This is a genomic window from Klebsiella sp. CSG-1, assembly GCF_056521145.1.
In genome coordinates, this window is record NZ_JBWNLD010000015.1 from 1 (window position 1) to 90636 (window position 90636).

Sequence of the window (90636 nt, forward strand, 5' to 3'; positions counted from 1 at the left end):
AGGAGCGTATGGGCACACCACGATTTACACCTGAATTTAAGGAAGAAGCCGTCCGTCAGATAACGGAACGCGGTTATTCCGTTGCCGAAGTATCTGACCGTCTGGGTGTTTCTGCACACAGCCTCTACAAGTGGCTACGGGCTATCAAACCTGATAACAGCGAACAGCATGCCCGGGATTTACTGGAAGCCAAAAGCGAGATCCTGAAACTTCGGGCGCAGCTAAAACGTACCGAAGAAGAACGGGATATCCTGAAAAAGGCCGCGCGGTACTTTGCAAGGGAGCCCGACTGAAGTACCGCTTTATCAATGAGCACCGCACTGTATGGGGTGTGATGACGATGTGTCGGGTACTGCATGTCGCCCGGGCCGGGTTCTACGCGTGGCTGCACAACCCGGTCTCGGCGCGTGATAAAGATAACCAGCGTCTGCTGACGCTTATCCGTGATTCATATTCACTGAGCGGAGGCGTATACGGTTACCGGCGGGTTCATGGCGATCTGAACGAAATCGGGGAAACCTGCGGCAAAAACCGGGTGGGCCGTATTATGCAACTGAACCGGATTAAAGCCGTGCGTGGCTATAAAGCACCACGGCGTATCGCCGGCCGACCTTCAGTGGTTGCCCCTAATCGCGTACAGCGGCAGTTTACCGTTGTCCGGGCCAATCAGGTCTGGGTCACCGACATCACTTATATCCGGACCTGGCAGGGATGGTTGTATCTGGCGGTGGTTATCGACCTCTTTGCCCGTAACGTGGTGGGTTGGTCGATGAAGCCGACCCTCTCACGCGAACTGGCACTGGATGCGCTGATGATGGCGGTCTGGCGACGTAAACCGGACAGCGAGGTCATCGTGCACTCAGACCAGGGCAGCCAGTACGGCAGCGACGACTGGCAACGGTTCTGTCGGGCCAATAACCTGGCACCCAGTATGAGCCGGCGTGGCAACTGCTGGGATAATGCGGTGGCCGAATCGTTCTTCAGTTCACTGAAAAAAGAACGGATCAGAAAACGCATCTATAAAACCCGGGATCTGGCCCGGGCCGATATCTTCGATTACATTGAAGTGTTCTACAACCGGGCCCGGCGTCACAGTCACCTTGGCGGCGTCAGTCCGGAGGCCTTTGAACAGGCCTCGTCGTGAGGACAGAATTTGTCTACGGTCGTGGGGTCAGTCCATACAGACTAAAATTGAAAGGCTTACCAAAAGCTAGGCTGCTCCTGAAAAAGAGAGGATTTGTTATGTCGAAAATTCTAGATCCACACACAGCTCAAAATATCCCCGATATACCTGAAGTTCAGGATGCGTTAAAAATACTATCAAAGTATGGCATGGGTATGGTTTTTGCCCACTCTCACAATGCACAAGGTGAGTTCACAGAATTACCTAAAGGCGTAGCGGCATATGAAGAAGATTTAAAGGTCACTTTCCATGATGTTTCAACATTAGGTTTGAAAGAAGGATTTATCCCAGTAGGTTGGCGTTGGAACGATGAGACAAATAGAGTTGAAATAATGATGAAATGTCGAGTTGCTCAATGGTGTGAACAACCAACTTGATATTTGTATTAAAAGAGGCCGATTTATGGCCTCTAATTCCCCGCGCCACCTGGACAGGGAGGTGACTACACTGACAGAGGTCACCTGCCATTTCCCTTCAGCAGCGCCACCGCCTCATCACCTGGCATCTGGAACTGCACCCGGTGCCGTGCCGCGACATCAAGCGCAAACACCTTCGTATAGACTTCCGTCGAGCTAATCGATTTGTGGCCCATCAGGCTCTGCAAAACTTTCAGGGGGATGCCGGCATACAACATGTGCATCGCGTAGGAGTGACGGAACGTATGGGGTGTCACCGGTACTGAGAACGTAACCCCGTCGGCCGCTGCGGCCTCCACCGCTTCGTTAAGCCAGGTGCGGACGGTACGGTCTGTGATCTCCCAGATACGCGCCTTCTCCATTCTGCCGGTGCGCTTGTTTCGTCTTTCCAGCGGAATTTTCAGGGTGGCCACCATCATCTGCAGCTGGCTGACATAGTGGTGATCGGAAAGGGGAACCAGACGATGGATCTGACTGCCTGCGGGGGCACGACCTGCCGTCCTGGTCGCTTTCTCGGTACGCTGCTTGAGCGTGGCCAGCTGCACGAACGGATACGGCGGCGCCAGCGAAAAATCCCCCCGGGTCAGCGCGAGCGCTTCATTAATGCGCGCGCCGGTGTTCCACAGCGTCGCCAGCAGCATCTTGCGGTGAAGATCCGGCACGTAATGGAGCAGGGCGCTGACTTCCGGCGCCAGCAGGTATTTCGGCAGTTCATCCTGCACGAGCGCCATCTGGCGCAGGGCGAGGGCGGCAGGGTAATCGATGGCCACCGGGAGCAATGTTCCGGGAGATGACGGAGATCCAACTGGAGCCAGGTTATTCATAATTTCTGTTAACTTTTTTCTTTGCCGAGAATTTTCTTCGTAATATTACCGGAGTCAGGATGACTAACCAGCCAGCGACGGCCAGCCAGAAAACAGACGAAGTCACAAACAAAACTACCCCGTCAGTGATTACAGACACAATATTTACGGACACAGGTTTCACTCCTCTTCAGTGGGTTGCTATGGAACGGGAACATTCATGACCCCAACATCCAGTAGATAAAGCCCAGGAAAGCCACCACGCCCCCCCAGAATAAGGCCTGGTTGGCGACTTTCACCCCCAGGATAGAAAGGAGATTTGTCTGCAGGTAAACGAGGTATTCACTTTGCGAGGCGAGATCCCTTTCGAGCTCAACGATTTTTTCCTGCGACTGACTACACAGGGTTGCCAGCCGGATAACCCCGGTTGCCCGTTGCGCCACCTCCAGGTCAGAATCCCCGCTCTGCGGCAGAGACAGTTTTTCTGCCCGCAGTGGCAGGGCGTCACATTTATCGTCCGGGAGCTGGCCCCCTTTCCTGTGCAACAGATGATAAAATGGACGATTACTAAGTGAAGTAATTAACTGTTTTTGCGACCGTTTTTTGCCTTCGAGCTGCACGATTTTTTCCTGCATCCCGCGATAACAGTCTTCCAGCCGGCGTACCGCGGATACCAGGGGTTCCACCCGGAGCGTTGAACACCTGCCCCGTGGCAACTGCAGTTCGTCTGCCCGCAGCGGCATTGAGCTGGTTTCCCCCGGCGGGAACCGGAAACCCAGCCCGCGCCACAGTCTGCTCTGGCGGATCAGATTGTGAATGTTTTTCGCATCCACGGACGAAATGTGGATTTGTCTGACCAGCGTTTCCGGCGGCAGGGAGCGGGTCCAGAGCACCATCTGCTGCATTATCCAGCTGCCCACTCCCCGACCACGGGGTAAACATTCATTCAGCATAAATTCAACACTGAACAGTTCCACACGGCCGTGCTCGAACTTCGCGACAATGGTCTGCGGCGTACTTTGTCCGTCACCGTACAGCGTCAGGCTACATGTGATCCACAGATATGCCCCTGGCGAGTCCTCAGACCCGTAACGACATTCCTCCACCCGTCTGACGACTACAACCACCGTTTCGTTGCCCGCGCTCCCCGCCGGGACGGTCAGTAGCCACATGCCGTTATCATCAACAGACGTTTTTATGAAGGTTTTCGTTTTCGCTTCCATACCGGCCTTTTTGTCCCGTTGCGTAAATGCTACTGGCTTAAGGGTTTTTGTGTGAACCGTTCGTTTAAGCTGACCCTGCGAAAGCCTGCAGGGCATCCGCTCCGGAGGGCAGTTCATGCTGAGGGTTAAGCTCTGTGGCAATGCTTCGTTTTGACATCCTCGATGTCTTTCAGGGCGGGGAGGCTGTCAAATTCCCCAGAACATCAGGTTTATTGCATTTTTGATGTCATTTTCCCGGTGGCTGAGATCGGCCACTTCCTCCCCGGTGACGGAGGCCGTGACGCTGGCCATGTCCGTGGTCATCAGGCGGTAGCTGTCGTCCCCGATGTGCACCACGGGATAGAGTTCACGGGAAACCTTATCCGACAGCAGCCGGGCGCTGGCGAGCGGGATCACCATCCGTCGCCCGGGGGTATCGATGATGTCACTCTGCACATCCACGAACAGACGATAGCGGCTCTCTCTTTTATAGGCATAAACCTTAAACTGCATCTCACCAGTCCCTGTTTTCGTCAGCGAATGAACCGTTCATCTCAATAAAGCGGGCAACCTCGGCCATCCCTTCCTGATTTTCGGCCTGCCAGCGTTCGGCACGCAGACGACGGGCCTCATTCTGCATGGCCCTGTTCACCAGGCCGGAGATATTGACGTCCGCGGATTTCAGTAACTGATAACTGTCGCTGTCTATGGTGACGGTGATGCGCTGCTTCATAATGCACTCCGGAATACATACTGATGATATGTATATCAGTATAGCGTAAGGATGCAGCTGACACACGCCCGCCTGAAACATACTGTTATGTCGCCATTCATTTCACACCGTGAAATTCACATGCAAAATAATCACCCGCGAGATAACAAGCAGCCATACAGCCACGCCGTTAAATTACCGGATGCCGGTTTCTGGTGGATCCGACTTTTACGCTATCTGAGACTTTCCGGAAGTGTATCACGCCCACAAAATAATCATACCGCAGTTTTCGGCCGCGGGGGGGCGGGTCACGGGGCTGGGGAGGAACACAACATCTGGTAGCTCCTGCAGCTTAGAGAGCCACTGCATATTGTGATGGAGGGTAGGGCGGGGCCGGATGACGACCGGCAGATCCGGAACTACCTTTTTTCGGATCTCAGAAGTGGAGAAGAGGAATTATTGCAGCATGGACACAAAAAACGAGTAATTGTTGCGATGAGTGGACTATTGCACCATGAGCAAATATAAATGACTTTATGCGTCCTGCGGTTAAATATATTGTTCATGCCGTCCGGCTGAACCCCGGGTCAGGGGATCAGCCGGGAAGGAGAACGTCACGGTTCTGTTTTCCGCGACAGGGTCTTTCTTTTTTTCTTCAGGTACATCACTTCGTCACATTTACCGATCATCTCCGCCAGTGTCGTATAATGGTCTGCGTTATTGATCAGTTCGCCAAAGGAATAATTGATGTTGTAGGGCTTGCCCGAGGTGTCATTGTAATGATCGAGACTGGCACTCAGCGCGTGCAGATAAGACTGAGTGTTACCGTTTCGCCGGATCAGGGCGGCAAACTCATCCCCGCCGAGGCGGCCTGCTATTTCACCCGGTTCAAGGTGCTGATGTAAAAAGCCGGCAAAGATCTTCAGCACCTCGTCACCTTCCGCGTGTCCCCAGAGATCGTTAACCGGTTTGAACCTGTCCAGATCGAAATAGATGAGGCTGAACGACGCATCCTGCCGGTTCATTGCGCGGAAGAGTTTTTCGCCGGCGCGGTAAAACCCGCGCCGGTTGGGAATGCCCGTCAGGCTGTCCGTCATGGCCATGCTGATGGCCTCGAATTCGTCCTCCACGATACAGGCCAGGTCCCGGAGGGACGCAATGTCCTCATCCGTGAAGGCGCGGGGAACGGTGTGGATCAGGCACAGCGTGCCGGCCACCGTGCCGTCCGGCAGGCTCACCGGCTGGCCGGCGTAGAACCGGATGTGTGGCTCACCGGTAACCAGGGGATTATCGTGAAATCGCGCATCGGCAGCCGCATCGTGAATGATAAAAGGCCCTTCCTGCAGAATGGCGTGCCCGCAGAACGAAATATCACGTGGAGTTTCGCGCACGCCGACGCCCTGGCAGGCGAGGAGCCACTGGCGCTCGCGATCCAGCAGGCTTATCAGGGCCACCGGGACCTGAAAGGCTTTGCGGGCCAGCCGCGTCAGGCGTTCAAAACGCTCATCGTCACGGGTATCAAGAAGGCCGGTAATATACAGGGACTTCAGCCTCTGTTCTTCATTCTCCGGTATACCGGGTGCCTGCATGTAATCTCCTGGTATGTACAAAGTATATATGCAGATGAAAAGGTGTTTGGATCTGACTGAGTGTAATTATAGTTCACGACTTATCTGCCAGCGGCTGAACTTCAGGTACAGGAATTCACGTTTATCACTCGTACTAGACTCTCCGGAGGACCAGGGGAATGACCGGGTCTGTTACGGTGAGGGAATCTGTAAACCTCAGGATTTTTGCCGGGAAAGTACGTATAACTGCTATCTTGATTAGTAAATGTTAAAATTTGTAGGTATCCACCCGTTAAACAAAATGATTAATATTTAAAAATACTCGTTGAACACCCGTGCCGTAATAATGAAGTACATTAAAAACGTTATCCGGTCATGTGAAGCTGAGACCGTCTCTTCGTCATGTAAAATGCCGTACTTTCTTTGTCGTGAAGAATGACCGGGTTAAGTCCATAAGGTTGAGAGGAAGTCTGCTGATGTGATACGCTCAAGGCGAGATTTATCTCAGTGAGAACTCACGGCAACAAAAAGTTTTTGGACAACAAAACACAAAGTTGTTTTGGACTGTAGGAGTCCAAGAGACAATGACATTACATACAACGCCGTGTAACGGATTTTACATTATTACAAAGCCTGTGTTACAAGAGAGTTATGGACATGATTGAAAAAATATGTGAAGTAATTGATGGTGAATACGTCTGTGATATAGATATTAGCGTTGAAGAATGGAAGGTTTTATTAAGGGATAAAAAAGTTTTTGATGACAAAAGTATTGCAGCGTTAAAAAAATGGTTCATTGAGCCAGACCATTCCTGTACATGTTTCGATATCGGCAAGAAGTACGACCTGCACAGTATGAGTGCTAATGGTGTAATCAATGGGTTGGGTGGAAGAGTTCAGAAGCAGCTTGGCCGATTCGAGGTTAAAGGAGTCGGAAAGATTGCTTCCGGGACAAAATTCATTACAGTCATGAAAAGTAGAGAAATTAAAGGAAACCCAAAGCGAAATTTATGGACTATCCGTGAAGAACTTGTTCAGGCAATAAAAGAACTAGATTTTTTTAGTACGAACGAAAGCTCAAGCATTGATTTTTACTCAGATAATGATTTGATCACTGCTCTAGAAGAAAGTAATCACTTTGACGTTACTCAGACATTTGAGTATAGCGAAAAAGCGAAACCTAAGAAAGCTGCAATAGAAGTCAAAAATGGACTCTCATACCCAAGAAGTAAATCTGTTTCAAAAAATGCGCTTAACAAAGCTGATTATAAATGTGAAATTAATTGCGACCATCCAACGTTCAGAAGGCGAAACTCTCCTCTAAATTACACAGAACCTCATCACATTGTCCCGATGTCAAAGCAAGACTATTTTGAGAATTCACTGGATGTGGAAGAGAATATCATATCACTATGTTGCAACTGCCATAAACAAATTCATCTTGGCAAGGGGTTTGAAGATATGTTGAGGAAAATATATGCCGAGCGGAAAGATGTATTAAAAAAAGCGGGAATCGAGATATTATTAGAGGATTTGATTCTTTTTTACAAGATGGAAGGTAATTAATCTTCGAGAAGATGCATGCTTATTTTTATTTTTTTAGCAATGAATGTGAAATACTGCCTGACTATCAATCCTGTCATGTGGTCCAGATTTATGGGGGAGGATTTTAATATTTTACCAGCATGGCATGTCGATCAATCGGTTAAGTATAGCGCCAGGTAACCAGACGGATTTTCCCTCTCAGGCGGGAGTCGTTATCCATCGTCCAGTACCTGATTAAAAGTAGGAGTAATTACAAGAAAATTAAATTGTATGACTATTATTTCCGTTCAGAAAAGAAAGTTACATTAAAAACCCGAAATTATTCGGGTTTTTAATTAGTTAAGTGCTATATATTTTCGTGTCCGGGGGTACCCTAAGAGGGTGCGCAAGACAACACTCCAGTGTTCATTATTTATGACTGTCAAGCCATTTATTCATCTGCTCAATTTCACCTTTTTGAGCTTTAATGATGTCCTGCGCAAGCTTTCTCATTTCGGGATCTTTTCCGTATTTGAGCTCGGTCTCAGCCATTGCGATTGCCCCTTCATGGTGTGCGATCATACCTTTTGCAAAGGCCTTATCGGGATTGGATTCATTAACGGCGGCCATCATTTTTTCATGCATATTTTTCATGCCAGCCATATATTCCTGTGATGATGCCGATGAGTGCATATCTGACATTTTCATTTCCGAATGTTCAGCAGAAATGGCTGGCAGGGATAACATTAATATTACAAAAAGGGTGTTTTTGATTTTCATATAATAATTCCTTTCAGACAGGTACCGGTTAAGTGTAGCTGAGTCAGACAAAAAAGCCCCCTGACGGGGGGCAAAAATGTAGCAACGTTGTTTCAGGAAAATCTATCAGGGAAAAGGTAACAGCACGGATACTACCGTCGCATTCAGCCTGCATTGATCATGCGGCGGTGCGCTTCGGCCATGGCCTGATGTGGGCCGGATTGCCCGTTATTCATGAATTCATGGGCAACCGCTGCTCTTTCATGCTCATTCATCGCCGCGTAAGACGTTGACGGGACGGTCGTGGATACCGTGTTATTTCCCATCATCTTCTGATGACTTTCCACCATTTTCTGGTGCGCATCCGCCGAGCCGTTCGTCATGGTCTCATGAGCAATAATGGCCTGTTCATGCTGGTCCATACCGGTCATACGAGGAGCAGTCCCCTGGATCCCGACAGGAGCCGCAGCAGACTGCATCTGGTGAGCAGGAGCCTGTGCATTGTTGACGCGATCATGGATATTCACGGTTTCAGTGGCCCAGGCCGATGAAATTAAACCAAAGCCCAGCAAAGATGCTAATACGATATTTTTCATGATAACTCTCCATTTCTGAATTAGTGATGTCCGGGGAAGTACAACCGGTGTTTTCAGTTCCATAACTGAAACAAGTTCGGCAGCGTTTATTTCTCCGGAAGAGGGCTGGATATTCATTTCCTGGCGTACTCTGACGCCGGGTATTGATGAAGCAATCCAGCCTTCCTGATAAGTTGCACTAATTATATCGAATGGCTTCTGTTTGCTGCATGACAGGCTAATGACATCTTTGTCATTTACATCTTTATTTTCAGCATTGGGTTTCCGGGATCATTTTCTCCAGTCTGGGCACGGATAAGATAAAACGCGTGGAGCGTACGTCTGATTCCACCTGCACTCTTCCGTGATGTGCTTCCACGATTGACTTCACAATCGCAAGGCCGATGCCGCTGCCTTCTCCTTTTCGTTGTCTGGATGGATCCACCCGATAAAAACGGTCAAACAGCCTTGATAAATGTTCTTCAGGGATCGGTTTCCCCGGATTTTCAATCACAAGGTCAAAAAAGCTCTCCTGCTCTCTTATTGAGACGGTGATTGCCTGTCCCTCCGGGGTATAACGCAGGGCATTGGATAACAGATTATTGATCGCCCTTCTGAACATTTGTGGATCTCCCTCAACCAGGCAGGGCATCCCGTTAAATTTGAGCGTGATATTGCGTTCTTCGGCCCAGGCTTCGAAAAACTCGAAGACTTTCATGACTTCCGCTCTGAGGTCAAACATGACCCTGTCAGGTATCAGCTGATTATTATCTGCCTGTGCCAGGAACAGCATATCGCTGACCATTTTGGTCATCCGGTTATACTCTTCAAGACTGGAATAGAGGACATCCTCAAGTTCCCTCTGTGTTCGATCCTGACTCAGTGCGATTTCAGTCTGCGTCACCAGATTGGTGATGGGCGTTCTGATCTCATGCGCGATATCGGCAGAGAAATTGGCCTGGCGGGTAAAGACATCCTCAATCTTTCCAATCATATGATTGAACGAGATAACCAGTTGCTCCAGCTCAATGGGAACGCGTGTCGGTTCCAGTCGCGCATCAAGATTCTCGGAGGTGATGTTTTTAATGGCATTGCTGACATTACGAAGGGGCAGGTGCCCCTGACGGACAGCGATTCGAATGATCAGAACAATCAACAGGCTTATCACGACGGCAATCGCAATCAGGTTCTTTTTCAGCGCATCGAGGTAATGGAGATGGAAATTAATGGATAGGCCAGTCAGCATGACATAGTTCTGCTGTTTGCCCTGAAATATCGCCTGACCAGAGGAGGCGATAATCCTGTATGTTTCCATCTTCATTTCGGACCCGGTATCCATCGGTCCCGCAGGATCCTCCACCGACCAGAGAAAGACATCCCGTGCGCGGCTGTGCTCGCTAAAATCTGCTGAATTCACTGCCGGGCGTAGTGCCGCCCCCTGAGTTGAGCTAAAGAGCACTTCACCCCTGGGATTGAGGAGCAAAAGGGCAACGTTGCGGTAGCTGGCAATTGATTCCTTTATTTTGCTTATTTTTTTATCATCCGGATCCACCGGGGACTGCAGTATACGGTTCAGTGTGGTGCTGATTTGTTGAAGATCGCTGACATCCTGCTCGGCAAAATGATTTTCAACAGAATGCAGCATAAACCAGGTGAAGGCGATAAAAGCCAGTATCGTGGACAGGCTGATAAAAAAGGTCAGCCGCAGAGCGAGTGAGAAAGGGCGTCTGGAAGGTTTGCTATGCATCCGGGACCTCCAGCATGTAGCCCACGCCCCGGACTGTCTGGATCAGCTTTGTCTCGTAATCGTTGTCTATTTTAGCGCGGAGTCGCTTTACTGCGACATCGATCGCATTAGTGTCGCTGTCAAAATTCATGTCCCAGACCTGAGAGGCAATCAGGGAGCGGGGAAGAACCTCTCCCTGATGGCGAATGAAGAATTCCAGCAGGCTGAACTCTTTACTGGTGAGCACAATGCGGTTTCCGGCGCGACTGACTTTTCTGGATACGAGATCAATCGAGAGGTCAGCCACCTTAAACTGGCTTTCCGTGATCATCGTGTTTCCCCGCCTCAGAAGGGTTCTCACCCGGGCGAGCAGTTCGGCAAACGCAAAGGGTTTAACCAGATAATCGTCCGCACCCAGTTCCAGTCCTTTGACCCTATGTTCGATCGTGCCGAGGGCTGTCAGCAGTAAGACCGGCATACCCTTTCCGGCAGTGCGCAGCATGCGGATGATATCCCAGCCGTTCACATCAGGTAGCATGATATCCAGAATGACTAAATCATACTCGGCTGTCATGGCGAGATGATATCCGGTAAGACCATTATCAGCGTGATCCACTATGAACCCTGCCTCTGTAAGCCCTTTGCTGAGATATTCACCTGTTTTAATTTCGTCTTCGACGATCAATATTTTCATCTTGCTCCCCGGCTGGCTGCTAATGTCATTCTATTGCGCCCACGATCGTTATCAACGGATTACAGCAAAAATGACAACATTGTCATTATCCTGTCACTCGGCAAACAGAGAGCGTTAGGTAAAGTACCCCTATCAATACTCTGGACTTCATTTGAACCATTTACCAGGTCTGCCTGGACGAGAAGCGTTATGTTCAAATTAAAATTACTCAGCATTAGCACGATATTCATCCTGGCAGGCTGCGTGTCGCTTGCGCCTGAATATCAGCGGCCCGCAGCACCGGTACCCCAGCAGTTTTCACTGTCCCATAACAGCCTGACGCCAGCGGTAAATGGCTATCAGGATACGGGCTGGCGTAACTTTTTTGTCGATCCCCAGGTTACCCGGTTGATCGGTGAAGCTCTGACTAATAACCGTGATTTGAGAATGGCTGCCCTGAAGGTTGAAGAGGCCCGAGCCCAGTTCAACGTCACGGATGCAGATCGTTATCCCCAGCTGAATGCCTCATCCGGGATAACATACAGCGGTGGTCTGAAAGGTGACAAGCCGACCACACAGGAGTACGACGCGAGACTGGAGCTCAGCTATGAGCTCGATTTTTTCGGCAAACTTAAGAACATGAGTGATGCTGACCGCCAGAACTACTTTGCCAGCGAAGAAGCCCGTCGGGCCGTACACATCCTGCTGGTCTCCAACGTTTCACAGAGCTATTTCAGCCAGCAACTGGCGTACGAACAACTCCGTATTGCGCGGGAAACGCTGAAAAATTATGAACAGTCCTATGCTTTCGTTGAGCAACAGCTCGTGACCGGGAGTACGAACGTTCTGGCACTTGAACAGGCGAGAGGACAAATCGAAAGTACCCGCGCCGAAATAGCCAAACGAGAAGGCGATCTGGCTCAGGCAAACAATGCCCTGCAACTGGTGCTGGGAACGTACCGCGCACTTCCGTCAGAAAAAGGGATGAAAGGCGGGGAGATCGCACCAGTAAAATTGCCACCAAATCTATCTTCACAAATTTTGCTGCAGCGACCGGATATTATGGAAGCGGAATATCAGCTGAAAGCGGCTGATGCCAATATTGGCGCAGCGCGAGCGGCCTTTTTCCCCTCCATTACCCTGACCAGTGGTCTTTCCGCAAGCAGTACGGAGCTGTCAAGCCTGTTTACGTCAGGAAGTGGAATGTGGAATTTTATCCCTAAAATTGAAATTCCTATTTTTAATGCTGGCAGGAATAAAGCCAATCTGAAGCTGGCTGAAATTCGCCAGCAACAATCGGTGGTTAATTACGAACAAAAAATTCAGTCAGCCTTTAAGGATGTTTCCGACACGCTTGCGCTGCGCGACAGCCTTAGCCAGCAACTTGAGTCACAGCAGCGTTATCTTGATTCACTTCAGATAACTCTCCAGCGTGCCAGAGGATTATATGCAAGTGGTGCTGTCAGTTACATCGAAGTGCTGGATGCAGAACGTTCCCTCTTCGCTACGCAGCAAACCATTCTCGATCTTACCTATTCCCGACAGGTTAACGAAATTAATCTGTTTACCGCGCTGGGTGGCGGTTGGGTAGAGTAAATTTATTTAATTAATCAGGAAATTAAAAATGCGTAATTCACTTAAAGCCGTTTTATTTGGTGCCTTCTCTGTCATGTTTTCTGCCGGTCTTCATGCTGAAACACATCAGCATGGCGATATGAATGCTGCCAGTGATGCTTCGGTACAGCAGGTTATCAAGGGCACCGGTGTCGTTAAAGACATTGATATGAATAGTAAAAAGATTACCATTTCGCACGAAGCAATCCCTGCTGTGGGCTGGCCTGCAATGACCATGCGCTTCACTTTTGTTAATGCAGACGACGCTATCAATGCCCTGAAAACCGGCAACCATGTCGATTTCTCGTTTATTCAGCAGGGCAATATCTCCTTACTCAAAAGCATTAACGTTACGCAATCCTGATTATCAGTCCGGAGCGAATACATCCAGTGCGCCTGAACATTCATTAAGGGATTACTGTGAATGAATGATCGGGCGCATATGCCAGGTGTTTTGATTTTTCAGCGAGAAATTGTATGGCTTCTTTAAAGATAAAATATGCTGCAATAATTATCAGCAGCCTCATAGCAGGAGGGCTGATATCGGTTACTGCCTGGCAGTATGTAAACTCATCACAAAAAACAGTACAAACCGAACAAAAGGCACCGGAGCGAAAGGTACTTTTCTGGTATGACCCGATGAAACCGGATACCAAATTTGATAAACCCGGAAAATCTCCCTTTATGGATATGGACCTGGTGCCAAAATATGCTGATGAAAGCGGCGATAAAAGCAGTGGCGGGATCCGTATCGATCCAACGCAGGTTCAGAATCTGGGATTAAAAACGCAAAAAGTCACGCGAGGAATGCTGAATTATTCTCAGACAATCCCGGCTAATGTCAGTTACAACGAGTATCAGTTTGTCATTGTGCAGGCGCGCTCTGACGGTTTCGTCGAAAAAGTGTATCCCCTGACGATTGGCGATCATGTGAAGAAAGGCACTCCGCTTATCGATATCACCATTCCTGAATGGGTTGAGGCACAAAGTGAGTTCCTGCTGTTATCCGGTACAGGCGGTACGTCAACCCAGATAAAAGGGGTTCTGGAGCGACTTCGTCTGGCTGGTATGCCGGAAGAGGATATTCAAAGGCTGCGTTCAACCCGCACAATCCAGACCCGTTTTACCATTAAAGCACCTATTGATGGTGTCATTACTGCGTTTGACCTGCGCACCGGAATGAATATTTCGAAAGATAAAGTAGTGGCTCAGATTCAGGGGATGGACCCGGTCTGGATCAGCGCTGCAGTGCCAGAATCTATCGCATATCTGCTGAAAGATACGTCGCAGTTTGAAATTTCGGTACCGGCTTATCCGGATAAAACATTCCATGTCGAAAAATGGAACATTCTTCCCAGCGTGGATCAGACAACCCGTACGCTTCAGGTCCGTCTCCAGGTTTCTAATAAGGATGAGTTTCTCAAGCCGGGCATGAATGCCTATCTGAAACTGAATACCAAGAGCCAGGAGATGCTGCTGATACCAAGCCAGGCCGTTATCGATACCGGCAAAGAACAGCGCGTGATTACTGTTGATGATGAAGGCAAGTTTGTGCCGAAACAGATCCACGTTCTGCATGAATCACAGCAACAGTCCGGCATTGGCTCCGGCCTGAATGAAGGCGATACCGTGGTGGTCAGTGGCCTGTTCCTCATTGACTCCGAAGCCAATATTACGGGCGCGCTGGAACGTATGCGCCACCCTGAAAAAACAGAAAACAGTATGCCAGCAATGTCTGAGCAGCCTGTAAATATGCATTCAGGGCACTGAGGAGACGACGATGATTGAATGGATTATCCGGCGCTCTGTCGCCAACCGTTTCCTGGTCATGATGGGCGCACTGTTTCTCAGCATCTGGGGCACATGGACGATAATTAACACGCCGGTCGATGCGCTGCCTGACCTGTCAGATGTGCAGGTCATTATTAAAACCAGCTATCCCGGACAGGCCCCGCAGATTGTAGAAAACCAGGTCACCTATCCGCTTACCACCACCATGCTGTCCGTACCTGGCGCAAAAACCGTGCGTGGCTTTTCACAGTTCGGTGATTCGTATGTGTATGTCATTTTTGAAGACGGCACCGATCTGTACTGGGCCCGTTCGCGCGTGCTGGAATACCTGAATCAGGTTCAGGGCAAACTGCCTGCGGGTGTGAGCTCTGAAATCGGCCCGGACGCCACGGGAGTGGGCTGGATATTTGAATATGCCCTTGTCGATCGCAACGGAAAACACGACCTTTCAGAACTGCGCTCTCTGCAGGACTGGTTCCTGAAATTTGAGCTGAAAACCATCCCGAACGTGGCTGAGGTCGCTTCGGTTGGCGGCGTGGTGAAACAGTACCAGATTCAGGTCAATCCGGTAAAACTGTCCCAGTACGGTATCAGCCTGCCCGAAGTGAAACAGGCACTTGAATCGTCTAACCAGGAGGCCGGTGGCTCATCCGTTGAAATGGCCGAAGCGGAGTATATGGTCCGTGCCAGCGGTTATCTTCAGAGCATTGATGATTTTAATAACATCGTCCTGAAAACAGGTGAGAACGGCGTGCCGGTTTATCTGCGGGATGTTGCCCGCGTGCAGACCGGGCCCGAAATGAGGCGTGGTATTGCCGAGCTGAACGGCCAGGGAGAAGTCGCTGGCGGCGTGGTGATCCTGCGGTCGGGTAAAAATGCGCGCGACGTTATCACGGCAGTGAGGGATAAACTGGAGACGCTGAAGGCCAGCCTGCCGGAAGGCGTTGAAATCGTGACCACCTACGATCGCAGCCAGTTAATCGACCGGGCGATTGATAACCTCAGTTCCAAACTTCTGGAAGAGTTTATCGTGGTGGCCATCGTCTGTGCTCTGTTCCTGTGGCACGTACGTTCTGCCCTGGTGGCGATTATCTCTCTGCCGCTTGGCCTGTGTATCGCCTTTATCGTCATGCACTTCCAGGGACTGAACGCCAATATCATGTCGCTGGGAGGGATAGCGATTGCCGTCGGTGCGATGGTGGATGCCGCCATTGTGATGATTGAAAATGCGCACAAACGGCTTGAGGAGTGGGATCATCAGCATCCGGGTGAGCAGATTGACAACGCCACCCGCTGGAAGGTGATTACCGACGCCTCCGTGGAAGTGGGACCCGCGTTGTTCATTAGCCTGCTGATCATCACCCTGTCCTTTATTCCTATCTTTACCCTGGAAGGGCAGGAAGGTCGTCTGTTTGGCCCGCTGGCATTCACGAAAACGTACTCCATGGCGGGAGCGGCCGCACTGGCCATCATCGTCATTCCTATTCTGATGGGATTCTGGATCCGGGGGAAAATTCCTGCCGAGACAAGTAACCCCCTGAACCGGGTGCTGATCAAAGCGTATCATCCTTTGCTGCTGCGGGTCCTCCACTGGCCAAAAACAACCCTGCTGGTTGCGGCCTTGTCCATTTTCACGGTTATCTGGCCACTGAGTCAGGTGGGCGGTGAATTTCTGCCGAAGATTAACGAGGGCGATCTGCTGTATATGCCGTCGACCTTGCCTGGCGTCTCTCCGGCAGAAGCTGCAGCGCTCCTGCAGACAACAGACAAGTTAATCAAAAGCGTTCCTGAAGTGGCTTCTGTATTTGGCAAGACCGGTAAAGCAGAGACCGCAACGGATTCCGCGCCGCTCGAAATGGTGGAAACCACGATCCAGCTCAAACCTGAGGATCAGTGGCGTCCCGGCATGACAATTGACAAGATTATTGATGAACTCGACAGGACAGTCCGTTTACCGGGTCTGGCAAACCTCTGGGTGCCGCCTATCCGTAACCGTATTGATATGCTCTCAACCGGGATCAAAAGCCCGATAGGTATCAAAGTGTCCGGGACTGTTCTGTCCGATATCGACGCGACGGCGCAGAGTATCGAGGCGGTAGCCAAAACCGTGCCTGGCGTGGTGTCTGTCCTGGCTGAGCGACTTGAGGGCGGGCGCTACATCGATATCGATATCAACCGGGAGAAAGCCTCCCGCTACGGGATGACGGTAGGTGATGTCCAGCTGTTCGTCTCTTCAGCAATCGGAGGTGCTATGGTGGGTGAGACGGTTGAAGGGGTGGCCCGGTACCCTATTAACATTCGCTACCCGCAGGATTACCGGAACAGTCCGCAGGCGCTGAAACAGATGCCGATCCTGACCCCGATGAAGCAGCAGATCACGCTGGGCGATGTCGCGGATATTAACGTCGTTTCTGGACCAACCATGCTGAAAACCGAAAATGCCCGGCCAGCCAGCTGGATTTATGTTGATGCCCGCGGCAGGGACATGGTGTCGGTGGTTAACGACATTAAGACGGCCATCAGCGAGAAAGTGAAACTGAGACCGGGAACCAGTGTGGCATTCTCCGGACAGTTTGAACTGCTTGAGCATGCCAACAAGAAACTGAAGCTGATGGTGCCGATGACGGTGATGATCATTTTCATCCTGTTGTATCTGGCATTCCGCCGGGTTGACGAAGCCCTGCTGATCCTGATGAGCCTGCCGTTCGCCCTGGTTGGCGGAATATGGTTCCTGTACTGGCAGGGCTTCCATATGTCAGTGGCGACCGGAACCGGGTTTATCGCCCTGGCCGGGGTGGCAGCAGAGTTTGGCGTGGTCATGCTGATGTATCTGCGTCATGCCATTGAAGCGCACCCGGAATTGTCCCGTAAAGAGACGTTCACACCGGAAGGTCTTGATGAAGCCCTCTATCATGGTGCCGTACTGCGTGTCCGGCCGAAAGCCATGACCGTGGCGGTGATCATTGCGGGTCTGCTGCCAATACTCTGGGGAACCGGCGCAGGTTCAGAAGTCATGAGCCGTATTGCTGCGCCAATGATTGGTGGGATGATCACGGCTCCGCTGCTGTCCCTGTTCATTATTCCTGCCGCCTACAAATTAATCTGGCTGCGCAGACATAAAAAAAGCGTGTCATAACCCTGAAAGGGCGCCCCCAGTGGGCGTCCTTCTGCACTGATTCACCCTGACGTCAGGGTTTATATCGATAATATACAGAGGTGAGTATGAAAAAAGTGGTTCTAATGGCCCTGGCTCTCGGCCTGTCACTGCCTGCAATGGCGAGTGAAAAAGTCATTGATATGTACAAATCTGAAAACTGTGGCTGTTGTTCCCTGTGGGGCAAAGCGATGGAAAAAGACGGGTTCGAAGTGCGAACTCACGTCATGAATGATCAGGCGCTGTCAGCCCTGAAAGAAAAGCATGCTGTTCCTGCTGGACTACGAAGTTGTCATACCGCGGTTGTAGGTAATTTGATCATTGAAGGCCATGTGCCTGCGGCAACGATACATAAGGCCATGCAGTCTGGTTCGGGTATATACGGTCTCGCCACCCCCGGTATGCCAGCAGGAAGTCCGGGAATGGAGATGGGGGCCCGAAAAGAGGCTTACGATGTTATCGCATTCTCACCGGAGGGCAGTAAAAAAGTCTTCCAGCGAATCGAATAGTCAGCGGAACGGCTGATAACGGGACGCCGGCAGCAGGCACTCTTATGCCGGCGGCATTCGTGGTAATCGCATCCATGACATATCCTGAAGACAGAAAATGCTTCAGATATGCATAAGGAGAGTTACTGTGAAAAATGACAATGCAGTGGAACATAACAACCAGACTGCTTCTGAGCAGACATCATCCCCGGACGAGAGTCACGCATTGCATAAGGTGAGAGATCCCGTGTGCGGGATGGTCATCCTGCCTGACAAGGCGCACAGCAGCATTCGATACCAGGACCATCAGCTTTATTTCTGCTCCGCCAGCTGTGAGAGCAAATTTAAAGCCCATCCCGATCATTATTTTACCGAAGATGCCAGTGAACATCACCATCACCACGACCACCATGAAGTCAGCCCTGATAAGATAAAACAGTCTCACCGCCAGGCGGAGAAAGAGATTTCTGAAGGTGTGTGGACATGTCCGATGCATCCGGAGATACGCCGTAGTGGTCCCGGAAGCTGTCCTGTCTGTGGAATGGCACTGGAGCCGCTCGTAGCTACGGCATCCACGGGGACGAGTGATGAACTTCGCGACATGACAAGACGCTTCTGGCTGGGGTTGTTGCTGGCGTTTCCGGTTCTGATACTCGAAATGGGTTCTCATCTGTTTCCCGCTTTGAGGAATACAGTACCGCCACAGTACAACACATGGCTGCAGTTACTTCTGGCCTCTCCTGTCGTTTTGTGGTGTGGCTGGCCATTCTTCGCCCGGGCCGGAATGTCGTTACGTAACCGCTCCCTGAATATGTTTACCCTTGTTGCAATGGGGACCGGCGTAGCCTGGGTTTACAGCGTCATTGCAACCGTCTTCCCCTCCTGGTTTCCTGCATCGTTCAGAAACATGGATGGCCTGGTGGCCATTTATTTTGAAGCCGCAGCTGTTATTACGGTGCTTGTTCTGCTGGGACAGGTCCTTGAATTGCGGGCAAGGGAACAAACCTCAGGTGCCATTACTGCACTTCTGAACCTTGCCCCCAAAACCGCCAGGCGGCTGGATCATGACGGTCATGAAACGGATATTAATGCGGAAGATGTCCTGCCTGGCGATAAGCTCCGCATCAGACCTGGAGAGAGTATTCCGGTCGACGGTATCGTGGTCGAAGGCAAAACAACCGTGGATGAATCGATGGTGACCGGGGAGTCTATGCCGGTTACCAAAACGGAGGGTGAACCCGTCATTGGGGGGACGATTAATCAGACAGGTAGTCTTATCATCCGTGCAGAGAAAGTCGGTGATGAAACGATGCTCTCACGAATTGTTCAGATGGTCGCTGATGCACAGCGTTCGCGGGCCCCCATCCAGAGAATGGCTGACAGCGTTTCAGGCTGGTTTGTTCCTCTGGTGATACTTATCGCGGTTGTTGCTTTCATGATCTGGTCTGTCTGGGGGCCCGAGCCCAGGATGGCGCACGGTCTCATTGCGGCTGTGTCGGTCCTGATTATTGCCTGTCCCTGCGCGCTGGGGCTGGCCACGCCGATGTCGATAATGGTGGGGGTGGGCAAAGGAGCCCAGGCCGGGGTGTTAATTAAGAATGCCGAAGCCCTTGAGCGTCTTGAAAAAGTGGACACGCTGGTTGTCGACAAAACAGGCACGCTCACGGAAGGTTCGCCGACGGTGACAGGGATTATCAGTCTCAATCCGGGTGGGGAAACATCTCTTTTGCGTGTAACGGCCGCAGTGGAAAAAGGCTCGCAGCATCCGCTGGGTATGGCAGTAGTTAAAGCAGCACAGGAAAAGGGGATCGCAATACCCGCAGTCACTCATTTCAATGCGCCGTCGGGTAAAGGTGTCTCAGGCGATGTCGAAGGTCAACGGGTTGTTATTGGTAATGAACTGGCTATGCAGGAAAACAGTATCGTTATTGATAATCAAAAGGCCGTTGCGGATACGTTGCGGATGGAAGGTGCTACCGTTATCTATGTGGCCACAGGCGGGCACCTTGCAGGCCTGATAGCTATCTCGGATCCCGTGAAAGCAACCACGCCGGATGCGCTTAAAGCTTTGCGTCAGGCGGGGATCCGCATCGTTATGCTCACCGGGGATAACCAGCTTACCGCTGAAGCAGTCGCACGGAAACTGGGAATAGATGAGGTTGAAGCCGGGATTCTGCCGGATGGCAAAAAAGCAGTGATAACCCGACTGAAAGCGTCTGGCCATGTGGTTGCGATGGCCGGAGACGGTGTGAATGATGCCCCGGCGCTGGCAGCGGCTGACGTGGGAATAGCCATGGGAACGGGTACAGATGTGGCAATTGAAAGTGCCGGAGTCACCCTTCTCAAAGGCGACTTGATGATACTGAACAGGGCCCGTCATCTGTCAGAAATCACCATGAAAAATATCCGACAGAATCTGTTTTTTGCATTTATCTACAACGCACTTGGCGTGCCTGTGGCTGCAGGCCTGCTTTATCCTGTGTATGGAATACTGCTGTCGCCAGTTATTGCGGCGGCGGCCATGGCTCTTTCCTCCGTCAGCGTCATTGTGAATGCGTTGCGTCTGAAAAGTGTCAGGCTCGGGAAATAACACTGAGTGAAGGGGCTGTTACGAACAGAAGGAGTCCAGTATGAAAAGTACCACCTATGCGCTTATTGCTGTCGCCGCGATCGCGGCATTTGCCCTCCTGCGCGAACACTGGTCACATGTGGCAGGTTACTGGCCATATCTGTTATTGCTGGTCTGCCCGCTAATGCATCTTTTCCACGGCCACGGAGGGCATGGAGATCATCAACATCAAGGAAGTGAAAACGATAAAAAAAATTAATCCGGCAGACGGGGCCGCGTCGCGGCCCCGTTATCAGTCCAGGTATCGTTCGTAGTCTCTGGCATGCGCAAAGGCATGCTGTTCAAGTTTGTTATCAGCGGGTGCCGCTGCCCGGAACGCCAGTGAGTTAACAGGATTGTTATTGATGACCAGCTCGTAATGCAGATGAGGACCGGATGAACGTCCGCTGTTACCGGATAACGCAATAGCGCCTCCCCGGGTAACCCTGGCCCCTTTAGTAACGAGTATTTTATTGAGGTGGAGATAGCGAGTTTTAACACCGGCTTTTCCTGTTACTTCAACAAAATATCCCATGGTGCTGTTGTATTCGGCCCGGGTGATTTTTCCGTCGATGACGCTGACTATTTTCGTGTTCATGGGCATGGAATAATCAATGCCATTATGGGGACTCACTTTTCCCGATACCGGGTTAAGTCTTGCAGGATTGAAAGGCGAACTGAGTCTTGCTGTGGCCGGTAACGGATAATCGAGACTGCCTTTCCCGGAAGTATCGGAAAGGTTATAGAACTTTTTATCTGATATACGATACGCCGTGTAATTAAATGAACCGGACGTAAATTTATAGGCCACGACACGTGATTTTCCCGCTTTCTTTTGCAGTACGAGTTTTAATGATTCATTTTTTTTCAAATGCCGCAGATTAAACCGGGAAGGCAAGGAGCGCTGAAGAGTAGCGATCTCGTTCGATTCCAGCCCCGAGCGGGTGGCTGAAAGGTAGGCATTTTCTTTTACGACATCGGTAGAATACATTTACTGGAATTCGCCGTTAGCATGAACACTGCGGCGTATGCTAGGGGTTTTCAGGAGGCGTGTCATCTGTCAGTTAATCGGGAGCACCGTTGATGGTCGTCATTTTTGTAACATATCTTGTTTCCCGTTTGCTCCTGAAGCTCTGGGAACTGTATGACCAGCCCGACGGTGATGATTAACGGGACTGAAACAGGTTACGGCAGAGCAATATGGGGCTCATGTCCTGCTACGTAACCCGTCAGTAAAGCCCTGCTGCGCACCTGACGCTAAGCACTAACCCGCCTGCAGTTACCTGGTCGAATACAGCCCGCGAAGCTTTCTTGCCTGCGTCTGATGTGCTTCCGCACCGGCATTATTGACCTGCTCATGCACGAGAGCGGCTTTTTCTCCGGCATTCAGTTCGTTAAAAGAAGAAGACGAGGTCTTTGAATTTGCATCACTGCCGGACAGCATTTTTTTATGTTCCTCAATCATTTTCTGATGCGCATAGGACGCGCTGTTGTTCATAAATGAATGAGCAACAATGGCCCTTTCATGTTCATTCATTTCAGAGAATGAGGGCGTGTTGTTTTTATTAACCCTGTCCGGTAAGTTTTCATGCGTCGAGTAATTCACATGACTGACGGCTGAGGCATTATTAACAAATCGATGTGTTTCATGGGCAATATCACTGGACTGAGCAAAAGCTGCCCCACAAAATAAAGCTGTAAACGCAGTGGTCGTGATTAATATATTCATGTGTAATTACCTTCTGAGGTACATAAAAGATGTCCTTATGATCATATATAAAAATAATCAACCTGTGGGGAAGATGACGTAAATGTAATACAGCTATGTACATTACACGATTGTAATGAATTTGTTTCTTAAGGTGTGCTAGATTCATTTCATTGTAAGTGGATGAACCAGTAATTTAATTTAAATCGGTTCTCGAATTCTGTCAGTAACCATACTTTAAATAAGGGAATGCGCATGCTGTTGAAAACGTCTCGACGAACTTTCCTGAAGGGGTTAACCCTCTCTGGCGTAGCCGGAAGTCTTGGCGTATGGAGTTTCAATGCGCGTTCCAGTCTGAGCCTGCCAGTTGCCGCATCCCTGCAGGGTACTCAGTTTGACCTGACCATTGGTGAAACGGCCGTCAATATCACGGGCAGTGAGCGTCAGGCCAAAACAATCAATGGAGGCCTGCCGGGGCCCGTTCTTCGCTGGAAAGAAGGTGACACCATTACCCTGAAGGTCAAAAACCGTCTTAATGAACAGACGTCCATTCACTGGCACGGCATTATTCTTCCGGCCAATATGGATGGTGTTCCGGGGCTGAGTTTTATGGGCATAGAGCCTGATGATACCTACGTTTACACCTTTAAGGTTAAGCAGAACGGGACTTACTGGTACCACAGCCATTCCGGTCTGCAGGAACAGGAGGGGGTATACGGTGCCATTATCATCGATGCCAGGGAGCCAGAACCGTTTGCTTACGATCGTGAGCATGTGGTCATGTTGTCTGACTGGACCGATGAAAATCCTCACAGCCTGCTGAAAAAATTAAAAAAACAGTCGGATTACTACAATTTCAATAAACCAACCGTTGGCTCTTTTTTCCGCGACGTGAATACCAGGGGGCTGTCAGCCACCATTGCCGATCGGAAAATGTGGGCTGAAATGAAAATGAATCCGACTGACCTCGCGGATGTCAGTGGCTACACCTACACCTATCTCATGAACGGGCAGGCCCCGCTGAAAAACTGGACCGGACTGTTCCGTCCCGGTGAAAAGATACGCTTACGGTTTATCAACGGCTCGGCAATGACCTATTTCGATATCCGTATCCCCGGGCTGAAAATGACGGTCGTGGCTGCAGATGGCCAGTATGTAAACCCGGTTACCGTTGACGAATTCAGGATTGCCGTTGCCGAAACCTATGATGTCATTGTGGAGCCTCAGGGTGAGGCCTATACCATCTTCGCACAATCCATGGACAGGACCGGTTACGCTCGAGGGACACTGGCCACGAGAGAGGGGTTAAGTGCTGCCGTTCCCCCCCTCGATCCCCGTCCTCTGTTGACCATGGAAGATATGGGTATGGGGGGAATGGGACATGATATGGCAGGAATGGACCACAGCCAGATGGGAGGCATGGATAACAGCGGAGAGATGATGTCTATGGACGGTGCTGACCTTCCGGATAGCGGGACATCCTCCGCGCCCATGGATCACAGCAGCATGGCCGGTATGGATCATTCCCGGATGGCCGGAATGCCGGGTATGCAAAGTCATCCTGCGTCAGAAACGGATAACCCACTGGTTGATATGCAGGCGATGAGCGTCTCTCCGAAATTAAATGATCCGGGTATTGGTCTTCGAAATAACGGAAGAAAGGTTCTCACGTACGCGGATTTGAAAAGCCGCTTTGAGGATCCTGACGGACGTGAACCTGGCCGTACCATAGAACTGCATTTAACCGGCCACATGGAAAAGTTTGCCTGGTCATTTAACGGAATCAAGTTTTCAGATGCCGCACCGGTGCTGCTGAAATACGGTGAGCGGCTCAGGATCACGCTGATCAACGATACCATGATGACTCACCCCATTCACCTGCATGGTATGTGGAGCGATCTGGAAGATGAAAACGGTAATTTCATGGTTCGTAAACACACAATAGATGTTCCCCCTGGTACAAAACGCAGTTACAGAGTGACAGCAGATGCGCTTGGCCGCTGGGCGTATCACTGCCATTTGCTCTATCACATGGAAATGGGAATGTTTCGTGAAGTCCGGGTGGAGGAATGATGCGAATGAAGAGAAATTTGAAGGCCATACCTGTTCTGGTCGCCGGTTTGTTTACCTCACAGCTTTCTATTGCGGCGGGCTCCGTCTCTGCAGATCCCCACGCCGGGCACGACATGTCTGCCATGCAGATGCCAGCAGATGAGAATTTCACTGAGATGACGTCAATGGAGCCCATTGTAACTGAGAGCAGAACGCCAATTCCGCCTGTTACCGATGCCGACCGGAAGGCTGCATTCGGCAATTTACAGGGGCATGCGATTCACGACAGTGCGATTAATTATCTGGTTCTGCTGGATCAACTGGAATGGCAACGGTCGGATAACACCAACAATTTCAGCTGGAGTGTTAACAGCTGGATTGGAGGCGACACAGATCGGATTTGGCTAAAGAGTGAAGGTGAACGAAGCAATGGGGAAACGGAGGCGGCTGAAGCGCAGTTACTCTGGGGACATGCGGTTGGCCCATGGTGGGATTTGGTTGCGGGTGTCAGGCAGGATTTCAGACCTGCTTCTGCCCGGACCTGGGCTGCTGTCGGTTTTCAGGGGCTGGCACTCTATAATTTTGAGTCTGAAATTACGGGTTTTGTCAGTAATGGCGGAAAAGCAGCCCTTCGTCTGGGAGGAGAATACGACGTTTTACTGACTAACCGGCTCATACTCCAGCCATCCTATGAGGTGAATTTCTACAGTCAGGATGATGAATCGCGGGGTCGCGGCAGGGGACTGACTGACACAGAGCTGGGGCTCCGGCTGCGCTATGAAATACGCCGTGAGTTTGCACCCTATATAGGCGTTTCCTGGAATCAACTTTACGGGAAAACATCCGATATGGCGAAAAGAGAAGGTGAGAAAGACCATCAGGTAGTATTCCTGGCGGGAGCCAGAATCTGGTTTTAACGCACTGATATAAAACACTCAACTAAACAGGTAAATAAAATGTCGATTTTAAATAAAGCCATTCTTACAGGTGGCCTCGTTATGGGCGTTGCTTTCTCTGCTATGGCCCATCCGGAATTAAAAAGCTCTGTGCCACAGGCTGATTCAGCCGTAGCGGCCCCGGAAAAGATTCAGCTTAATTTCTCGGAAAATCTGACCGTGAAATTCTCAGGTGCAAAATTAACGATGACGGGTATGAAAGGCATGTCATCACATTCTCCGATGCCGGTCGCGGCAAAAGTGGCGCCAGGCGCTGACCCTAAATCGATGGTCATTATTCCGCGAGAGCCTTTACCCGCTGGCACTTATCGTGTTGACTGGCGCGCGGTTTCTTCAGATACGCACCCTATTACCGGTAATTACACCTTTACAGTGAAGTAATATTATGAACGACCTGATTATGATTGTTATTCGTTTTCTTCTTTATCTGGATTTGATGGTAATATTTGGATTGCCATTTTTTCAGATATATGGAATAAGCGGTGTCAGACATGAAACCTATAACCTGACTAATTTCAGGTCGTTTATAACCTTTGCTGTTGTTACAGGCATCATTCTTACTGGCATTAATATGCTCCTGGTATCTAATGCCATGAGTGGAGTAACTGACCTCAGAGAATTATCCATCCATGTTATCGAGATGGTGATAGAAGAAACTGATGTGGGTATTAGCTGGATTGTCAGGCTCTGTGCCCTGTTTACCACACTCGGTGCTTTGTTCCTTTACACTAATAAGAGAGTATTGTCCTGCCTGCTGATGACGATGAGTGGGGGCGTGGCGCTGGCTACACTTGCCTGGGGAGGACACGCCGTTATGCATGACGGTCTGCATTACTATCTCCATTTACTGAGCGATCTGACCCATCTCGGCGCTGCAGGTGCCTGGACAGGTGCTCTGGTTGCATTTGCTATCCTGCTGATGCGCAGAAACGAGCATAATGCACAGAGCGTCATTGTGATATCTGACTCCCTGGCAAAATTTGCCACGGCAGGAACGGTGATTGTTGTAGCCCTGATCCTGAGTGCGCTGGTCAACTATCTGTATATTGCTGAGGGTAACTTAACTCCCTTATTCAACAGTTCCTGGGGGAGGATATTGCTTGCCAAGACGGCTCTGTTTGTTCTGATGCTTCTTCTGGCTGCAGCAAACCGGTTTCACCTGGGTCCCCGGCTTGAAGTTATGGTCAGGGAAGGGAATTATGATCGCAGCGTTGCCCTGATGCGAAACAGCATCCTGACAGAATTCGTTGTTGCGATTATCATTCTGGGCGCCGTAGCGTGGCTTGGAATGCTTGCTCCGTCTCAGATCAGCTAGGGGACAGCCAAAGCTCATGCGTGAGATTTTTACTTTCATATCAGCGAGTTGACCATGCAGCGTATTTTAATCGTTGAAGACGAACAAAAAACAGGTCGTTACCTGCAGCAGGGACTGGTTGAGGAAGGCTATCAGGCCGATCTCTTTAATAATGGCCGCGATGGTCTCGGGGCCGCGTCGAAGGGACAGTATGATTTGATAATACTGGACGTGATGCTGCCTTTCCTCGACGGGTGGCAAATCATCAGCGCACTGAGGGAGTCCGGGCACGAAGAACCGGTCCTGTTTTTAACCGCAAAGGACAACGTGCGGGACAAAGTGAAAGGACTGGAGCTTGGCGCAGATGACTACCTGATTAAGCCCTTTGATTTTACGGAGCTGGTTGCACGTGTAAGAACCCTACTGCGCCGGGCACGCTCGCAGGCCGCAACAGTCTGCACCATCGCCGATATGACCGTTGATATGGTGCGCCGGACCGTGATCCGTTCGGGGAAGAAGATCCATCTCACCGGTAAAGAATACGTTCTGCTTGAGTTGCTGCTGCAACGCACCGGAGAAGTGTTACCCAGGAGTCTTATCTCGTCCCTGGTCTGGAACATGAATTTTGACAGTGATACGAATGTGATTGATGTCGCCGTGAGACGTCTGAGAAGTAAAATTGATGATGACTTTGAGCCAAAACTGATCCATACCGTTCGCGGTGCCGGATATGTCCTGGAGATCAGAGAAGAGTGAGGTTCAAAATTTCCCTGACCACACGCCTGAGCCTGATTTTTTCTGCGGTGATGCTTACGGTATGGTGGTTATCAAGTTTTATCCTGATTAGCACCCTGAATGGCTATTTCGATAATCAGGACCGCGATTTTCTGACAGGTAAACTTCAGCTCACCGAAGAGTTTCTTAAAACAGAGACGTTCAGGAACAAAACGGATATTAAGTCATTATCAGAAAAAATAAACGATGCGATGGTGGGGCACAATGGCTTATTCATTTCTATAAAAAACATGGAAAATGAAAAAATTGTTGAACTCTATGCCAAAAATTCTGTTGTTCCAGCGGTCCTGCTTAATAAGTCGGGTGATATTCTCGACTATATGATCCAGACGGAAGAAAATAACACCGTGTACCGCAGTATCTCGCGGCGGGTTGCCGTGACGCCGGAACAGGGTAAAAGCAAACATGTCATCATTACGGTTGCCACGGATACTGGGTATCACACCCTGTTTATGGACAAACTCAGTACCTGGCTGTTCTGGTTCAATATCGGTCTGGTCTTTATTTCTGTTTTTCTGGGCTGGCTGACCACACGTATTGGTCTGAAACCGCTACGGGAAATGACCAGTCTGGCTTCCTCCATGACCGTACACAGCCTGGATCAGCGTCTAAATCCCGATCTGGCTCCGCCGGAAATCTCTGAGACCATGCAGGAGTTCAATAATATGTTTGATCGCCTGGAGGGGGCATTCCGGAAACTGTCAGATTTCTCGTCTGACATCGCGCATGAGCTGCGCACACCAGTCAGTAATCTGATGATGCAGACGCAGTTTGCACTGGCTAAGGAAAGGGATGTTTCGCATTACCGCGAAATTTTATTCGCTAACCTGGAAGAACTGAAAAGGTTGTCACGAATGACCAGTGACATGCTTTTTCTGGCACGTTCAGAGCATGGTCTGCTGCGGCTGGATAAACATGATGTGGATCTGGCAGCCGAACTGAATGAATTACGTGAGTTGTTCGAGCCCCTGGCAGACGAAACAGGAAAGACAATCACGGTTGAAGGAGAGGGCGTTGTTGCCGGAGACAGCGATATGCTCCGACGTGCTTTCAGTAACCTGCTTTCCAATGCAATCAAGTATTCTCCCGATAACACCTGTACAGCGATACACCTTGAGCGTGACAGTGACTGTGTGAACGTGATGATTACGAATACGATGTCCGGCCAGGTTCCCGCTAATCTGGAACGTTTGTTTGACCGGTTCTATCGCGCAGACTCATCAAGGTTCTACAACACGGAAGGCGCGGGGCTGGGATTATCAATTACAAGGTCGATCATTCATGCTCACGGCGGCGAGCTGTCAGCAGAACAGCAGGGGCGGGAAATTGTGTTCAGTGTGCGTCTGTTAATGGATTAATACCGTTATTCAGGAGAAACCCGGAAGGTGACAAAAATGTCATCGTTCAGTCACGCGATAAACAGAGGCGGTTTTTTATAATCAGCCATAAATCAGGACAGCGTGATAATTCAATCGCCCGGTTCCTGGCGTGATGATCAACCAGCCCTGAGATCAAATGCTTTCTCTGTTATAAGCATTGATTGTTCGGGTATGAAAACACCGGAGACCCAACCATGAAAAAGATCCTTGTATCCTTTATTGCCATGATGGCTGTCGCTTCATCTGCCTGGGCTGCAGAGACAATGAACATGCATGACCAGGTAAATAATGCCCAGGCGCCTGCCCATCAGATGCAATCATCCGCTGAAAAAAGTGCAGTTCAGGGGGAGAGCATGAAAATGATGGATATGAGCGGTCACGATCAGGCCGCAATGTCCCATGAAATGATGCAAAACGGCAATTCTGCCGCCCATCAGGACATGGCTGAAATGCATAAAAAAATGATGAAAGCCAAACCTGAGAACACCCAAGAAACTGCTAAGCCATTTTCCGAAATGAGCGAGCATGAGAAAGCCGCTGTTGTGCATGAGAAGGCGAATAATGGCCAGTCTTCCGTTATTCATCAGCAACAGGCGGAAAAGCATCGCAGCCAGATCACCCAGAATTAACCCGCAGCTCCACTTGTCAGACCCTCATTTGACGCCGAAGTCACTGGCTTACGCTCCCGTCCGGGAGCGTTTTTTTTATAAGCGAAATGAATAATAATGAAAGAGTCCATACACAATGTTTTTTTGGTCATGTCGACCTCACAATTAACTTATATTGTTTGAGAATCCTGTTCCCCGGTCATCTCCAGGGTGCATGTCGCGCCGTATCCTGAGACTGGCTGAGAATACGAATGACCGTAACCATAGAATGTGATGATACAAAATAGATCGTATGCCGGTTCTACCGGCAGTGTGCAGATATCGTCTCCCAGCTCTGCACAATGCGTGCCGATATCATGCATGGCCAGCACATCAAATACTGCAGCTATACGACCGATCTATGCATCCGCCTGAACAACCCCGATCTGTCTGAAGCTGAAGTCCCAGATGGCCTCCAGATCCTCTTCTGCTTTGGGTGTCAGCTCAATCTCTTTCATTTGCCACCCTGGCCCTGACATTCCTCAGGAATGCATTCTTGTTCCATGGTTTCGCCTCGCCGCTGCTGATCCCTTCGGCCAGCAGATCGCGCAGTTCCTGAAGTCTGGATTCAGCCTGCTTTTCATGCAGCTCATCACCCACGTCCACCGTCATCGTACGAGCCATAACCCCTCCATATCTTAATGTAAGATTTATTCTTACATCATTAAATCAGCTTACTACGCTGCTTCCATCTCCGGCATTTTTTCAAAACAGCCCTGCTGCAGTCTGGAGATCCGACTTTGCCTTTTTTCGGATCTGTGCAAAATGAAGAGAGTGACGCTGGAATCATAACTTATCCTATGCATCAAATTCATCCTGAAAAATGCAGATATAAAATATTGCATCACATTTACGCGTGTGAGATGCTGATATCAGAATGCAGTCAGTAGTCGTTAACAGGGTGCCCGTAATGAAAGATGCCAAATCAAAAGACCTCTCTGAGTTGTTTAACACCATTACGGTGCGTAATGTGCCAGCTGATGTGGATGAAGCTATCACGCGGCAGGCTAAAGCCGCCGGCAAATCAAAGAGTGATTTTGTGCAGGAGTTTCTGACGGCAACATTTGGCGATCTGATCGGCAATTTCATCCGCACCAGTGAACTGGTTGCCCTGATGGACCAGGAAATGGCGAGGATGGCCGGAACAGTACTGAGCGAGCATGTTTATGATCTGGAGATGACTCAGGCCGGCCACCGGGAGTTCTGCCGTATTCTCGGGATAAAAAACAACGATGATTTGCAGCGCATTATGCTCGCGGGGATGCCATACCTTCAGATCCGCGCCGGACAGCTGAGAGGGATTGACAGCCTGGCAAGGGGGAACTCCCTGTATGCCGCACTGCTGGTCAACGGGGCGTCCCGGGATGAAGAGACGGTACAGGCGCTTCACCGGTCACTTTTTAATATGTTCCCGGAAACTGTTTTTCAGGAAATGATTAATGAACTGCGAAAGGCAATGCGCATGGACGCTTTTGAATGGTCGCTTATCTGAGACAGATATAAACGAGAAAAGCCACCCCGAGGGATGGCTTTTCCGGTACTAACTTTAACGCACGGGTCCGAAGAAATCCGCGCCTTGATGGGATAAATCTACCAGTTACTGGTACGCCCGTCAACCTGACCCTCAGTTTAGCCCGGGAGGGCTGTATGCAGCTGGAAGACTATATCTCGGCCGGGCGGCTGAACATTTACACTGACGTGCTGAAGCTGAAACCTGGTGAAGAACTGGGCGGGTATAACTGGAACAAAGCCGTTTCCGCCGCCATGCAGCCGCTGATGCACTGCCTTGAGGTGACGCTGCGTAACGCCATCGATTACAGTATTCGCCATGCCCGGCTGCCCGGCGCTGCCGGACACTGGCGAACCGATACCAACTGGATCTTTGATTTACCCCGCTATATCGGTGACAAGACCTGGATACGCCAGAACAAGCGCTACAAAACCGATGCCCGTGGCCAGAAGCTCATGCATCACGGGAAACCGGTGTATGACCGGACAGCCTGGGAAGAAGACTGTATCCGTAAGGTGTCAAAACGTATCCGTGCTGCGGGCAAGGCGCCGACGGCAGAGCGGGTGATCTCCGGTCTGGACTTTGGTTTCTGGACCAATTTTCTCACGAAAAACTACGATGAACCGCGGAACCGCTCGCTCCTGTGGCCCCAGTTGCTTCCGTCGGTGTTCCCCGGCGCCCCGGCCGGCACCCCCGTCACGTGCTGGAAAAGAAATTTACCCGTATCCGTGACTTGCGTAACCGCCTGGCGCACCATGAAGCAGTCTGGAAATTCCAGGAGGAAGATCCGGTTACCGGTGCGCCGGATTACAACCGCCCGGTATATGGTCTTCAGGCGTCCCTGCAGCTGTTGCGTCGGGCATGGAAAGATATGCTGGAGGCTCTCAGCTGGCTCAGTCCTGCAAGGCATGCTGCGTTTCTGGCAGAAGGTCATCATCTGCGTTTCGAGGCACTGGCCACGCACGATGGTTTGCTGAGTTTCACCGGACGGGCACAGCTGATGCACGACCTGAACGTGCGGCGCAGTAAAGAGATCAGAAAATTATTGCGGGGGCTCGGACAGCAAAAAATCATCCGCCTGACCAGCCGTACCCGGATCATTGCCATTATTGGTCCCGATTTTATCCGTACCCTCTGACCTTTCCCCTCCCTTGTGGCAGGGGATTCTTCACAAAACACTGAAAGCTGAACGGCTTCCGTTGCCATTTTCAGCAGGACATGAGGCACGTCCCACTTGCTTTCCGCATAGCCAGACATGCCATGCTGACGCAAAGCGTTAGTCGCTCATCCACTGAAACGTAAGTTGCTTATTAATGGCAGATACATCATCCGGCATAGCCAGAAAATAAAAATGAGGTGTTCCAGACCGCTTCAGTACCTCATAACGATGGGTCCCGTCCCCGAAATGAAATCCACCATCTTCGTGCACAGATAACAGGACCGGTGAAACAGGCCATCCTTTTGCGATATGCAGTATGGCCTTTCCGAGTTTCGGGTTGGTAATTTCCACCCAGAGGCTGGAATCTGTCAGTCGAAAGAAGGAATTAATAAGCGGGTCAAAATCAGCAAAAGAGGCTTTCCCCAGCACCAGAGAACTGAGATCAATTTGTTCACAGTCAGCAGGCTGCAATACCCGTGGACCAGGAAGGTAAATCGAATGTCTGCGCCCCGGAACAGACAGATCCCAGTTAATGTCTGTCTGTCCTGCCGTTGGCCATCTGTCCGGAGACAACCCCTCCAGGGCATCAATCTCATCATCTGAAATCCGGAACAATTCTTCCTGGTGATCGCCTTTAAACATTAAACTCAACGCTTCGGCCCACATATCGCGAGCTTCATTGTTCTGGTCTGTCATTGCCATGTTCTCCTGTACTAAGAAGGCCACATTGTGCGCCTTTTCACGCTCTGGAGCCTAATACAGGCATGTGATAATCCTTGCTTCCTACTTAGCCAGAAACCGGATCTGCGCGGCGGGAAACGCGCAAAGGATATGATAATCAAACCAAACACATAAAATCATACTGAATGTGATATTTAGCATTAAACACACAATAATATCTGATATGATATTTGAATTATTAGTAAGAAATCATACATGATATGATTTTTAACCTAACCGGACATGTTCAGATGGAGCGAGCAGGATGGATGAGAAAGAAGTGAATTTTTCACTCAGCTATGAGCAGCTGACCCGGATAGCGGAAGAGCGTATCCGTGAATGCAATCTGGACAGCCAGGGCGCGATTTACATCAGCGAGTCAGCCAAGGCCGGTGCCGTGCTGAGCTATTGGTATGAACTGGCCATAAATGGCTATGCCTCAGTGAATGCCATAAAGAGACAAGAGCTCATAGACGCCGATCACCTGCGCCTCAGACAACTCATCTGGCCGGAGGCGGACAAGCAATGACTCAGGCGCGCCGACCATCGCCGCTGCAGCGGCGGGTGCTGATTGTGCTGGCCGCCCTCGATGCGAAACGTCCGGGGCCGGTGGCGACGCGGGATATCGAGCGGGTGCTGGAGCAGGGCGGGGATGCCCCGGTGTACGGGCCGAACCTGCGCGCCTCCTGCCGGCGCATGGAAGCCGCGGGCTGGCTGCGCACCCTGCGCGCCCCGAACCTGCAGCTGGCCGTCGAGCTGACGGAGGCCGGTCGCGGCATTGCAGAACCGCTCTTCCAGGCAGAACGCGAGGCTGAAACGGCACGACAACGACTGACAGACGTCCGGCGTCTGCCGTTACGCCAGACGGCTGCCGGTGACGCGGTGGAGCTGCAGCTGGGTGACGGTCATTACTCCCTGCGGGAAGCGGCCTACGTGATCCGTCTGGACGGTACCACCTGCCTGCAGCTGACGGATGCCGGCGGCATACGCCGGATAAAAGAGGGCGATCCCCTGCAGGTGGCCAGCTGGTATCAGACCTGTTTTGATGCAGGCCTGCCGGTCACCGTCCAGGTGAATGAGAGCCGGGACTGATAGCCACCACACAAGGAATATGAGCATAAAATGAAAGTCACTGAACCCGGGCTGAATAAGCTGATCGATAACCTGAACACCCTGATTTGCGAGGACAGCCTGCTCACGCGCCAGGAGCGTGAAACGCTGGTACTGGCCGTCGCCGCTAGCGGCGCCATGAAAGCGCGCGTCGGCTTGAAAAAAGGCGATGCGCCGACCGTTGCCAGACGGGAAAAAAGGGAGAAAAAAGACCGCCAGCCTGATCCGCGTTTTCCGCGAGCCGGTCATCCCTGGCAGGAAGACGAAAAAACCTTACTGAGTGATGCGCTCGATTCGGTACCGGACGAAGAGATTGGCAGGCATCTGTTCTGGCTTTCCGAGAAACTGGGCAGAACGCCTTTCAGTGTTGCTTTCCAGATCGCGGCAATCAGGGAGCTGCAGGACGGCTGGGAGGAGCAGTTCAGGGAGATTTCGGATAACATTCGCTTGTCCGGCCTGAGCATCAGTGATTATCTTAAGCAGAACGGCACGGACCTGAACGCCTGAATGCCATTTTCGTTACAGACAAATTATATAACTGAGGGCAGTGATGAAAACAGCGGTATGGGTGGTGGTGTATTTCGCGATGTGTTTTCTGCTTTTCACAGGATGGATGTTCGCCTTTGCGCAGTATGCGCCCTATAACGGGCAGGAACACGCGTTTTCTCTGACGTATCTGCTTAATTTATTTTTTCTTCATGTTGTGATGGTACCTTACTACGAGTTTATTCAGACTGAAACATACAGCAATGCATTAATGAGTATGGCAGATGAATCCGGTCAGATGATACGTTTTCATCACGTAGTGCCTGTTCTCTGGATATATAGTCTGTCCGCACTCTTAACTTTTGTGGTCTACATTACATATGCAAAATGGTTCACTCATAACCGACTGAAAGAAAAGCATCTTCCAGAATGATATTACCGGGACACCTCAGGATATATAAAATTAATGACGAAACAGGAATGGATTTTACGACTACGCCGCTGTACATCACAGGAAACTCTGGAAAGGATAATAGAAAAAAATAAATATTCCCTGACGGATGACGAACTTGAGCACTTTAATGCCGCAGTGGATCACCGGCTGGCGGAAATGGCAATGGGGAAGTTTTATGATAAAATACCAGCAGGCGTCTGGAAATATGTTAAATAATACAGCCAGCATCAGTCTGTTCGCAGTTATCTCACCTGGAGCGCAATCATGAATATGATATTTGAACTGATTGGATTGTTACTGGTAGTCGGATGCGCATTCTTCACCACTTTTTTCTTAGCCGCAGTAGCAGGCACTATGGTAGTTATTCTTGGATGGGGAATTTCTATTGTCACCCCGAAGGTGGTTACCTGTACTAATGATTGCATCACTACTTTTTTTGATGCCAAACCCTTTGGCTGGCTTCTGATTGTGTTTTCATTAACCATGATGTTCTTTATTATCAGAGGTATGATTAAACGTTAGATTGCCTTTAGTGTGTAGTTAAATCATCATCACAACAGCGTTAATCTGAAACTGATATTGCCGGAGGGGATCATCATGACGGGAAGAGGCATTAACACAGTACGTATCGGTGATGAAGTGAAGCACATCACCGAGCTCGATGCACTAACACTCATGCATGAATGGTCAAAGCTTAAAAAAGAAAATGCAGACCTGTATGACTATAACCGTCAGGTTAACCGGGGGTGGCGCGGCTTTATTCTTCGCCTGATGGGTATCCATTTGCCTGAAAAAAACCGTGTTTGTCTTTATGGCATTAATGCCAGAAAAGAATCCATCTATCCCGACTGAAGTCGTGCTGGCAGTGATAGTGAGCAGGCCATTGCAGAAGAACAGCTATAATTTGACGCTAAGTGATTGATATTTAACATAAAACGCATTAAGCGCACTTAGTATGTAGGGGCTCAATGATAATGTCTATTTGTGGCTCATTAGGAATGTCCAGGCTATAGTTCTCAGACCTGTATGCCTAGTCAACAACTCGCTTTTCCTGATGAGGAGTTTTCTGTGGCTATACATGACACCGGGATGTTCACCGTGAAAGAAATCAACCGCCTCAAAATCCTTCAGGATGTCATCGACCGCAACCTGCGTCCTGGTCAGGCAGCCGAAATGCTCGGTATCACGCCGCGCCATTGCAGCCGTCTGCTGAAACGTTATCGTCAGTCCGGGCCACCGGTAATGGCCACCACGATTGACCTGCCCCCAGGATTAGATACAACCGTCAGTTAGTAAGGTCGGTTTGTTTACCTTCACATTTTCCATTTCGCCACCGTGCTGCAAACTCTGATGGCGTCTGATAATTCAGTGCTGAATGTGGACGACACTCGTTATAATCCTGCCGCCAGTCATTAATGATTTTCCTTGCGTGAACGATATCGCTGAACCAGTGCTCATTCAGGCATTCATCGCGAAATCGTCCGTTAAAGCTCTCAATAAATCCGTTCTGCGTTGGCTTGCCCGGCTGGAGTAAGCGCAACTCAACACCATGCTCAAAGGCCCATTGATCCAGTGCACGGCAAGTGAACTCCGGCCCCTGGTCAGTTCTTATCGTCGCCGGATAGCCTCGAAACAGTGCAATGCTGTCCAGAATACGCGAGACCTGAACGCCTGAAATCCCAAAGGCAACAGTGACCGTCAGGCATTCCTTTGTGAAATCATCGACGCAGGTAAGACACTTGATCCTGCGACCGGTGGAAAGTGCGTCCATGACGAAATCCATCGACCAGGTCAGATTGGGCGCCGCCGGACGGAGCAGCGGCAGACGTTCTGTTGCCAGCCCTTTACGACGTCTTCTGCGTTTTACGCCCAGGCCACTGAGGTGATAAAGCCGGTACACGCGCTTATGATTAACATGAAGCCCTTCACGGCGCAGCAATTGCCAAATACGACGGTAGCCAAAACGCCTGCGCTCCAGTGCCAGCTCAGTGATGCGCCCTGATAAATGCGCATCAGCAGCCGGACGGTGAGCCTCATAGCGGCAGGTCGACAGGGATAAACCTGTAAGCCTGCAGGCACGACGTTGCGACAGACCGGTCGCATCACACATCAGCATCACGGCTTCCCGCTTCTGGTCTGTCGTCAGTACTTTCGCCCAAGAGCCACCTGAAGCGCCTCTTTATCCAGCATGGCTTCGGCAAGCAGCTTCTTGAGTCTGGCGTTCTCTTCCTCAAGCGACTTCAGGCGCTTAACTTCAGGCACCTCCATACCGCCATACTTCTTACGCCAGGTGTAAAACGTGGCATCGGAAATGGCATGCTTGCGGCAGAGTTCACGGGCGGGTACCCCAGCTTCGGCTTCGCGGAGAATACTGATGATCTGTTAGTCGGAAAAACGCTTCTTCATGGGGATGTCCTCATGTGGCTTATGAAGACATTACTAACATCGGGGTGTACTAATCAACGGGGAGCAGGTCAGGATATCTGCGGCGACGAACCAGTCATGGGTTAAGTGATAAAAAGTGTATGGAAATATAGGGGCCAATCTACTAAAGTCTTTTTCGTTAAGTAAAATTCGGTGGTTGGATATCCGGAAAGAGCATTTTGCTGTAGATACACCCACACTGTCATTAATTGATGAGCATCGCGATCCTTGGGTGAGTGAAGGGACGTTTGAGGTGCGGGTGCGTATTAAACACAGTATTGCTGGCTACTTCTCAAGACGAGACTTACTGCCTCAGCAAGAATTGGTTCGCGAAGAGAATGATGGCGTGACTTTGCTTTACAATGCAGCACATCAGAGTCAAATTATTCCACTAATTCTATTCTGGTTACCGAATATAGAAATTCTGGAACCAGAATGGTTGAAAAAAACGGTCATCAACTTACTGTATAACTACATCACTGTCGATCGCGACTCCGTTCCTGTTCAGGAATGTGATGCGTAGCGGGTAACAACGACTTATTGCACAGGAGATTATTATCTATGGCATTACCATTCATTATTCTGGGCGTCGCGGCAGCGGCAACGGCGTTTGGCGGTAAAAAAGCTTATGATGGCTACCAGAAAAAATCGGAAGCTGATGATGTATTAGATCGCGCGCAGCGTAGCTTTGATAAGCATAAAGAGAGCTTTGATCTGGCAAATGAAACAACGTCGAAAAAACTGGCCGAACTGGGTGAAAAAGAGCTGGAAATCGGTAAAGATTTCAATGAGTTTAAAACGATTGCCGACGATCTGCTGGCGCGTATGGCGAAAGATGGGCATAAAGATCTTCGGCTGAAGGTACCACAGCATAACATCAATAAAATTCAGAACTTGGCGATTTCCGCCACGGAATACCTGACGACGGTCGTCGGTGCCGGGGTTTCTGGTGCTGCCGCTGGTTTTGCCGTGTACAGCGGCGTGATGGCGTTTGCCGCAGCTTCTACCGGTACGCCGATCGCCGCCCTGTCTGGTGCGGCGGCGTATAACGCCACAATGGCGGCGATTGGTGGTGGTTCCCTGGCCGCAGGTGGTTGGGGGATGGCGGGCGGCGCGATGGTGCTTGGCGGTGCAGTGGTGGCTCCGCTGATTGCTATTGCGGGCTGGGCTTACGATAGCCATGCCGAAAAGGCGCTTAACAATGCTTATCAAAGCTCCCGTGAAGTGACCGCGGCGGTGGAAAAAATGAATGCGGCTGAAGCGCAGCTGACGAAGGTGCAGCAGTATGTAAATAGCATTTATGAATCAATCACCCGTATGCATAGCGTCTTTATTCAGCACTACTTTGAGCCGCTGAAAGCTATGCATGCCGTCATTGTTGAACGTCATGAGAAGAATATCACTACCGAGATTAATGAGTCGGAAGAGATCATGGCGATTATCGACCATGGTTATGAATTAGCCGCCATAATGACCGACGTGATCACCACGCCGTTGTTCAAGCCGGTGACGCAGGAAAACGGTGAAGCCGTTATCGAAGATGGCGTGATCCAACTGCAGACCGACAGCAACGGTATGAACCTGCTGAACAAAGAGATTCTGGACGAAAAACTGGCGGCTTCTGATTCTGAGTTTGACGCATTTTCTTCTCGTATTTAATCGACTCGCCGGGCGAATCTGCCCGGTATTGCTATGGGCGAGCACAATGAACACAGCCAGGTTTGACTGGGGTGAAGAGTTACATCAGACGGTAGTCAAGAGTCTGACTACCTCTTTTGGGTTGGATTTTCTCTTGCTGGAGGATAAACACGGCGGCGATGTGAACACCATTCATAACGCTCGCGAGGGAGTGTATGCCTCCGATGCCGAGCGTCAACGGTACGAGCAACGCGAAGGGTATGATTCTCATCATTACCATAGCCACGAAAACTACATTGCCACCAACCGGGCGGGAAAAAAGGCGCACGAGGTCGGTACGTTGACCGATACCTACACTGGTGAGAAATTTGCGGCTAATGATAAAAAGAATCTCGACCATATTATTGCCGCCCATGAAATTCACAACGATCCAGGGCGTATCCTTGCCGAATGCGATGGTGCCGACCTGGCTAATGATTCATCAAATCTGACCTTCACGAATGAGTCGCTGAATAAGGCGAAGAAGGCGAAAACGATGGATGCCTTCGTGCAAACGCTACAAGAACAGCATGCTGTGACCACGCAGGAAATTGCCCGTTTGCGCAGCCAACCAACGCTTTCCGAGCAAGAGCAAAAACAACTGAATAAGCTGGAAAATAAAGCAGCCGCCGATTTTGAACGGATGAAAGAGGCTGACAAAAAGGCGCGGGGAAAATACAACAGTACGATCAATCAGGAATATTATACCAGCAGCAAGTTTGCGAAGAATGTCGCCACTGCCACAATGAACAATGCATTTCGCATGGGAACGCGGCAGATGTTGGGGCTGGTTCTGGCAGAGACCTGGTTTGAGTTCCGCGAGCGCATTCCCGTGATGTTCGAGAAGCATCGTCGTTCATTCGATGCCGGAGACTTCCTGCAAGATGCGGCGGAGGCATTACGCGCAGTCTGGCAGCGAGTGCAGGGTAAATTCAGCACTTTCCTGGCGTCCTTTAAAGACGGTGCCATCGGTGGCGTGCTCTCCAGCATTACGACGACGCTCTTCAATATCTTCTTTACGACTAAGAAGATGATGGTGCGCCTGATTCGTGAGATGTGGAACAATTTGGTACAGGCCTTTAAAGTTATGGTCTTTAACCCTGAGGGGTTAACGCCGGGGCAGCTGGCTAAAGCAGTGAGCAAGCTGGTGGCTGCGGGTGTGGCCGTGGCTGCGGGTGTGGTGGTTAATGAAGCTTTAGCCAAGATGCTCGTCTTTCCTTTTGGTCCGGAACTGGCGGCTTTCTGCGGCGCGCTGGCGACTGGTCTTCTGACGCTGGTGATGAACTACTTCCTTGAACACAGCGCATTGATGAAAAAGGTCTGGACGTTTCTGGATACGTTTAAAGATAAGCATCAGAAAGCACTAGAGTATTATCAGCAGGTGAATGCTGAACTCGATCGTTATCTACTGGAGCTTTCGGCGTTAGAGTTTGCTATTGATACGTCTGCGTTATCGCGTTTCTCGCTGCATCTTAACGCGGTGAATAGTGAAATTGAGCGCGGTTTGTTGCTGCGTGCAGAGGTTGAGCGCCGTAATATTGCGCTACCGTTTGAAGCAGGGAATACCCGCTCTGTGCGTAGCTGGTTAAGTAAGCTATGACGCTAACGCCCGCGTTTCCCTGTAACCAGTGCGGCGCTTGTTGTCGCCACGTCAATCGCGCCAGTGAAACGCAATTTCTCGATCGTGGTGATGGCATTTGTCGTCACTATCAGATGGAGACAAAGCTGTGCGCGATTTATAAAACACGTCCGCTTATTTGCCAGGTAGAAAAACAGTATCAGCTTAACTACCAGCAGCAATATAGCTGGCAGGAATTCATTACTCTTAATCGTGAAGCTTGTTTAATTCTAGAAAAACTTGAGCAGTAGGATGGACTGATCCTATGACCGTAGTCACGACCAGGCCAGTTTGAAAGCCTTTGGACTGATGCTGCCGTTGTTTTGACCACTTGAATCCGAATCAAAGAGCTGAATCTAAAGTAAATCACTTCGGAGACAAAAAATACACCAAAAAATAGCCATCTAGATTTATAGATGGCTAATGCATTGTTGTATTTACCTGTGTGATTCACAGACATCGTTTCACTATAATGCCTTACTATGAACAGGGGAATTCAGCAGCGGTTACAGTGGGTAAAACTCTATGAGACGTCTGGTGATGCGGGGTTTGTATGTCGTCGCTGCGGCATTTCTCGACCCACATTACGTAAATGGTGGCGCAGATATCTGGCACAGGGTATAGCTGGTCTGGAAAGCCACGGCCGTCGTCCTAAACACTCACCAGCAACTAAGACTGGCCCCGACAAAATCGCTCTGATCCTGGCGTTACGAACACTGCGGAATCTGGGTGCAAGACGTATTCAAAGCGAGTTAAAAAGGCTTCATTCGATTGATCTTGACCCGCCGTTTCTGGACAGCTTTTGTATCTTAAGTTAACGATGTGCGCTGCTACAGTTGTTCCCTTTGAGAGTGATATCCCAGCGCGCTGTGCGAATGGTTTTCATTGTTATGCTTGAATGCTGCTGCAAGGTTTCACAGTGTTGTTCTCAATCCTGTTTTGCATGAACGCTATATAGTCTTCTTTTATCGTTTTCACGAACCTCCGCCTTTCATACGTGGTATACGCTGAACCGTTGTCCGTCAGCCACTGCACTGGTGTGTCCGGCAACCTGTCGCTGATGCGCTTTCAGAATCATATCCCGCACCGTCGAACTGTCATAACCTCCCGTGATTGCTGCCCAGTCTATGCCCCCACGGTTGCAGAAGTCCAGCGCGAACGTGACCCGCAGTTTTTCACTCTTGTCGCAGACGAATTCTAAGCCATCTGAACACCTGAGCATCTCGCTTTCTGCTAACGTGATTTTGGCCTTATGTCTACACTTCGGTCGCTCTGGCTTGTCATGCAACAACAACAGGTTATGCTCGCTCATTACCCTGTAAAGCCGTTTGGCATTGACCGGGGGAGCCCCTCTGTGAGGCGTTGCTTACGCAGGATACCCCACACACGACGATAGCCGTAACTGGGCATATCGCTGATGATGTCGAGAATATCCGACAGTATTTCAGCGTCTGCTTCGTCATTACGCCGGTTACAGCGTCTGTCCTGCCAGTCGACAGAACGGTTAATTCGCAGTGACAGCTGCGCACGCGACACACCCATGGTGCGGCTGACCAGGGCTATTCCCCGTCCTTTGGCAACAAGGGCGCGTGCGCTATCCATTTTCGCGACTGGCCGTACTCCACCGCTTCTTTGAGGATCTCAACTTCCATCGTCTTCTTGCCCAGCAGGCGCTGAAGTTCCCGAACCTGCTTCAGCGCAGCTGTGAGTTCAGAGGCAGGCACGACTTCTTCTCCGGCAGCAACGGCGGTGAGGCTGCCTTCCTGGTACTGCTTCTTCCACTTGAACAGCAGGCCGGGCTGAATACCGTGCAGGCGGGCGACGTGGGAGACATTCATGCCTGGCTCCATCGTCTGCTGGATAATGGCAATCTTCTCCTGAGGAGTTTTACGTTTACGGACTTCTTGCCCTAACAGGATCCCGTTCATCTCAAAATTGGCGTTAGTGTTAGACATATATTCAAGCCTATCTCTTATCTGGAGATACAGCTACTGTCTGGTGTTTCAGGGGGCTACATCAAGTAAAAATGGCCGCTATCTCTCATGGCGCAGTTCAAATTCGTTCAACTGCTCTAACGCTTTCGCCACACTCTGGAACATCAGATGTTTTTCCTCATGCTTCTGTGACAGCCGAGAAACGAAGGTAAACACACTTCCGCTTCTCTCAGGCCAGCAGTCGTCATAAAGTGCAGGTATCAACATCTTTCTTGCTTGATGCTGCAATGCAGGAGTCGTCAGACTACAGATGTACGTTCGTACTTCAAACTGTCTTCCAGGTGTTTTGTCTAGAAAAAGTACCACATCAGATTCACTCACCCAGTGCGACAATCCGAAGCGCAGTGCCGGATAACCTTCCCAATGATTAAGTGCCGTTGTGACCTCATAACCACGATCAGAAAAGTGCTCTGTCAGAAACCGTAGGCCTTCCTCCTGAAGTGATTTCACCACAGCATTTTTCAGTAACACCGCTTCCTGAATATTACGCAAATTTTCGAGAACGAAGGTTTCTGTCTCTGCTGCAATCGTATTTTTACCCATCAGTGTCTCCAGATGTAGAATGAATTCGCGCAGCAAAACCTGCCATTTATTGAGCGGGGAAGAAATACATGCCATGCCGAGCCTGGGCGACAGAACAGAAATAAACATACTGTAGCTTATTCCTGTCCAACCGGCTGGAGCCAGTCCTTCCGGCGACAGAACCACCAGGAACGGTTTCTTATCTGGATGTTTTTGCTCCAGATACCCACTGTAATCATTGAAAGGATTGTTCAATTGGTGCCAGATTTTATTCTCCAACACCATGGCCCATTCTTTCGACTCAAGTAGCAAATCGATTCGAGTTCCTTTCTGGGTCATAACCTCACGGGCTGGTGGAGAGATAAGTGATGCATCAACATGGGCTGGCAGGCATTCCAGAAGGGCCCCAATAACCAGTGTATTCAGTCCATGGGGCGCATCCGGATCAATAAAGAAAGCGAGTAAATCGCTGACAGGGTTTTCATAGTGTCCACGGGCAACAACCGAAAATATATTGGTCTCACTTTTTTCAGCAACAGGCAGTGATTTGAGGCGAGTCAGTAATTCTTCCAGAGCAGGCAGGTCCATTGGTTTCTCCGCAGCGGTTTTCCCTATACAGAAACATACCAACAAAAAGAGCCTTGGCATAGGGAGGCCTGTCTGCCCGCTGGCATTGGGTGCACGATAATTGCGGTGGATTTCAAAGTTAACAGTCCGCTTCGTGCTGTGAGCTCAACAGGTCGATGCAACGCTATCCTATTCCTTTCGCCGTATTAAAAGCCTCACACTCAGCGAATACAGAAAAACTATGCGTTTAAAAAAGAATGAATTATCTCCTTAGCGTGGTTTTTACACGATTGCCCCTCAAACCCCGATAACGGCTCCTGCGCAGTTATACGTCCTTCAACACCGACCTCTTCGCGACCCGGCACACGCGCTGGAAGGTGAACACATCGGCCAGGTAGTGAACACGCACCGGAGCTAAGCGTGTCGGAGAACGTTATCCTTTCACGTTCTCCGCGATCGTCGCCACCGACTCGCGCAGCTTCATCTCCACCTGATACGTTTGCCACGAGACAGGTAAATCTGTCTCACGTATGCGCCTGAAAAGCAGCTTGGCTGCATGTACGCCCATATGGTGAATCGGCTGCGCAACGGTGGAAATGCGCGGGGTGGTGAGCGTCAGCCAGTCGAGTTCGTCGAAGGCGAAGAAAGAGAGCTTTTGCGGCACAGCGATGCCGCGCTCACGCACCGCGCGCCAGGCGCCCTGGGTCATGACGTTATCCACCGCGAAAACTGCCGTGGGCGCGGCGGCGTCCAGCACAGCCAGTGTCTCTTCAAACGCGTGCTGGGCGCAATATTTGCCAGTGCGGCGGATTAAGGTTTTCTCCACCGCCACGCCCGCTTCATGGTGCGCTAGCAGGTAGCCGAGCAGGCGCGCGCCGCTTGAGTTAAGCCGGTCGGCGTTGATCGTCGAAAACTTCTCCGGCTCCAGCGCCAGTTGCGTATCGTAGTCCGAGCTTAACTCAGTGATGATGGCGATGCGACGATGGCCGCAGCTTAGCAGGTAGCGCGTAGCTTCGCGGCTGGCATGTACGTTGTCGATAAGCACCGCGTCGGCGGCCAGCGTCGGCAGCTTACGGTCGAGCAGCACCACCGGAATACCTTGGGCGATAGCCTGGTCTAGGTGGTGGCAATTGTTTATATCAGCAGGCGAGACGATAAGCCCGTCCACCTGTTTCTCCAGCAGAATGCGCACCGCCTCCTGCTCGCGCGGCACGTCTTCGTCGCTGCTGGTGATAAGCACGCCGAACTCGTGGCGACGGGCGATATCGCTGATGCCGCGCAACGCCTCGGCGAAAAAAGGGTTGCTGATGTCCGCGCCCACCACGCCGATGGTCTGGCTTTTGCCGGTGATCATCGCCCGCGCTACCTGGTTTGCCACATAGCCCAGCTCTTCAGCAGCGCGTATGATTTTTTCACGCAGCTCCTCGCTGACATATCCGTAACCTCCCAGCGCCCGGCCAGCCGCCGCGGTGGAAACCCCCGCCTTGCGCGCCACGTCTTTCACGGTGATTCGGTTATTTTTTTTGTTCATAAGAAGTTTTGTCTGCTCCGCTTTTCAGTTCCCGGAGGTTATCGATTTCCGGCAAAATCATAAGAAAAAGATCATTGACAATTTTTTAACACCGGCGAATTATTCACCATGTGATAACGTTCTCTCATTTTAGGATAATCCACCCGCTGCTGTAAATCACGTGTTTATTTTGCAGATGAACTGATAACGTTATCACATCCATTACAACCGAGACGGACAGGTAAACCAACATGACGCAAAACACCACAGTTTCACTGCCGCTGCGCCCGCTGGAAGCGGACTTCATCCCGACACTTGAGAAAGTGCTGGGACAGAAAAACGCCATCGCTGGCATCGCAGAGGCCGCCGCCTCCCGCCCGCTGAAAGATATCTATTTCGTCGGCTGCGGCGGCTCGTTCTCTTCTTCCGTGCATGCCCACGCCCTGCTCTGCCGCCACAGCAAAAAGCTACAGGCGTGGAACCTGAACGCGGCGGAGTTTATGGCGCAGCCCCCTGCCCGTCTGGGAGCGTCGTCGCTGGTGATCCTCTCATCGCACTCCGGCGCCACGCCGGAAACGGCGCAGGCGGCGCTCTTTGCGAAATCTTACGACGCGTATGTGGTCTCGCTAAGCCAGGAGCTGAACACGCCGCTCGCCAATACCGCCGACACCGCGCTGGTTTACTACAGCCCGCGTACCGTGACGCCGGGCAAACAGCTTCTGCTGCTGCAACTGGTGATTGAACTGCTGGAGCACGTGGATAACCTAGACGTCAGCGCCTGGCGCGACGCCCTGCCCGCCCTGCCTGCGGCGCTGCAACAGTACCTCGATAAACAAGAAGCCGTCGGCGACGCCATTGCGAAATCCATCGCTCAGGGCGGCGATATTTACGTGACCGCCGCTGGCGCTAACTACGGCGCGGCCTACACGCTTTCCTACTGTTATCTGATGGAGATGCAGTGGCGCAACGCCACCCCGGTGCTGGCGGGTGATTTCTGCCACGGCCCATTTGAGATGATTTTGCCGGGCGCACACCTGGTGGTGTTCCACGCCGATGACGACAGCCGCGCCATGACGCAGCGAGCCATCGACTTTGCCCGCCGCTATACCGAAAACGTCCATGTGTTTGACGCCGCTGGCTTTAGCCTGCCGGGCGCAGCGCCAGAAGTGAAAGCACGCTTTGCCGCCATCGCGCTGGGCCTGATGGGCACGCGTCTTGCAGATCACCTGGAGCATCACACCGGCCACTCTCTCGATGACCGCCGTTACATGTACAAAGTGGAATATTGATAACTATGCGAATTTGTGGAGTGGGTGACAACGTGATTGACCGCTACCTGCACTGCGACCTGATGTTCGCGGGCGGCAACGCGCTTAACTTTGCGGTTTTTGGCCGCCAGGCCGGGGCGCAGGCCGCCTACCTCGGCATCACCGGCAACGATATTCCGGCGGGCGTGATTCGCCACGCGCTTTGCGCTGAAGGAGTAGACATCAGTCGCGTGCGGATCAACGAAAGCTTTAACGCGCTTTCGCAAATCGATATCGATGCCGACGGCAACCGCTTTTTCGTCGGTTCCGTGCCGCCGCCTTACCAGCTGCGGCTGAGCGAGGCGGACCTGGCGTGGCTTGCGGACTTCGACCTGCTGCACACCAGCGATTACAGCGGGCTGGAAGCACAGCTTCCCCAGCTTGCCGCCTGCGCGCCGCTCTCGTTCGACTTCGGTTCGCGCGACGACGCCTGGGCCGAGCCGCTGCTGCGCTGGGTGCAGGTCGCCACCTTTTCGCGCAGTGGCAGCGCGCCGCAGGCGATTGAAACGCTGATCGCCAACGCGCACGCGGCGGGTGTCGCCACCGTGCTGGTCACGCAGGGCGCGGACGGCGCGATTATCAGCCACCGGGGCGAACGCCACCGCCAGCCCGCGTTGCCGACGCAGATTGTCGACAGCCTCGGCGCGGGGGATGCATTTATCGCCACGCTGCTGGTGAAGCTTGGTCAGGGATCAACGCTTGCCGACGCAGCGAACGATGCGGCCCTTGCCTCGGCGAGGGTTTGCGAACGCCTCGGTGCATTCGGCAGCGGCGTGCCGCTAACGCCGCTACCGCAGGAGGCAAAACAACAACCGTAGTCGCAATGCTATAACGCACCGCCGCAGGCGGGCTGCAATCCAACCTTTTTTACGTGGAGCAAGACATGAAGATGAAAACCTTAGCCTGTTCAGTAGCGCTGCTGGCCGCAATCTCGCTTGCCTTACCCGCCGGGGCCGCCGAAAAGCTGGTGGTCGGCACCGAAGCCAACGGCATTCCCATCTCCTTTCTGAACCCGAAAACCCATGAGCTGGACGGCTTTATGCTGGATATCGCCCGCCAGGCCGCAAAGCACGCGGGTTATGAGGTGGAGTTTAAAGCGATGGATTTCTCAGCGCTTATTCCGGCGCTGCGCACCGGCAAGATAGACCTTATCGCCACCGGCATGTATATCACCGAGCCGCGCAAGAAAGTGATCGATTTCACCACGCCTGTGTATAGCTACGGCGAAGGGATGATCGTGCGTAAAGAGGACACTAAAGACTACACCTCCTTTAAAGAGTTGCCTGGTGCGGTAGTGGGCGCGCAGATGGGCACGATTTTTATCGAGCCCCTTAAGCAGGCCAACATCTTCAAGGATGTGAAAGCTTACGACACCCTCACCGGCATCATGAAAGACGTGAACGCCGGGCGCATCAAAGCGGGCTTTGGCGATACCCCTTCCATGGCCTATTACCTCTCGCTTGGCGAATATCCCAACGTGCGGCTGGTGAAGAGCTACAAGCCGGTACTGCCAGGCTCGCTCGGGCTTGGCGTGCGTAAGGACGAAGAGCAGCAGTTGGCGAAGCTTAACGAAGCTATCGCCACCATGCAGAGCAACGGCGAGATTACGGCGCTGCTGGAAAAGTGGAAGCTTAATTAAAACAAGGGGGCGTAGCCCCTGATACCCCGTGACAGGAACTGCGATGAACGACTTTTTTACCTTCAGCGCCACCGCCCTCCCCATCCTGGTGGAGGGGGTGAAATACACGGTACTGGTTACCTTTTGTTCGCTTATCCTCTCGACCCTGCTCGGGCTGACGTGGGCGCTGATGCGTCTATCGGCCCACCGTCCGCTGCGCCTCGTGAGCGGTGCGGTGGTTAACGTGCTGCGCGGCATCCCGATGCTGGTTCAGCTTTTCTATATCTACTTTGTACTGCCCGATATCGGTATCGAAATGTCGGCGCTGACTGCCGCCATTATCGGCCTCGGCATCGCCTATTCAGTTTACCAGGCGGAGGATTTTCGCGCCGGCATTCAGGCTATCGACAAGGGGCAGATCGAGGCGGCGCAGACGCTTGGCATGTCTAAGCGCCTGATGATGCGCCGCGTTATCCTGCCGCAGGCCATCAAGATTATCTGGCCCTCATACGGCAACACCATGGTGATGATGCTCAAGGACAGTTCGCTCGCCTCCACCATCACCGTGGCGGAACTTTCCCTGCAAGGGAAGCTGCTCGCCTCGGCGACATTTCAGAACACCACCGTTTTCACGCTGGTCGCCCTGCTCTATCTGGTAATGTGCTGGCCGCTGATGTGGCTGTGCCGCCGGGTGGAACACGCCATGAACAAGCGTCGGAGCCACTGATGATTGAATATCGCAATGTCCATAAAAGTTACGGTGCGGTACACGTGCTGAACGGCATCAACCTGACCATCAACCGCCAGGAGGTGGTTTGCATCATCGGCCCTTCAGGCTCCGGCAAGTCGACCCTGTTGCGCTGCATCAACGGGCTTGAGAACTACCAGAGCGGCGAGATTATTTTCGACGGCGTGCAGGTGGACGGCAGCGAGCGCGCGCTAAGTCAGGTGCGCGGCGAGGTGGCGATGGTCTTCCAGCGCTTTAACCTCTTCCCGCACCGCACGGTGCTGGAGAACGTCACCGAAGGGCCGATTTACGTCAAAGGCGAGCGCCCCGGCCCCGCGCGGGAATATGGCATGGAGCTGCTTAAACAGGTGGGGATGGACCACAAGGCGCATTCATACCCGCAGGATCTTTCCGGCGGCCAGCAGCAACGCGTGGCGATAGCCCGCGCGCTCGCGATGCGCCCGCGAGCCATTTTGTTCGACGAACCCACCTCGGCGCTCGACCCGGAGCTGGTGGGCGATGTGCTGAAAGTGATGCGCGAGCTGGCGAATCAGGGCAGGACGATGGTGGTGGTGACCCACGAAATCGCCTTCGCCCGCGAAGTGGCCGACCGCGTGGTGTTTATCGACGGCGGTGTGGTGACCGAAGAAGGCCCGGCGCGCCAGGTGCTGACCAACCCTTCCCACCCGCGCACCCGCGAGTTTTTACAACGTGTACTCAACCCCATCAGCGAGGAATAATGATGCTTAACGCCAGCCATATCTGCGCCACCAACTTTACCTATTCGCACTACCGGCTGAACCATTGCCTGGACGATGTCGCCGCGCTCGGCGTGCAGTGGTTTGAACTATGGGGCGTTGCGCCGCACCTGCATATCGACACCGTGCAGGAAGCGGACCTGCAGGCGCTCAGGCGGGAACTGGCGGAGCGCGAGCTTAAGCTCGCCTGTTTCACGCCGGAGCAGTGCGTCTACCCGGTTAATATCGCCGCCGAAAACCCGCTGCAGCGGGAGTACAGCATTAACTATTTCCGCCGCAGCCTGGAGATATGCGAAAGCCTTGAGTCGCCTCTACTGTTTATGACGCCAGGCTGGGGTTATGAAGAGGATAAGCCCGCGGAGGCGCGCAGCCGCGCGGTGGACGCCCTGGCGCAACTGGCGCACCTCGCGGAAAGCCGTGGCGTGACGCTGGTGCTGGAAGTGTTGCAGCCGCGCGAAAGCAACCTCGCCAGCACCGTGCATGAGCTGGCGTCTCTGGTTAACGAAGTCAGTTCGCCTGCGCTCGACGCGGCGCTGGATATCGTCGGCATGGCGGTGGGCGGCGACAGCGTGACCGATTACCTCAACGCCTTTGGGCCAAAACTGCGCCACTGCCATTTTATCGACGGAACCCCTGCGGGCCATCTGGCGCTCGGCGACGGCAACCTGCCGCTGAAAAGCTACCTCAGCGCCCTTCGTGAAGGTGGCTATAACGGTCTGCTGTCGCTTGAGATAGCCGGTGGGCGCTACTGGCAGGAGCCGCTAGAGCCGATGCGCCAGAGCATTACGTTCCTGCGTGACGCGCTCGCATGATAGCGCGAAGCGGCGCGGCCATGCTGCCTGCACGCAAAAGCGAGAGCCTGCTGTTGCTGGTAACGCTCTGTGCCGGGGCAGGCTGGATCTTCTCTAAAGAGGCACTTGGCGCGCTGCCTCCGGTCTTTTTTATCGCCGTGCGCTTTCTGGCGGGCGGTCTGCTGCTGGGCCTGGCGGTGCCCGCAGCCGACCGACGCGAATGGCGGCGCAGCCTGTGGCCAGCCTTCGCCATCGGCAGCCTGATTTGCGGCTCGATGATGTGCTGGATTGTGGCGCTGCATCTTACCACCGCGCTGGGCGTTGGCGCGTTTCTCACCTGCCTCGGGCCGCTGTTGGTGCCGTTCGCAGGATGGCTGCTGTTCCGCCAGGCGCTGTCGAAGCGCATCGGGCTCGCCATGCTGCTCGCCCTACCCGGCATTGCGCTGCTGGTGGGTAACAGCTTTCTCCAGTGGCGGTTCGAGGCGGGCCAGTTCTGGTTTTTTGGTGCGGCGGCGATTTTCGCCTTTTACTTCAGCCTGAATAATCGCTTCGCCACCGACCATCCGGTGGTGCTATTCGCCGCCATGCAGATGATCGCGGTGGGCCTGCTGGCGTTGCCGGTGAGCCTGTGGCTGGAGCCGTGGCCTGGCGAGCTCAACGCGGCTGGTTGGACATGGCTTGCGCTCAGCATTCTCATTCCCACCTGCTTGCGCTTCTTTTTGCAAAACTATGCGCAGCGGCTAGCCTATACGCCCAACGGAGGGCTCATCATGCTGATGGAGCCAGTGTGGGCGGCCATTTTCTCGGCGCTATGGTATGGCGAAGCGATGACTCTGTCGCAGGTGGGCGGCGCGCTGCTTATCCTGCTGGCGCTGACGGTCACCAGAGAGGGGCACGTCAGCGCCTGACCCTCGCCTGCGGGCGAGGGTGTTGGCGGCATTTCCGTTCATATAGACGGTACGACTCAGCGTTACCGGACAGGTATCCTGACAGCTCCGGGTACCGTCCGTGAACGCAGTTTCACTGGCGTCACCCCGTCCCGGGACACGTTCATACCAATATGGAACTGCGCCGCGGCAGACCTCTCCCAGTCGGCACGGGGGTCGGAATACATCTCTCCCGGACTGTTATATGCCCTGGATGAAATCGTAAATAACTGCCCGGTATTGTCACTATCACGTCGCTGTTGAACCGTTTCCCTTCCAGCTCCATCATAAAGGGGGCAGTTTGAATATCGAAAATTATTGTCCGTCAAGGTTATTTTTTTGACCTTCCCACTTTAGCGGGCCTCAGTTGACGAAACCTTGGCGCAAGAAATACGGCGGGATTTATCCTTCGGAGCTGAAATACATGCGGCAGCCTGAGGAAGAGAATCTCAGGTTGAAGAAACTGGTTGCCGATCTGAGCCTCGACAAGGCCATGCTGCAGGATGTGCTGGCAAAAAAGAACTGACGCTGGCGCGTCTGCACGAATGGGGCCGAGACCTGCAGGCACGCTACGGAACCAGTGAGAGGCAGGTCTGTTTTTCGCTACGAGTCAGCCGCAGATCTTTCCGCTACCGTTCTGTAGCAGTAGACGACAGTGCGTTGCGCCTCCGTATCAGGGAGAACACCGAAACCCGGGTTAACTATGGCTACCGCAGGGTTCACGTCATGCTCAGGCGGGATAATCACAAACGCATTTACCGACTCTACTATATCTATGTGATGCTCACCTTGCTTTCTTCGTATCTCTATGGTGCGCATCAAGGAACAAAACTCTGCAATTCACTATAGGGCCACCATTTATGGCGCCCCAAAAAATAGCTGACTGGAATTATCACAAACCCGTATCGGCACAATATCACCCAGCGGATGAATTTCCCCCTACCGAGCCGCGCACTACCATCCAGCTATCAAACGTAGGTAAGGTGCCGGCGGATTGCTTGCGGATTTGGCAAATCAATCGGCGCGCGGCTTCGCGTCCCATTTCATATACCGGCTGGGCGACCACAGTCAGCGGCGGTGACATCAGCTCGGTCCAGGGAAAATCATCGTACATCAGAAAAGAGATATCTTCGGGTACGCGCAGGCCACGTTTGGTCAGACCACGCAGGATGCCTATCGCAATCAGGTTGTCCGAGGCAATCAGCGCGCTCGGTGGCTCGGCGAGCGCAAGTAGTTCAGTCAGTATCTGCTCAATGGTGGCTTCGCTGAGTGCATTAAGCCGAATGAGCGCCGGATCCAGCTCCCTACCCGCGGCCCGGTAGGCGTCAATCATTCCGCTAACACGTTGCGCAACCGGCGTTGGGCCCAACGTGATGGTCGGCGAATAAGGTGTAGCGCAGCGCATGCTGGAGATATAAGCAATACGTTGATGCCCGGCCGCCAGTAACAGCTCCGTGGCCTGTTTAGCCACTGTAACAAAGTTCGCCTGGACGGTCTCCACCTCCATCCCTTGAACTGCCCGGTCAAACATCATTAATGAACGCCCTTCTGCCAGCACCTGGCGAAGATGTTCGTTATCCTCAAACAGTGAGCTGCACGGCGCGACGATGATGCCATCGACGCGCTTATCCAGCATCACGCGCACGGCCTCCCGCTCCTCGTCCAGAGTTTCATCGCTGTTGCTCAGCAGCAAGTGAAATCCCGCCTGTCGCGCAACGTCCGCCATTCCGCGCAGCGCGAGGCCAAAATGCGGGTTTTCAATGTCGCCGACAATTACCCCAATGGTATTAGATCGGCCGGTGTTCATACTGCGGGCCAACTCGTTCGGCCTGTATCCCAGCACTTCAGCTGCCTGATTCACCCGGGTCTGCACGTCATCACTCACTGAACCATATCCGCCCAAGGCACGTGCCGCCTGAGCCTTGGAAACATTGGCTTCGCGGGCGACGTCGGCGACGGTTGGGCTTCGTAAACGAGCATTTTCATTGGTCATAATTATTTAGAATCACAAGTTGATAACAACATTATTGACGCTGCTGACAGCGTGTGCTTAATATCAATACATCCAAATGAGACCGGTCTCAACGCCAAGATCTGTCTTATTTTACACCTCGTTGAGACCGGTCTCAATAATTATAAACCGGCTTGGCGAACTCTGAAGTTTCACCTGCAAAAACGGAAGAGCCTTATGACATCGCACAAACGCTTCAATCATCTGACCGCTGCTCTGTTCGGCTCAGCTATGCTGGCTTCAGCCTGCTGGAGTGCATACGCCGCTAATGACAGCAATCCCTGGGGTTTGATCGAACCCGGTCATCTACGTGTAGCCAGCCTGGGAGACTCGAAGCCCTACACTTTCACCGATAAAAACGGCAATTTTACTGGTTTTGATGTCGAATTCTTCAAAAACGTGGCACATCGCATGGGTATTGAACAGGTGGACTTTATCGGTCAGGATTTTTCCGCCATCCTGCCGGCTGTGGCAAATGGTCAGTATGATGCCGGTGTCGCCGCCATTGGAATCACGCCGCTACGTGAAAAAACAGTCGACTTCTCTACTGGCTATCTCGCGGGCTATCTAACTGTGCTGACCCGCAGTGATTCAGGCGTGAAGAACGTTGAAACCCTGGCGCATAAACGAGTTGGGGTGATTCAGGGCACACTGCAGGAGAACTATGCGCTGCAGCATTTCAAACAGTCCGATCTGGTGCGTTTCCCCGATAACAACGCAGCGGTGTCCGCTCTAAACAACGGCACGCTCGATGCCATGTTCCTCGACTACGAAGCGGCCAAAGATTATGCCACCCGCTTCAGGCTGGTCACGGCGGCGAACATCCCTTCTTTTGACACGCCTGCGGGCGTCGCCATCGCCAAAGGTAAGCCTGAGTTCAAAGCTGCGCTGGATAAAGCCATCAAAGCAGCGATGCAGGATGGAACCTGGAAACAGCTGTACCAGAAATGGTTCCCTGGTTCGCCAATGCCGCAACAGTATCTGCCCGGTGGCCAATAACCCTGCGCATCATTATGCGTGAGACTGCATCCGTTGACGGCACATGTCCGTCACCCGCAACCGAGAATCGGCTATGGATCTGATCACTATTCTTTCCCGTACGTTTTTTGATATTCCATCGATGATGGACGTCCTGCCTCAGCTGCTGGCAACCGGACTGGTTAACACCATCATTATCTCTGTAGCAGCCACCGTGCTGGGCACGCTATTCGGCCTTATACTGGCGCTGATGGGCATCTCGCCCTCCCGCTGGCTGCGCGTGCCCGCGCGGCTGTATACCGATCTGTTTCGGGGCTTGCCATCCATCCTCACCATTTTGTTGATTGGTCAGGGCCTGGCGCGGTTTAGCTATCAGCTGTTTGGCCCTACTCCTTATCCGCTGGGCATTTTTGCCCTGAGCCTGATTGCCAGCGCTTACATGGGCGAAATTTTCCGCTCCGGTATTCAGAGCGTGGAACAGGGGCAGATGGAAGCGTGCCGGGCACTGGGAATGAGCTATGGCCGGGCGATGCGCCTGGTGATCATTCCGCAAGGCATCCGCCGCGTATTACCTGCGATTGTCAATCAGTTCATCGCCATCATCAAAGACTCGTCGCTGGTTTATCTGCTGGGCCTGATGACCGGTCAGCGTGAGCTGTTCCGGGTCGGTCAGGATGCTGCCGTGCTGAGCGGCAACCTGTCTCCACTGATGCTGGCCGGGCTGTTCTATCTGGTGATCACCGTGCCGCTCACCCACGCCGTGAACTATATCGACATCCGCTACCGTACCGGACGGCGTCGCGCCACTGCGCCACAAAGCGGCCTGAAGGAGCTCGATGAAGTGCAGCAAAAGCGCAATGTGGTTCCGGCGGTCTCGGTCTCCCTTACCAGCGAGCAAGGACATTAATATGGCTATACCTTCTGCGTTTCACGGCGCGAGCCTGGAGCTGTGCAATCTGACCCTGGCGTACGGCCCGATTGAGGTGCTGCGTAATGTGTCGCTGAGCATCGAACCTGGCACCACCACCTGCATCATCGGTCCCTCGGGATCGGGAAAATCCACCTTACTGCGTGGCATCAATCGCCTGCATGAGCCGAAGAAAGGGGATGTATTACTGGCCGGGCGATCTGTCCTGAAGGATAAGCCCGATTCGCTACGGTTGAGGATTGGCATGGTATTTCAGCATTTCAACCTTTTTCCCGATCATAGCGCGCTGGAAAACGTGGCGCTGGCACCGTGGAAAGTGAAAGGCCTCCCGAAAGCCGAGGCTCTGGAGATTGCCCGCCAGCGGCTGGCCGAAGTTGGCCTTGCTCAGCGAGCCGATCACCGTCCGCGCGACCTCTCGGGTGGCCAGCAACAGCGGGTGGCGATAGCACGTGCGCTGGCGATGGAGCCGGAAGTGATGCTGTTCGATGAAGCAACCTCGGCACTCGATCCTGAGCTGGTGAAAGGTGTTCTGACGCTAATGGCTGATTTGTGCCAGCGAGGCATGACCATGGTGGTAGTGACGCATGAGATGGGCTTCGCCCGGCGCGTGGCAGACCAGGTAGTGTTTATGGATGAAGGCGAGATTGTAGAAGCCGGCACACCAGAACAAATCTTTGACCGCCCGCAATCTGCACGCCTGCAGCGTTTTCTGTCGGAGGTACTGTGATGCCACATCAACAGGTTAGAGGCCCAATCCGCACGGCTCTGGTGGGTTTTGGCGTCGCCGGCAGCGTGTTTCATGCGCCGCTGATTACCCCTAACACCGACTATCGTCTCGACGTCATCGTCACTGGCGATGCCCAACGCGTAGCGACGGCGCAGCAACGTTACCCACAGGCACGGGTGCTGCCGGACTGGCCGGCGTTGCTTAAGGCAATTGATGGCGGCGAGATTAGCATCGATCTCATCGTGCTGGCCACGCCGCCGGCGCAACATGCGGAGCAGGCTGTGCAGGCCAGCCAGCGTGCTATCCATCTGGTGGTGGATAAGCCGTTTGCAGCAGATGTACAAGCGGCCGAAATGATGATCGCCGCAGCGCAGCAGGCTAATACCTTGCTCACCGTTTTTCATAACCGACGCTGGGACGGTGACTTTCTGACATTACAGCGCCTGGTACAACAGGAAGCCTTTGGCACCGTAAGAAGTTTTGAGTCGCGTTTCGAGTGGTGGCGACCGCAGGGATTTGGCAACTGGCGTGACAGCGTCACTCTTGCGCAGGGCGGCGGTTTGTTGCTGGATCTCGGAAGCCATTTGATTGACCAGGCCATGCAGCTATTTGGCCCGGTAGTCTACGCCACGGCGGAGCTGGCACGCCATTCCGGGCCTCAGCCGGACAGTGACGAAGACAGTTTCGTCTCATTGCTGCATCACAACGGGGTGCGTTCCCGGCTGTGGATGAATGGTCAGGCGGCATTGAATGCGCCGCGCTTCCACCTGCTGGGCAGCAAAGGCGCTTTCACCCACTGGGGGCTGGATAATCAGGAGCCGCAGCTGGCGGCTGGCATGTCGCCCACCGATAGCCAGTACGGCGTCACGCCGGCAGGTAATTTTGCCCGGGCCGGCACGGTCGGGGCAACCACAACGGTGCCCATTGAACGTGGCCACTACCCCGCTTTCTATCAGCTGTTAGCCCACGCGCTGTTACACGGCGGGCCGCCGCCGGTTGATGCACGTGAAGCGCTCAGTGTTTTACAGCTTATTGAGCAACTCCATCGGCAGCATCGCGTACGTATTGCCTGAGGGCGAACATTTTTTAACAGAAGGAATAAATGATGTCTGACAAAACCGTGGCAAAAACCGTCATCGTGCTGGGTGGCGGCATTCTCGGAGTCTCAACCGCCTGGCAGCTGGCGCAGGCGGGCGCGCAAGTCACACTGGTGACGGAAGCGGCGCTCTGCTCAGGCGCCACCGGCCGTTCCCTCTCCTGGCTCAACTCAGCTGGTGAGCGTTCGCAGCCTTATCATGCGCTGCGGATGGCGGGTATTGACCGCTATCGCACGCTATTTGCCCGCCATCCACAGCTTGACTGGCTGCGTTTCGATGGTGCTATTTACTGGGCCGCAGACGATGTCGCGGGCACCAAAGCGCGTCATGACTATGAAAAAGCGCAGGGCTACGACTCAAAGCTGATCAATCACGCCACGGTCGGTGATGTCGATGCGCAGGTGAATCCGGCCAGCCTGAGTCAGGTCGCGATTGCAAATCTGGGTGAAGGCTGGGTCAGTCTGCCGCATCTGGTTGAGCATCTGATGCAGGCATTTCGTGCGCTGGGCGGAGAAGTCGTTGAGCACGCTGGTAAAGCCAGCGTGATAACCAAAGACGGCCGGGCCAGCGGCATTCGCAGTGAAAAATTCGGTGAGCTGCAGGCCGATCAGGTACTGGTGGCGTGTGGCCCGTGGACGCCGGAAGTGGTTGCCCCACTCGGTGTGAAGATACCCAATAGCTCTCCGGTCTCAATGCTGGTGACCAGCCAACCCTGCGATCACGCACTCCAGGTGGTCTTGAATACACCACGCGCTGCGGTCCGCCCTAACCCTGGCAACACTATCGCCGTCGATCATGACTGGTATGAAGAGCATATCGTCGCTCAGGCTGACGGGCAGTACAGCATTGATACATCTGTCATTAACCAGTTGATGGCGGAAGCGGGTAGCCTGATAGGTGACGGCGAGCCGTTAACAGCCAACAGTTGGAAAATTGGTCTGAAGCCCATTCCAGGAGATGGCGAACCAGTGGTCGGCGAGTTGCAGAACGTTCCCGGCTGTTTTGTCGTTTTCACCCATTCCGGCGCCACGCTGGCGTTAATCCTCGGCGAGATACTGACGCAGGAGATACTCACCGGCGTCAAACACCCGATGCTGGCGACCTTCCGCCCGGAAAGATTTAGCTAACATTATTGCCAGCGCCACGATGTCGGTGGCGCTGAATACACTCCCTTTTGCCTGTCACACACCGCTCATTTCCCCGATATAATCTATGAGCGGACATTTACTGCAGACTACTTAATATTTTCATCATTTTAAACATAACATCACTGTTGTAAATCAATTACCTACCAAAGTATAACATCCCATCAGGTCTAAACTGGGGTCCGCTTGGAAAACGGAAAATATCCTACGTTAAGCCTGTTTCTTTAGCTGGCATTACAAAAAGCGAGCGTCTGCATGGTACAGACAGACACCCGAATACGATAAAAATGAGACGAAAAAAACAGGTTACTTAACCCGCTTCCCCGTTTCGTCAATGACCTTTTCGCCGTCCTCTTTGGTAAACGCTCCTTTCTGACCTTCAGGTAGAATATCCAGCACTATTTCTGAAGGGCGGCAAAGACGAGTGCCAAGCGGCGTAACGACTACCGGCCGATTAATCAGGATCGGATGTTGAAGCATAAAATCAATCAACTGCTCATCACTGAATTTCTCTTCATCAAGGCCCAGGTGTTCATAAGGCTCAACATTCTTACGCAGCAATGCACGCACCGTAATTCCCATATCTGAAATAAGTTTAATCAGCTCATCACGGGTCGGTGGCGTATCGAGATAATAAATAATGGTCGGTTCGTTACCGCTGTTACGGATCATCTCCAGCGTGTTGCGTGAAGTGCCGCAGGCCGGGTTGTGATAGATGGTAATGTTGCTCATATCTTTATCTCATTACAAAGTGATGGAAAGCCGCAACGCCAGCGCGGCCAGAGTGACAAACAGCACGGGCAGAGTCATGATAATGCCCGTGCGGAAGTAATAACCCCAGGTGATCGTTATATTTTTCTGGGCAAGCACATGCAGCCAAAGCAGGGTTGCCAGACTGCCAATCGGGGTGATTTTCGGGCCTAAATCGTAGCCAATCACGTTGGCATAAATCATTGCCTCTTTGACGACGCCAGTCGCCGTACTCCCGTCAATCGACAGCGCGCCAATCAGCACCGTCGGCATATTGTTCATCACCGACGACAGGAACGCGGTCAGGAAGCCGGTGCCGAACGTTGCTGCCCATAACCCCTTTTCTGCCAGCAGGTTCAGTACACCAGACAGATACTCCGTGAGCCCGGCATTGCGCAGGCCATAGACCACCAGGTACATGCCCAGCGAAAAAATCACGATCTGCCATGGCGCACTGCGCAGGACTTTCCCTGTGTTGATGCCATGACCTCTTTTCGCCACGATAAACAGTACTGCTGCGCCAGCAGCTGCTATCGCGCTGACAGGGATCCCCAGCGGCTCCAGAACGAAGAAACCGACAAGCAGCAATAACAGGACAATCCAGCCCGCCCTGAACGTTGCCGCATCCTTTATCACACTGCCAGGCGTCTTCAGCAGCGAAACGTCATACGTTGCCGGAATATCCCTGCGGAAGAAGAGATGCAGCATGATCAGCGTGGCCGCAATCGCTGCCGCATCCACGGGGATCATAACGGAGGCGTACTGCGTAAAGCCCAGATCGAAGAAGTCCGCCGAGACGATATTCACCAGGTTAGAAACAATGAGTGGCAGGCTGGCCGTATCTGCAATAAATCCTGCAGCCATGACAAAGGCCAGTGTCGTGCCCTGGCTGAACCCCAGTGCGAGCAGCATCGCAATCACAATCGGCGTCAGGATCAGCGCGGCGCCATCATTGGCGAACAAAGCAGCAACAGCGGCACCGAGCAAGACTATCCAGGTGAACAGCAGGCGGCCACGTCCGTTACCCCAGCGGGAGACGTGCAGTGCGGCCCATTCAAAGAAGCCGGACTCATCGAGCAGCAGGCTGATGATGATGACCGCAATAAATGCCGCTGTCGCGTTCCAGACGATATTCCAGACAACGGGAATATCAGCGATATGGATGACACCGGTTCCCAGCGCCAGCACAGCCCCGATACTCGCGCTCCAGCCAATACTCAGGCCTCTGGGTTGCCAGATCACCAGTACCAGCGTCAGTAAAAATATACTCCCTGCCAAAAGCATCTCAGACCCCATCATATATGATTTTGTAAATATGTTTTCCTGCCTGAGCAGGAGGTGCAGGCTGATTTGTCCAGCCATTCACGTACATCCTCGCGCAGACACTGCCAGGTCGTCGTGATTGTCTCTGCTGCCCACGCCGGAATATGGGGTGACAGACGATAGTGGATCCATTTGCCTTCCCGACGGTCAAGAACCAGATCAGCCTCGCGAAGGATAGCCATATGTCGCGAAATTTTGGGCTGCGATTCGGAGGTGGCAACGCAGATATCGCAGACGCACAATTCTCCGGACTCACGGAGAAGCATGACGATGGCTAGCCGTGTTTCATCCGACAGGATTCTGATCCTGTATGGCTCAGTAAGGGAGCGCTCCTACAGTCGCTTTGCCGCGGAGGAAGCAGGTCGCCTGCTGACGGCGATGGGCGCGGAGGTGAAATTCTTTAACCCCTCCGGTTTACCCCTGCCGGATGATGCCCCGGATACGCACCCTAAAGTCTCCGAGCTACGCGGGCTGGTCAGATGGTGTGACGGGATGGTGTGGAGCTCGCCGGAACGGCACGGGGCTATGAGCGCGGTGATGAAGGCGCAGATCGACTGGATACCGTTGAGTGAAGGCGCGGTTCGTCCTTCGCAGGGCAAGACACTTGCAGTGATGCAGGTTTGCGGCGGTTCGCAGTCCTTCAATGCCGTGAACCAGATGCGCATTCTGGGCCGCTGGATGCGGATGTTCACAATTCCCAACCAGTCCTCGGTGGCGAAAGCCTGGCAGGAATTTGATGAGAACGGAAGGATGAAGCCGTCCTCATGGTACGACCGTATCGTAGATGTCGCAGAGGAGTTGTTTAAAATTACGTTGCTGCTCAGGGGACAAACCAGCTACCTTGCAGATCGCTACAGCGAACGAAAAGAGAGTCATCAGGAACTTTCGTACCGCGTCAATCAGGAAAAAATATAACGCCTTCTGATCGTATAAATACACACCATGAGCGTTTTCACAAAGTCTCCTTCTGCCAGGCAGCGGATAATCTTACATGTGTCTGTCGTTTTCAGAAGACGGCAGACCGGACTAAAACCATAGGCATATCATTTGCCTTCAACAAGTTCACCGAACAGCTCTTTCACCCTGTTTCTGGCGTCCGTTAGCGCTATGTGCCCTTGTCCGGTGATTTCATATACTCGCCGACTTCGTCGACCGGCCTGAACATGTCGTGAGGTGAGATACCCCTTCTTTTCCATACCGTGCAGCATCGGATACAGGGTACCCGGGCTGAGTTGATAACCGTGGTGTCGCAATTCCTCAATGATGCCCAGACCAAAGACGGGTTCTTTGGCTGCATGATGCAGGATGTGCAAACGGATCATCCCGCCGTAAAGATCTTTGTCGGTCACGCCCGGAACCTCACAGTGCTAAACTCAACAACCAACCCGCAACACCGCAACTCACTACGACCAGCCACGGCGGCAGTTTCCAGAACATCAGAGCGACCAGTGCCACAAGGGCAAGGCCGAAATCTTGCGGAGCGAGAACTGCGCTCGTCCATACTGGTTGATAGAGAGCTGCCAGCAGAAGGCCAACTACGGCTGCATTAATACCCTGCAACGCTGCTTGTGTACGGATATTGCGGCGCAGACTTTCCCAGAACGGCAATGCTCCCACAATCAGAAGGAAGGACGGTGCGAAAATTGCCAGCAGACAAACCAGACCACCCAGCCAGCCAGAAGGCACCTGGTTCATCGAAGCCCCGAGAAAGGCTGCAAAAGTGAACAACGGTCCAGGAACGGCCTGGGCAGCGCCGTAGCCAGCCAGGAATGTATCAGTGCTGACCCAGCCAGAAGGAACGACTTCAGTCTGCAGTAATGGCAGCACGACATGCCCGCCACCAAAAACCAGTGATCCGGTCCGGTAGAAAGTTTCTACCATTAACAGCGTCGGATTTGGGAATATCGCCGTCAGCAATGGTAACCCTGTCAGTAGCACAAAGAACAGCGTGAGCCAGAACAATCCGACGCGACGCCGTATTGAAACGGGCAGCGGATCATGTACCGTCGTCTGCTGAGGTTTGAACAGTAACATGCCAGTGACAGCCGCAGTGACGATTACTCCCACCTGTCCCCAGGCCGATGGCACAAGAAGCACAAAGCAGGTTGCCACTGCCATGACAGTAATACGCGGTATATCCGGGCAAAGATTTCGGGCCATGCCCCATACAGCTTGCGCGACCACCGCAACGGCTACCACTTTCAGCCCATGCAATACACCAGAGGGCATCACATCCCCGTAACTGGTCATCCCCAGCGCAAACAGGATCAGTGCAACTGCTGACGGTAGCGTGAAGCCGGCCCATGCTGCCAGCGCCCCGGTATAACCGGCCCGGGACAGCCCGAGCGCTATACCAACCTGACTGCTTGCTGGTCCCGGAAGGAACTGGCACAGAGCGACCAAATCTGCATAGCTGCGCTCGGTCAACCACTGCCGTCGCGTCACAAACTCATCGCGGAAGTAACCCAGATGGGCAATTGGGCCGCCGAAGGATGTCAGGCCAAGTCGGAAGAAAATCAGAAAGACAGCCCAGGGGCTGTGATCATTCCTGGCAGTATCGTTCATGGTCAGATCCTGATTGCTGGTTTTAGTGGCTATTATAATCGAATTTCGTTATCGAAATTCGATTATAATAGCCACTGCTCCCTGTGGATAGAATGATGTTTCATGCTTTCCAGATGTTTACTTCAAGAACAGTTTCAACTGCCTGGCCAGTTATGGGCTTTATTCACATTCAGTATTATTGCTGTCCTGCTTTTACCCGGAGTATGGTTTGCCGGGTGGTATTAAATTCTCTGGCAACCGCACTGATACTGGCCCCGGAATTAAGGCGCTCTGACACTATTTTTTTTTGCTCCTCGCTCAAGATGGGCGGACGACCGAAGCGTTTCCCGGCTGATCTTGCCCGAGAAATCCCTGAATGTGTGCGTTCAATCAGCAGATCCCTCTCAAACTCAGCCACAGCTGAAATCACCTGCATAGTCATTTTTCCGGCCGGGCTGGTTAAATCCACACCTCCGAGAGCGAGACAATGAACACGGATATCTAAAGTAGCCAGTTGTTCAACTGTTTTTCGGATATCCATCGCATTACGGCCGAGTCGGTCAAGTTTGGTGACAATCAATACGTCACCGCTTTCCATTCGATCAAGCAACCGGATGAACCCTGGTCTTTCGCTGGCAGCAACCGAACCACTTATATGTTCCTCAATCAGCCGCTGGGGTCTGATGGCAAAACCCGCCGCTTCAATTTCATGGCGCTGATTTTCTGTATTCTGTTCCAGAGTGGAGACCCGACAGTAGGCAAAAACTCGTGACATAGGAAACTTTCCGTACGCAAAGGGTGTCCGAATTATAACGTATGTACGAAACAAATTTCGCTGACTTTCGGACATATTGTTTGCGAGGCGTACGAAACCGACCGGTTTCGGTCAGTGCGAATGATAACTTTAATGAACTATGTGCAGGGGAAGCATTTATGCCACGGAGACAAATACTCAGTAGTGAAGAAAAAGAACGCTTGTTGATTGTGCCAGATGATGACGTATTTCTGACGCGCATGTGCTTTCTGAGTGAACATGACCTCGCGCTCATTAATAAACACCGCAGGCCAGCTAACCGTCTGGGCTTTGCAGTTTTACTCTGTTATTTGCGAGGACTAGGGTTTCCTCCCGACAAAAGTATTTCACCTCACGACTGTGTTGTCTTCAGGCTGGCGGCTCATTTGAAAGTCCAGTCTGATTTGTGGGCCGAGTATGCATCAAGAGAGGTCACCCGCTGGGAACATCTGGCTGAACTCTACCGCTACCTGGAATTATCCCCTTTTAACCGGGCGCTGCAAAAAACCTGTATTCGCCACCTTTATCCCCACGCCATGCGGACAGACAGAGGTTTTTTACTTGCGGAGGAAATGCTCTCCTGGCTCCACAATAATAAGGTTATTTTCCCCTCTGTTGAAGTGATCGAACGAACCCTGGCCGAAGCAACAACACTTGCCGACAGGGCGGTTTTTTCTGCGCTTACCGCGCAGCTTGAACCAGGGCATAAAGCGGCACTGGACCGTCTGTTGGTATCTGAGGGTGAGCAACCTTCACGGCTGGCCTGGCTGCTCCAGCCTCCGGGAAAAATTAATGGTAAAAATGTCCTGCAACATATCGACCGGTTAAATGCGATTGAGTCGCTGGCACTCCCTGACGGCATTGCACTTTCCGTTCACCAGAACCGACTCCTGAAACTCGCACGCGAAGGCAGGAAAATGAGTAGCCGGGATCTGGCAAGATTCACGGATGTTCGCCGTTATGCCTCGCTGGTTTGTATCATATCGGAGGCCAGATCCACCCTGACTGACGAAGTTATTGATCTGCACGAGCGTATTCTGAGTAGTCTGTTCAGCAGGGCAAAACGTACTCAGGCCGAGCGGCTCCAGCAAACGGGAAAGCTGATTCAGAGTAAACTGAAGCAATACGTTACCGTCGGACAGGCATTACTTAACGCCAGAGAGTCCGGGGAAGATCCCTGGGCCGCAATAGAAGACGTCCTTCCCTGGCAGGAATTCATCAACAGCGTGGAAGAGACGCGGTTCCTGTCACGTAAGGACAACTTCGACCCGTTGCATCTGATCACAGAAAAATACAGTACGCTGCGTAAATACGCCCCCCGGATGCTGTCCGTGTTGCAGTTCAGGGCTGCACCCGCCGCAATGCAGCTCAGTGACGCATTGGATACCGTCAGAGATATGTATAGAAAACAACTCCGAAAAGTACCGCCTTCCGCGCCAATCGGGTTCATCCCGGAAAGCTGGAGAAAGGTTGTGATCACCCCCACCGGCATTGACCGAAAATATTACGAATTTTGCGTGCTGAATGAACTGAAGGGAGCCTTACGTTCAGGTGACACCTGGGTAAAGGGGTCACGCCGCTACAGGAATTTCGATGATTATCTGATCCCGTCAGACGATTTTGAAAAATCACTCCGGGATAACCAGTTACCCCTTGCTGTTCCGGCCGATTGCCATGAATACATCAAGAGCCGTTTGACGCTTCTTGCATCGCGTCTGGAAGAAGTTAACGCGATGGCGCTGGCCGGTGATTTACCCGATGTTGATATATCGGATAAAGGCGTGAAAATTACCCCGCTGGATAACAGTGTCCCTTCAGCAGCATCCCCTTTTGGCGATCTGGTTTATGGCATGCTCCCTCACCCTAAAAGGGGGCCGCTTGGAAAACGGGAAATATCCTACGTTAAGCCTGTTTTTTGAGCTGGCATGGCGGGCAGCTATGAGCGAAGTATAGTCATTCGCCCTATCTCTTTTGTCGCACTTTCAACAAGGGGGTCGCTTGGAAAGCGGAACGAGGTCAGTCTCCGCCCGGACTGCTCAGCTCTTTAAACAGCAAAAGAGAGGCATCTTATGAGAAGGGATTGTTCAGTATGTCAGGGCAGACTGCTTTTTCATCCGCAGGTACTGAGGGTAAATGCTCAATTCCGGTACGATTCTTACTCTATAGCCAGACAGAATTCAGCATTGTGCTGAACCCGAATCTTTTTTTACTCTGACAGGCCTGTTCATCAGAACCCTGAAAAAACAATTTTCCCGTTCACATTTTTATTTTCCATGTCCTCATGAGCCCGGCGAAGTGCTTTAGCATTCAGCCTGCCATACTCTGCCAGCAACGGAGGTTTGAGCTTACCGGAATCCAGCATGCATGAGAGTTTGTTAAGAATATCATGCTGTTTAGACATGTCCGCAGTAGCATGCATGGGGCGGGTAAACATTGCCTCCCAGTGAACAGAAACGCTCTTAAATTTGATCAAACGCAGATCCAGTGGTTCAGGGTCGTCGATGAGTCCGATACGGCCTTGTGGGGCAATAATTTCGGCCATATTTTCCCAGGCAGATGGCGTGGTGTACGTTGAGAAAATCCGGGTAATGGGAGGGAGTCCAGCAAGGCTGGCAACCTGTGGCGCAAGCGCACATGAATGATCCAGGACATAATGCGCACCAAACCCGCGAACCGCTCTGACACTCTCCTGCCGGGAGGCAGTCCCGATGATGTTCACCCGACTCAGAGTGCGGGCAAGCTGTATAGCCATACAAGGGACTCCGCCCGCACCGCCAAGCATCAACAGGGTCTGATCAGCATCTCCGTTCACTGACAACTGCAGACGATCAAATAACATTTCCCAGGCTGTCAGACCGGTCAGAGGAACCGACGCTGCAGCTTCAAAACTTAGTGCTGCCGGCTTTATCCCCGTAATGCGTTCGTCAACCAGCTGAAACTCTGCGTTGGCTCCCTGGCGATCGAGCACACCGGCATAGAAAACGTGGTCACCTGGCCTGAACAGCGTCACATCTGGTCCGGTTGCTTCAACAACACCGGAAGCGTCGTATCCCATAACTACCGGATTGCCTGCAGAGGGACTGATGTTTCGCCGGCTTTTCAGGTCCCGTGGGTTAACCGCGACCGCCCTGACTCTGATCAAAAGATCACGCCCTTGGGCATGGATGGGTGGGGAAGCGACAAATCTTCAATAACGGATGTACTTTCCCGGGTTGCCAGAAACCAACGGCTTTCATTCTGTCTCCTTAAAAAGGTCAGTCACCAGATAAATAAATGTAAAAGTGTGCGGAACGCGATACCCGCCAGTGCCCCCGGCAGTGCAAATCGAAAAATACGCGGAAAGCGGGCGCTGGGTAATGCTGTCAACCTGTTGATGACTATTTTAATCTGTAGTCATTCAATCCTTGTAACATCAGGATGATCCTGGTGTCAGTGAAAATACGAAATCAACACGTTGGTATCATTACCCACCTGTGAACTGACGTCGGCATTTTGAATCTCACTTCGGCGTGCCCCCTCCGAATGGCGCAAAACATTTCGTGGTATGGCATGATAGCACCCGAAGAGAGTCAATTCAGGGTGGTAAATGTGAAACCAGTAACGCTATACGATGTCGCAGAGTATGCCGGTGTCTCTTATCAGACCGTTTCCCGCGTGGTGAACCAGGCCAGCCACGTCTCTGCGAAAACGCGGGAAAAGGTGGAAGCGGCGATGGCGCAGCTGAACTACATTCCCAACCGCGTGGCACAACAACTGGCGGGCAAACAGTCGTTGCTGATTGGCGTTGCTACCTCCAGTCTGGCCCTGCACGCGCCGTCGCAAATTGTCGCGGCGATTAAATCTCGCGCCGATCAACTGGGTGCCAGCGTGGTGGTGTCGATGGTAGAACGAAGCAGCGTCGAAGCCTGTAAAGCGGCGGTACATAACCTTCTCGCGCAACGCGTCAGTGGTCTGATCATTAACTATCCGCTGGATGACGAGGATGCCATTGCTGTGGAAGCTGCCTGCGCTAATGTTCCGGCCCTATTTCTTGATGTCTCTGACCAGACTCCCATCAACAGTATTATTTTTTCCCATGAAGACGGTACGCGACTGGGCGTGGAGCATCTGATCGCATTGGGTCACCAGCAAATCGCGTTGTTAGCCGGTCCATTAAGTTCTGTCTCGGCGCGTCTGCGTCTGGCGGACTGGCATAAATATCTCACACGCAATCAAATTCATCCGATAGCGGAACGGGAAGGCGACTGGAGTGCCATGTCCGGTTTTCAACAAACTATGCAAATGCTGAATGAGGGCATCGTTCCCACTGCGATGCTGGTTGCCAACGATCAGATGGCGCTGGGCGCAATGCGCGCTATTACCGAGTCCGGGCTGCGCGTTGGTGCGGATATCTCGGTAGTGGGATACGACGATACCGAAGACAGCTCGTGTTATATCCCGCCGTTAACCACCATCAAACAGGATTTTCGCCTGCTGGGGAAAACTAGCGTGGACCGCTTGCTGAAACTGTCTCAGGGCCAGGCGGTGAAGAGCAATCAGCTGTTGCCCGTCTCACTGGTGAAAAGAAAAACCACCCTACCGCCCAATACGCAAACTACCTCTCCCCGCACGTTGGCAGATTCCTTAATGCAGCTGGCACGACAAGTTTCCCGACTTGAAAGCGGGCAGTGAGCGCAACGCAATTAATGTGAGTCAGCTCACTCATTAGGCACCCCAGGCTTTACACTCTGTGTGTCCGGCTCGTATGTTATGCGAAAATGTGAGCGGATAACAATTCACACAGGATACAACTATGACAATGATTACGGATTCACTGGCCGTCGTATTACAACGTCGTGACTGGGAAAACCCTGGCGTTACCCAACTTAATCGCCTTGCGGCACATCCCCCTTTCGCCAGCTGGCGTAATAGCGAAGAGGCTCGCACCGATCGCCCTTCCCAAGAGTCGCGCAGCCTGAATGGTGAATGGCGCTTTGCCTGGTTTCCGGCACCAGAAGCGGTACCAGAAAGCTGGCTGGAGCGCGATCTTCCTGACGCCGATACTGTCATCGTCCCCTCAAACTGGCAGATGCACGGTTACGATGCGCCTATCTACACCAACGTGACCTATCCCATTGCGGTCAATCCGCCGTATGTTCCCACGGAGAATCCGACAGGTTGTTACTCGCTCACATTTAATATTGATGAAAGCTGGCTACAGGAAGGCCAGACGCGAATTATTTTTGATGGTGTTAACTCGGCGTTTCATTTGTGGTGCAACGGGCGCTGGGTCGGTTACGGACAGGACAGTCGTTTGCCGTCTGAATTTGACCTGAGCGCATTTTTACACGCCGGAGAAAACCGCCTCGCGGTGATGGTGCTGCGCTGGAGTGACGGCAGTTATCTGGAAGATCAGGATATGTGGCGGATGAGCGGCATTTTCCGTGACGTCTCGTTGCTGTATAAACCGAGCACGCAAATCAGCGATTTCCATGTAGCCACTCACTTTAATGATGATTTCAGCCGCGCTGTACTGGAGGCAGACGTTCAGATGTACGGCGAGCTGCGCGATGAGCTGCGGGTGACGGTTTCTTTGTGGCAGGATGAAACGCAGGTCGCCAGCGGCACCGCGCCTTTCGGCGGTGAAATTATCGATGAGCGTGGTGGTTATGCCGATCACGTCACCCTACGTCTGAACGTCGAAAACCCGAAACTGTGGAGCGCCGAAATCCCGAATCTCTATCGTGCGGTGGTTGAACTGCACACCGCCGACGGCACGCTGATTGAAGCAGAAGCCTGCGATGTCGGTTTCCGCGAGGTGCGGATTGAAAATGGTCTGCTGCTGCTGAACGGCAAGCCGTTGCTGATTCGCGGCGTTAACCGTCACGAGCATCATCCTCTGCATGGTCAGGTCATGGATGAGCAGACGATGGTGCAGGATATCCTGCTGATGAAGCAGAACAACTTTAACGCCGTGCGCTGTTCGCATTATCCGAACCATCCGCTGTGGTACACGCTGTGCGACCACTACGGCCTGTATGTGGTGGATGAAGCCAACATTGAAACCCACGGCATGGTGCCAATGAATCGTCTGACCGATGATCCGCGCTGGCTACCCGCGATGAGCGAACGCGTAACGCGAATGGTGCAGCGCGATCGTAATCACCCGAGTGTGATTATCTGGTCGCTGGGGAATGAATCAGGCCACGGCGCTAATCACGACGCACTCTATCGCTGGATCAAATCTGTCGATCCTTCCCGCCCGGTACAGTATGAAGGCGGCGGAGCCGACACCTTCGCAACCGATATTATTTGCCCGATGTACGCGCGCGTGGATGAAGACCAGCCCTTCCCGGCTGTGCCGAAATGGTCCATCAAAAAATGGCTTTCGTTGCCTGGAGAGACGCGCCCGCTGATCCTTTGCGAATACGCCCACGCGATGGGTAACAGTCTTGGCGGCTTCGCTAAATACTGGCAGGCGTTTCGTCAGTACCCCCGTTTACAGGGCGGCTTCGTCTGGGACTGGGTGGATCAGTCGCTGATTAAATATGATGAAAATGGCAATCCGTGGTCGGCTTACGGCGGTGATTTTGGCGATACGCCGAATGATCGCCAGTTCTGCATGAACGGTCTGGTCTTTGCCGACCGCACGCCGCATCCGGCGCTGACGGAAGCAAAACACCAGCAGCAGTTTTTCCAGTTCAGTTTATCCGGGCGAACCATCGAAGTGACCAGCGAATACCTGTTCCGTCATAGCGATAACGAGCTCCTGCACTGGATGGTGGCGCTGGATGGCAAGCCGCTGGCAAGCGGTGAAGTGCCTCTGGATGTCGCTCCACAAGGTAAACAGTTGATTGAACTGCCTGGACTACCGCAGCCGAAGAGCGCCGGACAACTCTGGCTAACGGTTCACGTAGTGCAACCGAACGCGACCACATGGTCAGCAGCCGGACACATCAGCGCCTGGCAGCAGTGGCGTCTGGCGGAAAACCTCAGCGTGACACTCCCCTCCGCGCCCCACGCCATCCCGCAACTGACCACCAGCGAAACGGATTTTTGCATCGAGCTGGATAATAAGCGTTGGCAATTTAACCGCCAGTCAGGCTTTCTTTCACAGATGTGGATTGGCGATAAAAAACAACTGCTGACGCCGCTGCGCGATCAGTTCACCCGCGCACCGCTGGATAACGACATTGGCGTAAGTGAAGCGACCCGCATTGACCCTAACGCCTGGGTCGAACGCTGGAAGGCGGCGGGCCATTACCAGGCCGAAGCAGCGTTGTTGCAGTGCACGGCAGATACGCTTGCCGACGCGGTGCTGATTACCACGGTCCACGCGTGGCAGCATCAGGGGAAAACCTTATTTATCAGCCGGAAAACCTACCGGATTGATGGAAGTGGTCAAATGGCGATTACCGTTGATGTTGAAGTGGCGAGCAATACGCCACATCCGGCGCGGATTGGCCTGACCTGCCAGCTGGCGCAGGTAGCAGAGCGGGTAAACTGGCTCGGATTAGGGCCGCAAGAAAACTATCCCGACCGCCTTACTGCGGCCTGTTTTGACCGCTGGGATCTGCCATTGTCAGACATGTATACCCCGTACGTCTTCCCGAGCGAAAACGGTCTGCGCTGCGGGACGCGCGAATTGAATTATGGCCCACACCAGTGGCGCGGCGACTTCCAGTTCAACATCAGCCGCTACAGTCAACAGCAACTGATGGAAACCAGCCATCGCCATCTGCTGCACGCGGAAGAAGGCACATGGCTGAATATCGACGGTTTCCATATGGGGATTGGTGGCGACGACTCCTGGAGCCCGTCAGTGTCGGCGGAATTCCACCTTAGCGCCGGTAGCTACCATTACCAGTTGCTCTGGTGTCAAAAATAATAATAACCGGGCAGGCCATGTCTGCCCGTATTTCGCGTAAGGAAATCCATTATGTACTATTTAAAAAACACAAACTTTTGGATGTTCGGTTTATTCTTTTTCTTTTACTTTTTTATCATGGGAGCCTACTTCCCGTTTTTCCCGATTTGGCTACATGACATCAACCATATCAGCAAAAGTGATACGGGTATTATTTTTGCCGCTATTTCTCTGTTCTCGCTATTATTCCAACCGCTGTTCGGTCTGCTTTCTGACAAACTCGGGCTGCGCAAATACCTGCTGTGGATTATTACCGGCATGTTAGTGATGTTTGCGCCGTTCTTTATTTTTATCTTCGGGCCACTGTTACAATATAACATTTTAGTAGGATCGATTGTTGGTGGTATTTATCTAGGCTTTTGTTTTAACGCCGGTGCGCCAGCAGTAGAGGCATTTATCGAGAAAGTCAGCCGTCGCAGTAATTTCGAATATGGTCGCGCGCGGATGTTTGGCTGTGTTGGCTGGGCGCTGTGTGCCTCGATTGTCGGCATCATGTTCACCATCAATAATCAGTTTGTTTTCTGGCTGGGTTCTGGCTGTGCATTCATCCTCGCCGTTTTACTCTTTTTCGCCAAAACGGATGCGCCCTCTTCTGCCACGGTTGCCAATGCGGTAGGTGCCAACCATTCGGCATTTAGCCTTAAGCTGGCGCTGGAACTGTTCAGACAGCCAAAACTGTGGTTTTTGTCACTGTATGTTATTGGCGTTTCCTGCACCTACGATGTTTTTGACCAACAGTTTGCTAATTTCTTTACTTCGTTCTTTGCTACCGGTGAACAGGGTACGCGGGTATTTGGCTACGTAACAACAATGGGCGAATTACTTAACGCCTCGATTATGTTTTTTGCGCCACTGATCATTAATCGCATCGGTGGGAAAAACGCCCTGCTGCTGGCTGGCACTATTATGTCAGTACGTATTATTGGCTCATCGTTCGCTACCTCAGCACTGGAAGTGGTTATTCTGAAAACGCTGCATATGTTTGAAGTACCGTTCCTGCTGGTGGGCTGCTTTAAATATATTACCAGCCAGTTTGAAGTGCGTTTTTCAGCGACGATTTATCTGGTCTGTTTCTGCTTCTTTAAGCAACTGGCGATGATTTTTATGTCTATTCTGGCGGGCAATATGTATGAAAGCATCGGTTTCCAGGGCGCTTACCTGGTGCTGGGTCTGGTGGCGCTGGGCTTCACCTTAATTTCCGTGTTCACGCTTAGCGGCCCCGGCCCACTTTCTCTGCTGCGTCGCCAGGTGAATGAAGTCGCTTAAGAAATTAATGTCGGATACGGCGCGAGCGCCTTATCCGACCAACTTATCAGGACGGAATGTTAAAAATGAGCATGTCGATGACAGAAAAAATAAAAGCAGGCAAGCTATTTACCGATATGTGCGAAGGCTTACCTGAAAAAAGACTTCGTGGGAAAACATTAATGTATGAGTTCAATCACTCGCATCCATCAGAAGTTGAAAAAAGGGTAATGACTCCAACTTATTGATAGTGTTTTATGTTCAGATAATGCCCGATGACTTTGTCATGCAGCTCCACCGATTTTGAGAGCGACAGCGACTTCCGTCCCAGCCGTGCCAGGTGCTGCCTCAGATTCAGGTTATGCCGCTCAATTCGCTGCGTATATCGCTTGCTGATTACGTGCAGCTTTCCCTTCAGGCGGGATTCATACAGCGGCCAGCCATCCGTCATCCATATCACCACGTCAAAGGGTGACAGCAGGCTCATAAGACGCCCCAGCGTCGCCATAGTGCGTTCACCGAATACGTGCGCAAACCGTCTTCCGGAGCCTGTCATACGCGTAAAACAGCCAGCGCTGGCGCGATTTAGCCCCGACATAGCCCCACTGTTCGTCCATTTCCGCGCAGACGATGACGTCACTGCCCGGCTGTATGCGCGAGGTTACCGACTGCGGCCTGAGTTTTTAAGTGACGTAAAATCGTGTTGAGGCCAACGCCCATAATGCGGGCGGTTGCCCGGCATCCAACACCATTCATGGCCATATCAATGATTTTCTGGTGCGTACCGGGTTGAGAAGCGGTGTAAGTGAACTGCAGTTGCCATGTTTTACGGCAGTGAGAGCAGAGATAGCGCTGATGTCCGGCAGTGCTTTTGCCGTTACGCACCACCCCGTCAGTAGCTGAACAGGAGGGACAGCTGATAGAAACAGAAGCCACTGGAACACCTCAAAAACACCATCATACACTAAATCAGTAAACCACTTCACATTAATGGCAGCAAACACCCGAACCGGCAGATGAGCTCCGTGTTGTTCTACGGCGCAAATAGGTAGTACGGCGACGATATTCGCCATATCCAGTTTACTGAATTCCCGCGTGGTGAGATCACACCACTAGGGAGAAGACGGTTTAAGCATGTTTACCTCCGGTTTTGTCTAACAATAAAAGATACGGTACGTTGCATTTAGGGCATTTTAGACCGGCTCTATGTCCTGCTATGTGCTAACTTTTCCAGTTTAATGGCCTCTCGTCGAGTTGTGTGGCAACAGTGTTGCCACCGGCGGAAATCCGCCGGTTTGAATGCTTTTTTGTTCAGCAGGCGACGAGGTGCCCGTCGCCAAAATCGGTAAAGCGCTGCGGTACTCTCTGATAGCCGATGGGTTTGATCGGTTCTGGTCTTATCGGCATTGCGCTGGTGGCTCGGGGTTGCCGTCTTTGCTGAACGTCAGGTATAGGAACGGCGCTGAGCAAGTGCTGAGTATAAGGATGCTGCGGATGGTGCAACACTCGATCTCGTGGGCCGATCTCCACGAGCTGGCCGCCAAACATCACCGCTACCCGGTGGCAGATGCGCTCCACCACCGCCATATCATGGGAAATAAACAGATAGCTGAGCCGATAGCGCTGACGCAAATCTTCCAGCAGCGTCAGCACCTGCGCCTGTACTGAAACATCCAGCGCGGAAACCGATTCATCGGCGATGATCACTTTCGGGTTCAGCGCCAGCGCGCGGGCAATGCAAATGCGCTGGCGCTGGCCGCCGGAAAACTGGTGCGGATAACGCCGCATCGCTTCCGCTGGCAGGCCGACCTGCTGCAATAGCTGCGCCACCCGCTCCGTGCGCTGTACTGCGGGCATCTGCTCATGAATCAGCAGCGGCTCCCCAACCAGGTCGAAAATAGTTTTGCGCGGATTGAGCGCCGCCCAGGGATCCTGAAACACCATCTGCAAATCGCGGCGTACCGCTCTTAACGCCTCGTCCTTCAGGCCGTGCAGCTCCTGTCCGTTAAGCTGCGCGCTGCCGCTAAATGGCACCATATTCATCAGCGCTTTTGCCGTCGTCGATTTACCGCAGCCGCTTTCACCGACGATGCCCAACGTCTCGCCGGGGAAAAGATCGAAGCTGACGCCATCGACGGCATGGACTTCGCGACGCACGCGCAGGCCGTCGCCGCGCACCGGAAAGCGCACGCTGAGGTCGCGGACGCTGAGCAACGGTCGCGTCGCCTCGACCGGCGCCAGCGCGGGCGCCTGGCCCAGCACCGGTACCGCCTGCAACAGCTGGCGGGTATAAGCCGCCTGCGGCGAGGTAAACAGCGTTTTTGCCGGAGCCTGCTCCATGATTTTGCCGTGACTCATGACCAGCACATCATCGGCCATTTCTGCCACCACTCCCATATCGTGGGTGATCAACAGCAGGCTGGTGGAAAACGCCTGCTGCAGTTCGCGCATCAACTCGAGGATCTGCGCCTGAATAGTGACGTCGAGGGCCGTGGTCGGCTCATCGGCAATCAGCACCTGTGGCTGGCACAGCATTGCCATAGCGATCATCACCCGCTGGCGCATACCGCCGGAAAGCTCGTGCGGATACTGTTGCAGGCGCTTCTCCACATGACTGATTTTGACCGCGTCCAGCATCGTGCTGACCCGGCTGCGCCGTTCACGGCGGCCCAGCACTTCGTGGCGTTGCAGCGTCTCTTCCAGCTGCTGGCCCACCGTCATCAGCGGATTGAGCGAGGTCATCGGTTCCTGAAAAATCATGGCAACCGACTTGCCGCGCAGCAGCTGCATTTGCCGCTCCGGCAGGCTGAGCAAATCCTGGTTATCAAAAATAATCGCGCCGCCTGGAATCTGTGCCTCCTCCGGAAGCAAACCCATGATCGCCAGCGAAGTCAGCGATTTACCGCTGCCCGACTCGCCGGCAATGCACAGAGTTTTTCCCGGCCAGAGCGCAAAGCTGACGTCATCCACCACCCGCTGTGTACCAAACTGGATCGACAGGCGCTCGACCGAGAGCAGCGGCGCCGGAAATAGGACTGCTGACATAACGCTCCTAATTAAACACGCTGTTGGGAAAATAGAACGACACCACCCAGTTAGGCCGATCGACGATTTCGCTGATGCGCAGATCGCCGCACACGGAGCAGAGCATATAGGCCTCTTCCGCCGACATCCCTTGTTCGCGGCACAGCGCATCGATGGTATAGCTTACCGCGTCGCGGGCGGCGGTCATCAGGTCAGGGCCAATGCCGGTGAAGGCGCTGTAGCCGTGCCGATCCAGATGTTGGGTCACTGGGCCAGGGGTGGCGAAACGCGGCGTTTTCAGCGGCATATCTTTAACCACTTCCAGCTTCACCACCACGTCCATCGCGCTTTCAATCGCCGTGCCGCAGACTTCACCATCGCCCTGCGCGGCGTGGGTGTCACCAATAGAAAACAACGCGCCTTCTACTTCCACCGGTAGCCATATTGTGCAGCCAGCGGCCAGATCGCGAATATCCAGATTGCCGCCCACGCGGCGCGGCGGCACCACCGAATGATGGCCCGCGGCGGCGGGAGCGACGCCGAGGGTACCGGCGAAGGGTTTCAGCGGTACGCGGCCATATCGGCCAAAGGCGCAGGGGGTTAAGCCTTGGCGGTCATATTGCCACAGCGTCAGCGCCGGATCAGAAAACTGATCGGCCAGCAGGCCGAAGCCCGGGATATTCGCAGTCCAGCCAAAGCCGCTGGGACGAAAGGATTCCAGCGTCACCTTTAGCGCATCGCCCGGCTGAGCGCCTTCCACATAGACCGGGCCACTGACCGGGTTGAGCTTATCAAACGGCAGCGTTGGGATATCCGCTGCGGTAGAACCGGCGTTGAACCAGCCGTTAGCCGCATCCAGGCAGTGAAACTCCAGTTGGCTGCCGGAAGCTACGTGCAGGACCGGGCTCAGGCTGTTATCCCAGCCGAAATGATGTTGAGCATGATGAATGGTCTTCACCAGACAATTTTGGCACATCCTGACTCTCCTTTAAGCAGCGGCGCCGTCCCGGCGCCATCAAATTATTTCAGTCCGATATAGTCGTAGTTGACTGGTACATGCACTGGATCGACATACAGCGCGTCCTCGCCCCCCATGCGTGCGGAATGTACGGTGTAGCGCTTCTCGTTGAATACCGGCACCCAGGGCGCGTCATCCATTGCAGTGATGAAGATTTTGCGCCAGGCTTCAATGCGCGCGTCCTGCTGGTCGGGTTTCACCATGCTGTCCGCCGCGGCCGCCTGCGCGTCCAGCGCTTTGTTGCAGTAGCGCGCCCAGTTCCAGCCGCCCTCTACCGCCCCGGCGCAGCCGAGGATCGGGCCATAGAAGTTGGAGGGATCCGGGAAATCGGCGATCCACGCCATGCCGCCGGACCAGACCATCGGCGCTTGGCTGGCGGAGCCGCCCGCCGCAATCACATTCGCCTGCGCCAGGGATTTGATGCTGGCGTGGATGCCCACTTTGGCCAGATCCTGCTGGATAGACTGGGCGATACGCGGCTGCGGATCGGTATTCATCACGTACAGTTCGGTAGCAAAACCGTTGGGGAAACCCGCTTCGCTGAGCAGTTGCTTCGCTTTTGCCGGGTCGTAGCTGAAACCCTGATATGCCTTGTCATAACCGGGCATGGCGGGTGGCAGTGGCTGGTTGGCCGGCGCCGCGCGTCCATTAATGATGCGCACGATGCGATCTTTGTTGACCGCCATGTTCACCGCCTGGCGGACTTTGAGATTATCGAAAGGCGGCAGCGTGGTTTTCATCGTCACGTAGCCGGTCTGCAACTGGTCGCCGGTGACCATCAGGCCCTTATAGGCCGGGTTGTTTTTAAACGACAGAAACTGTGCGGGCGGTACGCCGTCACCGGCAATATCCACTTCGCCTTTTTCCAGCCGCAGCAGAGCGACCGAGGGATCCTGTCCCATTTCGAACTTTATGTGATCCAGCCGCGGCACGCCGGCTTTAAAGTAGTTCGGGTTTTTGCGGAAGATCAGCTCCTGGCCCAGCTTCCACTCCTGGAGCTCAAACGCGCCGCTGCCGACCGGATGCTTGCCGAAGTCGGCGCCCCATTTCTCCACCTCCTCACGGGGAACCACCGAGGCAAAGTTCAGCGCCAGCACATGCAGGAAGGTGGCGTTGGGCTCTTTCAGAGTGATTTTTACCGTATGATCGTCGACGACCTCGATACCGCTCAGGGTCGTGCTTTTACCGCTGGCCTCCTCGTCATAGCCCGCGATGGGACTGAAGAACCCGGCGCCCGGACTTTGGGTTTTCGGGTTGACTGTGCGTTCCAGAGAATATTTCACGTCCGCCGCCGTGACCTCGCGGCCGTTGTGGAATTTCACCCCTTTGCGTAGCACAAAGGTGTAGACCTTGCCGTCCTCGGAAATGGCGTAGCTCTCCGCCAGGTCGTTCACCAACTCGGTGGTGCCGGGACGATAGTCCATCAGGCCGTCGAACAGGCTTTTGATCATCGACCAGTTTTGCCAGTCATAGCCAATGGCCGGATCGAGGGTCGCCACGTCGTTCTGGTAGGTCACCACGATATCGCCGCCGGTCTTCTCGTCAGCCTGCGCGCCATAAGAGAAACAGGCCGCGGCCACCGCCATTGTCAATAACGCATTTTTCATCATCTTCCCCTGCTACTTTTTGACATCAATGCGCGGATCGACCCACGGCAGCACCAGATCCGCAATAAGGTTGCCGCCAACAATGGCAACCGCTGACACGGTGGTTACCCCGACAATTACCGGGATATCCACCTGTTGAATCGCCTGCCAGGCCAGCTGACCGATACCCGGCCAGCCAAAGACCGATTCGACTACCACCAGTCCGCCCATAAAAATGCCGATATCAATGCCTATCATCGGAATTAGCGGCAGCACGGCATTCGGCAGCACGTGACGCAGCAGTACGCGGGTTCGGCCCAGCCCTTTGGCCCGCGCGGTACGGATAAAATCCTGATGCAGCACCTCAATCATCGACGAGCGCAACATGCGTGAATACCAGCCGCTGCCGAGCAGGCCGAGGGTTAGCGCCGGTAGCGCCAGATGGCTGAAGCCGCCATAGCCTCCCATCGGGAACCAGTTGAGTACCACGGCGAAAAGATAGAGAAAAAGCATCGCGGCGATGAACTGCGGCGCCGAAACACCGATAAAGGAGAGCGCCATCAGAAGCCGGTCCGCCAGCCCGCCGCGTTTTAACGCCGCCAGGGTGCCGAAGGCGATCCCCAGTACCAACTCGCAGAGAATACCCGCCGCCATCAGCTGCAGTGACGGCCCGATACGGGCGGAAACCAGTTCACTCACTTCGCTGCGCTGAATAAACGAGCGTCCCAGATCGCCGTGCAGCAGCCCCTGCAGATAACGCCAATATTGCTGATAAAACGGCAGATCCAACCCCAACTGATGGCGGATGTTTTCGACTACTTCCGGCGTGGCACTGCGCCCGGCGATTTGGCGCGCTGGATCGGCGGGCAACATAAACAGCAGCAAATAGCAGATCAACGTAACGCCAAGCAGGATCAGCCCGGCATGCAACAGACGTTTTCCCAGAAATAGCATTAGTTTCGTCCTTTTAAGCCGGGATCGAGGGCGTCGCGCAGGGCGTCACCAGCGATATTGAAAGAGAGCGACAGCAGCACAATCGCCGCGCCGGGAAAGAACACCAGCCAGGGAGCCGAAGTAAAATAGCTCTGGCTTTCAAAGATGATGTTGCCCCAACTCGGCGTTGGCGGCTGTACCCCCACCCCGAGGAACGATAGAGTAGCTTCCAGCAGGACTGTGGTGGAGATGCCTAGTGTGGCCCAGACCAGCACCGTTGGCGCCAGATGTGGAATTAAATGCACGCCGAGAATACGCAACGTTCCGGCCCCCAGGGTGCGTTCCACGGCGATAAAGTCGCGGGCGCTAAGCGCGCTAGTTTCGGCGTAGATAACCCTGGCGATCTGCACCCAGTTCACCATGGCGATCACCAGGGACACGATCCAGACACTTGGCTGGAAAATCGCCGCCAGGGCAATCGCCAGCAGCAGTGCGGGAAACGCCATCATCAGATCGGTAAAGCGCATCAGCAGCCCTCCGATACGCCCCTGCAGATAACCTGCGCTAAGCCCTACCAGGACGCCGATCAGTACTGCAGTGCCGTTGGCGACAACACCGATGAGTAACGAAGTACGAGCTCCGTAAATTAAACGCGAGAAGAGATCGCGTCCCAGCAGATCGGTTCCCAGCCAGTAAGTGCTGTTGGGAGAAAGCGGTGCGCCTTCCAGGCTCAGTCCCTCGACAAACTGTTCATCGGGATCGAAGGGGGTGAGCCAGGGGGCAAACAGCGCGCTCATCACCACCAGGAGAATAAACAGCAGCGAGAGCAGCAGGGCTGGCCGGCGCAGAAAATATCCGACTCTATTCATTGTGCTCCCCGCTTGCCGGACGACATTCGTAGCAGCCACTTCTGCGCCACCTGTGCCACCGACTGGTTCGTACACATTGATTCCGAGCGCAGGCGAACCCATGCCTGTTGTTCATCAATACTTTCCGCTTGCATCTGGGCCGCCAGAGCTTGGGTAATCTGCGGCATTGCTGCCAGACGCTGGCGCAGTAGCATCTGTTGCTGTTGAATGTCATGCAACTGCTGACGCAGCCCCACTGCCATCATCAGGGTGGTATAGATGGCTCGCTGTGTAATAGGCTTGGTAAGGAGCGCTGTTGCCCCTAACTCCAGCGCGCGCTGTACCTGGTAAAGTCCCTCATGTGAGGTCAGCGCGATCACCGGTATTCCCGCCAGATTGATCTGGCTCAGGGTTAGCGGGCTGGCGAATGCCTCCAGTTCCACCAGTACTGCACAGGGGGTGAGAGGAGGTAAAGCCTCATCTCCGGTCAGGTGATGCCAGCGGATACCCATCCGCGTCAGGTTTTTTTCCAGCGCTTCGCGACTCCTTGCTTCACAGTCTACCAGCAGGAGCGGCTGAGCATCTAAATCCGGGGACAGCAGCGTTTTCATTTAACAATCCTCAGAGCAGGTCTGGCTGCAACCGTTCGGCTTTCACGTAGCTCCGTCGCGGAGAGATAGGGATCGGGCATAACCGGCAGCGGTTCGCGATGCAGTATCTGAAAGCAAGTTTGTTGCAACTCAGCGATGTAGCAGGGCAAACAGGCGTGGTTGTTTCGAGCCATTACTGAGCGAGCGCCCGGAGAATCAACGTCGTGCTGACGATGCAGTGCCGCCAGCACCGCACCCGGCTCGCTGTTTCCGGCCTCGCGCAGGCTATTGGCAAACAGCCTTACTGCCCGCCAGCCGCCGATATAGTAGTGGGAGATGCGCTGTGCGCCATGTTGCAGGTGCTGCCGCGCGCAAAAATCGAGATCGACGCTCTCAAAAAACGGTCCGCAGGAAAGCAAACGTACCGCCCTTAGTGGCGCGACTTCGGCGACTTCGGCTTCGGTAAAATTACAGCTGAGCACCGCTAACGTCCGCCGATCGCGAAGACAGGCCTCGTCCAGTGCGCGCAGAAACGCATAAGAGGTTTCGCCTACCAGGTTATTGAGCACAAAATCTACCTCTGTGCTGAGAATCGCCTCAATCAACTCGGTCACGTTGCTGTTTCTCAGGTGCAGATATTTTTCGCCCACCACCGTACCGCCGGAACCTTCCACTACCTCACGGGCGATACGATTGCTTTCCCAGCCCCAGACGTAGTTAGAGCCGATCAGCCAGGAGCGATTTCCGAACATATCCAGCGCCAGCCGCAGGAGTGGCAGCAGAGTCTGGTTCGGACAACCGCCCAGATATACGACCTGCTCGCAGCTCTCGAACCCCTCGTAAGGACAGCCATACCACAGCAGCAGGTTATGCTGCTCCAGGTCCGGGATAATCTCCTTCCGACTGGCAGAGGTAATGGTTCCGAAGATATGGCGGATGCCGTGAGCGATAAAGGTGCTCACCGCTTCACTGTAGGCTGCGAGTTCACCCGCAGGGTTGATATGTCGGGCCCGCAGCTGAAAAGGATAAGCAGGATCGGCATTGATTTCCTCTAAGGCATGGCGCGCACCAAGCAGTGTGCTGTTCGCCAGGTGGCTGTAGGTACCTTCTGTGGAAAGCAAAATTCCAATATCAATAGTTTGCACGTATGTTTGCTCTCTGCATTAATAAAAAAGCCTGATTGTCCTTATTAGGACAATCAGGCTTCATTACCTGTCGATATTTAATGGATTCAAGGCTTAAGGGTTGCCCCTGCTTGCATATACCCGACATGAAAAATTCATGCCATTTATAAAGCACAGTTAAATCAATGGATTATTTATTTTTGGAGACACTTTTGCACCAATGGGATGCGGCTTGCTCAGTTATGGTGCAATTTTCTGATGCAGTCTGGTCTCTTCAACATGAGGTGGAGTAATGCACACCTGTTTTAGTTCCACGCACTTTTTGAGAGTTCCGGTTTTTCAGCCATCAGCAGGTGATCCTCCGGCGTCAGGTTATTCAGGGATTCATGGGGACGCTCTGGATGGAAGATCCTCGTGACGAAGCCGAATTTGCCCCCGGCCACGTGCTTTTTTTCGAGCGTAATGTTGTCCATGCATTACCAACCCTTCTTGAAGAACCCCTAATATTTCTGTCATTGGCCAGCCCTCGTCGTGATCCTGAAGATATTACCTTTGTTGACCCGAAAGATGGCACTGCCAGAACCTTTATGGCCAGAAATAATGAGTCAGCATAATTTATTTCCTAGTCCATTCATATGAAAACACTGGCGGAAGAGGGCTATGCACCGAGGTAAAGGGAGGCAATCCGTCGTCAGACGGTGTACTGTACACCGAAGAACAAAACCAGGCCCGTCAGCGCGAAGGGGCTGGTTTTGTTCAAGCGAGAATACCGCGCAATGTATTAATCAGTGCAGGCTCACGTTCAATGAGACACAGCAGTTTCAGAAGCCACTCGATGTCGGGGGTAATATCACACGAAAAGCGACGTTGCTTCAGCGCCGTCGCCAGCCACCTGGTGAGAAAGAGATTTTACTGTACTGGCGACACTATATCGCCGTTCTTCCTACCTAATGCCAGCGCAACCAGCTCGCACCACGCCAGATGGGCCGATTTTTCCTTCAGATTCACTACGAACGTTTTCCCTTATTTTTCGAGAACCTGAATGTATCTTAACCGGAAGCAGAAAGGATTCGGAACCGTTCACCCTGAATTGAATACACAGCCTGGACTGACGAGCAAGTTCTCTGAATGCCGCTTTGCGGCATGGAGGCGCCAGCAGCAGTTGAGTACAACTCTGATAGTGAGTGGCGCCGTTGCCCGGCGCAGCCGGCTACTGTGTTGACAGGTTCTGCCTCACCGACCCCCTCCCTTGTATCTAACAGTTTGTGGTGATTAGCTACCACCACTGAAGCAGAGTGAGCCGCCCCCTTCCCTTAAGGTCAGAAAAGTCGGCACCGCTGAACCTTGATTTGCAGCACATGGCCCTCCGCTTCACCTTTCACGCCAGCACATCAGGTTGAACGGTTACCGGGAGCTCGACTCCGTATGTACAAGGCGAACAGGCGTGACGGTTTATGTGAGAGGAGTTTGACCATGTTTCCAGTCGGCATTGACGTAAGTAAAAACACCCTGGATCTTTGCATGCTTTATGACGGTATCAAAGGACGCATAAAAACCCGTAACATCCAGAATAACAGACATTCAGTTGAAAATATTCTTCGCTGGCTCAGGCTTCAACATTGCAGTCCGGAAGATGTTCATGTGGTAATGGAAGCTACCGGTGTTTATCACGAACAGCTGGCCACTGAATTACATGATGCCGGTTTCCGGGTTTCTCTGGCCAACCCTCACCGTAGTCGGGAGTTTGCGCGTGGCATGGGAATCATGACAAAAACGGATAAGGTGGATGCGTATATGCTGGCCTGTTACGCATTCCTTAAGAAGCCACACCGCTGGGAGCCGCCGGCACCCGAAATCAGATATCTCGGTGCACTCCTGCGACGGCGGGATGTTCTGCTGGGTGATGCCCTGCGTGAGGAGAACAGACTGGAAAAATACCTGTCGACAGACACACCTGCAGATATTATCAGTTCCTGCAGGCGTATGGCGCAGCTTCTGCGCGAGGAGATAAGTAATATCGAGCGGCAGATAAAAGCACATATCAAAGCCAGCCCTGCACTGAGGCGTGATTATACACTGCTGGCCTCAATTAAATCGGTTGGTCCCCAGCTGGGGATGCATATGCTGATCGTGCTTCGCAGCCATAACTTTGTATCGGCTGAGCAGGCTGCCGCCTTTCTGGGCGTGGTGCCGATCGAGAAACGCTCAGGCACATCGGTCCGGCGCCGGCCGCGGATGTCGAAAATCGGCCCCCCTCAGTTGAGAGCGAAGCTTTACATGTCCGCCCTGTGCGGAAAAATCTACAATAAGCGAATGCGTAATATTTACGATGAGATGTGCCTGCGGGGTAAACCTAAAATGGTGGCCATTGGCGCGCTGATGCGGAAACTGGTGCACTGATGTTATGGCGTCCTGAAGACCGGAACCGTTTTTAATGACGAAGACCTGAAACCGGTACTGTCAACCTGACTATACCAGGCTGGCATTAAACACAAGGTAACGCTCACTGCAATAAGTGAGCGCAGTCCGTTATGAGCGAATAGCGGAAGTTCACAGTTTGACAAAGGTATGATTAAAATAGTGCCTTGTTCAACAACAGGGAACAGGTCAAGAGATATATTCAATTGTTATCCAGGAATTTTTCAAAATATTATATCGAACATCATCTTTTCTTGTTTTTTTTGTTGTTCATCGTTACAAGTGAATCGAGGGATGAAAGAAAAAAATATATTTATCAAAAACATAAATCTTTCTGAAATTGCTATCCCACCTCAGATTACTGGGCTGACCTAATCTATAGATCAAGTTCGCGTTATACTTTAATGTTAGCAAAATACTAAGATGATTCTTAGGGACGACCTCTTGACGGTAGAGGAAGCGTGCATTGATTTTTACAATCACTACCTTTCGCCCCCAACCTAATCCGCGAATGATGCTTTCTGTACTTGCGCGCCTGTTCTGATACTCGCCGCCAGAGCAATCAAATTGCTGATGCTTTCTGCCTGTTCAATGCGTCTCCTGTCGTCAGCACTACTGTGCATATTTGAGTGATTTCCTCTTAAGGAGAACTAGTTTCATGGGTATAAAAGCGCAGGTGAGTATCGCGCACAAGCTGGGGTTCACATCACACCAGAATGCAGTTCCGCTGTTACGTGAGCTCATCTTGCATAATGAGTCCGAAGAGACATTTCAGGATCTGACGCTGCATCTGCGGACCGCGCCAGCCGTGCTCGAAGATAAAAAATGGAATATCGACCGCCTGCTTCCCGGTACTTCACTGGATATCAGGGATCGGGATGTCAAACTTAATGCCAAATGGCTCGCCGAACTGACCGAAAGCGTACTCTGCGAAGTCACCATAAGTTTGTGCCAGGGTGAGGAAGAAATCTTCATTACTCATTATTCGCTTGAGGCACTTGCGAAAAATGAATGGGGCGGCAGCGCAATGATTGAATTGCTCCCTTCATTTATCATTCCTAATGATCCGGCGGTAGATCGTGTACTCAAGGCAGCCTCTGATGTCCTTCGCCGTGCAGGCAAGAATGACGCTCTTGATGGTTATGAAAGCAAGTCGAGAACTCGTGTCTGGGAAATTACCTCAGCTCTCTGGACTGCTGTCTGCAACCTCAATATCAGTTATGCCCTTCCCCCAGCCAGCTTTGAACGGAATGGCCAGAAAATTCGCACACCAGGCATCATTCTGGAAGGAAAAGTCGCGACCTGTCTGGATACAACCTTATTATTTGCTTCAGCACTGGAACAGATTGGTTTGAATTCACTGCTAATGCTCAGTGAAGGTCATGCGTTTGCTGGCGTCTGGTTACAACCACAGGAATTTTCGCAGCTAGTGACAGAAGACGTCTCTGCGGTGCGCAAACGTGTCGACCTAAAAGAAATGGTCGTATTTGAGACAACTCTCGCGACCAGAGCCCACCCGCCTTCATTTACTCAGGCATCTGATGAAGCGTTAAAGTATCTTAACGAGGATGTTTTTCACGCAGCCATTGATTCGCGTCGCGCGCGGATGCAGAAAATTCGGCCACTGGCTCTGGGTGTCACTCGCCTTGAAGGACAGCCTGATGCTGAGGAGGTTATTTCTCATGGGTTTGAGGACGCTCCCTCTCTCCCTGATGTTGACATTGATATTGAAACAGCTGGCGAAAAAGAAGCTGGGGGCCGGCTTGTACAATGGCAACGAAAACTTCTGGACTTAACCACCCGTAACCGCCTGTTACACCTGCCTGAAAGCGCTAAAGGCATTCGTTTGATCTGTGCGAATCCTTGCCATCTTGAAGATAAGCTAGCTGAAGGCAAACGCATTCGCATTGTCCCGCTCCCTGATCTAGAGAGTGGAGGCCGCGATGCCGAACTTTATCAGCAGCTCACAAACGAGAACCTGCGGGAAGAATACGCCCAGATTGCGCTGGAACGCGGTGAAGTCGTCTCCGCAATGGAAAAATACCGCCTCGAGTCATCCCTAATCGACCTCTATCGAAAATCGAAAAGTGATTTGGAGGAAGGTGGTGCCAACACTCTTTTCCTCGCTGTGGGCTTCCTTAAATGGAAAAAATCCGCTGATGATCCCAAAAGTTACTCAGCTCCACTGATACTACTGCCGATTCAGCTTGACCGTAAAAGTGTACTTTCGGGCGTGTCCATGCGTTTGCTGGAAGAAGAGCCCCGCTTCAACCTTACTCTGCTTGAACTGCTACATAATGACTTTGCTCTGACAATTAACGGCCTCGATGGCGATCTGCCCACCGATGAAAGTGGTGTTGATGTGGATGGCATCTGGAATATGGTACGGCGTGCTGTGCGCGACATACCCGGTTTCGAAGTCACCCGTGATGTCGTGATTGGCACATTCTCTTTTGCCAAATATCTGATGTGGAAAGATCTAATCGATCGGGCACCTCAGTTGATGCAAAGTGCGCTGGTAAAGTATCTCATCGAACGCGGCCAGGACAATGCCGTTCTGGATAAGAGCGGAGAAGTCATCAACGTTGAGGAACTCGATGACAACGTCAATACGCAGGATCTTTTCCTACCGCTGCCTGCAGATTCCTCGCAAATCGCCGCCGTTGTAGCCTCTGCAAAAGGGAGGGATTTTGTTCTGGATGGCCCCCCCGGTACCGGTAAGTCGCAAACCATAGCCAATATGATCGCGCATAATCTTGCGCTGGGAAGGCGCGTACTTTTTGTTGCTGAGAAGAAAGCGGCACTGGATGTGGTCTATCGCAGGCTTGAGGCTCAGGGACTCGGTGAATTTTGTCTGGAACTGCACTCGAGCAAAACGTCCAAGATGGATTTTCTGAAACAGCTAGAGCGGGCATGGGATGCGCGTGATCTACTGACTACCTCGGAGTGGAAGGAAGAAGCGGCCAAGGTGCAGCACCTGCGAGACAAACTCAATGAGGTTGTCCGTTTGCTCCATCTGCGCTGGCCAAATGGCTTAACGCTCCATCAGGCAATGGGCACGGTTATCAGGGATGCAAGTAGCGCCACGCCGCACTTTAGCTGGCCTGCATCGACTTTGCATTCTTCTTCAGAGATGACTCAGTTCAGAGAGATAGTAAAACGTCTGGAGCTGAACCGTGATACCTGGAAACAGCACGGCGATCATTTTGACCTCATCACGCAGGCTGACTGGACCAATGGGTGGCAGTCTTCTCTCATTGCTGCAGCAAATTCATTGCCTGCAATCATCGATCACCTTGAAAACGCCACCGAGGAATTACTGAAGGCGACGGGAGTTACTCTGGACTCTACTGAGCCCGAGAGACTGTCGCAACTAACTTCATTCTGTGAATTATTGACGGAAGCTTACGGCATTGATCTGAATTTCATGTTCGCACCGGATGCCACAAGCCGTATAGAGTCAGCGAATAAAGCCGTTCACCTCCTGAAAGAGATTGAAGTGACAAAGGCTAATCTGTCAGTTACCTACCCTGGTAACAGCTGGCAGTACGTTAATGCTCCGCAGATCAGAAACGTACTTGACGTCGCTGACAAAAAATTCTGGTTCTTTGCGACCAGTGCCCGCAAGAAAGTCATTGGTGAAGTTATCCGACAATACTCGCTAACGTCAGCTCCCGACTTATCCGTTGATCTCCCCATTGCTGAAACTCTGCAGACATTGCTGCAACGTCTGACCGAGCTTAACTCTGTCACTTTATCCCTGCCGGGATGGGCTGGGCTGGATACCAACGTTGCACAGTTGCAGACCACCCTGGAACTTGCAGAATCTATCCGCAATTCGCTTGGTGGTTTTGCTTCTTCGCCACAGCAGTTGGTCGAGATCCGCACTGCTGTAAAAAATCTGATTATTGATGCCAATGACCTTCTCGGTTCGCAGGGTGTTATCTCCGCCCTGACTCGGAAACTGCGCACAGCAATCGCCAATTTCAATGATGCACAGGTTAGCTTCTGCAATCTGATAAAACCAGCTGAGGACAAACCATCGCTCCCGGCACTGCGTGACTGCGCACTCAATATCCTGCAACATCAGTCTGCTCTTAAAGCCTGGAGTGACTGGAGCCGTGTACGTGAGGAAGCGATTTCACATGGCCTGCAGCCAGTGATCAACGCGCTGATCCATCTTAACTCAGGAGAAATAAGCGCTGCAGAGATTTTTGAAACTGCCTATTGCCGCTGGTTTGCATCGTGGATGATCGATTCAGAGCCGCTGCTGCACAATTTTGTGCCGGCTGAGCACATGAGTGATATTGAGGCTTACCGTGCTCAAACCGATCGTCTGGCCAAACTGACAGTACGCTATATCCGTGCTCGTTTATGTGGCGTCATTCCTGCAAAAAATGAGGTCAGCAAGCAGAGTGGTTTTGCACTGCTTAAACATGAACTACAGAAATCCCGTCGTCATAAACCGGTACGCCAGATGGCAGCCGAAATGGGCGATGCCATGGCCAAACTTGCCCCCTGCATGCTGATGAGTCCGCTTTCAGTCGCCCAGTTCCTGCCCTCCGACCAAGCCTTGTTTGATCTGGTGATTTTCGATGAGGCATCACAGATTGCCCCGTGGGATGCTATCGGCACCATGGCGCGTGGCAAACAGGTGGTAATCGCCGGTGATCCCCGCCAGATGCCGCCAACCAGCTTTTTTAATCGTGCAGCTAATGACACGGACGATGATACTGAAGAAGATATGGAAAGCATTCTGGATGAGTGTCTTGCTGCCGGCCTGTATAACCACAGCCTGAGCTGGCATTACCGGAGCCGTCATGAAAGCCTGATTACCTTCTCCAACCATCGCTACTATGACAGCAACCTGATTACGTTCCCCGCTTCCGAAACAAAGCAAAGTGCTGTCCAGTGGTGCAAGGTTACAGGCGTCTACTCTAAAGGGAAAGGACGTCATAATCAGGTCGAGGCAGAAGCGATCGTCGCTGAAACGGTGAAGCGACTGACTGATAAAGAGTTCGTTGCATCAGGCAGATCGATAGGCATTATCACGCTGAATACTGAACAGCAAAAGCTAGTCAGCGATCTGCTGGACCGTGCCAGACAGCATCACCCTGAAATTGAACCCTTCTTCCAGTCTGAACTGGAAGAACCTGTTGTGGTTAAAAACCTCGAAACGGTTCAGGGGGATGAACGCGATTTGATCATAATTAGCATCGGGTACGGCCCGACTGAGCCGGGCGCAAATACAATGTCGATGAATTTTGGCCCGCTTAATCGCGAGGGAGGCTGGCGCCGGCTGAATGTTGCCGTCACACGTGCGCGACAGGAAATGATGGTCTTCAGCTCGTTCGATCCTTCCTTCATCGACCTTAATCGGACCAGCGCCCGCGCGGTTGCTGACCTCAAACACTTTATTGAGTTTGCCCAGCGCGGCCCTGAAGCTCTTTCTCAGGCAGTACGTGGGTCTGTAGGCGGTTATGACTCACCGTTTGAAGAGGCAGTAGCAAATGGTCTGAGGAGAAAAGGCTGGCATGTTGTCCCGCAAATTGGCGTATCCCGTTTCCGTATTGATTTGGGGATCGTTCATCCGGATAAGCCTGGCGACTATCTTGTCGGTGTTGAATGTGACGGTGCCACTTACCATAGCGCAGCAACAGCACGCGATCGCGATAAAGTCCGCAGCGCTATCCTACAGGGCCTGGGCTGGAAATTACTGCGCCTCTGGTCAACTGAATGGTGGATTGATAAAGAAGGTGCACTCGACAGGCTGGATACAGCAATAAATCGCCTGCTGGAGGAATCCAGAGCAGCGGAAGCCGCACTGATTGCTGAAGCAGAAAAACAAAAGCAGATTACGCCAGTCATCGGTCACGTAACCAATGATGCCAGTGAAGACATACTGGTATCTGAAATTACACCTGTCGCTAATGATGAAGAAATATCCACGTCAGTAAACCCTATCATCACGCCTCCCGCCGAAGTAAGCGAAGATGATGGTGGCACTGAGTTGAAGTATGCATCTACAGCTTCTCAGAATAACAACAAGCCAGCGCATGCCGGTAAGTATGTCGTTAACGATCTTCAGGAATGGCACGACAGGACAGATGCAGAACAATTCTATATCGCTGAATATGATGAGA

General features: G+C 52.6%; 78 protein-coding genes and 13 pseudogenes. 54 read left to right on the plus strand and 37 right to left on the minus strand.

Annotated features, from left to right (window positions below):
- Positions 1 to 8: 8 nt before the first annotated feature.
- Both AC007G_RS24780 and AC007G_RS24785 read left to right on the plus strand, forming a co-directional pair.
- A protein-coding gene (locus tag AC007G_RS24780) for an IS3 family transposase (protein WP_201996915.1) occupies positions 9 to 1144 on the plus strand; the annotation gives its coding sequence in 2 pieces (ribosomal slippage) (positions 9 to 255 and positions 255 to 1144; 1137 coding nt in all).
- A gap of 98 nt (positions 1145 to 1242) precedes the next feature.
- Positions 1243 to 1560: a hypothetical protein gene (locus AC007G_RS24785; RefSeq protein WP_103449271.1), complete on the plus strand. Its 318-nt coding sequence runs from the start codon at positions 1243 to 1245 to the stop codon at positions 1558 to 1560.
- An 80-nt stretch (positions 1561 to 1640) separates the two neighbouring features.
- On the opposite strand, the gene AC007G_RS24790 is transcribed toward AC007G_RS24785, so the two are convergent.
- The 5 genes from AC007G_RS24790 to AC007G_RS24810 form a co-directional block, all read right to left on the minus strand.
- Entirely contained in the window at positions 1641 to 2423 is a 783-nt protein-coding gene (locus AC007G_RS24790) for a site-specific integrase (RefSeq protein WP_032694612.1), read from the minus strand.
- 197 nt (positions 2424 to 2620) lie between these two features.
- Complete coding sequence (locus AC007G_RS24795; protein WP_032694611.1) at positions 2621 to 3625, minus strand: hypothetical protein; 1005 nt, start codon at positions 3623 to 3625, stop codon at positions 2621 to 2623.
- Positions 3626 to 3811: 186 nt separating this feature from the next.
- Complete coding sequence (gene ccdB, locus AC007G_RS24800; RefSeq protein WP_004197633.1) at positions 3812 to 4117, minus strand: type II toxin-antitoxin system toxin CcdB; 306 nt, start codon at positions 4115 to 4117, stop codon at positions 3812 to 3814.
- A gap of 1 nt (position 4118) precedes the next feature.
- Positions 4119 to 4337, minus strand: coding sequence for a type II toxin-antitoxin system antitoxin CcdA (gene ccdA, locus AC007G_RS24805; protein WP_006788213.1), 219 nt, complete (start codon positions 4335 to 4337; stop codon positions 4119 to 4121).
- 593 nt (positions 4338 to 4930) lie between these two features.
- Complete coding sequence (locus AC007G_RS24810; RefSeq protein ID WP_004213565.1) at positions 4931 to 5905, minus strand: GGDEF domain-containing protein; 975 nt, start codon at positions 5903 to 5905, stop codon at positions 4931 to 4933.
- Positions 5906 to 6541: 636 nt separating this feature from the next.
- On the opposite strand from AC007G_RS24810, the gene AC007G_RS24815 reads away from it, so the two are divergent.
- The gene (locus AC007G_RS24815; RefSeq protein WP_032693947.1) at positions 6542 to 7450 is read left to right on the plus strand and encodes an HNH endonuclease; all 909 of its coding nucleotides are present in this window, start codon (positions 6542 to 6544) and stop codon (positions 7448 to 7450) included.
- Between the two features lie 387 nt (positions 7451 to 7837).
- Here the strand turns inward: AC007G_RS24815 and copM are convergent, their stop codons facing one another.
- From copM to silR, 4 genes are all read right to left on the minus strand, one after another.
- On the minus strand, positions 7838 to 8188 hold the full coding sequence (gene copM / locus AC007G_RS24820) for a CopM family metallochaperone (RefSeq protein ID WP_000694953.1): 351 nt from the start codon (positions 8186 to 8188) through the stop codon (positions 7838 to 7840).
- A 143-nt stretch (positions 8189 to 8331) separates the two neighbouring features.
- Complete coding sequence (gene silE / locus AC007G_RS24825; RefSeq protein ID WP_000790483.1) at positions 8332 to 8763, minus strand: silver-binding protein SilE; 432 nt, start codon at positions 8761 to 8763, stop codon at positions 8332 to 8334.
- A gap of 250 nt (positions 8764 to 9013) precedes the next feature.
- Entirely contained in the window at positions 9014 to 10489 is a 1476-nt protein-coding gene (gene silS / locus AC007G_RS24830; RefSeq protein ID WP_221918725.1) for a copper/silver sensor histidine kinase SilS, read from the minus strand.
- Positions 10482 to 11162 (minus strand): copper/silver response regulator transcription factor SilR, encoded by a 681-nt coding sequence (gene silR / locus AC007G_RS24835; RefSeq protein ID WP_004118655.1) that lies wholly within the window; start codon positions 11160 to 11162, stop codon positions 10482 to 10484. The genes silS and silR overlap by 8 nt, the downstream gene beginning before the upstream one ends.
- Positions 11163 to 11351: 189 nt before the next feature.
- Between silR and silC the strand changes: the two genes are divergently transcribed.
- The 7 genes from silC to AC007G_RS24870 all read left to right on the plus strand — a co-directional run bounded on the left by silC (position 11352) and on the right by AC007G_RS24870 (position 21016).
- The gene (silC, locus tag AC007G_RS24840; RefSeq protein WP_000475503.1) at positions 11352 to 12737 is read left to right on the plus strand and encodes a Cu(+)/Ag(+) efflux RND transporter outer membrane channel SilC; all 1386 of its coding nucleotides are present in this window, start codon (positions 11352 to 11354) and stop codon (positions 12735 to 12737) included.
- 28 nt (positions 12738 to 12765) lie between these two features.
- Positions 12766 to 13119: a cation efflux system protein CusF gene (cusF, locus tag AC007G_RS24845; protein WP_001246153.1), complete on the plus strand. Its 354-nt coding sequence runs from the start codon at positions 12766 to 12768 to the stop codon at positions 13117 to 13119.
- 113 nt (positions 13120 to 13232) lie between these two features.
- Complete coding sequence (gene silB, locus AC007G_RS24850) at positions 13233 to 14525, plus strand: Cu(+)/Ag(+) efflux RND transporter periplasmic adaptor subunit SilB (RefSeq protein ID WP_001485328.1); 1293 nt, start codon at positions 13233 to 13235, stop codon at positions 14523 to 14525.
- 10 nt (positions 14526 to 14535) lie between these two features.
- On the plus strand, positions 14536 to 17682 hold the full coding sequence (silA, locus tag AC007G_RS24855; RefSeq protein ID WP_000574021.1) for a Cu(+)/Ag(+) efflux RND transporter permease subunit SilA: 3147 nt from the start codon (positions 14536 to 14538) through the stop codon (positions 17680 to 17682).
- Between the two features lie 86 nt (positions 17683 to 17768).
- Positions 17769 to 18209 carry a DUF411 domain-containing protein gene (locus AC007G_RS24860; RefSeq protein WP_002436620.1) on the plus strand — a complete coding sequence of 147 codons (441 nt, stop codon included), beginning with the start codon at positions 17769 to 17771 and terminating at the stop codon, positions 18207 to 18209.
- 97 nt (positions 18210 to 18306) lie between these two features.
- A complete protein-coding gene (gene silP, locus AC007G_RS24865) occupies positions 18307 to 20778 on the plus strand; it encodes an Ag(+)-translocating P-type ATPase SilP (protein WP_129897305.1) in 2472 nt (823 codons plus the stop codon).
- Positions 20779 to 20818: 40 nt separating this feature from the next.
- A complete protein-coding gene (locus tag AC007G_RS24870) occupies positions 20819 to 21016 on the plus strand; it encodes a DUF2933 domain-containing protein (protein ID WP_000843497.1) in 198 nt (65 codons plus the stop codon).
- A 33-nt stretch (positions 21017 to 21049) separates the two neighbouring features.
- Here AC007G_RS24870 and AC007G_RS24875 read toward each other — a convergent pair whose 3' ends face one another.
- Together AC007G_RS24875 and AC007G_RS24880 are read right to left on the minus strand one after the other, a co-directional pair.
- A complete protein-coding gene (locus AC007G_RS24875; RefSeq protein WP_000287501.1) occupies positions 21050 to 21787 on the minus strand; it encodes a peptidoglycan DD-metalloendopeptidase family protein in 738 nt (245 codons plus the stop codon).
- A 288-nt stretch (positions 21788 to 22075) separates the two neighbouring features.
- The gene (locus tag AC007G_RS24880) at positions 22076 to 22525 is read right to left on the minus strand and encodes a hypothetical protein (protein WP_064360952.1); all 450 of its coding nucleotides are present in this window, start codon (positions 22523 to 22525) and stop codon (positions 22076 to 22078) included.
- 234 nt (positions 22526 to 22759) lie between these two features.
- On the opposite strand from AC007G_RS24880, the gene pcoA reads away from it, so the two are divergent.
- From pcoA to AC007G_RS24915, 7 genes are all read left to right on the plus strand, one after another.
- Positions 22760 to 24577: a multicopper oxidase PcoA gene (gene pcoA, locus AC007G_RS24885; protein ID WP_000925242.1), complete on the plus strand. Its 1818-nt coding sequence runs from the start codon at positions 22760 to 22762 to the stop codon at positions 24575 to 24577.
- A 5-nt stretch (positions 24578 to 24582) separates the two neighbouring features.
- Positions 24583 to 25473, plus strand: coding sequence for a copper resistance outer membrane transporter PcoB (pcoB, locus tag AC007G_RS24890; protein WP_001378118.1), 891 nt, complete (start codon positions 24583 to 24585; stop codon positions 25471 to 25473).
- 39 nt (positions 25474 to 25512) lie between these two features.
- Positions 25513 to 25893 carry a copper resistance system metallochaperone PcoC gene (gene pcoC / locus AC007G_RS24895; RefSeq protein WP_000025662.1) on the plus strand — a complete coding sequence of 127 codons (381 nt, stop codon included), beginning with the start codon at positions 25513 to 25515 and terminating at the stop codon, positions 25891 to 25893.
- A gap of 55 nt (positions 25894 to 25948) precedes the next feature.
- The gene (gene pcoD, locus AC007G_RS24900) at positions 25949 to 26827 is read left to right on the plus strand and encodes a copper resistance inner membrane protein PcoD (RefSeq protein ID WP_080821469.1); all 879 of its coding nucleotides are present in this window, start codon (positions 25949 to 25951) and stop codon (positions 26825 to 26827) included.
- A gap of 54 nt (positions 26828 to 26881) precedes the next feature.
- Positions 26882 to 27562: a copper response regulator transcription factor PcoR gene (gene pcoR / locus AC007G_RS24905; protein WP_001188930.1), complete on the plus strand. Its 681-nt coding sequence runs from the start codon at positions 26882 to 26884 to the stop codon at positions 27560 to 27562.
- Entirely contained in the window at positions 27559 to 28959 is a 1401-nt protein-coding gene (pcoS, locus tag AC007G_RS24910) for a copper resistance membrane spanning protein PcoS (RefSeq protein ID WP_002436614.1), read from the plus strand. The genes pcoR and pcoS overlap by 4 nt, the downstream gene beginning before the upstream one ends.
- A gap of 215 nt (positions 28960 to 29174) precedes the next feature.
- Positions 29175 to 29609, plus strand: a complete 435-nt coding sequence (locus AC007G_RS24915; protein ID WP_004118347.1) for a hypothetical protein — start codon at positions 29175 to 29177, stop codon at positions 29607 to 29609.
- A 178-nt stretch (positions 29610 to 29787) separates the two neighbouring features.
- Here AC007G_RS24915 and AC007G_RS24920 read toward each other — a convergent pair.
- From AC007G_RS24920 to AC007G_RS24930, 3 genes and pseudogenes are all read right to left on the minus strand, one after another.
- Positions 29788 to 29950, minus strand: a pseudogene (locus AC007G_RS24920) (type II toxin-antitoxin system RelE/ParE family toxin).
- Positions 29951 to 29986: 36 nt separating this feature from the next.
- Positions 29987 to 30106: a type II toxin-antitoxin system RelE/ParE family toxin gene (locus AC007G_RS24925; protein ID WP_009654306.1), complete on the minus strand. Its 120-nt coding sequence runs from the start codon at positions 30104 to 30106 to the stop codon at positions 29987 to 29989.
- On the minus strand, positions 30072 to 30251 hold the full coding sequence (locus AC007G_RS24930) for a type II toxin-antitoxin system ParD family antitoxin (protein WP_004118349.1): 180 nt from the start codon (positions 30249 to 30251) through the stop codon (positions 30072 to 30074). Before AC007G_RS24930 ends, AC007G_RS24925 begins: the two co-directional genes overlap by 35 nt.
- A gap of 286 nt (positions 30252 to 30537) precedes the next feature.
- Between AC007G_RS24930 and AC007G_RS24935 the strand changes: the two genes are divergently transcribed.
- From AC007G_RS24935 to AC007G_RS24945, 3 genes are all read left to right on the plus strand, one after another.
- Complete coding sequence (locus AC007G_RS24935) at positions 30538 to 31119, plus strand: hypothetical protein (protein WP_009654315.1); 582 nt, start codon at positions 30538 to 30540, stop codon at positions 31117 to 31119.
- A gap of 155 nt (positions 31120 to 31274) precedes the next feature.
- Positions 31275 to 32114 (plus strand): hypothetical protein, encoded by an 840-nt coding sequence (locus AC007G_RS24940; protein ID WP_224255684.1) that lies wholly within the window; start codon positions 31275 to 31277, stop codon positions 32112 to 32114.
- 23 nt (positions 32115 to 32137) lie between these two features.
- Complete coding sequence (locus AC007G_RS24945) at positions 32138 to 32275, plus strand: hypothetical protein (protein WP_224255683.1); 138 nt, start codon at positions 32138 to 32140, stop codon at positions 32273 to 32275.
- A 138-nt stretch (positions 32276 to 32413) separates the two neighbouring features.
- Here the strand turns inward: AC007G_RS24945 and AC007G_RS24950 are convergent, their stop codons facing one another.
- Complete coding sequence (locus tag AC007G_RS24950; RefSeq protein ID WP_223862240.1) at positions 32414 to 32998, minus strand: hypothetical protein; 585 nt, start codon at positions 32996 to 32998, stop codon at positions 32414 to 32416.
- Positions 32999 to 33281: 283 nt separating this feature from the next.
- On the opposite strand from AC007G_RS24950, the gene AC007G_RS24955 reads away from it, so the two are divergent.
- The 8 genes and pseudogenes from AC007G_RS24955 to AC007G_RS24990 form a co-directional block, all read left to right on the plus strand.
- Positions 33282 to 33545 (plus strand): hypothetical protein, encoded by a 264-nt coding sequence (locus AC007G_RS24955; protein ID WP_009310051.1) that lies wholly within the window; start codon positions 33282 to 33284, stop codon positions 33543 to 33545.
- On the plus strand, positions 33542 to 34108 hold the full coding sequence (locus tag AC007G_RS24960; protein ID WP_009654312.1) for a hypothetical protein: 567 nt from the start codon (positions 33542 to 33544) through the stop codon (positions 34106 to 34108). The genes AC007G_RS24955 and AC007G_RS24960 overlap by 4 nt, the downstream gene beginning before the upstream one ends.
- 30 nt (positions 34109 to 34138) lie before the next feature.
- Entirely contained in the window at positions 34139 to 34633 is a 495-nt protein-coding gene (locus tag AC007G_RS24965; protein WP_032693934.1) for a hypothetical protein, read from the plus strand.
- Between the two features lie 43 nt (positions 34634 to 34676).
- Positions 34677 to 35045 (plus strand): hypothetical protein, encoded by a 369-nt coding sequence (locus AC007G_RS24970; RefSeq protein WP_009653915.1) that lies wholly within the window; start codon positions 34677 to 34679, stop codon positions 35043 to 35045.
- 33 nt (positions 35046 to 35078) lie between these two features.
- The gene (locus tag AC007G_RS24975; RefSeq protein WP_004098931.1) at positions 35079 to 35282 is read left to right on the plus strand and encodes an HHA domain-containing protein; all 204 of its coding nucleotides are present in this window, start codon (positions 35079 to 35081) and stop codon (positions 35280 to 35282) included.
- Positions 35283 to 35330: 48 nt separating this feature from the next.
- Positions 35331 to 35588, plus strand: a complete 258-nt coding sequence (locus AC007G_RS24980; RefSeq protein WP_009653918.1) for a hypothetical protein — start codon at positions 35331 to 35333, stop codon at positions 35586 to 35588.
- 75 nt (positions 35589 to 35663) lie between these two features.
- On the plus strand, positions 35664 to 35918 hold the full coding sequence (locus AC007G_RS24985; RefSeq protein ID WP_009653916.1) for a hypothetical protein: 255 nt from the start codon (positions 35664 to 35666) through the stop codon (positions 35916 to 35918).
- Positions 35919 to 36134: 216 nt separating this feature from the next.
- A pseudogene (locus AC007G_RS24990) lies at positions 36135 to 36302 on the plus strand (helix-turn-helix domain-containing protein); the annotation flags it as partial.
- 49 nt (positions 36303 to 36351) lie between these two features.
- On the opposite strand, the gene AC007G_RS24995 reads toward AC007G_RS24990, so the two are convergent.
- A protein-coding gene (locus AC007G_RS24995; protein ID WP_224255689.1) for an IS3 family transposase occupies positions 36352 to 37445 on the minus strand; the annotation gives its coding sequence in 2 pieces (ribosomal slippage) (positions 36352 to 37214 and positions 37214 to 37445; 1095 coding nt in all).
- Between the two features lie 142 nt (positions 37446 to 37587).
- Between AC007G_RS24995 and AC007G_RS25000 the strand changes: the two genes are divergently transcribed.
- From AC007G_RS25000 to AC007G_RS25020, 5 genes and pseudogenes are all read left to right on the plus strand, one after another.
- Positions 37588 to 38013, plus strand: a complete 426-nt coding sequence (locus tag AC007G_RS25000) for a WYL domain-containing protein (protein WP_224255682.1) — start codon at positions 37588 to 37590, stop codon at positions 38011 to 38013.
- 38 nt (positions 38014 to 38051) lie between these two features.
- On the plus strand, positions 38052 to 39149 hold the full coding sequence (locus tag AC007G_RS25005; RefSeq protein WP_032693932.1) for a hypothetical protein: 1098 nt from the start codon (positions 38052 to 38054) through the stop codon (positions 39147 to 39149).
- A gap of 46 nt (positions 39150 to 39195) precedes the next feature.
- Positions 39196 to 40767 (plus strand): ATP--cob(I)alamin adenosyltransferase, encoded by a 1572-nt coding sequence (locus tag AC007G_RS25010; RefSeq protein WP_032693930.1) that lies wholly within the window; start codon positions 39196 to 39198, stop codon positions 40765 to 40767.
- Positions 40764 to 41036, plus strand: coding sequence for a YkgJ family cysteine cluster protein (locus tag AC007G_RS25015; RefSeq protein ID WP_071993384.1), 273 nt, complete (start codon positions 40764 to 40766; stop codon positions 41034 to 41036). The genes AC007G_RS25010 and AC007G_RS25015 overlap by 4 nt, the downstream gene beginning before the upstream one ends.
- Positions 41037 to 41267: 231 nt before the next feature.
- A pseudogene (locus tag AC007G_RS25020) lies at positions 41268 to 41564 on the plus strand (helix-turn-helix domain-containing protein); the annotation flags it as partial.
- A 51-nt stretch (positions 41565 to 41615) separates the two neighbouring features.
- Here AC007G_RS25020 and AC007G_RS25025 read toward each other — a convergent pair.
- The 3 genes and pseudogenes from AC007G_RS25025 to AC007G_RS25035 all read right to left on the minus strand — a co-directional run bounded on the left by AC007G_RS25025 (position 41616) and on the right by AC007G_RS25035 (position 45399).
- A pseudogene (locus AC007G_RS25025) lies at positions 41616 to 42713 on the minus strand (IS3 family transposase).
- Positions 42714 to 42818: 105 nt separating this feature from the next.
- Entirely contained in the window at positions 42819 to 43889 is a 1071-nt protein-coding gene (locus AC007G_RS25030) for a PDDEXK-like family protein (protein WP_221918718.1), read from the minus strand.
- A gap of 412 nt (positions 43890 to 44301) precedes the next feature.
- Positions 44302 to 45399, minus strand: a complete 1098-nt coding sequence (locus AC007G_RS25035; RefSeq protein ID WP_032693925.1) for a LacI family DNA-binding transcriptional regulator — start codon at positions 45397 to 45399, stop codon at positions 44302 to 44304.
- A 230-nt stretch (positions 45400 to 45629) separates the two neighbouring features.
- On the opposite strand from AC007G_RS25035, the gene AC007G_RS25040 reads away from it, so the two are divergent.
- The 8 genes and pseudogenes from AC007G_RS25040 to AC007G_RS25075 form a co-directional block, all read left to right on the plus strand.
- On the plus strand, positions 45630 to 46667 hold the full coding sequence (locus AC007G_RS25040; protein ID WP_003031958.1) for an SIS domain-containing protein: 1038 nt from the start codon (positions 45630 to 45632) through the stop codon (positions 46665 to 46667).
- Positions 46668 to 46672: 5 nt separating this feature from the next.
- The gene (locus tag AC007G_RS25045) at positions 46673 to 47503 is read left to right on the plus strand and encodes a PfkB family carbohydrate kinase (protein WP_003031957.1); all 831 of its coding nucleotides are present in this window, start codon (positions 46673 to 46675) and stop codon (positions 47501 to 47503) included.
- A 65-nt stretch (positions 47504 to 47568) separates the two neighbouring features.
- On the plus strand, positions 47569 to 48324 hold the full coding sequence (locus tag AC007G_RS25050) for an ABC transporter substrate-binding protein (RefSeq protein ID WP_003031956.1): 756 nt from the start codon (positions 47569 to 47571) through the stop codon (positions 48322 to 48324).
- Between the two features lie 43 nt (positions 48325 to 48367).
- Entirely contained in the window at positions 48368 to 49030 is a 663-nt protein-coding gene (locus tag AC007G_RS25055) for an amino acid ABC transporter permease (RefSeq protein WP_003031955.1), read from the plus strand.
- A complete protein-coding gene (locus AC007G_RS25060) occupies positions 49030 to 49770 on the plus strand; it encodes an amino acid ABC transporter ATP-binding protein (RefSeq protein WP_003031954.1) in 741 nt (246 codons plus the stop codon). The genes AC007G_RS25055 and AC007G_RS25060 overlap by 1 nt, the downstream gene beginning before the upstream one ends.
- Positions 49770 to 50600, plus strand: a complete 831-nt coding sequence (locus AC007G_RS25065; protein WP_050595137.1) for a sugar phosphate isomerase/epimerase family protein — start codon at positions 49770 to 49772, stop codon at positions 50598 to 50600. The genes AC007G_RS25060 and AC007G_RS25065 overlap by 1 nt, the downstream gene beginning before the upstream one ends.
- Complete coding sequence (locus tag AC007G_RS25070; RefSeq protein WP_224255681.1) at positions 50597 to 51487, plus strand: DMT family transporter; 891 nt, start codon at positions 50597 to 50599, stop codon at positions 51485 to 51487. Before AC007G_RS25065 ends, AC007G_RS25070 begins: the two co-directional genes overlap by 4 nt.
- A 397-nt stretch (positions 51488 to 51884) precedes the next feature.
- A pseudogene (locus tag AC007G_RS25075) lies at positions 51885 to 52273 on the plus strand (IS3 family transposase); the annotation flags it as partial.
- A gap of 148 nt (positions 52274 to 52421) precedes the next feature.
- Here AC007G_RS25075 and AC007G_RS25080 read toward each other — a convergent pair.
- Positions 52422 to 53498, minus strand: coding sequence for a LacI family DNA-binding transcriptional regulator (locus AC007G_RS25080; protein WP_032693915.1), 1077 nt, complete (start codon positions 53496 to 53498; stop codon positions 52422 to 52424).
- Between the two features lie 195 nt (positions 53499 to 53693).
- Between AC007G_RS25080 and AC007G_RS25085 the strand changes: the two genes are divergently transcribed.
- The 5 genes from AC007G_RS25085 (at position 53694) to AC007G_RS25105 (ending at position 58373) form a co-directional block, all read left to right on the plus strand.
- Positions 53694 to 54515 (plus strand): ABC transporter substrate-binding protein, encoded by an 822-nt coding sequence (locus AC007G_RS25085; RefSeq protein WP_032693914.1) that lies wholly within the window; start codon positions 53694 to 53696, stop codon positions 54513 to 54515.
- A 73-nt stretch (positions 54516 to 54588) separates the two neighbouring features.
- Positions 54589 to 55401, plus strand: coding sequence for an amino acid ABC transporter permease (locus AC007G_RS25090; protein WP_032693912.1), 813 nt, complete (start codon positions 54589 to 54591; stop codon positions 55399 to 55401).
- 1 nt (position 55402) lies between these two features.
- On the plus strand, positions 55403 to 56149 hold the full coding sequence (locus AC007G_RS25095) for an amino acid ABC transporter ATP-binding protein (RefSeq protein ID WP_032693911.1): 747 nt from the start codon (positions 55403 to 55405) through the stop codon (positions 56147 to 56149).
- Positions 56149 to 57222, plus strand: coding sequence for a Gfo/Idh/MocA family protein (locus AC007G_RS25100; RefSeq protein WP_032693910.1), 1074 nt, complete (start codon positions 56149 to 56151; stop codon positions 57220 to 57222). The genes AC007G_RS25095 and AC007G_RS25100 overlap by 1 nt, the downstream gene beginning before the upstream one ends.
- A 32-nt stretch (positions 57223 to 57254) precedes the next feature.
- On the plus strand, positions 57255 to 58373 hold the full coding sequence (locus AC007G_RS25105) for an NAD(P)/FAD-dependent oxidoreductase (RefSeq protein ID WP_032693909.1): 1119 nt from the start codon (positions 57255 to 57257) through the stop codon (positions 58371 to 58373).
- Between the two features lie 324 nt (positions 58374 to 58697).
- Here the strand turns inward: AC007G_RS25105 and arsC are convergent, their stop codons facing one another.
- The 3 genes from arsC to AC007G_RS25120 are packed head-to-tail and all read right to left on the minus strand — an operon-like array spanning position 58698 to position 60730.
- Positions 58698 to 59123 (minus strand): glutaredoxin-dependent arsenate reductase, encoded by a 426-nt coding sequence (gene arsC, locus AC007G_RS25110; protein ID WP_023316432.1) that lies wholly within the window; start codon positions 59121 to 59123, stop codon positions 58698 to 58700.
- Between the two features lie 12 nt (positions 59124 to 59135).
- Positions 59136 to 60425 carry an arsenic transporter gene (locus AC007G_RS25115; RefSeq protein ID WP_032693943.1) on the minus strand — a complete coding sequence of 430 codons (1290 nt, stop codon included), beginning with the start codon at positions 60423 to 60425 and terminating at the stop codon, positions 59136 to 59138.
- 11 nt (positions 60426 to 60436) lie between these two features.
- Positions 60437 to 60730: a metalloregulator ArsR/SmtB family transcription factor gene (locus AC007G_RS25120; protein WP_071993382.1), complete on the minus strand. Its 294-nt coding sequence runs from the start codon at positions 60728 to 60730 to the stop codon at positions 60437 to 60439.
- A gap of 28 nt (positions 60731 to 60758) precedes the next feature.
- Between AC007G_RS25120 and arsH the strand changes: the two are divergent.
- Positions 60759 to 61379: pseudogene (gene arsH / locus AC007G_RS25125) on the plus strand (arsenical resistance protein ArsH); the annotation flags it as partial.
- Positions 61380 to 61507: 128 nt separating this feature from the next.
- Here the strand turns inward: arsH and AC007G_RS25130 are convergent.
- The 3 genes from AC007G_RS25130 to AC007G_RS25140 form a co-directional block, all read right to left on the minus strand.
- On the minus strand, positions 61508 to 61813 hold the full coding sequence (locus AC007G_RS25130; RefSeq protein ID WP_004206574.1) for a PadR family transcriptional regulator: 306 nt from the start codon (positions 61811 to 61813) through the stop codon (positions 61508 to 61510).
- Positions 61814 to 61823: 10 nt separating this feature from the next.
- Positions 61824 to 63029 (minus strand): chromate efflux transporter, encoded by a 1206-nt coding sequence (gene chrA, locus AC007G_RS25135; protein WP_004206572.1) that lies wholly within the window; start codon positions 63027 to 63029, stop codon positions 61824 to 61826.
- Positions 63030 to 63204: 175 nt separating this feature from the next.
- Positions 63205 to 63783, minus strand: a complete 579-nt coding sequence (locus AC007G_RS25140; RefSeq protein ID WP_004206571.1) for a recombinase family protein — start codon at positions 63781 to 63783, stop codon at positions 63205 to 63207.
- A gap of 158 nt (positions 63784 to 63941) precedes the next feature.
- Here AC007G_RS25140 and AC007G_RS25145 point away from each other — a divergent pair.
- Positions 63942 to 65669 (plus strand): annotated as a pseudogene (locus AC007G_RS25145) (Tn3 family transposase); the annotation flags it as partial.
- Between the two features lie 359 nt (positions 65670 to 66028).
- Here AC007G_RS25145 and AC007G_RS25150 read toward each other — a convergent pair.
- Positions 66029 to 67037, minus strand: a pseudogene (locus AC007G_RS25150) (zinc-binding alcohol dehydrogenase family protein).
- 352 nt (positions 67038 to 67389) lie between these two features.
- On the opposite strand from AC007G_RS25150, the gene lacI reads away from it, so the two are divergent.
- The 4 genes and pseudogenes from lacI to AC007G_RS25170 all read left to right on the plus strand — a co-directional run.
- Positions 67390 to 68472 carry a DNA-binding transcriptional repressor LacI gene (gene lacI / locus AC007G_RS25155; protein WP_004152286.1) on the plus strand — a complete coding sequence of 361 codons (1083 nt, stop codon included), beginning with the start codon at positions 67390 to 67392 and terminating at the stop codon, positions 68470 to 68472.
- A 121-nt stretch (positions 68473 to 68593) separates the two neighbouring features.
- Positions 68594 to 71668: a beta-galactosidase gene (gene lacZ / locus AC007G_RS25160; RefSeq protein ID WP_032693908.1), complete on the plus strand. Its 3075-nt coding sequence runs from the start codon at positions 68594 to 68596 to the stop codon at positions 71666 to 71668.
- Positions 71669 to 71719: 51 nt separating this feature from the next.
- The gene (gene lacY, locus AC007G_RS25165) at positions 71720 to 72973 is read left to right on the plus strand and encodes a lactose permease (protein WP_003846917.1); all 1254 of its coding nucleotides are present in this window, start codon (positions 71720 to 71722) and stop codon (positions 72971 to 72973) included.
- Positions 72974 to 73038: 65 nt separating this feature from the next.
- Positions 73039 to 73179 (plus strand): annotated as a pseudogene (locus AC007G_RS25170) (maltose acetyltransferase domain-containing protein); the annotation flags it as partial.
- A gap of 14 nt (positions 73180 to 73193) precedes the next feature.
- Here the strand turns inward: AC007G_RS25170 and AC007G_RS25175 are convergent.
- The 10 genes and pseudogenes from AC007G_RS25175 to AC007G_RS25220 all read right to left on the minus strand — a co-directional run.
- Positions 73194 to 73888 (minus strand): annotated as a pseudogene (locus tag AC007G_RS25175) (IS1-like element IS1A family transposase).
- A gap of 375 nt (positions 73889 to 74263) precedes the next feature.
- Positions 74264 to 75997, minus strand: a complete 1734-nt coding sequence (locus AC007G_RS25180; RefSeq protein WP_004118832.1) for an ABC transporter ATP-binding protein — start codon at positions 75995 to 75997, stop codon at positions 74264 to 74266.
- Positions 75998 to 76004: 7 nt separating this feature from the next.
- Entirely contained in the window at positions 76005 to 76952 is a 948-nt protein-coding gene (locus AC007G_RS25185; RefSeq protein ID WP_032693994.1) for an acetamidase/formamidase family protein, read from the minus strand.
- A gap of 44 nt (positions 76953 to 76996) precedes the next feature.
- Complete coding sequence (locus AC007G_RS25190; protein ID WP_004152278.1) at positions 76997 to 78601, minus strand: ABC transporter substrate-binding protein; 1605 nt, start codon at positions 78599 to 78601, stop codon at positions 76997 to 76999.
- 12 nt (positions 78602 to 78613) lie between these two features.
- Positions 78614 to 79534, minus strand: a complete 921-nt coding sequence (locus AC007G_RS25195) for an ABC transporter permease (RefSeq protein WP_032693992.1) — start codon at positions 79532 to 79534, stop codon at positions 78614 to 78616.
- On the minus strand, positions 79534 to 80382 hold the full coding sequence (locus AC007G_RS25200; RefSeq protein WP_004118228.1) for an ABC transporter permease: 849 nt from the start codon (positions 80380 to 80382) through the stop codon (positions 79534 to 79536). Before AC007G_RS25200 ends, AC007G_RS25195 begins: the two co-directional genes overlap by 1 nt.
- Positions 80379 to 80972: an ANTAR domain-containing response regulator gene (locus AC007G_RS25205; RefSeq protein ID WP_004118229.1), complete on the minus strand. Its 594-nt coding sequence runs from the start codon at positions 80970 to 80972 to the stop codon at positions 80379 to 80381. Before AC007G_RS25205 ends, AC007G_RS25200 begins: the two co-directional genes overlap by 4 nt.
- Positions 80969 to 82096 (minus strand): transporter substrate-binding protein, encoded by a 1128-nt coding sequence (locus tag AC007G_RS25210; RefSeq protein WP_004118840.1) that lies wholly within the window; start codon positions 82094 to 82096, stop codon positions 80969 to 80971. The genes AC007G_RS25205 and AC007G_RS25210 overlap by 4 nt, the downstream gene beginning before the upstream one ends.
- A 284-nt stretch (positions 82097 to 82380) precedes the next feature.
- Positions 82381 to 82482 (minus strand): annotated as a pseudogene (locus AC007G_RS25215) (integrase); the annotation flags it as partial.
- 412 nt (positions 82483 to 82894) lie between these two features.
- A pseudogene (locus AC007G_RS25220) lies at positions 82895 to 83083 on the minus strand (DUF2913 family protein); the annotation flags it as partial.
- A gap of 465 nt (positions 83084 to 83548) precedes the next feature.
- Between AC007G_RS25220 and AC007G_RS25225 the strand changes: the two are divergent.
- Positions 83549 to 84544: pseudogene (locus AC007G_RS25225) on the plus strand (IS110 family RNA-guided transposase).
- Positions 84545 to 85151: 607 nt separating this feature from the next.
- On the plus strand, positions 85152 to 90636 hold a 5485-nt coding region (locus tag AC007G_RS25230), incomplete at its 3' end, for a DUF4011 domain-containing protein (protein WP_479466712.1).

Coding starts and splice junctions, on each gene's coding strand:
- AC007G_RS24965 (WP_032693934.1), top strand. CDS start 34,139: ATGAAAGTCACTGAACCCGGGCTGAATAAGCTGATCGATAACCTGAAC.
- AC007G_RS25065 (WP_050595137.1), top strand. CDS start 49,770: ATGATGCTTAACGCCAGCCATATCTGCGCCACCAACTTTACCTATTCG.
- silC (WP_000475503.1), top strand. CDS start 11,352: ATGTTCAAATTAAAATTACTCAGCATTAGCACGATATTCATCCTGGCA.
- AC007G_RS24935 (WP_009654315.1), top strand. CDS start 30,538: ATGAAAGATGCCAAATCAAAAGACCTCTCTGAGTTGTTTAACACCATT.
- cusF (WP_001246153.1), top strand. CDS start 12,766: ATGCGTAATTCACTTAAAGCCGTTTTATTTGGTGCCTTCTCTGTCATG.
- silB (WP_001485328.1), top strand. CDS start 13,233: ATGGCTTCTTTAAAGATAAAATATGCTGCAATAATTATCAGCAGCCTC.
- pcoB (WP_001378118.1), top strand. CDS start 24,583: ATGAAGAGAAATTTGAAGGCCATACCTGTTCTGGTCGCCGGTTTGTTT.
- silP (WP_129897305.1), top strand. CDS start 18,307: ATGCTTCAGATATGCATAAGGAGAGTTACTGTGAAAAATGACAATGCA.
- AC007G_RS25095 (WP_032693911.1), top strand. CDS start 55,403: ATGGCTATACCTTCTGCGTTTCACGGCGCGAGCCTGGAGCTGTGCAAT.
- AC007G_RS24970 (WP_009653915.1), top strand. CDS start 34,677: ATGAAAACAGCGGTATGGGTGGTGGTGTATTTCGCGATGTGTTTTCTG.
- AC007G_RS25035 (WP_032693925.1), bottom strand. CDS start 45,399: ATGAACAAAAAAAATAACCGAATCACCGTGAAAGACGTGGCGCGCAAG.
- pcoC (WP_000025662.1), top strand. CDS start 25,513: ATGTCGATTTTAAATAAAGCCATTCTTACAGGTGGCCTCGTTATGGGC.
- AC007G_RS25010 (WP_032693930.1), top strand. CDS start 39,196: ATGAACACAGCCAGGTTTGACTGGGGTGAAGAGTTACATCAGACGGTA.
- AC007G_RS25005 (WP_032693932.1), top strand. CDS start 38,052: ATGGCATTACCATTCATTATTCTGGGCGTCGCGGCAGCGGCAACGGCG.
- AC007G_RS24810 (WP_004213565.1), bottom strand. CDS start 5,905: ATGCAGGCACCCGGTATACCGGAGAATGAAGAACAGAGGCTGAAGTCC.
- AC007G_RS24815 (WP_032693947.1), top strand. CDS start 6,542: ATGATTGAAAAAATATGTGAAGTAATTGATGGTGAATACGTCTGTGAT.
- AC007G_RS24790 (WP_032694612.1), bottom strand. CDS start 2,423: ATGAATAACCTGGCTCCAGTTGGATCTCCGTCATCTCCCGGAACATTG.
- AC007G_RS25190 (WP_004152278.1), bottom strand. CDS start 78,601: ATGAAAAATGCGTTATTGACAATGGCGGTGGCCGCGGCCTGTTTCTCT.
- AC007G_RS24870 (WP_000843497.1), top strand. CDS start 20,819: ATGAAAAGTACCACCTATGCGCTTATTGCTGTCGCCGCGATCGCGGCA.
- AC007G_RS25120 (WP_071993382.1), bottom strand. CDS start 60,730: ATGCTTCTCCGTGAGTCCGGAGAATTGTGCGTCTGCGATATCTGCGTT.
- pcoA (WP_000925242.1), top strand. CDS start 22,760: ATGCTGTTGAAAACGTCTCGACGAACTTTCCTGAAGGGGTTAACCCTC.
- AC007G_RS25080 (WP_032693915.1), bottom strand. CDS start 53,498: ATGACCAATGAAAATGCTCGTTTACGAAGCCCAACCGTCGCCGACGTC.
- AC007G_RS25115 (WP_032693943.1), bottom strand. CDS start 60,425: ATGCTTTTGGCAGGGAGTATATTTTTACTGACGCTGGTACTGGTGATC.
- AC007G_RS25050 (WP_003031956.1), top strand. CDS start 47,569: ATGAAGATGAAAACCTTAGCCTGTTCAGTAGCGCTGCTGGCCGCAATC.
- silR (WP_004118655.1), bottom strand. CDS start 11,162: ATGAAAATATTGATCGTCGAAGACGAAATTAAAACAGGTGAATATCTC.
- AC007G_RS25045 (WP_003031957.1), top strand. CDS start 46,673: ATGCGAATTTGTGGAGTGGGTGACAACGTGATTGACCGCTACCTGCAC.
- silS (WP_221918725.1), bottom strand. CDS start 10,489: ATGCATAGCAAACCTTCCAGACGCCCTTTCTCACTCGCTCTGCGGCTG.
- AC007G_RS24880 (WP_064360952.1), bottom strand. CDS start 22,525: ATGAATATATTAATCACGACCACTGCGTTTACAGCTTTATTTTGTGGG.
- AC007G_RS25085 (WP_032693914.1), top strand. CDS start 53,694: ATGACATCGCACAAACGCTTCAATCATCTGACCGCTGCTCTGTTCGGC.
- arsC (WP_023316432.1), bottom strand. CDS start 59,123: ATGAGCAACATTACCATCTATCACAACCCGGCCTGCGGCACTTCACGC.
- AC007G_RS24975 (WP_004098931.1), top strand. CDS start 35,079: ATGACGAAACAGGAATGGATTTTACGACTACGCCGCTGTACATCACAG.
- lacZ (WP_032693908.1), top strand. CDS start 68,594: ATGACAATGATTACGGATTCACTGGCCGTCGTATTACAACGTCGTGAC.
- AC007G_RS25200 (WP_004118228.1), bottom strand. CDS start 80,382: ATGAATAGAGTCGGATATTTTCTGCGCCGGCCAGCCCTGCTGCTCTCG.
- chrA (WP_004206572.1), bottom strand. CDS start 63,029: ATGAACGATACTGCCAGGAATGATCACAGCCCCTGGGCTGTCTTTCTG.
- copM (WP_000694953.1), bottom strand. CDS start 8,188: ATGAAAATCAAAAACACCCTTTTTGTAATATTAATGTTATCCCTGCCA.
- ccdA (WP_006788213.1), bottom strand. CDS start 4,337: ATGAAGCAGCGCATCACCGTCACCATAGACAGCGACAGTTATCAGTTA.
- AC007G_RS24980 (WP_009653918.1), top strand. CDS start 35,331: ATGAATATGATATTTGAACTGATTGGATTGTTACTGGTAGTCGGATGC.
- pcoR (WP_001188930.1), top strand. CDS start 26,882: ATGCAGCGTATTTTAATCGTTGAAGACGAACAAAAAACAGGTCGTTAC.
- AC007G_RS25055 (WP_003031955.1), top strand. CDS start 48,368: ATGAACGACTTTTTTACCTTCAGCGCCACCGCCCTCCCCATCCTGGTG.
- AC007G_RS24860 (WP_002436620.1), top strand. CDS start 17,769: ATGAAAAAAGTGGTTCTAATGGCCCTGGCTCTCGGCCTGTCACTGCCT.
- AC007G_RS25205 (WP_004118229.1), bottom strand. CDS start 80,972: ATGAAAACGCTGCTGTCCCCGGATTTAGATGCTCAGCCGCTCCTGCTG.
- lacY (WP_003846917.1), top strand. CDS start 71,720: ATGTACTATTTAAAAAACACAAACTTTTGGATGTTCGGTTTATTCTTT.
- AC007G_RS24985 (WP_009653916.1), top strand. CDS start 35,664: ATGACGGGAAGAGGCATTAACACAGTACGTATCGGTGATGAAGTGAAG.
- AC007G_RS25105 (WP_032693909.1), top strand. CDS start 57,255: ATGTCTGACAAAACCGTGGCAAAAACCGTCATCGTGCTGGGTGGCGGC.
- AC007G_RS25195 (WP_032693992.1), bottom strand. CDS start 79,534: ATGCTATTTCTGGGAAAACGTCTGTTGCATGCCGGGCTGATCCTGCTT.
- AC007G_RS24940 (WP_224255684.1), top strand. CDS start 31,275: ATGCAGCTGGAAGACTATATCTCGGCCGGGCGGCTGAACATTTACACT.
- AC007G_RS25180 (WP_004118832.1), bottom strand. CDS start 75,997: ATGTCAGCAGTCCTATTTCCGGCGCCGCTGCTCTCGGTCGAGCGCCTG.
- AC007G_RS24925 (WP_009654306.1), bottom strand. CDS start 30,106: ATGTCAGGGCCAGGGTGGCAAATGAAAGAGATTGAGCTGACACCCAAA.
- silE (WP_000790483.1), bottom strand. CDS start 8,763: ATGAAAAATATCGTATTAGCATCTTTGCTGGGCTTTGGTTTAATTTCA.
- AC007G_RS24950 (WP_223862240.1), bottom strand. CDS start 32,998: ATGGCAATGACAGACCAGAACAATGAAGCTCGCGATATGTGGGCCGAA.
- AC007G_RS24945 (WP_224255683.1), top strand. CDS start 32,138: ATGCACGACCTGAACGTGCGGCGCAGTAAAGAGATCAGAAAATTATTG.
- AC007G_RS25070 (WP_224255681.1), top strand. CDS start 50,597: ATGATAGCGCGAAGCGGCGCGGCCATGCTGCCTGCACGCAAAAGCGAG.
- AC007G_RS24875 (WP_000287501.1), bottom strand. CDS start 21,787: ATGTATTCTACCGATGTCGTAAAAGAAAATGCCTACCTTTCAGCCACC.
- AC007G_RS25040 (WP_003031958.1), top strand. CDS start 45,630: ATGACGCAAAACACCACAGTTTCACTGCCGCTGCGCCCGCTGGAAGCG.
- AC007G_RS24915 (WP_004118347.1), top strand. CDS start 29,175: ATGAAAAAGATCCTTGTATCCTTTATTGCCATGATGGCTGTCGCTTCA.
- AC007G_RS25140 (WP_004206571.1), bottom strand. CDS start 63,783: ATGTCACGAGTTTTTGCCTACTGTCGGGTCTCCACTCTGGAACAGAAT.
- pcoD (WP_080821469.1), top strand. CDS start 25,949: ATGGTAATATTTGGATTGCCATTTTTTCAGATATATGGAATAAGCGGT.
- AC007G_RS24930 (WP_004118349.1), bottom strand. CDS start 30,251: ATGGCTCGTACGATGACGGTGGACGTGGGTGATGAGCTGCATGAAAAG.
- AC007G_RS25100 (WP_032693910.1), top strand. CDS start 56,149: ATGCCACATCAACAGGTTAGAGGCCCAATCCGCACGGCTCTGGTGGGT.
- silA (WP_000574021.1), top strand. CDS start 14,536: ATGATTGAATGGATTATCCGGCGCTCTGTCGCCAACCGTTTCCTGGTC.
- AC007G_RS24960 (WP_009654312.1), top strand. CDS start 33,542: ATGACTCAGGCGCGCCGACCATCGCCGCTGCAGCGGCGGGTGCTGATT.
- AC007G_RS24955 (WP_009310051.1), top strand. CDS start 33,282: ATGGATGAGAAAGAAGTGAATTTTTCACTCAGCTATGAGCAGCTGACC.
- AC007G_RS25060 (WP_003031954.1), top strand. CDS start 49,030: ATGATTGAATATCGCAATGTCCATAAAAGTTACGGTGCGGTACACGTG.
- AC007G_RS25030 (WP_221918718.1), bottom strand. CDS start 43,889: ATGGACCTGCCTGCTCTGGAAGAATTACTGACTCGCCTCAAATCACTG.
- AC007G_RS25015 (WP_071993384.1), top strand. CDS start 40,764: ATGACGCTAACGCCCGCGTTTCCCTGTAACCAGTGCGGCGCTTGTTGT.
- AC007G_RS24785 (WP_103449271.1), top strand. CDS start 1,243: ATGTCGAAAATTCTAGATCCACACACAGCTCAAAATATCCCCGATATA.
- AC007G_RS25090 (WP_032693912.1), top strand. CDS start 54,589: ATGGATCTGATCACTATTCTTTCCCGTACGTTTTTTGATATTCCATCG.
- ccdB (WP_004197633.1), bottom strand. CDS start 4,117: ATGCAGTTTAAGGTTTATGCCTATAAAAGAGAGAGCCGCTATCGTCTG.
- AC007G_RS25185 (WP_032693994.1), bottom strand. CDS start 76,952: ATGTGCCAAAATTGTCTGGTGAAGACCATTCATCATGCTCAACATCAT.
- AC007G_RS24795 (WP_032694611.1), bottom strand. CDS start 3,625: ATGGAAGCGAAAACGAAAACCTTCATAAAAACGTCTGTTGATGATAAC.